The 113,013-nt window shown below is 65.9% G+C and carries 101 protein-coding genes and 2 pseudogenes (1 of these 103 only partly in view); 54 read left to right on the forward strand and 49 right to left on the reverse strand.

Annotated elements, in window-relative coordinates:
- Nucleotides 1–128 precede the first annotated feature (128 nt).
- The gene (locus tag CFE50_RS05705) at nt 129–800 is read right to left on the reverse strand and encodes a nucleoside/nucleotide kinase family protein (protein WP_074583437.1); all 672 of its coding nucleotides are present in this window, start codon (nt 798–800) and stop codon (nt 129–131) included.
- Nucleotides 801–1,073: 273 nt separating this feature from the next.
- Here CFE50_RS05705 and CFE50_RS05710 point away from each other — a divergent pair, with 273 nt between their 5' ends.
- Nucleotides 1,074–2,534, forward strand: coding sequence for a YdgA family protein (locus tag CFE50_RS05710; protein ID WP_286731975.1), 1,461 nt, complete (start codon nt 1,074–1,076; stop codon nt 2,532–2,534).
- Between the two features lie 222 nt (nt 2,535–2,756).
- Here CFE50_RS05710 and CFE50_RS05715 read toward each other — a convergent pair whose 3' ends face one another.
- The 5 genes from CFE50_RS05715 to CFE50_RS05735 all read right to left on the reverse strand — a co-directional run bounded on the left by CFE50_RS05715 (nt 2,757) and on the right by CFE50_RS05735 (nt 6,073).
- On the reverse strand, nt 2,757–4,718 hold the full coding sequence (locus CFE50_RS05715) for a DUF7844 domain-containing protein (protein ID WP_502694682.1): 1,962 nt from the start codon (nt 4,716–4,718) through the stop codon (nt 2,757–2,759).
- Nucleotides 4,715–5,035, reverse strand: a complete 321-nt coding sequence (locus CFE50_RS05720) for a DUF2388 domain-containing protein (protein ID WP_007160025.1) — start codon at nt 5,033–5,035, stop codon at nt 4,715–4,717. Before CFE50_RS05720 ends, CFE50_RS05715 begins: the two co-directional genes overlap by 4 nt.
- Before the next feature lie 34 nt (nt 5,036–5,069).
- On the reverse strand, nt 5,070–5,369 hold the full coding sequence (locus CFE50_RS05725; RefSeq protein ID WP_037006567.1) for a DUF2388 domain-containing protein: 300 nt from the start codon (nt 5,367–5,369) through the stop codon (nt 5,070–5,072).
- Nucleotides 5,370–5,469: 100 nt separating this feature from the next.
- Entirely contained in the window at nt 5,470–5,790 is a 321-nt protein-coding gene (locus tag CFE50_RS05730) for a DUF2388 domain-containing protein (protein WP_007160027.1), read from the reverse strand.
- A gap of 73 nt (nt 5,791–5,863) precedes the next feature.
- Nucleotides 5,864–6,073 carry a DUF1127 domain-containing protein gene (locus CFE50_RS05735; RefSeq protein WP_027600426.1) on the reverse strand — a complete coding sequence of 70 codons (210 nt, stop codon included), beginning with the start codon at nt 6,071–6,073 and terminating at the stop codon, nt 5,864–5,866.
- Between the two features lie 261 nt (nt 6,074–6,334).
- Here CFE50_RS05735 and argC point away from each other — a divergent pair, with 261 nt between their 5' ends.
- Complete coding sequence (gene argC, locus CFE50_RS05740; protein ID WP_241807502.1) at nt 6,335–7,288, forward strand: N-acetyl-gamma-glutamyl-phosphate reductase; 954 nt, start codon at nt 6,335–6,337, stop codon at nt 7,286–7,288.
- A gap of 188 nt (nt 7,289–7,476) precedes the next feature.
- On the opposite strand, the gene yihA is transcribed toward argC, so the two are convergent.
- Nucleotides 7,477–8,115, reverse strand: a complete 639-nt coding sequence (gene yihA / locus CFE50_RS05745) for a ribosome biogenesis GTP-binding protein YihA/YsxC (protein ID WP_027598614.1) — start codon at nt 8,113–8,115, stop codon at nt 7,477–7,479.
- Nucleotides 8,116–8,316: 201 nt separating this feature from the next.
- Between yihA and CFE50_RS05750 the strand changes: the two genes are divergently transcribed.
- From CFE50_RS05750 to CFE50_RS05760, 3 genes are all read left to right on the forward strand, one after another.
- The gene (locus CFE50_RS05750) at nt 8,317–8,946 is read left to right on the forward strand and encodes a thiol:disulfide interchange protein DsbA/DsbL (protein ID WP_027598615.1); all 630 of its coding nucleotides are present in this window, start codon (nt 8,317–8,319) and stop codon (nt 8,944–8,946) included.
- Nucleotides 8,947–9,123: 177 nt separating this feature from the next.
- Nucleotides 9,124–10,911, forward strand: a complete 1,788-nt coding sequence (locus tag CFE50_RS05755; protein ID WP_144945655.1) for a diguanylate cyclase — start codon at nt 9,124–9,126, stop codon at nt 10,909–10,911.
- A 25-nt stretch (nt 10,912–10,936) separates the two neighbouring features.
- The gene (locus CFE50_RS05760; RefSeq protein ID WP_286731976.1) at nt 10,937–11,722 is read left to right on the forward strand and encodes an N-acetylmuramoyl-L-alanine amidase; all 786 of its coding nucleotides are present in this window, start codon (nt 10,937–10,939) and stop codon (nt 11,720–11,722) included.
- A gap of 6 nt (nt 11,723–11,728) precedes the next feature.
- Here CFE50_RS05760 and gbdR read toward each other — a convergent pair whose 3' ends face one another.
- On the reverse strand, nt 11,729–12,826 hold the full coding sequence (gbdR, locus tag CFE50_RS05765) for a choline metabolism transcriptional regulator GbdR (protein ID WP_037006569.1): 1,098 nt from the start codon (nt 12,824–12,826) through the stop codon (nt 11,729–11,731).
- Nucleotides 12,827–13,292: 466 nt separating this feature from the next.
- Between gbdR and choX the strand changes: the two genes are divergently transcribed.
- The 4 genes from choX to choV all read left to right on the forward strand — a co-directional run bounded on the left by choX (nt 13,293) and on the right by choV (nt 17,635).
- Nucleotides 13,293–14,231, forward strand: coding sequence for a choline ABC transporter substrate-binding protein (gene choX / locus CFE50_RS05770; protein WP_286731977.1), 939 nt, complete (start codon nt 13,293–13,295; stop codon nt 14,229–14,231).
- Between the two features lie 270 nt (nt 14,232–14,501).
- Nucleotides 14,502–15,440, forward strand: a complete 939-nt coding sequence (locus tag CFE50_RS05775; RefSeq protein WP_027598620.1) for a choline ABC transporter substrate-binding protein — start codon at nt 14,502–14,504, stop codon at nt 15,438–15,440.
- Between the two features lie 116 nt (nt 15,441–15,556).
- A complete protein-coding gene (gene choW / locus CFE50_RS05780; protein ID WP_027598621.1) occupies nt 15,557–16,399 on the forward strand; it encodes a choline ABC transporter permease subunit in 843 nt (280 codons plus the stop codon).
- 3 nt (nt 16,400–16,402) lie between these two features.
- Nucleotides 16,403–17,635 carry a choline ABC transporter ATP-binding protein gene (gene choV / locus CFE50_RS05785; RefSeq protein WP_027598622.1) on the forward strand — a complete coding sequence of 411 codons (1,233 nt, stop codon included), beginning with the start codon at nt 16,403–16,405 and terminating at the stop codon, nt 17,633–17,635.
- A gap of 914 nt (nt 17,636–18,549) precedes the next feature.
- Here choV and CFE50_RS05790 read toward each other — a convergent pair.
- From CFE50_RS05790 to glyA, 6 genes are all read right to left on the reverse strand, one after another.
- On the reverse strand, nt 18,550–19,407 hold the full coding sequence (locus tag CFE50_RS05790) for a formyltetrahydrofolate deformylase (protein WP_286731978.1): 858 nt from the start codon (nt 19,405–19,407) through the stop codon (nt 18,550–18,552).
- Between the two features lie 98 nt (nt 19,408–19,505).
- Nucleotides 19,506–20,135 carry a sarcosine oxidase subunit gamma gene (locus CFE50_RS05795; protein WP_007160039.1) on the reverse strand — a complete coding sequence of 210 codons (630 nt, stop codon included), beginning with the start codon at nt 20,133–20,135 and terminating at the stop codon, nt 19,506–19,508.
- A gap of 15 nt (nt 20,136–20,150) precedes the next feature.
- Nucleotides 20,151–23,171, reverse strand: a complete 3,021-nt coding sequence (locus tag CFE50_RS05800) for a sarcosine oxidase subunit alpha (protein WP_144954859.1) — start codon at nt 23,169–23,171, stop codon at nt 20,151–20,153.
- Nucleotides 23,168–23,467, reverse strand: coding sequence for a sarcosine oxidase subunit delta (locus tag CFE50_RS05805; protein ID WP_074583432.1), 300 nt, complete (start codon nt 23,465–23,467; stop codon nt 23,168–23,170). Before CFE50_RS05805 ends, CFE50_RS05800 begins: the two co-directional genes overlap by 4 nt.
- 11 nt (nt 23,468–23,478) lie before the next feature.
- The gene (locus tag CFE50_RS05810) at nt 23,479–24,729 is read right to left on the reverse strand and encodes a sarcosine oxidase subunit beta family protein (RefSeq protein ID WP_017639231.1); all 1,251 of its coding nucleotides are present in this window, start codon (nt 24,727–24,729) and stop codon (nt 23,479–23,481) included.
- A gap of 79 nt (nt 24,730–24,808) precedes the next feature.
- Nucleotides 24,809–26,062 (reverse strand): serine hydroxymethyltransferase, encoded by a 1,254-nt coding sequence (glyA, locus tag CFE50_RS05815; RefSeq protein WP_074583431.1) that lies wholly within the window; start codon nt 26,060–26,062, stop codon nt 24,809–24,811.
- A 214-nt stretch (nt 26,063–26,276) separates the two neighbouring features.
- Between glyA and CFE50_RS22740 the strand changes: the two are divergent.
- The 3 genes and pseudogenes from CFE50_RS22740 to CFE50_RS05825 all read left to right on the forward strand — a co-directional run.
- Nucleotides 26,277–27,047: pseudogene (locus CFE50_RS22740) on the forward strand (PAS domain-containing protein); the annotation flags it as partial.
- A gap of 111 nt (nt 27,048–27,158) precedes the next feature.
- Nucleotides 27,159–27,635 (forward strand): annotated as a pseudogene (locus tag CFE50_RS22745) (methyl-accepting chemotaxis protein); the annotation flags it as partial.
- 81 nt (nt 27,636–27,716) lie between these two features.
- Nucleotides 27,717–28,145, forward strand: a complete 429-nt coding sequence (locus tag CFE50_RS05825; protein WP_007160045.1) for a universal stress protein — start codon at nt 27,717–27,719, stop codon at nt 28,143–28,145.
- Nucleotides 28,146–28,203: 58 nt separating this feature from the next.
- Here CFE50_RS05825 and crc read toward each other — a convergent pair whose 3' ends face one another.
- On the reverse strand, nt 28,204–28,983 hold the full coding sequence (gene crc, locus CFE50_RS05830; RefSeq protein ID WP_007160046.1) for a catabolite repression control protein Crc: 780 nt from the start codon (nt 28,981–28,983) through the stop codon (nt 28,204–28,206).
- 80 nt (nt 28,984–29,063) lie between these two features.
- On the opposite strand from crc, the gene pyrE reads away from it, so the two are divergent.
- The 4 genes from pyrE to CFE50_RS05850 all read left to right on the forward strand — a co-directional run bounded on the left by pyrE (nt 29,064) and on the right by CFE50_RS05850 (nt 31,998).
- The gene (pyrE, locus tag CFE50_RS05835; protein WP_007160047.1) at nt 29,064–29,705 is read left to right on the forward strand and encodes an orotate phosphoribosyltransferase; all 642 of its coding nucleotides are present in this window, start codon (nt 29,064–29,066) and stop codon (nt 29,703–29,705) included.
- Between the two features lie 17 nt (nt 29,706–29,722).
- The gene (locus tag CFE50_RS05840) at nt 29,723–30,319 is read left to right on the forward strand and encodes a DUF4124 domain-containing protein (protein ID WP_144945640.1); all 597 of its coding nucleotides are present in this window, start codon (nt 29,723–29,725) and stop codon (nt 30,317–30,319) included.
- A gap of 146 nt (nt 30,320–30,465) precedes the next feature.
- The gene (locus tag CFE50_RS05845) at nt 30,466–31,131 is read left to right on the forward strand and encodes a GntR family transcriptional regulator (protein WP_286731980.1); all 666 of its coding nucleotides are present in this window, start codon (nt 30,466–30,468) and stop codon (nt 31,129–31,131) included.
- Nucleotides 31,132–31,146: 15 nt separating this feature from the next.
- On the forward strand, nt 31,147–31,998 hold the full coding sequence (locus CFE50_RS05850) for an urea carboxylase-associated family protein (protein WP_286731981.1): 852 nt from the start codon (nt 31,147–31,149) through the stop codon (nt 31,996–31,998).
- 60 nt (nt 31,999–32,058) lie between these two features.
- On the opposite strand, the gene argB is transcribed toward CFE50_RS05850, so the two are convergent.
- From argB to coaBC, 4 genes are all read right to left on the reverse strand, one after another.
- Nucleotides 32,059–32,961, reverse strand: coding sequence for an acetylglutamate kinase (gene argB / locus CFE50_RS05855; protein WP_007160051.1), 903 nt, complete (start codon nt 32,959–32,961; stop codon nt 32,059–32,061).
- A 74-nt stretch (nt 32,962–33,035) separates the two neighbouring features.
- Nucleotides 33,036–34,430, reverse strand: coding sequence for a phosphomannomutase/phosphoglucomutase (gene algC, locus CFE50_RS05860; RefSeq protein ID WP_197027426.1), 1,395 nt, complete (start codon nt 34,428–34,430; stop codon nt 33,036–33,038).
- Between the two features lie 1,212 nt (nt 34,431–35,642).
- Nucleotides 35,643–36,098 (reverse strand): dUTP diphosphatase, encoded by a 456-nt coding sequence (dut, locus tag CFE50_RS05865; RefSeq protein ID WP_027598635.1) that lies wholly within the window; start codon nt 36,096–36,098, stop codon nt 35,643–35,645.
- Nucleotides 36,091–37,314: a bifunctional phosphopantothenoylcysteine decarboxylase/phosphopantothenate--cysteine ligase CoaBC gene (gene coaBC, locus CFE50_RS05870; RefSeq protein WP_286731982.1), complete on the reverse strand. Its 1,224-nt coding sequence runs from the start codon at nt 37,312–37,314 to the stop codon at nt 36,091–36,093. The genes dut and coaBC overlap by 8 nt, the downstream gene beginning before the upstream one ends.
- A 135-nt stretch (nt 37,315–37,449) precedes the next feature.
- Between coaBC and radC the strand changes: the two genes are divergently transcribed.
- The 20 genes from radC (at nt 37,450) to CFE50_RS05970 (ending at nt 63,475) form a co-directional block, all read left to right on the forward strand.
- Nucleotides 37,450–38,124 carry a RadC family protein gene (gene radC, locus CFE50_RS05875; RefSeq protein ID WP_108582756.1) on the forward strand — a complete coding sequence of 225 codons (675 nt, stop codon included), beginning with the start codon at nt 37,450–37,452 and terminating at the stop codon, nt 38,122–38,124.
- A 346-nt stretch (nt 38,125–38,470) separates the two neighbouring features.
- On the forward strand, nt 38,471–40,000 hold the full coding sequence (tssA, locus tag CFE50_RS05880) for a type VI secretion system protein TssA (protein WP_286731983.1): 1,530 nt from the start codon (nt 38,471–38,473) through the stop codon (nt 39,998–40,000).
- Nucleotides 40,001–40,029: 29 nt separating this feature from the next.
- Nucleotides 40,030–40,524, forward strand: coding sequence for a type VI secretion system contractile sheath small subunit (gene tssB / locus CFE50_RS05885; RefSeq protein ID WP_286731984.1), 495 nt, complete (start codon nt 40,030–40,032; stop codon nt 40,522–40,524).
- Nucleotides 40,525–40,538: 14 nt separating this feature from the next.
- Nucleotides 40,539–42,017, forward strand: coding sequence for a type VI secretion system contractile sheath large subunit (tssC, locus tag CFE50_RS05890; protein WP_286731985.1), 1,479 nt, complete (start codon nt 40,539–40,541; stop codon nt 42,015–42,017).
- A gap of 6 nt (nt 42,018–42,023) precedes the next feature.
- A complete protein-coding gene (tssE, locus tag CFE50_RS05895; RefSeq protein ID WP_286731986.1) occupies nt 42,024–42,428 on the forward strand; it encodes a type VI secretion system baseplate subunit TssE in 405 nt (134 codons plus the stop codon).
- Nucleotides 42,429–42,432: 4 nt separating this feature from the next.
- Nucleotides 42,433–44,217 (forward strand): type VI secretion system baseplate subunit TssF, encoded by a 1,785-nt coding sequence (gene tssF / locus CFE50_RS05900; RefSeq protein WP_286731987.1) that lies wholly within the window; start codon nt 42,433–42,435, stop codon nt 44,215–44,217.
- Nucleotides 44,181–45,191 (forward strand): type VI secretion system baseplate subunit TssG, encoded by a 1,011-nt coding sequence (gene tssG, locus CFE50_RS05905; RefSeq protein WP_286731988.1) that lies wholly within the window; start codon nt 44,181–44,183, stop codon nt 45,189–45,191. The genes tssF and tssG overlap by 37 nt, the downstream gene beginning before the upstream one ends.
- A gap of 15 nt (nt 45,192–45,206) precedes the next feature.
- On the forward strand, nt 45,207–47,735 hold the full coding sequence (gene tssH, locus CFE50_RS05910; protein WP_286731989.1) for a type VI secretion system ATPase TssH: 2,529 nt from the start codon (nt 45,207–45,209) through the stop codon (nt 47,733–47,735).
- Entirely contained in the window at nt 47,732–49,228 is a 1,497-nt protein-coding gene (locus CFE50_RS05915; RefSeq protein ID WP_286731990.1) for a sigma-54 interaction domain-containing protein, read from the forward strand. The genes tssH and CFE50_RS05915 overlap by 4 nt, the downstream gene beginning before the upstream one ends.
- Nucleotides 49,229–49,239: 11 nt before the next feature.
- The gene (locus tag CFE50_RS05920; protein ID WP_286731991.1) at nt 49,240–49,368 is read left to right on the forward strand and encodes a type VI secretion protein; all 129 of its coding nucleotides are present in this window, start codon (nt 49,240–49,242) and stop codon (nt 49,366–49,368) included.
- Between the two features lie 14 nt (nt 49,369–49,382).
- Complete coding sequence (gene tagH / locus CFE50_RS05925; RefSeq protein ID WP_286731992.1) at nt 49,383–50,573, forward strand: type VI secretion system-associated FHA domain protein TagH; 1,191 nt, start codon at nt 49,383–49,385, stop codon at nt 50,571–50,573.
- Nucleotide 50,574: 1 nt separating this feature from the next.
- Nucleotides 50,575–51,045 (forward strand): type VI secretion system lipoprotein TssJ, encoded by a 471-nt coding sequence (tssJ, locus tag CFE50_RS05930; RefSeq protein WP_286731993.1) that lies wholly within the window; start codon nt 50,575–50,577, stop codon nt 51,043–51,045.
- A 3-nt stretch (nt 51,046–51,048) separates the two neighbouring features.
- Nucleotides 51,049–52,380, forward strand: coding sequence for a type VI secretion system baseplate subunit TssK (gene tssK / locus CFE50_RS05935; protein ID WP_286731994.1), 1,332 nt, complete (start codon nt 51,049–51,051; stop codon nt 52,378–52,380).
- A gap of 2 nt (nt 52,381–52,382) precedes the next feature.
- Entirely contained in the window at nt 52,383–53,270 is an 888-nt protein-coding gene (icmH, locus tag CFE50_RS05940) for a type IVB secretion system protein IcmH/DotU (protein WP_286731995.1), read from the forward strand.
- Nucleotides 53,271–53,285: 15 nt separating this feature from the next.
- Nucleotides 53,286–56,717, forward strand: a complete 3,432-nt coding sequence (gene tssM, locus CFE50_RS05945) for a type VI secretion system membrane subunit TssM (protein WP_286731996.1) — start codon at nt 53,286–53,288, stop codon at nt 56,715–56,717.
- On the forward strand, nt 56,717–57,448 hold the full coding sequence (locus CFE50_RS05950) for a PP2C family protein-serine/threonine phosphatase (protein WP_286731997.1): 732 nt from the start codon (nt 56,717–56,719) through the stop codon (nt 57,446–57,448). Before tssM ends, CFE50_RS05950 begins: the two co-directional genes overlap by 1 nt.
- Complete coding sequence (locus CFE50_RS05955) at nt 57,445–58,410, forward strand: serine/threonine-protein kinase (protein WP_286731998.1); 966 nt, start codon at nt 57,445–57,447, stop codon at nt 58,408–58,410. Before CFE50_RS05950 ends, CFE50_RS05955 begins: the two co-directional genes overlap by 4 nt.
- Before the next feature lie 27 nt (nt 58,411–58,437).
- Nucleotides 58,438–60,474 carry a type VI secretion system Vgr family protein gene (locus CFE50_RS05960; protein ID WP_286731999.1) on the forward strand — a complete coding sequence of 679 codons (2,037 nt, stop codon included), beginning with the start codon at nt 58,438–58,440 and terminating at the stop codon, nt 60,472–60,474.
- Nucleotides 60,475–60,509: 35 nt separating this feature from the next.
- On the forward strand, nt 60,510–62,954 hold the full coding sequence (locus CFE50_RS05965) for a M23 family metallopeptidase (RefSeq protein ID WP_286732000.1): 2,445 nt from the start codon (nt 60,510–60,512) through the stop codon (nt 62,952–62,954).
- The gene (locus CFE50_RS05970) at nt 62,951–63,475 is read left to right on the forward strand and encodes a hypothetical protein (RefSeq protein WP_286732001.1); all 525 of its coding nucleotides are present in this window, start codon (nt 62,951–62,953) and stop codon (nt 63,473–63,475) included. The genes CFE50_RS05965 and CFE50_RS05970 overlap by 4 nt, the downstream gene beginning before the upstream one ends.
- Before the next feature lie 824 nt (nt 63,476–64,299).
- Here CFE50_RS05970 and CFE50_RS05975 read toward each other — a convergent pair.
- Nucleotides 64,300–64,968 carry a uracil-DNA glycosylase family protein gene (locus CFE50_RS05975; RefSeq protein ID WP_286732002.1) on the reverse strand — a complete coding sequence of 223 codons (669 nt, stop codon included), beginning with the start codon at nt 64,966–64,968 and terminating at the stop codon, nt 64,300–64,302.
- Between the two features lie 140 nt (nt 64,969–65,108).
- Between CFE50_RS05975 and CFE50_RS05980 the strand changes: the two genes are divergently transcribed.
- Entirely contained in the window at nt 65,109–65,486 is a 378-nt protein-coding gene (locus CFE50_RS05980) for a glutaredoxin family protein (protein WP_058790760.1), read from the forward strand.
- 111 nt (nt 65,487–65,597) lie between these two features.
- Here the strand turns inward: CFE50_RS05980 and CFE50_RS05985 are convergent, their stop codons facing one another.
- The 11 genes from CFE50_RS05985 to CFE50_RS06035 form a co-directional block, all read right to left on the reverse strand.
- Nucleotides 65,598–66,146 (reverse strand): DUF3299 domain-containing protein, encoded by a 549-nt coding sequence (locus CFE50_RS05985; protein WP_058790759.1) that lies wholly within the window; start codon nt 66,144–66,146, stop codon nt 65,598–65,600.
- Nucleotides 66,147–66,313: 167 nt separating this feature from the next.
- Complete coding sequence (locus tag CFE50_RS05990; RefSeq protein WP_286732003.1) at nt 66,314–66,562, reverse strand: GlsB/YeaQ/YmgE family stress response membrane protein; 249 nt, start codon at nt 66,560–66,562, stop codon at nt 66,314–66,316.
- 128 nt (nt 66,563–66,690) lie between these two features.
- On the reverse strand, nt 66,691–67,773 hold the full coding sequence (locus tag CFE50_RS05995) for a 5-(carboxyamino)imidazole ribonucleotide synthase (protein WP_286732004.1): 1,083 nt from the start codon (nt 67,771–67,773) through the stop codon (nt 66,691–66,693).
- Nucleotides 67,770–68,264, reverse strand: a complete 495-nt coding sequence (gene purE / locus CFE50_RS06000; RefSeq protein ID WP_027598658.1) for a 5-(carboxyamino)imidazole ribonucleotide mutase — start codon at nt 68,262–68,264, stop codon at nt 67,770–67,772. Before purE ends, CFE50_RS05995 begins: the two co-directional genes overlap by 4 nt.
- A gap of 373 nt (nt 68,265–68,637) precedes the next feature.
- A complete protein-coding gene (locus CFE50_RS06005) occupies nt 68,638–69,558 on the reverse strand; it encodes a dihydrodipicolinate synthase family protein (protein WP_027598659.1) in 921 nt (306 codons plus the stop codon).
- Nucleotides 69,555–70,343 carry an AraC family transcriptional regulator gene (locus CFE50_RS06010; RefSeq protein WP_241807485.1) on the reverse strand — a complete coding sequence of 263 codons (789 nt, stop codon included), beginning with the start codon at nt 70,341–70,343 and terminating at the stop codon, nt 69,555–69,557. The genes CFE50_RS06005 and CFE50_RS06010 overlap by 4 nt, the downstream gene beginning before the upstream one ends.
- Nucleotides 70,340–71,575, reverse strand: a complete 1,236-nt coding sequence (locus CFE50_RS06015; RefSeq protein WP_286732005.1) for an NAD(P)/FAD-dependent oxidoreductase — start codon at nt 71,573–71,575, stop codon at nt 70,340–70,342. The genes CFE50_RS06010 and CFE50_RS06015 overlap by 4 nt, the downstream gene beginning before the upstream one ends.
- A complete protein-coding gene (locus CFE50_RS06020) occupies nt 71,572–71,808 on the reverse strand; it encodes a (2Fe-2S)-binding protein (RefSeq protein WP_278442614.1) in 237 nt (78 codons plus the stop codon). The genes CFE50_RS06015 and CFE50_RS06020 overlap by 4 nt, the downstream gene beginning before the upstream one ends.
- Nucleotides 71,802–72,917: an NAD(P)/FAD-dependent oxidoreductase gene (locus tag CFE50_RS06025; protein ID WP_286732006.1), complete on the reverse strand. Its 1,116-nt coding sequence runs from the start codon at nt 72,915–72,917 to the stop codon at nt 71,802–71,804. Before CFE50_RS06025 ends, CFE50_RS06020 begins: the two co-directional genes overlap by 7 nt.
- Nucleotides 72,914–73,852, reverse strand: coding sequence for a 4-hydroxyproline epimerase (locus CFE50_RS06030; protein WP_286732007.1), 939 nt, complete (start codon nt 73,850–73,852; stop codon nt 72,914–72,916). Before CFE50_RS06030 ends, CFE50_RS06025 begins: the two co-directional genes overlap by 4 nt.
- Nucleotides 73,853–73,958: 106 nt before the next feature.
- The gene (locus CFE50_RS06035) at nt 73,959–74,864 is read right to left on the reverse strand and encodes a LysR substrate-binding domain-containing protein (protein WP_286732008.1); all 906 of its coding nucleotides are present in this window, start codon (nt 74,862–74,864) and stop codon (nt 73,959–73,961) included.
- A gap of 154 nt (nt 74,865–75,018) precedes the next feature.
- Here CFE50_RS06035 and CFE50_RS06040 point away from each other — a divergent pair, with 154 nt between their 5' ends.
- The 6 genes from CFE50_RS06040 to CFE50_RS06065 all read left to right on the forward strand — a co-directional run bounded on the left by CFE50_RS06040 (nt 75,019) and on the right by CFE50_RS06065 (nt 81,579).
- Nucleotides 75,019–76,452, forward strand: a complete 1,434-nt coding sequence (locus tag CFE50_RS06040; protein WP_027598670.1) for an aspartate ammonia-lyase — start codon at nt 75,019–75,021, stop codon at nt 76,450–76,452.
- A gap of 99 nt (nt 76,453–76,551) precedes the next feature.
- Nucleotides 76,552–77,553 carry an AraC family transcriptional regulator gene (locus CFE50_RS06045; RefSeq protein WP_286732009.1) on the forward strand — a complete coding sequence of 334 codons (1,002 nt, stop codon included), beginning with the start codon at nt 76,552–76,554 and terminating at the stop codon, nt 77,551–77,553.
- A 46-nt stretch (nt 77,554–77,599) separates the two neighbouring features.
- Nucleotides 77,600–77,959, forward strand: coding sequence for a cupin domain-containing protein (locus CFE50_RS06050; RefSeq protein ID WP_007160070.1), 360 nt, complete (start codon nt 77,600–77,602; stop codon nt 77,957–77,959).
- Nucleotides 77,960–78,073: 114 nt separating this feature from the next.
- Complete coding sequence (locus tag CFE50_RS06055) at nt 78,074–79,105, forward strand: histone deacetylase family protein (RefSeq protein WP_241807478.1); 1,032 nt, start codon at nt 78,074–78,076, stop codon at nt 79,103–79,105.
- A gap of 23 nt (nt 79,106–79,128) precedes the next feature.
- A complete protein-coding gene (locus CFE50_RS06060; RefSeq protein ID WP_027600465.1) occupies nt 79,129–80,229 on the forward strand; it encodes a polyamine ABC transporter substrate-binding protein in 1,101 nt (366 codons plus the stop codon).
- A gap of 144 nt (nt 80,230–80,373) precedes the next feature.
- Nucleotides 80,374–81,579 carry a GGDEF domain-containing protein gene (locus tag CFE50_RS06065; protein WP_241807476.1) on the forward strand — a complete coding sequence of 402 codons (1,206 nt, stop codon included), beginning with the start codon at nt 80,374–80,376 and terminating at the stop codon, nt 81,577–81,579.
- Here the strand turns inward: CFE50_RS06065 and CFE50_RS06070 are convergent.
- Nucleotides 81,576–82,364, reverse strand: a complete 789-nt coding sequence (locus CFE50_RS06070) for a helix-turn-helix domain-containing protein (RefSeq protein WP_286732010.1) — start codon at nt 82,362–82,364, stop codon at nt 81,576–81,578. The genes CFE50_RS06065 and CFE50_RS06070 overlap by 4 nt on opposite strands.
- Nucleotides 82,365–82,635: 271 nt before the next feature.
- On the opposite strand from CFE50_RS06070, the gene CFE50_RS06075 reads away from it, so the two are divergent.
- Together CFE50_RS06075 and CFE50_RS06080 are read left to right on the forward strand one after the other, a co-directional pair.
- Nucleotides 82,636–84,090, forward strand: a complete 1,455-nt coding sequence (locus CFE50_RS06075) for an alanine/glycine:cation symporter family protein (RefSeq protein WP_241807474.1) — start codon at nt 82,636–82,638, stop codon at nt 84,088–84,090.
- Nucleotides 84,091–84,251: 161 nt separating this feature from the next.
- Nucleotides 84,252–85,235 (forward strand): asparaginase, encoded by a 984-nt coding sequence (locus CFE50_RS06080; protein WP_286732011.1) that lies wholly within the window; start codon nt 84,252–84,254, stop codon nt 85,233–85,235.
- A gap of 302 nt (nt 85,236–85,537) precedes the next feature.
- On the opposite strand, the gene CFE50_RS06085 is transcribed toward CFE50_RS06080, so the two are convergent.
- Nucleotides 85,538–86,440, reverse strand: a complete 903-nt coding sequence (locus CFE50_RS06085; protein ID WP_144961034.1) for a D-hexose-6-phosphate mutarotase — start codon at nt 86,438–86,440, stop codon at nt 85,538–85,540.
- Between the two features lie 171 nt (nt 86,441–86,611).
- Between CFE50_RS06085 and ampC the strand changes: the two genes are divergently transcribed.
- Nucleotides 86,612–87,766, forward strand: coding sequence for a class C beta-lactamase (gene ampC, locus CFE50_RS06090; protein WP_286732012.1), 1,155 nt, complete (start codon nt 86,612–86,614; stop codon nt 87,764–87,766).
- Between the two features lie 364 nt (nt 87,767–88,130).
- Here the strand turns inward: ampC and CFE50_RS06095 are convergent, their stop codons facing one another.
- The 4 genes from CFE50_RS06095 to CFE50_RS06110 form a co-directional block, all read right to left on the reverse strand.
- On the reverse strand, nt 88,131–89,801 hold the full coding sequence (locus tag CFE50_RS06095; protein WP_007160079.1) for a Na/Pi cotransporter family protein: 1,671 nt from the start codon (nt 89,799–89,801) through the stop codon (nt 88,131–88,133).
- Nucleotides 89,802–89,965: 164 nt separating this feature from the next.
- Nucleotides 89,966–90,718, reverse strand: a complete 753-nt coding sequence (locus CFE50_RS06100; protein ID WP_241807470.1) for a TerC family protein — start codon at nt 90,716–90,718, stop codon at nt 89,966–89,968.
- 259 nt (nt 90,719–90,977) lie between these two features.
- Complete coding sequence (locus CFE50_RS06105) at nt 90,978–92,312, reverse strand: CitMHS family transporter (RefSeq protein WP_007160081.1); 1,335 nt, start codon at nt 92,310–92,312, stop codon at nt 90,978–90,980.
- Between the two features lie 465 nt (nt 92,313–92,777).
- Nucleotides 92,778–93,680, reverse strand: a complete 903-nt coding sequence (locus CFE50_RS06110) for a homocysteine S-methyltransferase family protein (RefSeq protein ID WP_286732013.1) — start codon at nt 93,678–93,680, stop codon at nt 92,778–92,780.
- A 100-nt stretch (nt 93,681–93,780) separates the two neighbouring features.
- Here CFE50_RS06110 and CFE50_RS06115 point away from each other — a divergent pair, with 100 nt between their 5' ends.
- The 3 genes from CFE50_RS06115 (at nt 93,781) to CFE50_RS06125 (ending at nt 95,804) form a co-directional block, all read left to right on the forward strand.
- Nucleotides 93,781–94,602, forward strand: coding sequence for a transporter substrate-binding domain-containing protein (locus CFE50_RS06115; protein WP_286732014.1), 822 nt, complete (start codon nt 93,781–93,783; stop codon nt 94,600–94,602).
- Complete coding sequence (locus CFE50_RS06120; protein ID WP_286732015.1) at nt 94,599–95,405, forward strand: amino acid ABC transporter permease; 807 nt, start codon at nt 94,599–94,601, stop codon at nt 95,403–95,405. Before CFE50_RS06115 ends, CFE50_RS06120 begins: the two co-directional genes overlap by 4 nt.
- A 123-nt stretch (nt 95,406–95,528) precedes the next feature.
- Complete coding sequence (locus tag CFE50_RS06125) at nt 95,529–95,804, forward strand: hypothetical protein (RefSeq protein WP_286732016.1); 276 nt, start codon at nt 95,529–95,531, stop codon at nt 95,802–95,804.
- Nucleotides 95,805–95,960: 156 nt separating this feature from the next.
- Here the strand turns inward: CFE50_RS06125 and CFE50_RS06130 are convergent, their stop codons facing one another.
- The 4 genes from CFE50_RS06130 to pdxR all read right to left on the reverse strand — a co-directional run bounded on the left by CFE50_RS06130 (nt 95,961) and on the right by pdxR (nt 101,643).
- Complete coding sequence (locus tag CFE50_RS06130; RefSeq protein ID WP_286732017.1) at nt 95,961–96,794, reverse strand: hypothetical protein; 834 nt, start codon at nt 96,792–96,794, stop codon at nt 95,961–95,963.
- Nucleotide 96,795: 1 nt separating this feature from the next.
- Nucleotides 96,796–98,508 (reverse strand): hypothetical protein, encoded by a 1,713-nt coding sequence (locus CFE50_RS06135; RefSeq protein WP_286732018.1) that lies wholly within the window; start codon nt 98,506–98,508, stop codon nt 96,796–96,798.
- 15 nt (nt 98,509–98,523) lie between these two features.
- The gene (locus CFE50_RS06140) at nt 98,524–99,993 is read right to left on the reverse strand and encodes an OmpA family protein (protein WP_286732019.1); all 1,470 of its coding nucleotides are present in this window, start codon (nt 99,991–99,993) and stop codon (nt 98,524–98,526) included.
- Between the two features lie 231 nt (nt 99,994–100,224).
- Nucleotides 100,225–101,643 (reverse strand): MocR-like pyridoxine biosynthesis transcription factor PdxR, encoded by a 1,419-nt coding sequence (gene pdxR / locus CFE50_RS06145; RefSeq protein ID WP_286732020.1) that lies wholly within the window; start codon nt 101,641–101,643, stop codon nt 100,225–100,227.
- A 90-nt stretch (nt 101,644–101,733) separates the two neighbouring features.
- On the opposite strand from pdxR, the gene CFE50_RS06150 reads away from it, so the two are divergent.
- From CFE50_RS06150 to CFE50_RS06170, 5 genes are all read left to right on the forward strand, one after another.
- The gene (locus CFE50_RS06150) at nt 101,734–102,366 is read left to right on the forward strand and encodes an FMN-binding negative transcriptional regulator (protein WP_286732021.1); all 633 of its coding nucleotides are present in this window, start codon (nt 101,734–101,736) and stop codon (nt 102,364–102,366) included.
- A gap of 14 nt (nt 102,367–102,380) precedes the next feature.
- Complete coding sequence (locus CFE50_RS06155) at nt 102,381–102,830, forward strand: GNAT family N-acetyltransferase (RefSeq protein WP_286732022.1); 450 nt, start codon at nt 102,381–102,383, stop codon at nt 102,828–102,830.
- Entirely contained in the window at nt 102,827–103,492 is a 666-nt protein-coding gene (locus CFE50_RS06160; RefSeq protein WP_286732023.1) for a GNAT family N-acetyltransferase, read from the forward strand. Before CFE50_RS06155 ends, CFE50_RS06160 begins: the two co-directional genes overlap by 4 nt.
- Before the next feature lie 68 nt (nt 103,493–103,560).
- Nucleotides 103,561–104,289 (forward strand): response regulator transcription factor, encoded by a 729-nt coding sequence (locus CFE50_RS06165; RefSeq protein ID WP_286732024.1) that lies wholly within the window; start codon nt 103,561–103,563, stop codon nt 104,287–104,289.
- Nucleotides 104,286–105,641, forward strand: coding sequence for a HAMP domain-containing sensor histidine kinase (locus tag CFE50_RS06170; RefSeq protein ID WP_286732025.1), 1,356 nt, complete (start codon nt 104,286–104,288; stop codon nt 105,639–105,641). Before CFE50_RS06165 ends, CFE50_RS06170 begins: the two co-directional genes overlap by 4 nt.
- 270 nt (nt 105,642–105,911) lie before the next feature.
- Here CFE50_RS06170 and CFE50_RS06175 read toward each other — a convergent pair whose 3' ends face one another.
- From CFE50_RS06175 to CFE50_RS06210, 8 genes are all read right to left on the reverse strand, one after another.
- On the reverse strand, nt 105,912–107,855 hold the full coding sequence (locus CFE50_RS06175; protein ID WP_286732026.1) for a TonB-dependent receptor domain-containing protein: 1,944 nt from the start codon (nt 107,853–107,855) through the stop codon (nt 105,912–105,914).
- An 82-nt stretch (nt 107,856–107,937) separates the two neighbouring features.
- Entirely contained in the window at nt 107,938–108,372 is a 435-nt protein-coding gene (locus CFE50_RS06180) for a CBS domain-containing protein (protein ID WP_007160094.1), read from the reverse strand.
- Nucleotides 108,373–108,438: 66 nt separating this feature from the next.
- Nucleotides 108,439–109,284, reverse strand: coding sequence for a metal ABC transporter permease (locus tag CFE50_RS06185; RefSeq protein ID WP_286732027.1), 846 nt, complete (start codon nt 109,282–109,284; stop codon nt 108,439–108,441).
- On the reverse strand, nt 109,284–110,138 hold the full coding sequence (locus tag CFE50_RS06190; RefSeq protein WP_241807455.1) for a metal ABC transporter permease: 855 nt from the start codon (nt 110,136–110,138) through the stop codon (nt 109,284–109,286). Before CFE50_RS06190 ends, CFE50_RS06185 begins: the two co-directional genes overlap by 1 nt.
- A complete protein-coding gene (locus CFE50_RS06195) occupies nt 110,138–110,899 on the reverse strand; it encodes a metal ABC transporter ATP-binding protein (protein WP_144961058.1) in 762 nt (253 codons plus the stop codon). Before CFE50_RS06195 ends, CFE50_RS06190 begins: the two co-directional genes overlap by 1 nt.
- Nucleotides 110,896–111,789, reverse strand: a complete 894-nt coding sequence (locus CFE50_RS06200; protein ID WP_286732028.1) for a metal ABC transporter substrate-binding protein — start codon at nt 111,787–111,789, stop codon at nt 110,896–110,898. Before CFE50_RS06200 ends, CFE50_RS06195 begins: the two co-directional genes overlap by 4 nt.
- 176 nt (nt 111,790–111,965) lie before the next feature.
- Entirely contained in the window at nt 111,966–112,097 is a 132-nt protein-coding gene (locus CFE50_RS06205; protein WP_278442674.1) for a hypothetical protein, read from the reverse strand.
- Between the two features lie 145 nt (nt 112,098–112,242).
- Nucleotides 112,243–113,013: the 3' portion of an AraC family transcriptional regulator gene (locus CFE50_RS06210; RefSeq protein ID WP_286732029.1), read on the reverse strand. It continues 279 nt past the right edge of the window; only the last 771 of its 1,050 coding nucleotides appear in the window; the start codon falls outside the window, past its right edge — the gene reads right to left on this strand; the stop codon is at nt 112,243–112,245.

Consider the following 113,013-nt stretch of genomic DNA (forward strand, 5'->3'; position numbering starts at 1 on the left):
GGCTCGACCTCGAGGGGTAAGACGGGCATGTTTATGCAGGTTCATCCGGGGCTCCTGGAAGGCTGTGTTGGTCGCGCTTCCAGAATTCCGGGAATGCCCCGGATGAACAACCTACTGAGAGATCACACCTAGGCCTTGCCGACAGCCGCCCCATCCCGCCACTCCACCACCAGATCCGCCCGCGCCCGGTCGCCGTCGATCAGGCGTGCATTGGGCTCGTCGGTGCTCGCCACCCAGGCCTCCGCGTCCGCGCGGCTGCGGCCGAAGTGCATGTGCCGGGCGACCAGCCGCTCGCGACGCTCCGCGGGATCGACGCGCACATACCAGCACTCGTCGAACACCTCGGCCACATCGCTCCAGGGCGCCTGGGTCAAGAGCAGGTAGTTGCCCTCGCTGATCACCAGTTGGGTCTCGGCGTGGACCGGGATGGCATTGGCGATGGGTTCTTCGATCTCGCGATTGAACAGCGGCGCATAGACGGTCTCGCCGGCCACCGGCGTCTTCAGCCGCTGCAGCAGGGCGCGATAGCCGCGGGCGTCGAAGGTGTCCGGCGCGCCCTTGCGCTGGGCGCGGCCCAGACGCGCCAGCTCGCGATTGGCCAGGTGATAGCCGTCCATGGGCACCACCACGGCGCGCTCGCCGAGCGCCGCCGCCAGGAGCTCGGCTACCGTCGACTTGCCCGCGCCCGGCGTACCGGCGATGCCCAGCAGGCGGCGTCCCCCCTGGGCCAGCAGCGCCTCGGCGCGGGCGAGGAGTTCGGCGGGGAGTTGCAGGCCATCGACCGGACGCTGGCTGCTCATGCCGGCACCCCCGGTAGCGCAAGGATGGAAACGGCAGACAGGCACGGGAGAGCGGTCATGGCGGAGGTTCCGGCAGTGGGGATCGCGGCACGCTAGCACCCCGCGGAGCGGGTCGTCGACTCGGCGCCGACACCGCCGGAAAGCCATCACAGTCTGTGGCCCGGCGAGGCGATCCCGGCCGCTCCCCCTCGGCATCCACCCGGCGCTCTCGTACACTCCGCTTCCTATCGGCCGTGCGCCGCCGTGAGCCTCATGCAAAGGGATTTGGTCACCATGAAGAAACCGCTACTTACCACCCTCGCCGGTGTGGCCCTGGTCACCGTCGGCACCGCCGTGGGCGGCGCCTGGTACACCGGCACCCGGCTGGAAGGCGAATTGCGCCAGGCGGCCAGCCAGGCCCAGCTGGCCCTGCAGGCGCAACTGCCCGAGTACCCCTTGCAACTGCAGCTGGTCGAGTTGCAGCGCGGTGTCTTCAGCAGCACCGCCACCTTCAGCCTGAGCGTACAGGCCGAGGATCGACCGCCGGTGGAGGTGCTGCGGGTGCTCGACGACATCCAGCACGGCCCCTTCCCCCTGACCCGCCTCAAATCCCTGCAGCTGGCGCCGGTCATGGCGGTCAACCGCGTCACCCTGGCGCGCACGCCGATCACCGCCGATCTCTTCACCCTGGCCAAGGGCGCCGAGCCCGTACGGCTCGACGCCACCCTGGGCTACGACCGCACGGTGGACGGCGGTCTGACCCTGGCCGCCCTGCACCTGGACCAGCCCCAGGGCGCGGTGGCCTTCTCCGGCCTGACCGCCACCTTCGCTACCGACATGGAGGCCAGCCGGCTGCGCCTGGACAGCACGGTGGGCCAATTCAGCCTCAATGTGCGCACGCCGGATGGCTGGGCCAAGCTGGAGACCGAAGGCTTCGGCCTGACCGGCGACAACCGTCGCAATGCCGATGGCTTCTGGCTCGGCCCGGGGCAGTTGTGCCTCGGCCGCCTGCTGCTGGCCATGCCCGGCAAGCCCGCGGTCGAGTTGCGGAATCTGCAGCTCCAGGGCGACACCCAGCAACAGGGCCAGCAACTGGCGGGCACGCTCAACGCCAGCCTCGGCCAGCTCGACATCGCCGGCCAGACCCTGGGCAAGGCGACCCTGAAAAGCCACTACAGCCAGCTCGACAGCCCGGCCCTGGCCCAGCTCAATGCCCTGCTGCAGCACCTGCAGCTGGATACCGAGCAGGGTCTGGATCCCACCACCCAGGCGACCCTGCAGCAGCACCTCGGCGATGTGCTCGCCGCGCGTCCCCAGCTGGTGGTGGATGAGCTGCGCTTCGACACCCCTGGCGGCAGCAACCGCCTGCACCTGGACCTGACCCTGGCCAAGCCGGCGACCTACGATCTGCCGCCGGAGCAACTCGCGGCCCAGTTGCTGGCCGGTCTCGATGCCCGCCTGTCGGTGGCGCGGGGCAGCCTGGTGGATGGCGTGCTGTTCCAGGCGGGCGCCCAGCGCAGCCAGCCGGCCATGCAGCAACAGGCCCAGGCCACCGCCGAAGCCCTGGCGGGCATCGGCCTCAACAGCGGCCTGCTCAAGGCCGAAGGCGAGGATCTGGTGGCTACCTTGAATTACAGCGCCGGGCGGCTGCTGCTCAACGGCCAGGAGGTCCCGCCGGAACAGCTGCTGGCCCTGCTGGAACGCCCGCAACCCGCGGCACCCGCCAAACCCCAGGGCAAGGCGCCGAAGCGCTAGCGGATGCCGGGGCGGTTGGGCTTCGACGATGGCGCCGTCTCAACCCAACCTACACAGCTCCCGTAGGTTGGGTTGAGCGCAGCGAAGCCCAACAGCCTGGTAACGCTCCCCTCACCCCAGCCCTCTCCCCAGGGGAGAGGGGGCTATCCGGCCCCTGCTGTACCTTGCGCAGGCTGGGTTGAGCCCAGCGAAGCCCAACAACGCCCGGCCGCCCCAACCGCCCTACTTCAACTCCAGCCCGCCACTGGCCTTGTTCAGCTCGCGCAGGTGCTTGCCGAGCAGGTCCAGGTTGGCTTCGGTCAGGTCCAGGCCATCGCGGGCCTCCGGCGAGAGCAGCTGGCGAACCTCGTTGTTGAGGGTGTCCCGGAGGCTGCGCAGGTGCGCCTGGCGCTTCTGGCTCTCGGCGGTCAGCTGCTCCCACTCGCCCGGCTGCGGCAGGCCGTAGCCGTCGGTGCCGAGCAACTCGGCCGGACGACTCAGGTAGCCGCTGTCCTTGAGGATCTGTTCCAGGGCGCCACCGGCCTTGCCGAAGCGTGCCTTGTCCACCGCGTCCTGGCCCAGGTAACGATCCTTGAGCTCGGTCTGGGCCTGCAGCAGCGCCCGGCGATAGGCTGCCTGCTCCAGCAGCAGCAGGGCGGCGCTGGCGCGCAGGTCGGCACGCTGGAATTGCTCGCGACGCTGCTGCGGGGTCAGCGCCAGCCAGGCCTCGACATCCGCCTGGGGCAGCTGCAGGCGCTCCCGCGCCACCTTGAACATCGCCTGGAAACGCTCGCGGAAGCTGTCGAAGCGATAGCCCAGCCGCAAGGCCTCGCGCGGATCGTCGAGCACCGAGGTGTCCACCAGGTCCTTGAACCTCAGCGCATCCATCAGGCCCGTCGGGGTGATGACATCGAGCTGGGCATCGGCCAGGCGCGGCACCCCGTCGTGCAGCAGCTTGAAGGTCTCCACCGCGCAGTTGTTGGTCACGAAGTAGTACTGGCCGTCATAGCTCCAGTGCACCTGGGCGGTCCGCTCGAGGAAGTCGGCGATCTCCGGGCGGGTCAGCTTGAGCGGCACGGATTGCAGACCGCGCAACTCCACCTTGGTGTACTCATCCACCACCTGGGCCAGCGGCAGCACGAACAGCCGCGACGGATAGGAGCCGGTCAGGCCGCGCCAGCTGGAGAGCTGGACGTCATTGACGAAGGCGCGGAACGACAGCACCAGGTGGTATTGCAGATCCAGCCGGCAATCCGGGCCACGCGGCCGACCGGGGGCGCAGACCACCAGGCGCAGCATGCTGTGCCCCCAGCGGCTCATGACCTTCTCGTTGCCCTCGGCCAGCAGGTAGTCCACCGCATAGACCCGCTCCGGATCGAGCCAGCCCAGGGGCGCCTCGCCGAAGTCGTTGCCGGCGTTGAGATAGGGATAGCGCCCCGGACAGGCATCGTGCTTGGGCGACCAGCCGAAGTGCTCGGCGAAGTAGCGCTGCAGCGCCGGCCGCCGGCAGGCGTAGCTGGGGTCGAGCAGGAAGTACTCCATGTTCACCGCCACGAATTCCTTCGGGTTGGTGACTTCATAGAGATCGGGACTGCGGGCGATGAAGAGATTCTTGGACTCGCGATTGCCGTGCTTGCGGGTCTTCACCTGCCAGCCGGCCAGGTCCAGCAGCCGTGGATCGTCGGACAGGGTATAGCTGCGCCCGGCCTGGCCCTGGCATTTCACCGGCAGCTGGTCGGAGGTCAGCCCCAGGCCGCCGCAGGAGAGGATCAGCTGGCGCTGCGCGGGCGTCCAGACGCGCTCGCGGTCATAGAAGTGGGTCAGCTCGTGCAGCACCGTGGCCAGCAGCTCGCGGTGCTGGGTGCCATGGGGCCGGCCGGTCTGGATGCGGGTGTCGCTGCCGTCGACCAGGCTGGGCAGCAGGCGGCGATTGAGCAGCAGATTGCGCCGATCCGCTTCGCCATAGGCCTCTTCCAGCAGCTCGCTGCTCCAGCGCACCGGGATGCGCTCGTCCAGCGCCGCCTTGAATCTGGGTGGCAGCAGGGCCTGGGCTTCATCCAGCAGTTGCTGGGTCGCCTGGATCTGCGCGGGCGTCAGGCCCTGGATATCGAGTTCGAGGTGCAGGGCGGCCTGGGCCCCACCGAGGGCCAGGCCGGCCGCGAGGCCGGCCAGCCACTGCCGCAGCCGGCCGGCGCGGTTCTTCACAGTGCCAGGATGGCCTGGGCCAGCTGCAGGTCGTTGGCCTGGCGCGCGGCCGGGAACTGGTCGCGCAGGCTGCGGAAGGCTTCTTCCAGCTGGACGCCACGGATGTCGCCGTCGGTGGCGACAAAGCTGGCGGCATCGCCACGCGCGGCCTGGATCATCTTGGCGTCGCGGATGGAGGTGGTGGTATCGGAGGTGAAGTCGATGCTGCGCTGCAGCGCCCGCACCACGATGTTACTGGTGGCCACCAGGGTCTGGGCCTGAGCCAGGCTCGAAACGCCCAGGGTCAGGGCAGCGGCGATAAGCAGGGAACGGCGCATGGATACTCCAGGGATGTCACGGAATTGAAACGGACTACTGACTCAGAATCGCCTGGGCGAGTTCCCGGTCGGAGGCGTGCAGTGCGGGATCGGCTGCGCGCAGGGCGCGGAGGGTTTCCTCCAGCTGAGCACCGCGCAGGGCGCCGTCGGTGGCGACGAAGGCTGCGGCATCGTCACGCGCCGCCAGGACCAGCTTGTTCTGGAAGGGGCCGGTGGTGAGCTGGCTGGTGCCGTAGATGGTCTTCACCAGCCCCTCGGTGGTGGAGTCGAACGCCAGGACCGGCGTGGCGAGACAGAGGCCGAGCAACAGCGCGGCAGAACGACGGATATGCATGGATGACGACCCTCCGGTGGCAGATGGTCGCCAAGGCTAACGCAGCCCCCCGCTCCGGGCTAGCAGCCACGGGGTACGGGGGGTATCGCGGTGTTGCGCGTCAGATGGCGAGAATCGCCTGGGCCAGTTGGTCATCGCTGGCCTGCCGCAGTTCGGGCGCCTGGCTGCGCAGGTGGTCCAGCGCTGCTTCCAGGCGTACGCCGCGGATGTCGCCGGCGCTGCCGACGTAGGTGGCCGCATCGTCACGGGCTTCCTGGACCAGCTTGTCGTTCTTGAAGGAGCCGGTGATGGACGAGGTGGTGTCCGAGGTCGCATCGATGGCGTTGACGATGATGTCGGTGGTGACATAGAAGCTCGACGCCGAGGCGGCGGTGGACAGGCAGAACAGCGCCGCGGCGGCGCCCAGGTGCAGGGTTTTCATGGGGGACTCCCGTCTGGATAGGCCTGAGTGAGACTACCGTCAGCCCAAGGAAGTCGCATCCCGGCGCAGATTTTCACTCGCGCCAGAAGGGTTTGTCGCCTTCCCGCCGCTGATCCGCCAGATTCAGACCCAGATCGCCCAGCGCCCGGCCGTCCAGCTGCTGCAGTTGCCGCCGGCCCAGGGCACGCAGGCGCCAGCGGACGAGCAGCGCGAACAGGGCGCGGCATCCGCGCCGAGGGGAGATAGAGCGGGCAATGGCACTGTCGGGCAAAAGGCGGTCCATGGCGATATCCAGCGAAACGGCAGAGGAGACTCAGCTTCGCCGCTGGCGCGGAACCAGACCACTTACAGCTGCAAAGCACTGTATCCGTACAAAACTCCCAATTTCGGATCTGTACCTGTCGCTCCTGTCCAAATCGCTCTGGCACGGCTCACTGCGCTGGTCGGACGGGATACGGCTGTATCGCCTGCCTGCGGCGTATGCCTGATCTGTCCGAGTCGCTACAATCGAGGCTTTCAGCGCCCATCCGCGAGAGGCACCGCCATGAGCTTCAAAGTTTTCGTCGACGGCCAGGAAGGCACCACCGGCCTGCGTCTGCTGGATTACCTGACCGGCCGTTCGGACATCGAACTGCTGCGCATCGACGAGAGCAAGCGCAAGGATCCGGCCGAACGCGCGCGCTTCCTCAATGCCGCCGACGTGGCCTTCCTCTGCCTGCCCGATGCCGCCTCCCGCGAAGCGGTCAGCCTGGTGACCAATCCCAACACCTGCATCATCGACGCCAGCACCGCCTTCCGCACCGACAGCAGCTGGACCTACGGCCTGCCGGAGCTGGCGCCCGGTCAGCGCGAAGCGCTGCGCGCCAGCAAGCGCATCGCCAACCCTGGTTGCCACGCCACCGCCTTCATCCTGCTGGCCCGGCCGCTGGTGGATGCCGGTCTGCTGGCCGCGGACACCCCGCTGTCGGCCTTTTCCCTGACCGGCTACAGCGGTGGCGGCAAGCAGATGATCGCCGCCTACGAAGCCGGCGGCGATGCGCGCCTGCTGAGTCCGCGCCCCTATGCCATGGGCCAGGGCCACAAGCACCTGCCGGAAATGCGCGTGCAGAGCGGTCTGACCGCAGCGCCGGTGTTCAGCCCCATCGTCGGCCCCTTCCTCAAGGGCCTGGCGGTGACCATTCCGCTGCATGCCAGCCAGCTGCGCCCGGGCACCACCGCTGCCGACCTGCAGGCGGCGCTGGCCCGTCACTATGACGGCGAAGCCTTCATTCGGGTGGCCCCGGTGGCCGCCGAGGAGGAGCTGGACAATGGCTTCTTCGACGTCCAGGCCAGCAACGACACCAACCGCGCCGATCTCTTCGTCTATGGCAATGCCGAGCGGATGACGCTGGTGGCGCGCCTGGACAACCTGGGCAAGGGCGCGGCGGGTGCTGCGGTCCAGTGCATGAACGTGCACCTGGGCGCCGACGAGGGTCTGGGGCTCGCCAGCGGCCGCTAGTCAGGGCACCGGCTTTCTGCTCGGACGGGGCGAACCTTTTTCCTGGCGCCCCGTCTGAACTGCTGAACGGTTTGGATAGCCGTTCTGCTCCTTTGCTGTTTAGTGTTGGCAGATGCTGGACCCCTGCTTGGCGGTCCAGTCTTGAACTCCGGACTTCTCCCCTCCCCCGATGGAAGTCCGGAGTTTTTTTATGCCTCGGCGACGGGCTCGTCGAGGCCCAGCCAGCGGGCCAGCACACGCTGCGCGTCTTCCACGCCCTGACGCTTGGGCGCCGAGAACAGCTGGATGCTGGCGGTATCGCCCCAGCCCTGGCGTACGTCGCGCTGCACCTTGAGCAGGGCATTCTTCTGGGCGCCGAAGGCCAGCTTGTCGGCCTTGGTCAGCAGGATGTGCAGCGGCATGGAGCTGGCCTGGGCCCAGTCCAGCATCAGGCGGTCGAATTCGGTCAGCGGATGGCGGATGTCCATCATCAGCACCACGCCGCTGAGCGAATTGCGGCTGCTCAGATAGGCCTCCAGGTGCTCCTGCCAGTGCTGCTTGAGCGGAATCGGCACCTTGGCGTAGCCATAGCCGGGCAGGTCCACGAGGCGCCGCTCGTCGTCGAGGCTGAAGAAGTTGAGCAGCTGGGTCCGCCCCGGCGTCTTGGAGGTACGCGCCAGATTGGCGTGGGTCAGGGTGTTGAGCGCACTGGACTTGCCGGCGTTGGAGCGACCGGCGAAGGCCACTTCCAGGCCGCTGTCGAGCGGGCACTGATCGACCTTGGCGGCGCTGATGAGAAAGGACGCCTGCTGGCACAGACCGACGATGGGATTCTTGAAGCTGGACATGGGGGTACTCGCGAGCGCGCGGCAAAGCCAGCAGTATATCGGATGCGTCGGGCGAGAGCCGTGCCCCCGGCAACCTGAACGAAGCCTGAACATGGCCGGCCTCGGGCACACCGGCGACTAGGCGCGGCGATGCACCCGGCTACAATGCCCGCAATCCGTCATGCCCGGTTGGTGGGCGTGCCTTCTTCCAGGAGTAGTCCCATGCGCAACCTGCTTTTCTCCGCCGTGTTCGCCGCCGCCAGTCTGTTCGGCGCGGCCGCCCATGCCGACGACATCCAGGCCGGCAAGCAGTACACCGAACTGAGCAGTCCGGTTCCGGTGTCCGAACCCGGCAAGATCGAAGTGGTTGAGCTGTTCTGGTACGGCTGCCCGCACTGCTATGCCTTCGAGCCCACCCTCAACGCCTGGTCCAAGAAGCTGCCCGACGACGTCGCCTTCAAGCGCGTGCCGGCCATGTTCGGCGGCATCTGGAACGTCCACGGTCAGCTGTTCGTGACCCTGGAAGCCATGGGCGTGGAAGCCAAGGTGCATGACGCCGTCTTCGCCGCCATCCACAAGGAGCACAAGAAGCTGGCCACTCCCGAAGAGATGGCCGACTTCCTCGCCACCCAGGGCGTGGATCGCGACAAGTTCCTCAGCACCTACAACTCCTTCGCCGTGAAGGGTCAGGTGGAAAAGGACAAGAAACTGGCCATGGCCTACCAGATTACCGGCGTACCGACCATGGTGGTCAACGGCAAGTACCGCTTCGACCTGGGCTCCTCGGGTGGTCCGGACGAGACCCTGAAGGTCGCCGACTTCCTGATCCAGAAAGAACGCGCCGCCAAGTAAGCGTTACCCGCCGCCGCGTCCCGCGGCGGCGGCTCCTCAGCTCGTCCCTCTCAAGCGGCCTCCGGTCGTCCTGCTCAAACTTTCCCCGAAACCGCCGATACCCTAGCCACTATCAAGTCGGCTGGCCGCCCCGTCGTGCCTGCCTGCTGGCCACCCTCAAGCCTTTGGAGCGGGCGGATGGAGCGCGCGGACGTCGAACGCTGGAAAAGCAAATACCTGGAGAGCCTCGAGAATCTCGAACGCCTGGAAAGCCGGTGGGAAAACCGCCTGGACCTGGTGCGTCGTGGCCTCGTGCGCAGCAGCCTGGCCGCCGAAGGCAACGACGCGGCGGTGGACGCCTGCCTGGTCGAATTGCGCGACATCCTCCGCCGTGACGACAGCGACGCCGACCTCGCCAAGCTGATTCCGCGCCTGGAGCGCACCGTGCTCGACTCCGAGCAGCGCCGGGAATTGCGTGCGCGCCAGGTGGCCGAGGCCTTTGCCGAACTGTGCCGGCTCTTGCAGACCCTGGAGTTGCCGCGCGACCAGCGCAAGGCGCTCAAGGGTTTCGCCAAGCGCGCCCAGGCCGCGGCCGACCAACCGGGTGAATTGCCCGCGCTGCTCGGTGAATTCAGCCGTCTGCAGCAACAGGCGCTGAGTCAGCTGCACCCCGAACAGCCCGCCCGCGCCGGTTTCCTGCAGCGCCTGCTGGGCGGTCGGGGCGAGGCGGCGGAAGAGGCGCCGGCGACCGCGTCGAGTCCGCTAGCTGCAGACGCCTCGCCGGCGCCAGTAGCCTCGCCAGCGACGGAAGCGCTGGCAACGCCCGAACCGCCGCCGCTGCCGGTCGAAGGTATAGCCGCTGCGCCATCTGAAGCCCCTGTAGAGCCCCTGGCAGTCCAGGCCGATCCGGCCTATGCCCTGCCCCCGGTGCCCGAACCCGGCTACAGCGCCATTGCCCCGCACCTGGAAGCCACCCTGCTGCGGCTGCTCGACGACCTGGCGCTGCCGGACAGCCACAAGCCCCAGGCCGAGCACCTGCGCCAGCGCATCCAGGGCAGTCTGAACTGGTACGAACTGGTGCCGGTGCTCGACGATCTGTCGGTGCTGGTGCTGGCGCTCAACCATTCCGGGCAGAGCGAATTCCAGCTCTACCTGCGCCGCCTCAACGAGCGCCTCGCCGCCTTCCAGACCGGTCTGCAGGACGTCCACGTCGGGCGCCAGGACGGCCAGACCCAGGAGCGCGCCTTTGGCGACGCCCTGCGTGGCCAGGTCAATGAATTGCAGACCGAGGTGCAGGAGGCGACCGACCTGGACAGCCTCAAGCTGTCGCTCGACAGCCGCCTGGAAGGCCTGCTGACCAGCCTGGCCGACCAGCAGAGCCAGCGCGAGACCCGCGAGCAGGAAGCCAGCGAAAGACTCAGCGCCCTCACCGAGCGCGTCGCCGGCATGGAGCGCGAGGCCCAGCAGTATCGCGGCCACCTGGAAGAGCAGCGGCAGAAGGCCCTCTGCGACCCCCTCACCGGGCTGCCCAATCGCGCCGCCTGGAGCGAGCGCCTGGAGCTGGAGGTGGCCCGCTGGCAGCGCCACGGCGGCGACCTGCTGCTGGCGGTGCTCGACGTCGATCTGTTCAAGCGCATCAACGATGGCTACGGCCACCTGGCCGGTGACAAGGTGCTCAAGATCATCGCCAGCGAACTGCAGCGCCGCCTGCGCAAGACCGACTTCATCGCCCGCTTCGGCGGCGAGGAATTCGTCATGCTGCTGGGCGCCACACCGCTCGCCGGCGGGGTCACCCTGATCGAGCAGCTACGCGCCGCGGTCGCCGCCTGCCCCTTCCATTTCAAGGGCGAACGGGTGGTGATCACCCTGTCCGCTGGTCTCGCGGCCTTTGCGCCGGGCGAGGATGCCGATACCGTATTCGAGCGTGCCGACCAGGCGCTCTACCGCGCCAAGCGCGCCGGACGCGATCGCCTGGACGTGGCCTGACCCCTTCCACGTTCGCGAGGTAATCGTGCAAAAGCCCTTCAAGCTTCTCCCCTGGCTGCTCTGCGGCCTGCTCCTGGCCGGCTGCTCCAGCGGCCCCCGCATCAATGACGACTACACCGCCCGCGATCAGGACAGCCGGGTGCAATACATTGTGCTGCACTACACCGTGGCCGATTCCAAGCAGTCGCTCAAGTTGCTGACCCAGGCCGGCGTCAGCGCCCACTACCTGATCGATACCGACGGCACCATCTATCGCCTGGTGGACGAAAATCGCCGCGCCTGGCATGCCGGCGTAAGCGAATGGGAAGGCCGCACCTGGCTCAATTCCACCTCCATCGGCATTGAGATGGTCAACCTGGGCTTTCGCGACACCCCGGCCGGACGCCAGTGGTATCCCTTCAGCGAAGCCCAGATCAAGGCGCTGATTCCGCTGCTCAAGGACATCGAGCAACGCCACGGCCTGGATCGCCGCGCCATCATCGGGCACAGCGACATCGCTCCGGGGCGCAAGCAGGATCCGGGTCCGCTGTTTCCCTGGGCGCGCCTGGCCGCAGCGGGCCTGATCAACTGGCCGGATCCGGCGGTGGTCGCCCAGCGCCAAGCCAGCCTGGGCGGCGTGCTGCCACCGCCGGCCTGGTTCCAGGATCAGCTGGCACGGATCGGTTATGCGGTGCCCCGCACCGGTGTCCTCGATGCGGCCACGCGTGACGTCATCGGCGCCTTCCAGATGAAGTACCGGCCGGGCCGTTTCGACGGCCAGCCGGATCTGCAGACGGCGGCGCTGCTGCTCAGCCTGCCCAGCGGTCGCTAGGTCGACCTACAACCGCACGCTGGCAAAGGTAGATTCGCCCTGGGCCTGGCTCAGGGCCGCCAGCGCGGACGAGGCCGGCATCAGCGACAGTTCCTGGGACAGCGGCATCAGCGCGATGGGCTGCTGGATGGTCGGGCCCTGGCGCTCGTCACGCGGCGGGATGCCGAAGTATTCGCGGTAGCACTTGGAAAAGTGCGGGGTGGAGACGAAGCCACACACCGAGGCCACCTCGATGATCGACAGGGTAGTCTGCTTGAGCAGCTGCCGGGCGCGGATCAGCCGCAGCTTGAGGTAGTAGCGCGACGGCGAGCAGTGCAGGTACTTCTGGAACAGGCGCTCCAGCTGGCGCCGGGATACGTCCACATAGACCGCCAGTTCGTCGAGGTCGATGGGCTCTTCGAGGTTGGCTTCCATCAGCGCCACGATCTCCTGCAGCTTGGGCTGGTTGGTGCCCAGCATGTGCTTGAGGGGGACGCGCTGGTGATCCTGCTCGTTGCGGATGCGCTCGTAGATGAACATTTCCGAGATCGCCGCCGACAGCTCGCGGCCATGCTCGCGACCGATCAGGTGCAGCATCATGTCCATCGGCGCGGTGCCGCCCGAGGCGGTGCAGCGATTACGGTCGATAGTGAACAGCCGGGTGCTGAGCACCACGCGCGGATAGGCTTCCTGCAGGGCCGCCAGGGTTTCCCAGTGCACGCTGCAGTCGTAGCCGTCGAGCAGGCCGGCCCGGGCCAGGGCCCAGCTGCCGGTACAGACCGCGCCCAGCTTGCGGCCCTGGCGCGCCTGGCTCTGCAGCCAGGTGCAATGTTCGCGCGACACGCTGCGCTGGATGCCCACGCCGCCGCAGACGATCACCATGTCCATCACCGGGGCGGCGCTCACGGCGCTGTCCGGGGTGATCTGCAGGCCATCGCTCGCCCGCACCGGTCGGCCGTCCAGGCTCAGGGTGCACCAGCGATAGAGTTCCCGTCCCGACAGCTGGTTGGCCATGCGCAGCGGCTCCACCACCGACGCCAGGGAGATGAGTGTGAAGTTGTCCAGCAGCAGAAAGCCGATGGACTGGATCGCACGGGCCTGTGACGAGGTGGGAATGGGCGACATGGTTTGAATCTCCTTCACGCAGGCTGGGGCCCTTGGCTGGGCTCTAATGAGGTGCGACGGACAACGTTGGGTGAAAGATGTGTCGCGGACGCATAAGTCATGTCGCAATTCCCATGCCGAAACTGGGTGAACCCCTGCCCAGGCAAGCTGTCTGGCACGAACAACCCATTCAGCAGCGCTCAATGACGTTGATTAGCTAGGGTTTTTATTTGCGACCTTTCTGATCCGAGACCGACCCTTTGCCGATGGCACTTCGCCAGGTGGACGCCATCGGTAACACCGAGACGTAACCGACGCGCGCCAAAATGTGGCATGGCGACTCAACGGGCACGGTTGTAGGTCAGGCCCGGCGACCGTCCGTCGCCCTTCTGGCCACTTATGGCGAAAAGCCACCAGCCCCCGGGCCAGACGGACCGGTACGTGCAGCGGCCAGCGGCCCTTCCCCTCGCGACCCCTGGAGTTCAGGATGAAAATCTACCCAGCGCTGTGGTTGTCCGGTCTGTTGCTGAGCGCTGCCGTACAGGCAGGCGAAGCCGAGAATTGTCAGCAGGTACGCCTGGCCGATGTCGGCTGGTCGGATCTCAATATCACCAACGCCACGGCCCGCTATCTGCTCAGCGCCCTCGGCTACGAGACCGAGGTGCTGCGCCTGTCCCTGCCGCAGACCTACGACGCCCTGGCCGCGGGCGAGGCCGATGTCTTTCTCGGCAACTGGATGCCGGCGCAGGCCAAGCTCAGTCAGCCGCGGGTCGATGCGGGTGCGGTCGAACGCCTGCACGCCAACCTGGAAGGGGCCCGCTACACCCTGGCGGTCCCCCAGTACGTCTATGACGCCGGGGTGAAGAACTTCGCCGATATCGCCCGCTTCGCCGAGCGCTTCGATCACACCCTCTACGGCATCGAGCCCGGCAACGATGGCAACGCGCTGGTGAAGAAGATGATCGCCAGCAATGCCTTCGGCCTGGGCGACTTCAAGCTCGATGAATCCAGCGAGCAGGGCATGCTCACCCAGGTGCGGATGAAGGAACTGCTGGACCACCAGTGGATCGTCTTTCTCGGCTGGGAACCCCATCCGATGAACGTCCGACACAAGCTGACCTACCTCGACGGTGGCGACGAGTATTTCGGCCCGAACCAGGGCGGGGCGACGGTCTACACGGTGGTGCGCAAGGGCTATGCCCAGCAGTGCCCCAACGCGGCCCGGCTGCTGGGCAACCTGGTGTTTTCCCTGGACATGGAAAACCAGCTGATGGATCGGGTGCTCAACGAAAAGGACAATCCGCGCCGCGCCGTGCGCAACTGGCTCAAGCGCAATCCCGAACGCCTCGACGCCTGGCTCAAGGGCGTCGCCACCCGCAGCGGCGCGCCGGGCAGCGCCGCGGTGAAGGCCAGTCTGGCCGACTGATCCAGGGCCGCTCCGGCCGACGCCAGCGCCTCTGGCCAGCGTTCCGCCACGGCGAGGGACGCTGCTGCCCGCCTCTCTGGCTCTGCCGCAACGCTCCGGGCGCGGACGTGCCCTGGGGCTCACGCTGGATACGACATCTCCGCTTCTGGTTACGACGCCGCGTACACTGGTAGCGACGCAGGCGGTAGGCGAGCCTGGGGGGATGGGTTACAGATAAATACACGTGGGGCGCACCGAAAGGTACCCCGCCAAACGCAAGGAGATGTGTCCATGAAAGGTTGTTCCCGTTGGCTCTTGAGTGCCGCCCTGCTGGCGCCACTCGCTGTTCAGGCGGCTGAACCGGCTTCCTGTGCCAAGGTGCGCTTTGCCGATGTCGGCTGGACCGACATCACCGTGACCACGGCCGTGACCAGCGAGGTGCTGCACGCCCTCGGCTACCAGACCACGACCAACATGATCTCCGTACCGGTCACCTACAAGTCCTTGCAGAACAAGGACATCGACGTCTTCCTCGGCAACTGGATGCCGAGCATGGCGGCGGACATCAAGCCCTATGCCGACAACGGCAGCGTCGAGACCGTGCGCGCCAACCTGGAGGGCGCCAAGTACACCCTGGCCGTGCCCCAGTACGTCTACGACGCCGGGGTGAAGAGTTTCGCCGACATCGCCAAGAACGCCGACAAGTTCGACGGCAAGATCTACGGCATTGAGCCGGGCAACGACGGCAATCGCCTGATCCAGGGCATGATCGACAAGAACACCTTCGACCTGGGCAAGTTCAAGCTGGTGGAATCCAGCGAGGCGGGGATGCTGTCGCAGATCCAGCGCGCCGAGCGCCGCCAGCAGTGGGTGGTCTTCCTCGGCTGGGAACCCCATCCGATGAACACCCGCTTCAAGATGGCCTATCTCGAAGGCGGCGACGACGTCTTCGGTCCCAACTTCGGCGGCGCCACCATCTACACCAACGTCCGCAAGGGCTACGTCCAGGAGTGCCCCAACGTGGGCAAGCTGCTGACCAACCTGTCCTTCACCCTGGACATGGAAAACCAGCTGATGGACAAGGTTCTCAACGAAAAACAAGCCGCGAGCGCCGCCGCCAAGGCCTGGCTCAAGGCCCATCCGCAGGTGCTCGACCAATGGCTGGCCGGCGTGACCACCCGCGATGGCAAGCCTGCGCTGGAAGCGGCCAAGGCCACCCTGGCCCCCTGACAGAACAATAACATTCGACTGTCCCGCGCCAGTTCGGGCGGGTACTGCCACAGCCGAAGCACGAATCCGCGTTTCTCGTGCTTCGACCTGTCCACTCCTACCTGACGGGCACCGTTATGTTACTTACCGACCACAAGCTCCCTCTCGGTCAGCAGATCGCCGACTTCATCGACTGGCTGACGCTGCATGGCGCCAGCGTCTTCGACAAGATCTCCGATGTGCTGTCCGGCCTCATCCACGGCCTCACCGCCGGCCTGATGTGGTTCAACCCGCTGGCCTTCATTGCCCTGGTCGCGGTAGGGGTCTATCTGTTGCAACGCAGCATCGGCCTGGTGATCTTCGCCCTCGTCTCCCTGCTCCTGATCCTCAACCTGGGGTACTGGCAGGAAACCATGGAAACCCTGGCCCAGGTGGTCTTCGCCACCCTGGTGTGCATCGCCGTCGGCGTACCGCTGGGCATCGTCGCCGCGCACAAGCCCTGGTTCTACACCGGCCTGCGCCCGGTCCTGGACCTGATGCAGACGGTCCCCACCTTCGTCTATCTGATTCCGACCCTGACCCTGTTCGGCCTGGGCGTGGTGCCCGGGCTGATTTCCACGGTGGTATTCGCCGTGGCCGCGCCGATCCGCCTGACCTGCCTGGGCATCCAGGACGTTCCCGCCGAGCTGATGGACGCCGGCAAGGCCTTCGGCTGCTCGCGCTGGCAGCTGCTGACCCGCATCGAGTTGCCCCACGCCATGCCCAGCATCGGCGCCGGCATCACCCAGTGCATCATGCTGTCGCTGTCCATGGTGGTGATCGCCGCCCTGGTGGGTGCCGATGGCCTCGGCAAGCCGGTGGTGAACGCCCTCAACACCGCGGACATCGCCCTGGGCTTCGAAGCCGGCCTGTCCATCGTCCTGATCGCCATCCTGCTCGACCGGGTGTGCAAGCAACCCGCCCCTCGCGAGGTTAAGTAAATCATGACCGCCATACGTTTCGAACACGTCGACGTCATCTTCGGCAAGCAGAACAAGCGCGCCCTGGAGCTGCTCGACCAGGGCAAGGGTCGCAGCGAAATCCTCCAGGAGACCGGCCAGGTGCTGGGTGTCGAAGACGCCTGCCTGGAGGTGCAGAAGGGTGAGATCTGCGTGCTGATGGGCCTCTCCGGCTCGGGCAAGTCCAGCCTGCTGCGCTGCATCAACGGCCTCAACACCGTGAGTCGCGGCAAACTGCTGATCGAGCACAAGGGCAGCGAGGTGGACATCGCCAACTGCTCCCCCGCGGTGCTCAAGGACATGCGCACCACGCGCATCGCCATGGTGTTCCAGAAGTTCGCCCTGATGCCCTGGCTGACCGTGGCCGAGAATGTCGGCTTCGGTCTGGAGATGCAGGGCCGCTCGGCCGCCGAGCGCAAGAAGCTGGTCGAGGAGAAGCTGGAACTGGTCGGCCTGACCCAGTGGCGCAACAAGAAGCCGGACTCCCTGTCCGGCGGCATGCAGCAGCGCGTCGGCCTGGCCCGCGCCCTGGCCATGGACGCCGACATCCTGCTGATGGACGAGCCCTTCTCCGCCCTCGATCCGCTGATCCGCCAGCAGCTGCAGGACGAATTGCTGCAGCTGCAGGCCAAGGTCAACAAGACCATCGTCTTCGTCAGCCACGACCTCGACGAAGCCCTCAAGATCGGCACCAACATCGCCATCATGAAGGACGGTCGCATCATCCAGCACGGCCGTCCCGAGGACATCGTGCTCAATCCGGCGGACGAATACGTGCGCACCTTCGTCGCCCACACCAATCCGCTCAACGTGCTCAGCGGCTACAGCCTGATGCGCGGCCTGGACAAGTGCGGCCGCGAGGGCAACGAGATCTGCCTGGAGCGCAGCCACGACATCTGGCTGGCCCTGGACAACCAGACGGTCAAGGCGCTGCGCCGCGGTGGCGAGAGCCTGGCCCTGCAACGCTGGACCCCGGGCATGCCGATCAACAGCCTGCAGCGCCAGCCGACCCTGGCGCCGGCCGACATCCGCATGCGCGACGCCCTGGAGATCCGCTACCACACCGGGCACAAGCTGGTGCTGGAGACCGATGGCCGCGCCGTGGGCATCCTCGGCGACAAGGAGCTCTACCACGCCCTGCTGGGCAAGAATCTGGAAAAGGCCGGCGAAGACGTCGCCCCGCCCGCGGTCCGCTCCACCCTGTCCCAGGCGGGTTGATACCAGGCCCCGGCACCCCGTCTACTGGACAGGTGCGGGTGCCGGGCCCTCTCTCCTGCTGGCCACAACAGCGACCCCGCTCTCGCGCCCACTGCCACGCCCCCCTGGCGCTTGCCACATGATCTACCCGTAGGAGCGGCCCATGGCCGCGATACGCGATTGAGACAGTTGCTCCTACAGGCGAGTCTCGAGCCCGTAGGAGCGGCTACCGCAACGGACCGCCATGACCGAGCCGGGGCGGTTGCTCCCAAAGTGGCGGCACGATGATCGAGCATGATCTTGCCGGTGCTGCTGGAGATGAATGCCTGCTCGGCTAGCCCCTTCTCCCTTTGGGAGAGGGTTGGGGTGAGGGCGTGCCGCAGGGCACCAGTGGAAAAGGCTGCGCCGTTTTCCACGCTACGGTTATGGCGACACCTATCGAGTGGAGGACCGCCATGGCCGAGCCGGGGCGGTTGCTCCCAAGGTGGCGGCACGATGATCGAGCATGATCTTGCCGGTGCTACTGGAGATGAATGCCTGCTCGGCTAGCCCCCTCTCCCTTTGGGAGAGGGTTGGGGTGAGGGCGTGCCGCAGGGCACCAGTGGAAAAGGCTGCGCCGTTTTCCACGCTACGGTTACGGCGACACCTATCGAGTGGGGGCCGCCACGGTCGCTGAGAGCCTGTTCCCGATCTTACGAGCGAGAGCCAAACGAGGCGCAACGACCAACGGGAGTAACAGCCAACGGCTGGCCCCTGGGGTTAACGCTAGCGAATCAAATGCCTGAATAAGCGGACCGGAATCGCGTTCGACCGGGCTCGCGCGCAAGTTCACGAGGGGTAAATGAGCATTCCGACCGGGCCGCACAGACCAGGCTGGCGATCCAGGGCACGTTCAATGCCGTTTGGCCGACGCCCAGCCGATCGTGAACAGTTTCCTAAAGCACCACCGTCCGCCCGGCGTTGAGGAAGACGCGACGCTCCAGGTGATAGCCCACCGCGCGGGCCAGAGTCAGGCACTCGATGTCACGGCCGCGGGCCACCAGATCCTCGGCGTAGTGGGCATGGTCCACCGACTCGACGCCCTGGGCGATGATGGGGCCCTCGTCCAGGTCGTTGTTGATGTAGTGCGCGGTGGCGCCCACCAGCTTGACGCCCTTGGCATAGGCTTGGTGATAGGGCCGCGCACCCTTGAAGCCGGGCAGCAGCGAATGGTGGATGTTGATCGCCCAGCCATCGAGGCGGCGGCACAGCTCGGGCGACAGCACCTGCATGTAGCGCGCGAGGATTACCAGCTCGGCACCGGTCTCCTGCAGCACCTGCCAGACCCTGGCCTCCTGGGCCGGCTTGTCCTGGGGATCCAGGGCAAAATGGTGATAGGGAATGCCGTGCCAGGCCGCCAGGGGCTCCAGATCCGGGTGGTTGGAGATCACCGCCACCACGTCCATGGGCAACTGGCCGATGCGCTGGCGATAGAGCAGGTCATTGAGGCAGTGGTCGGCCTTGGAGACCATGATGGCGACCTTGGCGCGATAGCCGGGCGGGGTCAGCTCGAAGGTCATGTCGAAGGGCGTGAAGCGCAGGTCCAGACCGACGCGGAACAGGCCTTCGTTGAAATCGCTGGGTACCTGGAATTCCACCCGGATGAAGAAGCGCTGGGCTTCGCGATCGTCGAAGCTGTGATGCTGGGTGACATAGCAGCCCTGCTCGAACAGATAGCGCGTGACCACGTCCACGGTGCCGAGGCGACTCGGGCTCTGGGCGGTGAGAATCAAGGTATCGGGCGTGCGGCTCATGATGAATTCCTTTGCATGGAGATGAAGCCAGAATCACAAAACCCGACCTGCGCCTCACGCAGGTCGGGTTCGAGAGAACGACTGGACGCAGCGACCGATCAGGCCTCGATGCGCAGTCCGTACTCGGCGCTCGCGTCCTGCAGCCACAGCCAGACGTAGTCGGCGAAGCTGCGCCGCACCACCAGCTCCCAGGTGTCTTCCGCGGTATGGCGGATCATCAGCTGGGACTTGGCGAACACCGTCCCCACCGCCTTGCCCACCGGGAAGTTGCTCGGATGGACGTCGTAGGAGGTGGACTTCATCAGCACTTCACGCACCTTGGGGCCCTTGAGCTCGACCAGGGTCTGGCCACCGCCGACGTTGACGATGGCGACATGGCGCTCGCCCAGGGCCTGGCGCAGGGCCTGCTCGGTGGCGAACTCGCTGCCACCGGGCACCACCAGCAGCCACTCGTCCGGGCCGAGCCACTGCAGCGAGCTCTCGCCCTTCTGGGTGATTGCCAGGGGACCGGGCACTTCCAGGCCGACCACGCTCTGCACCGCGCCGGTGAAGCCTTCGTCATGGGCGTCGCCACGGATGACCAGATGCCCAAGCAGGGCCCGCTCGCGCAGGGTCACCCCGGCGGTGGCCGGGCCGCGGCCGGCGAGCTTGTTCAACTCGGCGTGGAACAGCGGGGATTCGGCGCGCGCCGTGGCGGAGTATTGGTCGTAGACATTGATGTTGTTCATGGGGCGCTATCCTCGTTAGGCGACGTTCTGCCGCTCACCCTTGGGGTCGTAGAACACCGGCGAGACGATCTCGGCAGCGATGTAGCGGCCATCGGCCAGCGGGGCGTAGACGGTCTGGCCCATGCGGCCCAGGCCACCCTTGACCATGGCCATGGCGAAGCCGTAGCCCAGGGTCGCGCTGTGGTAGCTGGAGGTCACGTGACCGACCATGTCCATGGGGATCGGCTGGTTGCGCTCGAACACCAGTTGCGCGCCTTCCGGCAGGACATCGCGGGCATCAAGGGGCTTGAGGCCGACCAGCTGCTTGCGATTCTCACGGACGCAATCCTGGCGATGCATGCCGCGCTTGCCGATGAAGGAGAAGCTCTTGTTCAGGCTCACCGCCCAGCCCATGCCCAGGTCCTGGGGCGTGACCGAACCATCGGTGTCCTGCCCGATGATGATGAAGCCCTTCTCCGCCCGCAGCACGTGCATGGTCTCGGTGCCATAGGGGGTGAGGTCGAATTCCTTGCCCGCAGCGACCACCTGCTCCAGCACGCCCATGGCGTAGTTGGCCGGTACGTTGATCTCGTAGGAGAGTTCGCCGGTGAAGGAGATGCGGAACACCCGCGCCGGTACCCCGCCCACCTGGCCTTCCTTCCAGGCCATGAAGGGGAAGGCGGCGTTGTCCAGATCGATGTCGGTCAGCTTGGCCAGCAGCTTGCGGCTGTTGGGACCGGACAGGGTCAGGGTCGCCCAGTGGTCGGTGACCGAAGTGAAGTACACCTCCAGCTCCGGCCATTCGGTCTGGTGGTACAGCTCCAGCCATTCGAAGACGCGCGCGGCGCCGCCGGTGGTGGTGGTCATCAGGAAGTGGTTGTCGGCGAGACAGGCGGTGACGCCGTCGTCGAAGACCATGCCGTCTTCCTTGCACATCAGGCCGTAGCGGGCCTTGCCGATGTCCAGCTTGGTCCAGGCGTTGGTGTAGACGCGGTTGAGGAATTCCCGCGCGTCCTTGCCCTGGATGTCGATCTTGCCCAGGGTGGAGGCGTCGAGCAGACCGACGCTGCGGCGTACGGCCAGGCACTCGCGGTTGACCGCGGCGTGCAGGTCCTCGCCCGCCTTGGGGAAGTACCAGGGGCGCTTCCACTGGCCGACGTCCTCGAACAGGGCGCCCTGCTTGAGGTGCCAGGCATGCAGCGCGGTGTAGCGCTTGGGCTCGAACAGGTGGCCGCAATGCCGTCCAGCGATGGCGCCGAAGGTGATGGGCGTGTAGTTCGGGCGGAACATGGTGGTGCCGACTTCCGGGATGGCCTTGCTCTGCACCCGGGCGGCGATGGCCAGGCCGTTGATGTTGCCCAGCTTGCCTTGGTCGGTGCCGAAGCCCATGGCGGTGTAGCGCTTGACGTGCTCGATGGACTCGAAGCCCTCGCGGCAGGCCAGCTCGATGCCGGCGGCGGTCACGTCGTTCTGCAGGTCGACGAATTGCTTGGGGGCCCGCGACGACGGCTTGTCGTGGGGCACCTGGAACAGCGCCAGACTCGGCTCTTCCTGGCGGAATTCGGCCTGGGGCAGCTCGCCGCTGACCACCTTGGCACCGGCTTCGGCCGCGGCGGTGGCGCCGGCCTCGAAACCGTCGGCCAGGACATCGCCCAGGGCGAAGACGCCATTCACGCCACCGGCGCAGAGGCGCTTCTGCGGCGCCGGACCGGGCACGAAGGCCTGGATGTCATCGCGCCACAGCGGACGACCGCCCAGGTGCGAGGCCAGGTGGACCACCGGGCTGTAGCCGCCGGAGGTGGCGATGAGGTCGCAATCGAGCCACTCGCCGCCACCCAGGGTACGGAAGGCGGTCAGGTCGATGGTGGCGATCTTGGCGCCGGTCACGCGGGTATTGCCGCGGGCTTCGCTGACGGCGGTACCGCCCATGACGCGCACGCCACGCTTGCGTACTTCCTCGACCCAGGCGCCGCGCGGATTGGGGCGCGCATCGGCGACTGCCACCACCTGGCGACCGGCTTCGAGCCAGTCCAGGGCCACGCGGTAGGCGTAATCGTTGTTGGTGGACAGCACCAGGCGCTGACCCGGGGCCACCGCATAGCGGCGGATGTAGGTGGACACGGCGCCGGCCACCATGTTGCCCGGCAGGTCGTTGTTGGCGTACACCAGCGGCCGCTCGTGGGCGCCGGTGGCCAGCACCACGCGGGTGGCGCGGACACGGTGCAGGCGCTGACGCACCTGGCCATGGGGCGCGCGATCGCCGAGGTGATCGGTGAGTCGCTCGTGGATGGTGAGGAAGTTGTGGTCGTGGTAGCCGTTGACCGTGGCACGCGGCAGCAGCACCACGTTGTCCAGGCCCTGCAGCTCGGCCACGGCCTTGGCGGCCCAGTCGGCGGCCGGGGCGCCGTCGAGACGCTCGCGGCTGTCCAGCAGGCTGCCACCGAATTCTTCCTGTTCGTCGGCCAGGATCACCCGGGCGCCGCTGCGACCGGCGGCCAGGGCGGCGGCCAGACCGGCGGCGCCACCACCCACCACCAGCACGTCGCAGTGCTGGTTGAAGTTGTCGTAGGTATCCGGATCGACCTGGGTCGGCGCCCGGCCGAGGCCGGCGGCCTTGCGGATGTACTTCTCGTAGGTCATCCACAGGTTCTGCGGATACATGAAGGTCTTGTAGTAGAACCCGGGCGGCATCATCTTGCCGCCGACCTTGCCGAGGATGCCCATGAGGTCGTTGTTGACGCTCGGCCAGCCGTTGGTGCTGGCGGAGACCAGGCCCTGGTACAGCGCCTGCTGGGTAGCCCGCACGTTGGGCACCTGGGTGGCCTCGGTGGCGCCGATCTGCATGATGGCGTTGGGCTCTTCGGCACCGGCGGCGACGATGCCGCGCGGCCGGGAGTACTTGAAGCTGCGGCCGATCACGTCGACGCCGTTGGCCAGCAGGGCCGAGGCCAGGGTGTCACCCTTGAAGCCCTGGTAGGTCTGACCGTTGAAGGTGAAGGTGATGGCCTGGCTGCGGTCCAGGCGACCGCCCTGGGTGAGTCGATGGACCTGGCTCATGTGCGCTCTCCTCGCTCGGCGGTGAAGCGGGGTTTCTCGCCGATCGGATAGGTTTCGAGAATTTCGTAGGTCTCGGTGTTACGGGTCGCGTTGAAGTACTGGCGGCAGCCCGAAGCGTGGACCCACAGCTCGTGACGCAGGCCGCGCGGGTTGTCGCGGAAGAACATGTAATCGCCCCATTCCGCGTCGCTGCAGGCCTCGGGATCCAGCGGACGCGGGATGTGCGCCTCGCCGGCGGCGTGGAATTCTTCTTCGGAGCGCAGTTCCCCGCAGTGGGGACAATGGATGTACAACATGCTCGGGCTCCTTAGTGCGCGACGGCCGCTGCGCCGTGTTCGTCGATCAGCGCGCCGGTGTGGAAACGGTCGATGGAGAAGGGCTTGGCCAGCGGATGCATCTCGCCGGAGGCCAGGGACGCCGCGAAGACGTTGCCCGAGCCCGGGGTGGCCTTGAAGCCGCCGGTACCCCAGCCGCAGTTGAAGAACAGATTTTCCACCGGGGTCTTGGAAATGATCGGGCAGGCGTCGGGCGAGGTGTCGACGATGCCGCCCCACTGGCGGTTCATGCGCACCCGCGAGAGGATCGGGAACATCTCGACGATGGCCTGCAGGGTGTGCTCGATCACCGGGTAGGAGCCGCGCTGGCCGTAGCCGACCCAGCTGTCGATACCGGCGCCGATCACCAGGTCGCCCTTGTCGGACTGGCTGATGTAGCCGTGCACCGCGTTGGACATGATGACGCTGTCGATGATGGGCTTGATCGGCTCGGACACCAGCGCCTGCAGCGGGTGGGATTCCAGCGGCAGGCGGAAGCCGGCCAGCTTGGCCATGTGCCCGGAGTTGCCGGCGGTGACCACGCCGACGCGGCGGGCGCCGATGAAGCCACGGTTGGTTTCCACGCCGATCACCTTGCCGTCCTGCTTGCGGAAGCCGGTGACCTCGGTCTGCTGGATCAGGTCGACGCCCAGGGCGTCGGCGGCGCGGGCGAAGCCCCAGGCCACGGCATCGTGACGGGCCACGCCGCCGCGGCGCTGCACGGTGGCACCGAAGATCGGGTAGCGGGTGTTCTTGCTGCAGTCCAGGTAGGGAATCTCCTCGGCCACCTGGCGGGTGTCGAGCAGTTCGCCGTCCACGCCGTTCAAGCGGTTGGCGCTGACCCGGCGCTCGGAATCGCGCATGTCCTGCAGGGTATGGCAGAGGTTGTATACGCCGCGCTGGGAGAACATGACGTTGTAGTTGAGGTCCTGGGACAGGCCTTCCCACAGCTTCATGGCGTGCTCATAGAGGTGCGCCGATTCGTCCCACAGGTAGTTGGAGCGGACGATGGTGGTGTTGCGCGCGGTGTTGCCGCCGCCCAGCCAGCCTTTCTCGATCACCGCGACGTTCTTCACGCCGAATTGCTTGGCGAGGTAGTAGGCGGTGGCCAGGCCGTGACCGCCACCGCCGACGATGACCACGTCGTACACCGGCTTGGGCGTCGGGGTGCGCCACATCCGCTGCCAGTTCTCGTGATGGCTCAGGGAGTGCTTGAAGAGGCCGAAGCCGGAATAGCGTTGCATCTGGAGACTCCTGCAGACGACGCCCCTTTCCACGAGGGGGGAAAGGGGTTGGATAAGGGTTGCGTCAGGCGCGCGGCGACTAGCGGTAAACCGGGTAGTCGCGGCACAGCGCGGCCACCTGGCGCGCCACCTGGGCTTCCACATCGGCATCGCCGAGGTGGTCGAGGATGTCGCAGATCCAGCCGGCGACGCGTTCGCTTTCGCTGACGCCCAGGCCACGGGTGGTCAGGGCCGGGGTGCCGATGCGCAGACCCGAGGTCACGAAGGGCGACTGGGGATCGTTGGGCACGGCGTTCTTGTTCACGGTGATGCAGGCGCGACCCAGGGCGGCGTCCGCGTCCTTGCCGGTGATGCCCTGCTTGATCAGGCTGACCAGGAACAGGTGGTTGTCGGTGCCACCGGAGACCACGTCGAAGCCGCGCGCCTTGAACACGCCGGCCATGGCCTGGGCATTCCTGATCACCTGCTGCTGGTAGGTCTTGAAGCCCGGCTCCAGGGCTTCCTTGAAGCACACCGCCTTGCCGGCGATGACGTGCATTAGCGGGCCGCCCTGAGCCCCCGGGAATACCGCGGCGTTGAGCTTCTTCTCGATGTCGGCGTTGGCCTTGCACAGGATCAGGCCGCCACGGGGGCCGCGCAGGGTCTTGTGGGTGGTGGTGGTCACCACGTCGGCGAAGGGCACCGGGTTCGGGTAGACCCCGGCGGCGACCAGACCGGCCACGTGGGCCATGTCGACGAACAGGTAGGCACCCACGCTGTCGGCGATGTCGCGGAAGCGCTGGAAGTCCAGGGTCTTGGAGTAGGCGGAGAAACCCGCCACGATCATCTTAGGCTTGTGCTCTTCGGCCAGACGCTGGATCTCGTCGTAGTCGATCAGCCCGGTGTCGGTGTCGATGCCGTACTGCACGGCGTTGTAGAGCTTGCCGGAGGAGCTGACCTTGGCGCCGTGGGTCAGGTGACCGCCGTGGGCCAGGCTCATGCCCAGGATGGTGTCGCCAGGCTGCAGCAGCGCCAGGTAGACAGCCGAGTTGGCCTGGGAGCCGGAGTGCGGCTGGACGTTGGCGTAGTCGGCGCCGAACAGCTGCTTGGCGCGCTCGATGGCCAGCTGCTCGACCTTGTCGACATGCTCGCAGCCACCGTAGTAGCGCTTGCCCGGATAGCCTTCGGCGTACTTGTTGGTCAGCACGCTGCCCTGGGCTTCCATGACGCGCTGGCTGGTGTAGTTTTCGGACGCGATCAGTTCCAGGTGATGCTCCTGGCGCCGCGCTTCCTCGCCCATGGCGGCGAACAACGCATCATCGTAGCCCTGGATTTGGTCCTGCTTGCTGAACATCGCGGCGCTCCTAAAGTCTGTGGCGGTGAAAACCACCCCCTTGGCCGCGATGGTAGGCCCGGCCCCAGACCCCAAGATGCCTGTTTACGCCCCGGGCCGGCGCGTTTGCGACAGCCACTCAATGGCCGAGTTCTGCCGTTCGCCAGGTGCCATCAAGTCGCCCCGATCCGCGCCGATAGGCTGACTACCTCTCCCCCGGCCAGCGAGTTCTGCCATGTTCAATGCGCACCACAAGAAGACCATCGCTCGGCTGGAGGCCGAGTTGCACGCCAACCAGGGCCTGACCCAGGCGCTGGAGCGGTCCATGGCGGTGATCGAGTTCGATCCCGACGGTACCGTCCTGCGTGCCAACGACAACTTTCTCCGCCTGACCGGCTATCGTGCCGACACCCTGGTCGGTCAGCACCATCGCCGCCTCTGTCCGGCCAATGTGGTGCAGGGTCGCGACTATGGCGATTTCTGGGCCCGCCTCAAGCGCGGCGAGTTTGTTTCCGGCACCTTCCAGCGCCTGGACGCCCAGGGCCGTACCCTCTGGCTGGAAGCCAGCTACAACCCGGTGCCCGACAGCAGCGGCAAGATCGCCAAGGTGGTGAAGTACGCCCTCGACGTCACCGCCCAGGTCGAGCGCGACAGCGAAGCCCAGAGCAACCTCAAGGCCTTGGACCGCGCCCTGGCGCGCATCGAATTCGACCTGGACGGGCGCATCCTCACGGCCAACGACAATTTCCTGGCCACCCTGGGCTACAGCCTCAAGGAGATCCAGGGCCAGCAGCATCGCCTGTTCTGCGAGCCGGCCCTGGTCAATAGCAGTGAATACGCCGACTTCTGGCGCCGCCTCAATGCAGGCGAGTTCTTTCGCGGCCAGTTCAAGCGGCTGGGCAAGCACGGCCGGGTGGTCTGGTTGGAGGCGAGCTACAACCCGGTGTACGACGCTACCGGTCGGCTATACAAGGTGGTCAAGTACGCCAGCGACATCAGCGAGCGGGTGGAAAAGCACGAAAGCGACAGCCGTAGCGCCTCGCGGGCCTATCACATCTCCGCCGAGACCGAGAAGGTCGCCGAGCACGGCACCCGGATCATCCAGGCGGCCGCTGGCGAGATGCGCGAGATCGCCCACAACGTCAGCGCCTCCGCCGAGGTGATCGGCCAGCTGGGCCAGCGCTCCGAGCAGATCACCGCCATCGTCAACACCATCCGCGGCATCGCCGACCAGACCAACCTGCTGGCGCTCAACGCCGCCATCGAGGCCGCGCGCGCCGGTGACCAGGGGCGTGGCTTCGCCGTGGTCGCTGACGAGGTCCGCCAGCTGGCGGGACGCACCAGCAGCGCCACGGCGGAGATCGCCGAGATGATCGGGCGGATCCTGAGCGAGACTCAGCAGGCGGTCGCCAGCATGGAAAGCACCCAGGGTCGAGCGGTCAAGGGCGTCGAGCTGGCCGACCAGGCCGGTGCGGTGATCGTGCAGATCCGCGATGGCGCCAGCGACGCCGTGGAAGCCGTGAGCATGTTCGCCAGCAAGCTGGACGAATCCGAGGTGATTCCCAAGGGCGCGCGCAACTGGGTGGGGCATTGAGACCGCGGGCTTGATCGGGATCAAGCGTCCCTGACAGCCAGGGTCTAGCATGAAGGCATACCCCTCTCGTGGAGATGCCCCATGCACAATGTCCTGGTCGCCTACGACGGTTCTCCCAGCGCCGACAACGCCCTGCGCTACATCCTCGACCTGGTGAAGGCCGGGCTGTCGCTGGAGCTGCACCTGCTCAACGTCCAGAACGAGCCGGAAATCTACGGCGCGCCCTTCGACGACCGCATCCTGCGCGAATGGCGCGGCAGCCTGCAGGACAAGGCCGAAGACATCCTGGTGCGGGCGCGCCCGGCCCTGCTCGAAGCCGGTATCGAGGCCCAGACCCACGTGGGCTTCGGCGGCATCGCCGAGACCATCGGCGAGACGGCGCGGCGCCTGCAGGTGGACACCGTGGTCATGGGCACCCGCGGCCTGGGCTCGCTCAGCGGCCTGCTGCTCGGCTCGGTGGCCCATCGCGTGGTCCATCAGGTGCCCTTGCCGGTGATCCTGGTGAAATAGTCGCCCAACAAAAAACCAGCCCTCGGGCTGGTTTTTTCGTTTCGGAGCAGCGTCTGGATCAGATGCTCAGGGTCCAGTCGTAGTCGACGATCAGCGGCGCGTGCTCGGAGAAGCGCGGTTGCCGCGGCAGGCGCGCCGAGCGGACGAAGCGGCGCAGACCCGGGGTCAGGATGTTGTAGTCGAAGCGCCAGCCCAGGTTGAGGTGCTCGGCCTGGTCGCTGTCCGGCCACCAGCTGAACTGGTCGCCTTCGCGGCTCACTTCGCGCAGGGCATCCACATAGCCCATGTTGCCGATCACCTCGTCCATCCAGGCCCGCTCGGGGGCCAGGAAGCCGGGGATCTGCTGGCAGTCGCGCCAGTTCTTCACGTCCTGCTTCTGGTGCGCCACGTACAGCGAGCCGCAATAGATGTACTCGCGACGCTTGCGGCGCTGCTTGTTCAGGTAGTGAGTGAAGTCGTCCATGAACTTGAATTTCATGTTCAGGTCTTCGTCACCGCGCTTGCCCGAGGGCAGCAGCAGGCTGGCGATGCTGACCTTGTCGAAGTCCGCCTGCAGGTAGCGACCGAAGCGATCGCAGGACTCGAAGCCCAGGCCGCTGATCACCGCCTTCGGCTGGACCCGCGTATAGAGCGCGACCCCGCCCTGGGACGGCACTTCGGCGTCGCAGGCATAGAGGATGTAACCCTCCAGCGCATAGGCCGGATCGTCCATGTCGTAAGAAGAGGCGCGCGTATCCTGCAAGCAGATCACGTCGGCATTCTGCGCCTTAAGCCAGGGCAACAGGCCCCGCTCCACAGCGTCCTGAATACCATTGACGTTCAAGCTGATGATCCGCATAAATGGCCCCCAAAAAATCGTGGATGTATGATACCCGAGCTAAACCGGTTTAGCTAAATACAAGCCGCGCAAGGACTTATATGCAGGCGTATCAGCGTAATTTCATTCGTTTCGCCATCGAGCGCGGAGTTCTGCGCTTTGGTGAATTCACCCTGAAATCGGGTCGTATCAGCCCCTATTTCTTCAACGCCGGCCTGTTCCACAGCGGTGCGGCCCTGGCCCAGCTCGGCCGTTGCTATGCCGATGCGCTGGTGCAGGCCAACCTGCCCTTCGATGTGCTCTTCGGCCCGGCCTACAAGGGCATCCCCCTGGCCGCGGCCACGGCGGTGGCCCTGGTCGAGCACCACGGCCGCGACGTGCCCTGGTGCTTCAACCGCAAGGAAGCCAAGGACCACGGCGAAGGCGGCCTGCTGGTGGGCGCGCCCCTGACCGGTCGGGCGCTGATCATCGATGATGTCATCACCGCCGGCACCGCCATCCGCGAGGTCATGCAGATCATCGAAGGCCAGGGCGCCAGTGCGGCCGGGGTGCTCATCGCCCTGAACCGCCAGGAGCGCGGCCGCGGCGAATTGTCGGCCATCCAGGAAGTCGAGCGCGACTACGGCATTCCGGTGCTCAGCATCGTCGCCCTGGATCAGGTGCTCGAATACCTTGCCGAGGACGCCGAGCTCAAGCGTCACCTCCCCGCCGTCCAGGACTATCGCGCTCAATACGGCATCTAGCCCCAGGAGAGACGGCCATGGTCGTACGTCGCGCCGCTGCCAGCCTGTTGCTCATCGCCCTGCCGCTGGCCGGCCAGGCGGCCGAGCTGTACCGCTATCTGGACCGCAACGGCACCCTGGTCATCGACCGCCAGGGCGTGCCGCCGGAATACGCCGGCAAGGGCTATGACGTGCTGAACGAACAGGGCCGGGTAATCCGCAAGGTCGCCCCGGCCCTGCCCGCCGCCGAACTCGACCGCCAGGCACGCGAGCGCCAGCAGGCCGTGATCGATGGCCAGCTGCGCAAGCTCTACAGCAATGTCGAGGACGTCGATCGCGCCAAGGCGCGCAAGCTGACGGAGCTCGATGGCCTGATGCAGATCAAGAAGGCTAACCTTGAGGCCGCACGCCAGCTGCAAAGCCAGTTGATGGAGCAGGCGGCGGTACAGCAGCGCAACGGCCAGGCGCTGCCGGCGGACCTCCAGGCCCGCCTCGACGCCGCGGCGGCCGATCAGGTGCGTCTGCAGGCCGATCTGCAGCGCTATGCCGAATTGCGCACCAGCACCAGCGCCGCCTTCGACGCCGATCGTGCGCGCATGCAGCGACTGGAAGCGGCTCAGGCCACGGATCGCTAGCCCTTCTGCGTGCACTGCCGACGGTCCCCTCCGCCGATGGCCTGCTGGGCGGCACGACAAGGTTGCCGCCTCTTCACGCCATATTCTGGCACGTACCGTGCAGTTCGATTTTCTACGCATTGTTGAACAATCGGGCGTGAAGACCTATGAGCGGCAAAGACGCAGGCGCGCTGTCCCTGGGGGCTCAGCTGCTGCTGGAAATGCGCGAAGACATCATCGGCGGTCGCCTGCTACCCGGTACGGCGCTGGTCGAGGCTGAACTGGTCAAGACCTACAACGTCTCGCGCAACACCATTCGCGAAGCCCTGCACCAGCTGGATCGCGAGGGCCTGGCCACCTATGTGCGGCACAAGGGGGTGATGGTGCGGCGCCTGGGCCTGGCCGAGGTGCGCGACCTCTTTACCGTGCGCCGCACCCTGGAACTGCAGGCCATCCTCACCAGCCGCCCGCTGCGCGAATACCAGTCCGATCGGATGCTGGACGCGCTGGAGGCCGCCGAACTGGCGCAGTCGCGTGAAGACTGGCGCGCCCTCGGCACCCACGGCCTGCATTTCCATCAGCACATCGTCGGCCTACTGGGCAGTCCGTTGTTCGATGAATTCTTCGCCACCGTCGCCGCCCAGATACGCCTGCTGTTTTCCCTCGCGCCCGACGAGGAGCACTTCCAGCGGCCCTGGATCATCCGCGACCGCCAGATCCACCACCTGCTCGCCGCCGGACAGCGCCAGGCGGCGGCCGAGGCCATGGCCAGCTATCTCGACGATTCCGAAAACCGGCTGCTGGATCTGCTGAGCGCAGCCAGGCCGCTCTGACCGAGGAGACCTCCTATGTACAAGGACTACCCCGCCGCCTACCAGTCCACCCAGGGTTCCGCCCTGCAGGTCGACCAGGCCTTCTACGATCGCCTGCGCGAGGACAAGGACGCGCGTACCCTGATCGAGCAATTCGAGATCCCGATCCGCACCGGTCGCGCCTGGAAGGTCCCGGCGGGCCATCTGTTCCGCGTCACTACCCCGCACGGTCCCCAGGTGGGCGACTTCAACGTCTGGAACGCCGAGGACCCGCGCGAGCGCATGTGGGCCGCGCGCACCCGGCAACTGCAGGGGGCCCACGTCAGCACCTACGACCGCCTCTGGTCGAACCTGCCCTTCCTGCGCCCGCTGTTGACCATCACCGACGACAGCCTGGCCGGCTATGGCATCGACGAACACGGCGGCCGCCTGCACGACCTGCTCGGCACCCGCTGCGATCCCTACGTCAACAAGATGCTCACCGGCGAGGACTTCCACCACCACTGCCACTCGAATCTGACCCGCGCGGTGCTGCCTCACGGCCTCACCGAATTCGATGTGCACGATGTCCTGAACATCTTCCAGTGCACCGGCCTCAACCATGACGACCTGTACTTCATGAAGGCCTGCCCGGCCAAGCCCGGCGACTACCTGGAATTCTTCGCCGAGATCGACGTGCTCTGCGCCCTGTCCACCTGCCCGGGTGGCGATCTGTCCCTGGCGATGTGGGGTCCTGACGCCGAGGACCCGCTCAAGGTCTGTCGCCCGCTGGGGGTGGAGATCTACCGGGTCGAGGAGGCGTTGCTGCAGGGCTGGGAATCGCCCAAGCGGGCGGCCTACAACGGCCAGCACGGCCTGACCCTGCCCAAGGCCAGCTGGGAGTCCTGAGTCCGGGCCAGCAATAGAAACGGCGCCCTGGGGCGCCGTTTCTGGTCCGACCGAGAGCGCTCAGCGCTTGCGATTGGAGATCAGGGTACCGACGCCGACGTCGGTGAAGATTTCCAGCAGCACCGCGTTGGGCACCCGACCATCGATGATGTGGGCGCTCTGCACGCCGCCCTGCACCGCTTCCAGCGCGCAGCGGATCTTCGGCAGCATGCCGCCGTAGATGGTGCCATCGGCGATCAGCGAATTGACCTGCTCGGTGGAAAGCCCCGTGAGCACCTGGCCCTGCTTGTCCATCAGGCCGGCGATGTTGGTCAGCAGCATCAGCTTCTCGGCCTTGAGCGCCTCGGCCACCTTGCCCGCCACCAGATCGGCGTTGATGTTGTAGGACTCGCCGTCCGGACCCACGCCGATGGGTGCGATGACCGGGATGAAGTCGCCGCGGACCAGCATGTTGATCAGGTCGGTGTTGACCCCGGTGACCTCGCCCACATGGCCGATGTCGATGATCTCCGGCTTGGTCATCTCCGGCGTCTGCCGGCTGACCTTGAGCTTGGTGGCGCGGATCAGGCCTGCGTCCTTGCCGGTCAGGCCGATGGCCTTGCCGCCATGGCGGTTGATCAGGTTGACGATGTCCTTGTTGACCTGGCCGCCCAGCACCATCTCCACCACGTCCATGGTCTGGGCGTCGGTGACGCGCATGCCATCGATGAAGTGGCTTTCGATGGACAGGCGCTTGAGCAGGTCGCCGATCTGCGGACCGCCGCCGTGCACCACCACCGGGTTGATGCCCACCGCCTTCATCAGCACGATGTCACGGGCGAAACCGGCCTTGAGCTCGTCGCTCTCCATGGCGTTGCCGCCGTACTTGATCACCAGCGTCTTGCCGACGAACCGGCGGATATAGGGCAGCGCCTCGGACAGCACCTCGGCGACGTGCGAGGCATCCTCGCGGCTCAGGGTCATGGCTCACCTCTCAAGGTCGACATAGAAAAGACAAAGGGCGCCTAGGCGCCCTCTGTGCTACCGCTGACCCGAGGTCAGAACGGCAGATTCAGATCCGGCTGTACCGCCAGCAGCTGCTTGCGGAACACCGTCTTGATGCGCTCCAGCTCTTCGAGGGTTTCCGCCTCGAAGCGCAGCACCAGCACCGGCGTGGTGTTGGACGCACGCACCAGGCCCCAACCGTTCTGGTAATCGACGCGGACGCCGTCCAGGGTGGTGATCTGGGCATCGCCCCACTGGGCGTCGCGCTGCAGGGTTTCGATGATGCCGAACTTGTTCTCTTCGGTCACCTGGATATTGATCTCCGGGGTGGAGATGTCTACCGGGAAGGTATCGAACACCTGTTGGGCGCTGTTCTTCTCCTGGCTGAGGATCTCCAGCAGGCGCACGGCGCTGTAGATGCCGTCGTCGAAACCGAACCAGCGCTCCTTGAAGAACACGTGGCCGCTCATCTCGCCGGCCAGCAGCGCGCCGGTTTCCTTCATCTTCTTCTTGATCAGCGAGTGGCCGGTCTTCCACATGATGGGACGACCGCCGTAGCCGGCGATGAGGTTGTTCAGGCGGCGGGTGCATTTGACGTCGAAGATGATGTCGGCGCCCGGGTTGCGGGAGACCACGTCCTTGGCGAACAGCATCAGCAGCTGGTCGGGATAGATGATCTTGCCTTCGTTGGTCACCACGCCGACGCGGTCGCCGTCGCCGTCAAAGGCCAGGCCCAGGTCGGCACCGGTTTCCTTGACCTTGGCGATCAGGTCTTCCAGGTTCTCGGGCTTGCCCGGATCCGGATGGTGGTTGGGGAAGTTGCCGTCCACCTCGCAGAACAGCGGGATGACCTCGCAGCCCAGGGACTCGATCAGCTGGGGCGCGTTGACCGCGGCCACGCCGTTGCCGGCATCCACCACCACCTTGAGCTTCTTGGCCAGCACCACGTCGTTGCGGATGTAGTCGGCGTAGCTCTTGAGCACGTCGACCTGCTTGATCTGGCCCTGGCCGCTGGCCACGTCGCCGGTCTCGATGCGCTCGCGCAGACGCTGGATGGATTCGTTGGCCAGGGTCTCGCCGGCGATGACGATCTTGAAGCCGTTGTAGTCCGGCGGGTTGTGGCTGCCGGTCAGCATGACGCCGGACTTGCCTTCGAGCACGTTGGCGGCGTAGTAGAGCACCGGGGTCGGCACCATGCCGACATCGCTGACATTGGCGCCGCTGTCGGCCACGCCCTTGATCAGTTGGGCGACCAGCTCGGGGCCGGACAGGCGGCCGTCACGGCCGACGGCCACGTTGGGCTCGCCACGTGCCAGGCTCTCCGAGCCGATGGCGCGCCCGATCCAGTAGGCGGCTTCGGCGGTCAGGGAGTCACCCACCACGCCACGGATGTCGTAGGCGCGGAAGATGCTGGCGTTGAGTTGGGGGGCTTGCGGGGTAGTGCTCATCGGGGGTTTCTCCAATCCCAGGAGATCCTGGTCTTCGTCGAGGATACTGATATCGAGGATGTCGGTGGTCTGGAACAGCGGCTCGCTCTGCTGCGAGCGGCCTCTGTCGGCAAACTCCGCCAGGGTCTTGGCCACCGCATCGCTGGGCGCGGTGGCGTACAGGTCCGGCGACGACCCGGCCGATCGGCTGGCCAATCGGGCCGTCGACTTGGCCACGGGTTCCATTACCGCCAGGCGCAAAGTCGGGCTTTTGGCTATCTGATTGGCTTCTAGTTCCTCGGCATAGGCCGTCAGACTGCGGACGTCGTCACGGAGCCGGCGTGACAGCTCCCGGGAAAACAGCCAAAAGCCCGCGAGCACGCCAAACAGCGCCAGCAGCAACGCCACCAGGGGGATGCCCAGGGGTGTATCGGCGCCAGCCTCGGCGGCAGGTGCCAACTCCAGCGTCCAGAGCGGGCTGCCGGTGGCGAGCCGTCGCATCAGCGCCGGATCGCCCGGGCTGCCGCCCCTGGCCAGCACCTGCACGCTGCCACCGGGAAATTGCTGCAGCAGCCGCCACTGGCCGACATTCGCCGGTGGCGTGGCCCAGCCCTGCAAGACGGCCGCGAGGTCTTCCACCAGTACGGCGCTGCCGAGCAGCTGATCGCCGCGGCGGATGGGCTGGGCGCTGTAGACCAGCCAGCGATCGCCCAGCCGATAGGCTTCCGGCGGGGTCCGCTGGCCGCTTTCCAGGCGTTTGAGCAGATCGAGGGCGGCATAGTTGAGCGGGCCGGGGCGATCGTCTTCGATCTGGCGCATGCCGGCCGGCACCACCAGCACGTCGACCACGCCGAGGCGCTCGCGCAGCTGGCTTTCGGCCGCCTTGCGCGCCGCCGGATCGTCGCCCTGCAGGGCCTGCAGCACCAGGGCGTCCCCGGCGACGCCCTGCAGCCGGCGGGTCAGGCCGACCAGCAGCTGATTGAGGGAGGTCGCCTGGGCCTGCAGCGCCTGGTCCGCCTGCTGCTCCTGGTTGCGCGCGCCCTGCGGCTGCAACACCAGAAACCACAGCAGCAGCGCGGCCAGCAGCAGGCCGGCGAGCGCCAGCAGCAGTCCCGCGCCCATGCCGGGCAAGCCAGCGACCCGTGGGGCCGCCTTGTGCACATCCTTGCCGTTCTTGCCCCTAGCCATGCCGTTCTTCTCCTTCATGTCACGGCGCGCCTTGCGTGTCTGGCGTCAGCGGGTACCGGAGTGCCCGAAGCCGCCAGCGCCCCGCTCGGTCTCGGTAAAGCTGTCGACGATATCGAAGTGCGCCTGGACCACAGGTACGAGCATCAGCTGGGCGATACGTTCGCCCACGCTCACGGTGAAGGTGGTCTGGCCGCGATTCCAGCAGGAGACCATCAGCTCGCCCTGGTAGTCCGAGTCGATCAGGCCGACCAGGTTGCCCAGCACGATGCCGTGCTTATGGCCCAGGCCCGAGCGCGGCAGGATCAGCGCCGCCAGCGACGGGTCGGCCACATGGATGGCGAGCCCGGTGGGAATCAGCGCGGTCTGCCCCGGCTCCAGCACCAGATCCTCCTGCAGCATGGCGCGCAGGTCGAGGCCGGCCGAGCCGGGAGTGGCGTAGGACGGCAGCGGGAAATCGCGCCCCAGGCGCGGGTCGAGGATCTTGGCTTGAAGGCTATGCATGGTTCTGGGCAGTGTCTTTCAGGTGGGTGGAAATCAGGGCGATGAGCTGCCGGGCGATCTTGCCCTTGCTGGTCTGCTCGAAGCGGATCTCGTGCAGGCCACGGTCGATCACGGTGACCGCGTTGTCTTCGCTGTTGAAGCCGATGGCCGGATTGGCCACGTCGTTGGCGACGATGAGGTCGAGGTTCTTGTCGCGCAGCTTGCGCTGGGCGTACTCCAGCAGATTCTGGGTTTCCGCGGCGAAGCCGACGCTGAAGGGCCGATCCGGGCGCCCCGCCAGGGTGGCGAGGATGTCCGGGTTGCGCACCAGCTCCAACAGGAGACCGTCACCGCGGGTGGGGTCCTTCTTCAGCTTGTGCGGGGCGATGACCTCGGGGCGATAGTCCGCCACCGCCGCCGAGGCGATGAGCACGTCGCAGGGCATCAGCGCCTCGCAGGCGGCCAGCATGTCGCGGGCGCTGATCACGTCGATGCGCTCGACGCGATCGGGGGTCGGCAGGTGCACCGGGCCGCTCACCAGGCTGACGCGCGCGCCCGCCTCCGCCGCCGCTTCCGCCAGGGCGAAGCCCATGCGGCCGGAGCTGTGGTTGGTGATGTAGCGCACCGGGTCGATGTTTTCCTGGGTCGGGCCGGCGGTGATGACCACGTGGCGACCGGTCAGGTCGAGGCGCTGGAAGCAGTCGGCGGCGAGCTGGGCGAGGTCATTGGCCTCCAGCATCCGGCCGGGGCCGACGTCGCCACAGGCCTGGCTGCCGCTAGCCGGACCGAACAGCTTGATGCCACGGCTGCGCAGGAGCTCGGCATTGGCCTGGGTGGCCGGATCGCGCCACATGGCCTGGTTCATGGCCGGTGCCAGGGCGACCCGGGCATCGGTGGCCAGCACCAAGGTGGTGAGCAGATCGTCGGCCACGCCCTGGGCCAGGCGCGCCATCACATCGGCGGTGGCCGGCGCGACCAGCACCAGATCGGCCCAGCGGGCCAGCTCGATATGCCCCATGGCCGCTTCGGCGGCCGGGTCCAGCAGATCCAGATGCACCGGCAGACCCGACAGTGCCTGCAGGGTCAGCGGCGTGATGAATTCGCGACCGCCGCGGGTCAGCACCACCCGCACCTCGGCGCCCTGATCCTTGAGTCGTCGCACCAGCTCGGCGCTCTTGTAAGCGGCGATGCCACCTCCGACGCCCAGCACGATGCGTTTACGATGGAGCCGCTGCATATAGCCTTTCCGTTCTCGAACCGTCTAGAACGGGCATCGCACGGCCAATCGAGGCCCGCGCGCACCCGCGAATGATCCGGTTAAGATAGCACAGCGCCTGCAGGACGCAGGCGCCTCGCCAGACAAGGAGCGCCCATGAGCATCAAGGATTGGCCGGCCCAGGAACGGCCCCGGGAGAAACTGCTGGAACAAGGCGCCCAGGCCCTCACCGACGCCGAACTGCTGGCGATCTTCTTGCGTACCGGCGTAGCCGGCAAAAGCGCGGTCGACCTCGCCCGCCAGCTGCTCGGGGAATTCGGCAGCCTCAGAGCCCTGCTGGAAGCCGATCTCGCCGCCTTCAGCGCCCACCTCGGCCTCGGCCCGGCCAAGTTCAGCCAGTTGCAGGCGGTCCTGGAAATGGGTCGCCGCCACCTGGCCGAAGGCCTCAAGCGCGACTCGGCCCTGGAGAGCCCCCAGCAGGTCCGCGACTATCTCAAGGCCCGCCTGCGCCACGAACCCCACGAAATCTTCGGCTGCCTGTTCCTCGACACCCGCCACCGGGTGCTGGCCTTCGAAGCCCTGTTCCACGGCACCATCGACGGCGCTAGCGTCTACCCCCGCCAGGTGGTCAAGCGCGCCCTCGCCCACAACGCCGCTGCCGTCATCCTCACCCACAACCACCCTTCCGGCATCGCCGAACCCAGCCAGGCCGATCGCCTGCTCACCACACGACTCAAGGACGCCCTGGCGCTGGTCGATGTGCGGGTGCTGGATCATTTCATCGTGGGGGATGGGGAGCCCTTGTCGATGGCGGAATATGGTTGGCTCTAATAGCTTCGCGACCAGGCAACTTCCGCCCAACTTTAACTTCAACTTTATAATTGTGACTTGTCATATCTTTTAAAACTGACGACGAGTGTCAGTTTCCTGCGGTTATTTTGGACAATTTTCGTCACCTCGCTAAATAAGCTTATTTTTTATTAAAAGCTCGGCAGTAAAAATTAGATTTCGATCACACTTTTTTGCTACCAAAGCTCATAAAACCGCTCTAGGATGCACCTCTCAAACATTTTGAGCCAATAGCTGCTTAGAGGCAGGCGAAAAGCTCTCCAGTAATTTTCATCTTAGGAAGTTCAAGGAATAGAACTTCAACCCCGTGAGGTCATGGATGACTTTATTGTCTTCGCTCGCCCAGAACTATATAGCGCTCGCCGATCAACCCATTACCGCGGACAACTTCGCCGGGGAAGATCGCCGCTATAGCCCCGAGTTCGAGAGACTCGAAGCGGTCTGTCAGAACACCCAGGCGCTGCATCGCGACGTCATGCCGGACTGGGAGTCCACCGCCGAGCAGGCGACCACCTTTCTGCGTGAGCACTCCAAGGACCTGCGCGTCGCCGTCTGGCTGACCTGGGCCCTGTACTGCACCCGGAACTGGACAGGGCTGGAAGCCGGCCTGGCTCTGCTTGAGCGATTGCTGGAGGCCCACTGGCAGGATCTTTACCCCCGCAAGGAGCGTACTCGCGCCGCGGCGCTCGGTTGGCTCCAGATCCGCCTGGATGGCGTCTTCGATACCACCGCCCTTACGACGCTGGAAACATCCTGGCTACAGACCTTCAGTAACCAGCTCGGCCAGCTGGAGGCGCTACTCCAGCCGCGCCTGGGCGAGGCCGCTCCGCTGCTGTTGCCGTTGGTACGTCGCCTCGACGAGCAACGACGTCGCCAGATCCAATCCAACGCTCCGGCGGAGTCGACCACCGCAGCCCTGTCACCCAGCCCGGTCATGACCAATCAGGCACTCCAGGGCCCGCTGGAATCGGACAAGGACGCCCATCGTCTGCTGCGCCAGCTACAGGAAAGCGCCCGCACGCTGAGCGGCTGGTGGCTACGTCAGCGGAGCGGCGACCACCGCGCCCTGCGGCTGAATCGCGCCTTGCTGTGGAGCGGCATCGACAGCCTGCCCGCTCATGATGCCCGGGGTGTCACCGGCTTGCGCGGCCTGCCAGCTGATCGCCTGAGATATTTCCAGGAGTGCCAGGCCGCTGGTGACTTTTCTCTGCTGCTCGGCGAACTGGAGGTCAGCCTGACGCGGGCGCCTTTCTGGCTGGATGGCCAGCGGCTGGCCTGGGAGTGTCTGCAGGCCATCGGTGCGACAACGAGTTGTCGCGAAATCGAGTGGCCGCTGATGTCGCTGCTGGAACGGCTGCCAGGTCTGGAAGCCCTGGCCTTCCATGACGGGCAACCCTTTGCCGATGCCCAGACCCGCTTCTGGCTGTCCGGCCTGACGGCGGCTAAGGCGACGCAACCCGTCTCCGCCTCAAGCGAGGCGTGCCAGGACATCTGGAGCGAAGCCCTTGCCGAAGCCCTTGGGGAGTTGCGCGCGAGCGGCCTCAGGAGCGCCGTGCGCCACCTGCAGCAGCGCAGCTGCAGTGCCCAGGGCGAACGCCAGCGCCTGCTGTGGGATCTGGCCAGCGTCCGCTTGCTGATCCAGGCCCGCCAGTTCGAACTGGCGCACCTTCAGCTCGCGGCCCTGGATGCCGAACACGGCGCCCTGCTAGCGCACTGGGAGCCGCAACTGGCGCTGGAGATCCTGCAGGCCCGCCGCCAGTGCCTGGAAGCCCTCCCCGCCACCGCCGACAGCCGGATGCAACTGCAACAGCTGCGTCCGCGACTCTGCCGCCTCGATCTCGAAGCGGCTCTCGACTGAGGCTTGTCCTCATACCCAAGGAGAAATACATGGCCAAAGAAGGCTCGGTTGCCCTGAAAGAACGCATCAACGTCACGGTTCGACCCGCCAGCGGCGGTGCCGAGGAAGAACTGGAACTGCCCCTCAAGCTCATGGTTCTTGGCGATTTCACCCAGCGTGTCGACGACCGCAAGCTCGAAGACCGCAAGCCGGTAGCCGTCGACAAGGACAACTTCGATGAGGTGATGGCCAAGCAGCAGTTGGGCCTGACCCTGGCGGTACCCAATTGCCTGCAGGACGACAGCCAGGACGATCTGGCCGTCCAGCTCGACCTCAAAGCCATGGCCGACTTCAGTCCGGCGCGGCTGGTGCAGCAGGTGCCCGAACTCAAGCAATTGATGGACCTGCGCGATGCCCTGGTGGCGCTCAAGGGGCCGCTCGGCAATGCCCCGGCGTTCCGCAGGGCCATCGAGCAGGTGCTCGCCGATCCGGTCGCCCGGGCCACGGTGCTCGGCGAACTCGGCTTGCCGAATCAAGACGTCTGATCAGGAAGACCATCATGACCGCTACCCTGCTCCCGCAACCCGCTGCCGACGTCGCTGAAGACCGCGGCATCCTCGACCGCATCATCGCCGAGACTCGCCTCGCGCCCCACGACGAGGGCTATGGCGTGGCCAAACGCGGCATCTCGGCCTTTATCGAAGAGCTGCTCAAGCCGCAAAACGCCCAGCAACCGGTCAAGAAGGCGCTGGTCGATCGCATGATCGCCGAGATCGACGAGAAGCTCAGCCGCCAGGTTGACGAGATTCTGCACCACGCGGAGTTCCAGTCGCTGGAGGCGGCCTGGCGCGGCCTGCACCTGCTGGTGGAGCGCACCGACTTCCGCGAGAACAACAAGATCGAGATGCTCAACGTCTCCAAGCAGGATTTGCTGGAGGACTTCGAGGATTCGCCGGACATCGTCCAGTCGGGCCTCTACAAACATGTCTATACCGCCGAATTCGGCCAATTCGGTGGCGAGCCGGTCGGCGCCATCATCGCCAACTACGACTTCGATCCCACCGCACCGGACATCCGCACTCTGCAACAGGTGGCAGCGGTCTCGGCCATGGCTCATGCGCCCTTTATCGCCGCCGCCGGTCCGCGCTTCTTCGGCCTGGAAAGCTTTACCGGTCTGCCCGACCTCAAGGACCTCAAGGATCACTTCGACGGTCCGCAATTCGCCAAATGGCAGAGCTTCCGCGAGCAGGAAGACGCGCGCTATGTCGGCCTGACCCTGCCGCGCTTCCTGCTACGCACGCCCTACGATCCGGAAGAGAATCCGGTCAAGACCTTTGCCTATCGCGAAAACGTCAGTCGGGACCATGCCCACTACCTCTGGGGCAACACCGCCTACGCCTTCGCCACCCGCCTGACCCACAGCTTCGCCAAGTACCGCTGGTGTCCGAACATCGTCGGTCCGCAGAGTGGCGGCGCGGTGGAAGACCTGCCGCTGCATCACTTCGAGAGCATGGGCGAGATCGAGACCAAGATCCCCACCGAGGTGCTGATCTCCGATCGTCGCGAATACGAACTGGCCGATGCCGGCTTCATCGCCTTGACCATGCGCAAGGGCAGCGACAACGCCGCCTTCTTCTCCGCCTGTTCGACGCAGAAATCCAAGTTCTATGGCAACAGCGAAGAAGGTCGCGCGGCTGAGCTGAACTACAAGCTGGGTACCCAACTGCCCTATCTGTTCATCGTCAGCCGCCTGGCGCATTACCTCAAGGTGCTGCAGCGCGAGCAACTGGGCGGCACCAAGGAGCGCACCGACCTCGAACTGGAACTCAACAAGTGGATCCGCCAGTTCGTCGCCGATCAGGAAAACCCCAGCGCCGAGGTGCGTGGTCGTCGACCGCTGCGTGCGGCCAGCATCCGTGTCAGCGATGTCGAAGGCAATCCGGGCTGGTTCCGCGTGGGCCTGAGCGTGAGACCGCACTTCAAGTACCAGGGCGCCGATTTCACGCTGTCACTGGTCGGCAAGCTGGACAAGGAGTAACGGCTCATGAGTTACGGCAGTCTGTTCGAACGCCTGGCCGGTCCGGGCAGCGCGCACAGCCGGGGCGCGTCCGCCGAGGCCTTGAGCGCCTCGGTGGCCGCTCACCTGGCCAAGATGCTTAGCACCCGTGCCGGCAGCGTCCCGATCCAGGTCGACTACGGACTGCCCGACCTCAATGACTTGCGGCTGTCGCTGCACGACTCGCTACAGCGCGCGCGGTTGGCCATCGAGGCGTTCGTGTCCGCCTACGAGCCGCGCCTGTCCGGTGTGAAGGTGCTGCCGCTGCCGCGGGAAGGCACCACCCTGGCGTTCGCTCTCGAAGGCCAGCTCGAACTCGACGGCCAGCGGTGCCCCATTCGTTTCACCGCGAGCCTGGATGGCAGCGGTCAGGTCAAGGTCAGCCAGGGATAGGTCCATGTCCTTCAATCACTACTACCAGAGCGAGCTGGCCGAGTTGCGTCAGCTGGGCGCGCGCTTCGCCGAACGCAATCCTGCGCTGGCACCCTTTCTGGGCCAGGCTGGTCAGGATCCGGATGTCGAGCGCCTGCTGGAAGGCTTCGCCTTTCTCACTGGTCGGCTGCGGCAGAAGCTCGACGACGAGTTGCCGGAATTGACCCATTCGCTGCTCAACCTGCTCTGGCCCCATTATCTGCGGCCCCTGCCGAGTTGCGCCATCCTCGAATTCGATCCGCTACCAGCACCAGGCGCGGCCATTCAGGTTCCACGTGGAACGGAAGTGGAATCCCGGGCGCTGGACGAGGTGAGCTGCCGTTTTCGAACCTGCTTCGCCACCGACGTCCAACCGCTACGCGTGGATGAGCTGAGCCTTGCCCAGCAGGGCAGCGGCGCGCGCCTGACGCTGCGCCTGCAGATCACCGGCAACGGCACCCTGGACACCCTGGACCTGCGTCAGTTGCCGCTGCATCTGGCGGGCGATCGCACGCTTAGTCAGGATCTCTATCTCGCGCTGCTGCACAACCTGGCCGGTCTGAGCCTGGTACCCCTGGATGCCGAACGCCAGCCGCTGACTGACCACCAGGGCCGCGAACTCGTCCTGCCGCTCGCTCGCGACCAGGTCCAGCCGTTGGGCTTCGGCGAAGACGAGGCGCTGCTGCCCTATCCACCCAATGCCTTCCACGGCTATCGCCACCTGCAGGAATATTTCGCCTTTCCGGAGAAATTCCTCTTCGTCTCGATTCAGGGAATGACGAAGCTGCAGCAACTGGCAGACCCGGTACGCCGCCAGATCCGCGGGCTGGAGTTGCGCTTCGACATTGCCCGGATCGCCCGGCAGCCGCGGCTTCCCAGTCGCGACAACCTGCGCCTGCACTGCGTTCCGGTGGTCAATTTGTTCCGCCATGACGCCCTGCCGATCCGCCTCGACGGCAAGCGCGACGAGTACCCACTGTTTCCGGCTGGCCACGGCCGCGAACACCTGGGGGTCTTTGCCGTGGAGCGGGTGACCGGCTGGCAACCGGGCGGCCTGGGCCATCGTGACTATCTACCCTTCGAATCCTTCGCCCATGACCTGAGCTTCGGCGGCCAGAGCCGTCGGCCGCACTATGCCGTACGCCAGCGCAGCGCCCTGCTGCACGGTGGCATCGATACCTATCTGGCGTTTGGCGATCCGGGCACCGATCAGGACACCCTGTCCATTGAACTGACCTGCACCAACCAGAATCTGCCCCAGCGCCTGCGCGCCGGTGATCTGTGTTTGCCCACCGAAAATACCCCGGGTGGCCTGGGCTTTCGCAATCTGGCCGCTCCAACTGCCTGTCATGCGCCGGTGCTGTCCGGCAACCGGCTGTGGCAGCTGGTTTCCAATCTATCGCTCAATTATTTGTCGCTCACCGATGTCGCGGCCCTGCGTACGGTGTTGGCCAGTTACGACCTGCCCAGTCAGCACGACCGGCAGGCCGAGCGCATCAGTCACCAGCGCCTGGCCGCCCTGCAGGGCATCAGCCATCGCCCGGTGGATCGCCTCTACCGCGGCCTGCCGATCCGCGGTATCGCCACCCAGCTGGACATGGATGCCAGCGGCTTTCGCAGCGAGGGCGAGCTGTACCTGTTCGCCAGCGTACTCAACGAGTTCTTCGCGCTCTACGCCAGCCTGAATTCCTTCCATCAACTCAGCGTTCGCAGCCTGCAGGGAGAGGTGTATCTATGGACACCGCGCATGGGTCAGCAGCCGCTGATCTGAATCGCTCGGCGCTGTGCCGCGAGATTCGCGAGTACTCGCTTTTCCAGGGTATCGGACAGGTGCTCCTGCAGTTGCAGGGCCTGATGCCGAGTCTCTCGGAGGAGCAGCTCTATGAACGGCTGGAGTTCCATGCCAACCCCAGCCTGGCCTTTCCGGGTAGCGATATCGAGCGCCTGCACTTCGTCGAGGACGCCGATGGGCTGCGCGCCCGCCTGCAACTCAACCTGGATGCCCTGATGGGCAGCGGTTCGCCGCTGCCGGCCTTCTACAGCGAACAGGCGCTGAGCGATGGCGAACAAGGGCGTACCACCCGCGACTTCCTCGACCTCTTCAATCACCGGCTGCACCGGCTGCTGTTGCCGATCTGGCGCAAGTATCGCTATCACGCCCGCTTCCGGGAGGGCGCGCGTGACGAGTTGTCGGCCCGGCTGTTCAGTCTGATCGGTCTGGGCGACAGCAGCCTGCGCCAGGCGCCGGAGCTGAACTGGAAACGCCTGCTGCCCTATCTCGGCCTGCTCAGCCTCAAGGTGCATTCGGCGACGCTGATCGAAGCGGTGCTGCGCTATTACCTGGAGCAGCCCGAGTTGCAGCTGGAGCAGTGCCTGGAGCGCGCAGTGGTCATTCCCCCAGAACAACGCGCGCATCTCGGGCGGGCCAGCGCCCAGCTCGGAGAGACAGCCGTCCTGGGTGTGCAGGTGCGCGATCGTGGCGGCAAGTTTCGCCTGCACCTGCTCGAACTGGACTGGGAAGCCTTTCATTCATTCCTGCCCGGGGGCAGTCGGTACGCCGCCGTGCGTACCTTGCTGAATTTCACCCTGCGCGACCAGCTGGACTACGACCTGCGCCTGCATCTGCGGCGGGACGCGTTGCGGCAATGGCGGCTGGAAGCCGCCAGCCCCTGCCGTCTCGGCTGGACCACCTGGCTCGGCCTCGGCCGAGCCAAGGGTCAGGTCACCCTGTCCTGCCACCGTTAATCAAGGACGATCAACATGCTCACCCTGGACCTGAACCTCCTTATCAACAGCCTTTCCGTGACCGCGCGCCAGGACCTGGAACAGGCGGCGCAGCGCTGCGTCCGTCGAGGCGGGCGGCACATCCTGATCGAAGACCTGCTGGCGGTCCTGCTGGAATCCCGCGACGGACTGCTCACTCGCGTGCTGAAAGCGGCTGACCTAGACCCGGTGGATTTCGCCGCGACGCTGCAGCCGCGCCAGGGCAATGGAGAAGGCGGCGACCCGGTCTTCGATCCTGCACTGCTGCTGTGGCTGCAGGATGCCGTGCTGCTCGCCCGTCTCGAACTGGAACAGGCTGAGACCGATAGCGCGGCCCTGCTGCTGGCGTTGTTGCGCCATCCCGAGCGGCTGTTGGGCACAGGTTACGGTCGCCTGCTGGAGCGGGTGGATGCCGCGCAGCTCCTGGACTTCGTCAGGGCTCAGCGGCCCGAGGGGTCACCGGTCATCAGCGAGTCCCCTTTGAACCGCTTTACCCATGACCTCAGCGGCCAGGCCCGTGCCGGGCGCCTGGATCCGGTGCTGGGCCGCGAGGCCGAGATCCGGCAACTGGTGGACATCCTCTCGCGGCGGCGCAAGAACAATCCCCTCGTGGTAGGCGAAGCCGGCGTCGGCAAGACCGCCATCGTCGAGGGCCTGGCGCTGCGCATCGCGGCAGGCGAGGTGCCCGACAGTCTGCGGCGGGTGGAAATACGTAGTCTCGATCTCGGGCTGCTGCAGGCCGGCGCCAGCGTCAAGGGCGAATTCGAACGCCGCCTGCAAGGCGTGATCGATGCCGTACGCCAGGCACCGTACCCCATCATCCTGTTCATCGACGAGGCCCATACCCTGATCGGTGCGGGTGGCCAGGCCGGGGGCTCGGACGCAGCCAATCTGCTCAAACCGGCCCTGGCGCGCGGCGAGCTGCGCACCATCGCCGCTACCACCTGGGGCGAATACCGGAAGTACTTCGAAAAGGACCCGGCTCTGGCGCGGCGCTTCCAGCCGGTAAGGCTGGACGAATTCGACGTCGCCACCGCCATCACCGTCCTGCGCGGGTTGGCGCCGACCTATGCCGAGGGCCATGGTGTTTATCTGCGCGACGATGCGGTGGTGGCCGCCGCCGAACTGGCCGCCCGCTATCTGAGCGGGCGCCAGTTGCCGGACAAGGCCGTGGATGTGCTCGACACCTGCTGCGCCCGGGTGCGTATCAGCCTGGCCAGCCCGCCTCCGGCCCTGGATGCCTTGCGCGCACGCCTGGCCGCTGCCGAGCGCACGCTCGCCGCCACTCGCCGCGATGCCGATCTCGGTCTGCCCGTCGCGTCCGGCAGCCTGGATAGCCTCACCGCCCTGCGGGACGCCGAGCGCCTGGCAGCCACTGCGCTGCAGGCCGACTGGGAACGTCAGCGAGAGCTGGCCGAGCGCATCCTGACCCTGCGCACGGCCCCGGTCAGCGCTGCGCTGGCTGCCACCCAGGCAGAGCTGGAGCAGCTGCAACGCCAGCATGGGCGCCTGGTCAACCTGGAGGTCTGCCCGCACCTCGTGGCGGAGGTGATCGCGGCCTGGACCGGCCTTCCGGTCGACCAACTCGCCCGTCGCCATGACCAGCGCCTGGCCCGCTTTGCCAGCGATCTACGCGGACGCCTGCGTGGCCAGGAGCAGGCGGTGGTCGCCCTGGATCGCGCCCTGCGTGCGGCCGCGGTGGGTCTGAACGCTCCCGAGGCGCCGGTCGGCGTCTTCCTGCTGGTCGGCCCCAGCGGGGTCGGCAAGACCGAGACCGCCCTGGCGCTCGCCGAATTGCTCTATGGCGGGGAGCGCTTTCTCACCACCCTCAACCTGTCTGAATTCGCGGAAAAACATAGCGTGTCGCGCCTGATCGGCGCGCCGCCCGGCTATGTCGGCCATGGCGAAGGAGGTCTGCTCACCGAGGCCGTGCGCCGCCAGCCCTATTCGGTGGTCTTGCTGGATGAAGTGGAAAAGGCGGATCCCGAGGTCCTCAACCTCTTCTACCAGATCTTCGACCGTGGCCAGGCCACCGACAGCGAGGGCCGGCAGATCGACTTCCGCAACGTGCTCTTCCTGCTGACCTCCAATCTGGCCAGCGGCGAGATTCAGCGCCTGTGCGCCGACGTACGCCCGGATGTGGCCCAACTGACCGAGGCGATCCGCCCCACCCTGACCCGCCACTTCAAGCCTGCCCTGCTGGCGCGGATGCGCGTGGTGCCCTACTACCCGCTAGATGGCGAACAGCTGCGTGAGCTGATCGTGCTCAAGCTCGAACGCCTCGGCGTCCGGCTGGTCGCCCGCCGGGTCGCCTTCAGCTATGCCCCGGCCCTGCTGGAGGACCTGGCGGCACGTTGCTTGGACGCCGACAGTGGTGCTCGCCGGATCGACCTACTCCTGGAGCAGCGAGTGCTGCCGCTGCTTACCGACCAGTTGCTCGACGCCCTCGCCCGTGGCCAGACGCCAGGGCGGCTGCACCTCACCTGCAACGACGAGGGTGATTTCCGCTGCGAGGTGGCGGCATGATCCCGTCCCCTGCACCAGAAGCCATGCTGCCCCTGTTCATCGCGCTCGGCCAGCACGAAGATCCCGCCCAACTCGCCCTCGGCCTGGTGGAAGGTATCCAGCGTCTGGTCCGGCTCGACCTGGTGCAGTACTACCGCCTGGACGCCACCCATACCCAACTGGTGTGCCTGGCACAAAGTCTGGACAGCACCGCCGCCATGGTCGGTGACACCCTGCCGCTGGAGCAGGAGAGTCTGCTGCACTACTGCCTTTCGCAGAATCGCAGCCTGCACCTGCGTGAGCTGGACCCACTGTTGCACACCACTACCTTCCTGCCTGGCGACGGCTGGCGCAGCCTTGGTTGCCTACCCCTGACTGGCCCGTCGGGCAGCGTCGAGGGTCTGCTGGTACAGGCCAGCCGCCGCCGCCGTGAACTGGAAACCCATGCAGAGGTACTGACGCCGCTCGGGTGCTTCGCCCTGGCGCAGAGCCAGCTGCTAGAGCGCGCCCAGACTCAGCCGTTGGGCGCCGTAACGGAAAGGCCAACGCCACCGGCAGCGGACGATGGCTTCGGCATGCTTGGCGATAGCGGCGCCATGCGGCAGGTCCATCGCTTGATCGGCAAGATACTGCACAGCCCCATCACCGTGCTGCTGACCGGTGAAACCGGCACCGGCAAGGAACTGGTGGCCCGGGCCATCCACGAACGGGGCTCGCGACGGACCCAGCCCTTCGTGGTGCAGAACTGCGCGGCGCTGCCCGAGCACCTGCTGGAAAGCGAACTCTTCGGCTATCGCAAGGGGGCCTTCACCGGCGCCGAGCGTGATCGCGCCGGCCTGTTCGACGCGGCCAATGGCGGCACGCTGTTTCTCGATGAAATCGGCGACATGCCGCTGACCTTGCAGGCCAAGCTCTTGCGTGTATTGCAGGAAGGCGAGGTGCGCCCGCTGGGAAGCGCCGAGATCCATAAGGTCGACGTGCGAATCGTCGCGGCGACCCACCGCAACCTCTTGCGCCTGGTCGAACAGGGCACCTTTCGCGAAGACCTCTACTACCGCTTGACCCACTTCCCCATCCAGTTGCCGCCCCTGCGCGAGCGCGGCGAGGACCTGCCGCTGCTGGCCCGGCACTTCGCCGACCAGGCCTGCGCCTGCCTGCAGCGGTCACGCTGTCGCTGGTCCAGCGCCGCCCTGGACCTGCTGACGGGCTATGCCTTTCCCGGCAATGTCCGCGAACTCAAGGGGCTGGTGGAGCGTGCCGTCCTGTTGTGCGACGGCAACGAGCTGTTGCCCGAACACTTTGCCATCCGCTCCGCCGCCCTGACCGGCACTGCCGGCAGCCTGACCTTGCGTGAGCGCCTGGATCAGCTCGAACGCGGCCTGCTGGTGGACTGCCTGCGCAAGAACCGCGGCAACCAGACTCAGACGGCCCAGGAATTGGGACTGCCGCGCCGCACCCTGCTCTATCGCCTGCAGCGACTGAGCATCCGCAGCGCCGATCTGCAACTTTCATAAAGGAACGCCCCATGCCCGCGCCCCTTCGCCCCCTGTTGCTGCTGACGTTGCTCGCCCTGGGCGCCTGCACCTCGTCGCCCAGGGATCTGCAGGACTATCGCCCCCTGGGCGAACCCCAGACACCCCACCGCCTTACCTAGGACAGGACAAGACCATGGAATTGGTATTCGATCTGGTCGGCAGTCGAGCGCACGCCCCCGGACTGCTCACCCAAAAGACCTTTCGCCACGTTGGCGGACTCATCGGCCGCAGTGAAGACTGCGACTGGTACCTGCCCGATCCGCAGCGGGTGCTGTCCAGTCAGCACGCCCGCATCAGCTACAGCGAAGGCGACTACTTTCTCACCGACCTGAGCAGCAATGGCGTCCAGCTCGCCGATGGTCAGCGTCTGACCAAGGGCGAGCCCTGGCGGATCCAGCATGGCCAGACCTTCGCCCTGGGCACCTTTGCCCTCGCTGCCCGCCTGATTCGCGATCCGGCCGGGTTCGCCGACGATTTCCAGGTCCCCACCAGCGCCCCTGGACTGATCCCGGACGACGCCTTTCTCGAACTGGATCCGCTGCAGGCGCTGGAGCGTCGCGATCCTCAAGGCATCGACGAGCTCGCGGGTATGGATCCCTTCGCCACTGACAGCACTCGCAGCGACTATGCCCGGGTCGATCTGGACAGCCTGGGCATTCCTGCCCTGGTAGAGCACACCGCCCCGGCTCCGGTCGAGCGCCCGGCGGCGGCTCCGCAGCAGCAGACACCGGAGTTCTGGAAGGCCTTCGGGGCGGCCCTGGGTCTGGAGCTTGCCGACCTCGACCACGAGGCGCGTGAAACCCTGGCACTCGAAGTCGCGCGCCTGCTGCGCCTGGCGACCCAGGGCCTGTACGGCTGCCTGCGGACCCGCAACGAAACGCGCAATGAACTGCGGCTGCCACTCACCACGGTACAGAGCAGCGGCAACAACCCCTTGGCCTTCGCGGCCGACGGCGACGCGGCCTTGAGTCAGCTGTTGCGCCCCAGCGCTTCCGGCCAGCTCACCGCGGACCAGGCGCTGCTCCGTGCCTGCCGCGAACTTCAGGCCCATCAGGTCGGCCTGGTCGCGGCCAGTCGCCAGGCGGTGCTGGCCACCCTAGAACAGCTGGCACCGGCCCAGTGCGAAGCCCGCCTCGAGCGTGACGGCCGACGCCCGCGCTGGGGTCGCGACGCCAGACTCTGGCGTGCCTGGCAGCGCCAGTATCGCGAGCTGCGCCAGGACGACGACTGGCGCGAGCGGCTGTTCGCCAAGGACTTCGCCCAGACCTACACCGATCAGGTCCGCCTCATCGCCACCCTCAATCCCACCCAGCAAGGACGCTGACATGAACACCCCATTACGCCTTGGCGCGCTCGGCCTGGCCCTGCTGCTAGGCGCCTGCACCAGCCCCAGGGCACCTGATCCGACCCGCCTTGACCTGACCTTGAAGGGTGGCGAGAACCTCAATCCCGATCTCAACGGCCGGCCCTCGCCGCTGGTGGTACGCCTGATCGAACTGAAGAATCCGGTCGGCTTCGAAAATGCCGAATTCTTTTCCCTCTATGAAAACGCCAAGCAGACCCTGGCTCCCGACTGGGTCGCCGAGGAAGAAGTCGAGCTACGGCCCGGTGAGTCGCGCGAACTCAAGCTGAGGGTGCAGGACGCCAGCCGCTACATCGGTATCTACGGCGCCTACCGCAACCTGGGCGGCAGCCAGTGGCGGCAGGTCATCCAGCTCAGGCCCGCGGCGCTGGCGCAGATCCGCCTGGATTTCACGGCGGATGGCATCCAGGCCGCTCCGCCGATCAAGGAGTAGGCCATGCAGCAACTCAAGGTGATCTGGCAGGAAGGCATGCTGCTGCGGCCGCAGCACTTCCAGCAGAACGACCGCTATCACGCCCAGCAGCTGCAGATTCGTACCCGTCGCCTGGGCGAGCCGGCATGGGGCTTTTTCGAGCTGACGCTCGATCGCCAGTTCCTCGCCATGGGCAAGGTGGTGGTCAGCCAGGCCAGTGGCATCCTGCCCGATGGCACCCTCTTCGAACTGGGCGCTGACGGCGAGCCCCTGGCTCTCGATGTACCGGCCAATACCCGCGACAGCGCGGTCTGGCTGGCGCTGCCCCTGACCAGCGGCCAGCGCCTGGAGAGCCGTCCATTCGACCAGGACGACGTCATCGCCCGTTACCTGAGCGTCGACAGCGAGATCGCCGACTCCCATGCCGGTTTCGGCGAGCCGGGGGCGGTCACCTGCGGACGCCCCGATTTCCGGCTGCTGCTCGACAGCCATTCGCGACTGGACGCCTATGTCCGCCTGCAGGTCTGTCAGCTGCTGGAAACGGCGCCAGACGGCAGCCTGGAGCTTGATACCGCCTTTACCCCCAGCGTCATCCAGGTGCGGGCGGCCGAGCCCCTGCTGGCGGGTCTCAAGGAGGTCGCTTCCCTGCTCGCCCATCGCGGCGAGGTACTTGCTCAACGCCTGCGCCAGGCTGGCAGCCTGGGCACCGCGGAGATCGGTGACTTCCTGCTGCTGCAACTGGTCAATCGGCATGAAGCGGTCCTGCGCCACTGCCTGGACTATGAACAACTGCATCCACGCAGCCTCTTTCGCGAACTGCTCGCCCTGCACGGAGAGCTGGCTACCTTCGCGGCTGCCGACCGGCGTCCTGCACTGGACCTTCACTATCGCCACGCCGATCAGGCCGGCAGCTTCGCACCGCTGTTCCAGGCCCTGCGCCAGGCACTGTCCATGGTGCTCGAACAGCATGCCCTGCCGCTGCCCCTGCAACAACGCCAGTACGGCATCCAGGTCGCGCCCCTGCAGGACCACGGTCTGCTGGCCAGCGCCAGCTTCGTGCTTATTGCCGGGGCCGAGTGCAGCACCGAGGAATTGCGTCAGCGCCTGCCGGCGCACCTCAAGGTGGGACCGGTGGAGCGCATCCGCCAGCTGGTGAATCTGCACCTGCCAGGGCTCGCCCTCAAACCGCTGCCGGTTGCGCCGCGTCAGCTGCCCTTCCATACCGACAAGGCCTATTTCGCCCTTGAACTCAGTGCCACCGACATCGCGCAGCTCGAGCAATCCGGTGGCTTCGCCTTTCATGTCTCCGGCGCCTTCCCGGGCCTCGACCTCGCCTTCTGGGCGATCAGGAGCTAAGCATGCAGACCGCAACCGACGCAGGCCGGGACGACAGGACCGTGGTGCTCAGTCGCCATGCCCAGGGTCCGGACACCCCCCGCAGCCCGCTCACCGACTTTGCCGAACCACCGCGCTACGCCCAGCTGGAAGAACGCATGGTCCAGGCGGCACGCCTGCGACCGGGCGAGACCCTGAATCTGAGCATCAACCCCATGATAGGCGCTGCCGCGCCACTGCTCTCCGAGGTGGTGCGCCTGCGCCAGAGTTACGCCGCGGAAGACCTGCATGTACTCAAGGAGCGCCTGGCCGCCGGCCTGCGGCTGTTCGAACAGCGCGCTCTGGCCAGCGGGCTGGACAGCGGTGAGGTCATGGCCGCCCGCTATGCCCTTTGCACCACGGTCGACGAGGCGGTGGTCACCACCCCCTGGGGCAATGCCGGTGACTGGTCGCAACTCAGCCTGCTGAGCAGCTTTCACAACGAGACCTTTGGCGGCGAGAAGTTCTTTCTGCTGCTCGAACGCCTCAGTCGCAATCCGGCCAAGCACCTGGCTCTGCTGGAGCTGCTCTACCTCTGCCTGGCGCTGGGCTTCGAGGGCAAGTATCGGGTGCTACCGCGCGGCATGCTCGAGTTGGAAGCCATCCGCGACAGCCTCTATCGGCAACTTCGCCAGCTGCGCGGGGATGTGCCGCGCGAGTTGTCGCCGCACTGGCAGGGACTGGATGCCCGGCCACGACGGCTGGTCCGCCTGGTGCCCTGGTGGCTGGTCGCGCTATTCACCCTGATCTGCCTTGCCAGCCTCTATGGCGGTTTCAGGCTGGCGCTGGAACAGCAGCGCGACAGCCTGCTGCAAGGCTATCCCGGTGGCCCTGCGGTCACCGCGCCAGTGGCCGCCCCACCCCACGCCTGATACGGAAGCGCACCCATGAAAGGATTCATCATTGCACTCGGGCGCATGCTGCGCCGTCCCTGGACCTGGACGCTGCTCGTGACCCTGGGTCTGGGCGGCTTGGTCTGGACCCTTGGCCCGCTGCTGGCCTTTGCCGGCCACAGCCCCTGGGCCTCGGTCACCCACCGCCTGGCCACACTCTGCGGTCTGTTCCTGGCCTGGGGCCTGGTCATGGCGCTGCTGCAGGGCTGGCAGCAGCGCAAACAACGGCAGCGTCTCGCCACCGAAGCGGGCCAGCACGATCAGCTGCGCGCCGAGCGCATCGACGACGAGGCCCACGAACTGGAGTCCCGCGCCCGTGACGCCTACCGCACCCTGCATGGCGCCGGCCTCTATCGGGGACGCCGCCAGCGCTGGCGGCGCGAACTGCCGCATTACCTGCTGCTGGGACCAGAGGGTGCCGGCAAGACCTCGTTGCTGGACTTCTCCGGTCTGGAATTCCCACTCAATACAGAGCGTTCCCGGTTGACCCGCGATGTCAGCGGCACCCGTCACTGCGACTGGTACTTCGCCGAACAGGGGGTGCTCCTGGACACCGCCGGCCGCTACCTGACCCAGGGCGATGCTCCGGTGGACAGCAGCGCCTGGCAGACCCTGCTGCAACTGCTACGGCGCCAGCGGCGAACGCGCCCGCTCAATGGCATTCTCATTGCTATCCCGGTAGCGCAGTTGGCCAGTGGTAACGAAGTCGCCCTGGAAACCCTGGCACGTCAGGTACGCGCCCGCCTGCACGAGGTAGCTCGCGAGCTCAAGGTCGAGGTCCCCGTCTATCTGGTGCTGACCCAGGCGGATCACCTGCCTGGCTTCGACGCCTTTTTCGACGGTCTTTCTCGCGAGGAAAATGAGCAGGTCCTGGGCACCACCTTTCGTGAAGCCCAGAACGGTACCGATCCCGGGGTGCTGCGCCAGGAATTCGAGGAACTGCTGCGCCGCCTCAACAGCCAGGTCATCCCGCGTATCCATCAGGAACGCGACGGCCAGCGCCGCGGCCAGATCCTCGACTTCCCACATCAGCTGGGGCGTCTGGGCGATGGCCTCGCCCTCTTCGTCGAATTGGCCTTCGCGGGCAATCGCTACCAGCGCGCGGCCCAGTTACGCGGGTTCTACCTGACCAGCACCCCGGCGCTGAGCCAGCCACTCGACACCCAGACCCAAGGCATCGGCGATCAGCTCGGTCTGCCCAGCAGCCTGCTGCCCCAATACCGTAGCGGCCAGCCACGTTTCATCCGCCAGGTGTTCAGTCGCGTGATCTTTCCCGAGGCGTCTCTGGCTGGCCTGGACCAGCGCGAGCTGCGCCGCCTGAGCTGGGGGCAGCGGGGTCTCTATGCCGCAGCCCTGGCCGGCCTGGGCCTGGGGGCGGCGCTCTGGACCAGCAGCTTCGCCGGTAATCACGCACGACTGGAGCAACTGCGCGACCTGGTGCAGCACGGGGTGCAGGCGCGCAGTCAGCTCAAGGCCGACGCCGATGCCCGCGCGGTGCTGCCGGTACTGGACAACGCCTATGCCGGCACCCAGGTCTTTCCAGTCGCAGACGCTACGCCGCTGCGCGAACGCACCGGGCTCTATCAGGGAGAGGCCGTACGCCCGGTCACCGAGGCTGCCTATCACCAGGCCCTCGACAGCTATCTGCTGCCGCGGCTCAAGGCGCAGCTGGAAGAGCGCATCCGTGGCAGCCTCGGCGACCGGGAGCGGCTGATCGGTCACCTGCGGGCTTACCTGATGCTGCAACTGCCCGAACGCCGCGACGCCCGCACCCTGCGCGATTGGGCCGCCGCCGACTGGTCCCAGCGCTATCCGGGTGACGCCCTCACCCAGAACAGTCTGGATACCCATCTGGCGCGCTTGCTGGAGCAGGGCTTTGGCGCCTATCCGGTGGATACCCAGCTGGTGACCCAGGCGCGCCAGGTACTGCGCAGCGAATCCCTGGCCGCAGTGGTCTATCGCATCCTGCGCGACCAGGCCAGCGGCCTGCCGATCTATCGGCTGAGCCAGCAGCTGGGCGCCCAGGCGCTGGCCTTCGAAGGCGCCGACTACCCCATCCCCGGGTTCTATACCCGTCAGGGCTATGCGCAGACCTTTTCCACCCAGGGCCTGGCCGTGATCCAAGAGCTGGCCGCCGACAACTGGGTGCTGGGCGATGGCGACGGCATCACCGGCATGGACCTGCGCCACCTGCAAGGGGAACTCGAGCAACTCTATTTCCGCGACTACGCCAATCAGTGGAGCGATGCGCTCGCCCGGATCACGCTGCAACCCGTAGGCGACGCCAACCAGGGCGCCACCCTGCTGGCCGGGCTCACCTCGGCCAACTCGCCGCTCTTGCAGCTCCTGACCGAAGTGCGCAACAACACCCGCCTCGCCGCGGCGGCCAGCCAGGGTGAAGCCCTGCCGGACACCGCGCGCCGCAGCCTGCAGAGCCGCTTCGAAAATCTGCATCGGCTGCTCGACGACCAGGGCGCTGCAGTAGCCGACCTTGCTCCGGCCATGGCGGCACTCAATGACCTCCAGCAACAACTGGCAGGCCTGGCCCACGCCAGCGCTCCGGAGCAGGCCGCCTTCGAGCTGGCCAAGATGCGCATGGCCGGCAACCGCGACGCACTCAACAGCCTGCGTAATGCCGCCGGCCGGCTGCCCATTCCGGTCAACGGCTGGCTCGGTCTGCTGGTCGACGACAGCTGGAATCTGATCCTGGCCGGCGCCTACGACTACATCAATGGGCGTTACCAGAGTGAACTGCTGGCGAGCTATCGCAACGGCCTGGACAGGCGTTATCCGTTCAAGGCCGACAGCGAAAGCGATGTCTCTCTGGTCGATTTCCGCGAATTCTTCAAGGCCCAGGGTATCGCCGACAGCTTTTTCGAGACCTATCTGAAGCCCTTCGTGGTTCGCGGCGAGAGCGACGCCTATCGCGCGCGCAGCATTGATGGCCACAGCCTGCCGCTGTCTCGGGACTTCCTCGCCCAGATGAGCCGCACCCAGCAGATCAGGCGCGGCTTCTTTGCCGAGAATCCGGCCGAGCCCGGCATCGTCTTCAAGCTCGAGCCCTATTCGCTGGATCCAAGCCTGACCCGCGCCGACCTCAACATCGGCAAGGAGCGTCTGGAATACCGCCACGGCCCCATCGTCGCCGCCACCTTTCGCTGGCCGCAGAGCGATGCCTTGAGGACGACCCTGGTCCTGGAGGAGCTGGGTGGACACCGCGTGGGCCTGGAGCAGGACGGTAGCGCCTGGTCGCTGTTCCGCCTGCTGGACCGCATGAAGCTGCAACAGCACAGCGCCCGCGACGTGCTGCTGGTGCAGGCCGACCTGGAGGGCCGTCATGCCGGCTATCTGCTGTCCAGTCAGCGTTCGCCCAACCCCTTCGACGTGACCACCCTGCGCGGCTTCAGGCTGCCGGAGCGACTCTGATGACGACGGCCCTGAGCATTGCCCGTACCCATCCGGGCAAGGTACGCGCCCATAACGAAGATGCCCTGCTGGAGCGCCCCAACGACGGCCTTTGGGCGGTGGCCGACGGCATGGGCGGCCATCAGGACGGTGCGCGCGCCAGTCGCCTGGCTATCGAGCGCCTGGCCGAGACGTCTTTGAGCGGTGGGCTCGATCAGCGTCTGGAACAGGTGCGCCGAGCGCTCCACGACGTCAATCGACGACTCACCCAGGATCTCACGGTGCTGGCCGAAGGTTCCGAGCGCCTGATCGGCACCACGGTCGTGGCGCTGGTGGTCAGCGGAGGCGAGGCGGCCTGCATCTGGGCGGGTGACAGTCGCGCCTATCTCTGGCGCGGCGACCGGCTCTACCAGCTGACCCGCGACCATCGCCTGCTGGAGCGCCTGATCGATGTCGAAGGCCTCAGTCCTCGCCAGGCGGCCCGCCATCCGGGCGCCCGCGCCCTGACCCAGGCGCTGGGTGCCCGGGAGGCCTTGGCCCTGGATATCGTCCGCTTCGAGTTGCAGGCCAGTGACCGCCTGCTGTTGAGCAGCGACGGCCTGCACGATGCCCTGGAAGAGCGCGCTCTGGGCGCCGCACTTTCCCTGCCCTCGCCCGCCCTGGCCCTGGAGCGCCTGCTCGATGGCGTGCTCCAGGGCCCCGCGCGCGACAACCTCACCGCCATCGTCATCCATCTTCAGGAGGCTGCATGAATCTTCAGGATCCGGTCGTCGACGACGGTCTCACCCACTTCGCCTTCGCTTCTCCCAGCACGACGCCTGCTACCCGCCAGCTGGCTCCGCTGCCCGATGTGCTGGGCAGCCGCTATCGACTGGAAAGCCTGCTGGGTGTTGGTGGGATGGGCGCCGTCTACCGCGCCCGCGACCTTTTGCGCGAGCAGTATGGCGATCCCGCACCCCAGGTCGCGATCAAGGTGCTCAACGACGATTTCGCCGAGTACAGCGATGCCAACGCCCTGCTCTATGGGGAGTTCGCCCTGACCGTACGGCTGCGCCATCCGCATATCGTTCGCCTGCATGGTTTCGAGATCGACCCTGGCAGCGAGCGCGCCTTCATCATGCTTGAGCTGTTGCGCGGCCCAACGCTCGATGCCCTGCTCTGTGACCGTCCCGAGGGACTCGGCTGGACCGAACTGCAGGAGATCGCCCTGCCGCTGCTGGATGCCCTGCAATTCGCTCACGCCAACGGCGTCCTGCATGGCGATCTCAAGCCCAGCAACGTGATCCTCACGGACAGCGGTCTGCGCCTCTTCGACTTCGGTCTTGGTCAGCCCTGTGAAGACCTGCTGCCCGGCCTGCCGCGGTTGAGTCGTGGACGCTTCAATGCCTGGACGGTGCGCTACGCCGCGTTCGAATTGCTCGAAGACGGACTGCTGACCCCTGCGGGCGATCTCTATGCCTGCGCCTGCGTGCTCTATGAACTGGCAACCGGCAAGCATCCCTATCGCCGCCTCAGCGCCAAGCAGGCGCGCAGCCTACAGATTGAACCCGAACGGCCAGCGGCCATGCCTACCGACGCCTGGCAAGTGCTTCGAAGAGCCTTGGAGATCGATCCCGCCCGCCGCCAGCAGGACCTTGGCGAGTGGCGCACCGCGTGGCAGGCACCGGCCCCTCCGCAGCCGTGGTGGCAGCGTCTGCTCTCGCGTTCCACGTGAAACCTCTCACTGTCAGGAAGACACCTCATGTTCAGCCCCGCCAATGCGCCGCGCTTCACCCTGACCCTGCCGGGCCTGGTCCATGACTTTCAGGTGCTGGCCTTCCATGGGCAGGAAGCCCTCAACGAGCCCTATCGTCTGCAGGTGGAAGTCGTCAGCGAAAAGCCCGACTGGGCCCTGGAAGACCTGCTCAACCGTCCCGCCTGGCTCGGCCTGGGCCCTATGGACGTGGGCCTTCACGGACTGCTGGACGCCATCGTTCAGGGTGACTCAGGACGACGCCTGACCCGCTATCGGCTCGAACTGGTTCCCCGTCTGACCTATCTGGCCCAGCGTACCAACTCGCGGATCTTCCAGAATCTCGCGGTGCCCCAGATCCTCGCCAGGTTGCTCGAAGAGCATGGGATCCTGGAAGGTGCCTATCGCCTGGCACTCGGCCCAACGCCCTATCCTGCGCGCGACTACTGCGTGCAGTATGGCGAGAGCGATCTGCACTTCCTCAATCGCCTGTGCGAGGAAGAAGGCATCCACTACCACTTCGAGCACCGGCCTGACGGCGCCGTGCTGGTGTTTGGTGATGACGCCACCAGTTTTCCCCGTCTCGCCGCCACGCCCTACCATCCAGGCAGCGGCCAGGTCGCCGATCATCCCGTCGTGCGCGGACTCGAAGTCGGAGTCCAGACCCGCAGCACCCAGCTGATCCTGCGCGATCAGGATCCCCTGCAGCCCCGGCTGCGGCTGGAAAGCCGCGCCGACCTCGAACAGCAGCCGACCTTGGAAAGCTACCGTTTTCCTGCCGGCTTTCGCGATCGAAATCGCGGCAAGCAGCTCAGTGCCCGCGGCCTCGAGGCGTTGCGCGTCGACAGCCAGACAGCCCAGGGTCACGGCGATCAGCCGCGTTTGGCCAGCGGTCATTTCCTACCCCTGACCGAGCATCCCCGCGCAAGCTGGAACCAGTTGTGGCTGCTCACCCGTATCGAGCATCAGGGCCGCCAACCCCAGGTGCTGGAAGAAGGCCTGGGCACCCCTGCACTGCTGAAGCTGCCAGACGACGATGGCTGGAGCCAGGGCTACCGCAATCGTTTCCACGCCATTCCCTGGCAACTACCCTTTCGACCCCTGCCTCGTCATCCCAAGCCGCGCCTGCTCGGTCAGCAGAGCTCGGTGGTCACCGGCCCAGCTGGAGAAGATATCCATTGCGATGCCTTGGGTCGGGTCAAGGTCCAGTTTCATTGGGATCGTGAAGGGCAGGCAGACGAACGCACCAGTTGCTGGCTACGGGTAGCCAGCAACTGGGCCGGTAATCGCCAGGGGGCCCTGGCCATCCCGCGGGTCGGCATGGAAGTTCTGGTGGGCTTTCTCGAAGGGGATCCCGACCAGCCCCTGATCCTTGGCTGCCTGTACCACGCCGAGCATCAGCCTCCGGTACAACTACCCAGGGACAAGACCCGGAGCACCTTCAAGAGCCTGAGTAGCCCAGGCGGTGGGGGCTACAACGAGCTGCGCATCGAGGATCGCCAGGGACAGGAGGAAATCCACGTCCATGCGCAGCGCGACTGGGATGAACATATCCGCCACGACCACCGCAGCGAGATCGGCCACGAGCGCCATCAGCGTATCCATGGCAACAGCCACAGTGAGCTGCACGCCGAAGAGCACCGCCTCGTCCATAGCCTGCGCAAGGTCGAGGTCAAGGCCAGCGATCACCTGCTGATCGGCGGCAGTCAGCACCTCAAGTTGGGCAGCGGCCAGTTCGTCGAGGCCGGCCAGGAAATCCATATCAAGGCGGGTGATCGTGTCGTCATTGAAGCCGGCACCGAACTGACCCTGACCGCCGGTGGCAGTTTCATCAAGCTCGACCCCAGCGGTATCACCCTGGTCGGCCCCCTGGCTCGCCTGAATGCTGGCGGCGCGCCTGGCAAGGGCTCAGGCATCGCCCTGCAACGACCGAGGCCACCGGGCGTTACCGAGCAGGGCTCGGCAGGCGAGCCGAACCAGCTGGCGCTGGCGAATAATCCTGTAGAGCGCAGGAAACGCGTTAAGGACTATCCGCTCTCGATCTGAAGCGGAGCGAACATAAAAGGATTTAGGTACGCACTATGCTGATCAGCCCTCCATTCATACCTGCTCCTATAAGCGGAGAGAGCGACGAAGCTTTCGTCAACCGTGCCATGCAGGGCGGAATTCCCGGAGACGGCGGTTTCCCCTTGAGTTTCGATTTGAATTGGCACGGCGGTATCCATTTGACCGCCCCCCGGGAAGGAACAACACACCTTCCTGTCAGGGCCATAGCAGACGGCACCTTGGTTTATTGCCGCCAGCCGACAGATGAAGCTTCTGCGTCAGCAGATCACGGGCTGCGCTATCGCGATCAATGGACCGACAACGGTTGCATCGTGCTCAAGCATGAAACGGAAATCGGCGAGGGAGCAGGCGCCTCGGTAGTGTTTTATTCCATCTACCTGCATCTCTCGAAAATCACCCTCTCCACGCCTACCAAAGGAACCACGGTCTATCGCAAGGATGAGCTGGGACAAGCCGGCCAAATCTACGGCCAGAATCATCGCATTCATTTTGAAATCATTGTTGACCAGAGCCAGATCGCAAATCTCGTGGGGCGTAGCGAGCGCCTGCTCGATCATCAGTCGGGCAATGGCCGAACCAATAGTTGCTGGGGAGACATGTACTTTTTCATTCCTCCCGAGGTGCTTATCTATGAAGCCGCCCCCACTGACCGATTAAACAGCGAAAACAGCGCTCCCGTTGCCTATCGCTGCCCTGCCATGCCTATCGGATTGCCTCCTGTCGTGGAAGGCGGATCTGCTCAGAATGGCGTACAAACGGAGTCCATCCCACTTATTCAAGGCTACGAATGGGCTGTTGCCCAGCAGCTACAGGACGGCATCTTCGTTCGCATGAGCTACAAGCGTGGCCAATGCACCCTGACCTCCTTCCTCGTATCGGGAGAAGAAATCGGCGTCCACCAGGAGGAAGCCGATTACGAGTACAACCTGTACAGAACCGCAACCAAGCTTTATCCAGAGCGACCCAGCGCTGGATACGAGCTGCTTCGTTTCGGACGCGTCTTGGGCCCAGATGCTTTGCAACCCGCCGATGCCGCCCATTGGCGCCAGATCGCATTGCCTGCTCGCTCAGGAGGGCTGCCAGGAACAGGCTGGGTAAACCTCAACGCAACCACCGTTACGAAGTTCAGTGATGCGGACTTTCCGCACTGGCAAGGCTGGCAACTGATCGACGACGACGCTGACTCAGATAGCCATTGCCAGTCGCCGTACATTCGAAGCCTGCTGCGCTTGGATAACGGCAAGGTGGTATCCGACCAGATGGATGCCGTGAGCCTTGCGCTATCCCCCGCCTATGCGGGCCTATCGGAAGAAGAAAAGCTGAAGCTCTCGGATCGCTCCGAACGTGAACGAGTACAAAACGAAGCAGCCTTACGAGACGCAGTTGCACAGAAGCAGCTCAAACGCCTTATCTGCAAATTCCCCAGTGAATGGAGCAAAAACGACTTCGACACTCGCTATGGTTGGTTGAAAAAGGTAGCGCCGGGTGGTCCGTTGTCCGAAGAGAGCTACAGTCGTTTCCGCACACACCATCAGGAATTAGCATTTTGGGAAGATGCGGCTTTGGAGGGAATTGAAGCCAAGCACTGGCATTTTCCGCCGAAAGAATTCATACAATTATTCAGAAAATGCTTCTGGTTATCGCTAGAGGAATTTGTGTTCTCCCTACCAAAATACCCGTATTACCGAAAAACAGACAATGTATTTACCGCTCAAACCACCGGATCAGCACGCATTTATCAGATATCCCGTGAACAAGCACAAACACGATTAACTAACTACTCAATACATCTCAACAAGACGATCCAAAAATATGGCATCAGTAGCACAAAGCGACTATCACACTTTTTAGCTCAAGCACTATTGGAAACTGATCGCTGGAAGGTAATGTATGAATATGGCCGCGGAAGTCCCAACCCTCACATCCCCATGGCCCAATATTATGCAGCTTTTTATGGCCGTGGAATGATGCAGTTGACTTGGGCAGGAAACTACGAGGCTTATGGCAAGTATAGAGCCTATTCACAATCAGAGGTTTACTCCGATGCGCGTATTCATGCCAACTCTATGCACTATTGGTCGGACCCTACCCAGCGAGATAGGCATGGCAAAATCATTGCTGTGGTCGGTACCCCGCGCAGATGGTCTCCAAAATTCGATCCTAGTATTTTAGAGAGTGAACCATACTGTGCCACAGACAGCGGAGGTTTTTTTTGGGTTTGGACGCCTATTGGTAGAGGAGAGCGTAATCTAAATCGGGTATGTGATGAAGAGTACACTACTGCAACCGTTGGTAGAGTTTGCAGAGTTGTAAATGGCGGAAGCTTTGGCTACATGGATAGACAAGCCTATGCACAATTTATTCATAGATACCTAAGCGACTCGATAGAAAATGAGAATCTAAAGAATTTCGAGACACCAAAAGGAAATATGCAAGTTAATTTTGAGAGAATATTATGAACTGCAAAATAAAATTTCTAGCGATAGCTCTACTACTTACACTATCGTGCAACGCACAAGAAGCAAAAAAAATAGAAAAAAAAGCATTTCCTTATGAAGTCATTAGCAAAATCGCTGCCTACGAGAAAATACCTAACAAAGGAATATCCTCACTAAATGATGGCGTACTAAATTGGGGGCGCTCGAATTACTTGGGCGCCCTAACAAATAAATTAAAAAATGAGTGTCGGATCTATATCTACAGCGAAGAGAAAGGCCTTGCACCACTAGTCATGTATCCAGATTGTAAGTTCATCGGTAATGCTAAGATTAGCAATGCTAGAAACAAAGAGATGCCGGATATAATCTTCAAAATGCTTTTATCTTCAGGAAATATACCCGGCCCCGTGGAGCACTATGTTGTGGCGGTATTTGATGATCAGAAAAAAGAATATTGTGGAAGTCAAAGCATAGCGGCTTGGTATCAAATAGGTATCCTTTCAAATATACCGGAAACCTTTGACATCATTTGCCCCTATTAAAGGACGATAGCCGGATTCGAAATAAATAATCCTAATATTTAGGTGCCCCTTAAATGCATAGTCGATATTTAATTTCTTTCTTATATTTTTTAGGAGCTCACTCTTTTGCTAGTAGCAGGGAGACTGGACTGCAATGCAAGGAGGTGATCAACGGAAGAGGAATTTTACTTACCCACAATGACCTGGAACTTACCATAAAGAATTCCAGGCGATTATGTGACTCATATTTCACTTATGAGGAAATCGCTCTTCCTAACAAGAGATGCTTGATTACGTCATGGCCAACTAACGAGGAGCTAGGGCTCAATGCTCAACGCGATTTATTTGTTGCACCTTCCAGAAAATCGGAAGCTGTATACATCGGAGCCATACCTGTCGATGCAGTTGCCATCAGCCAAAATGCATATCGCAATATTACTTAATCAGGCGGATCGATATACGAAACCATATATATAATCAGCGAGTCATCTATAGAAACCAAAACCCCAAGCAGGGAGTTAGTTATTTCGGATTCACTGTGTGTCTACAAAAAAGAGAGTGATTCCGCATGCCAAACCATTACAGGGACTTTTGATAAGCCGTTATGCCTCTATGACGATGGCAAGAAAAAGATCTTGAAAGAGCCATCTAGCTGCTCGGAATTACTTGAAAATGGCAAGCAAAATTAAGCACAGCTCATATCATCTACACTTCTTGGCTCATGCTTTATAAAAAATACTCGCTCGAAAACCATCAACACCCATACTCAAATAAATCGAATCCCAAAAACTAAAGATAGACTATACTTCCGATTAGAAAAGTATTTTCATTGCGAATTATTGCCATCAAAGAAGCGACCTAATCCTACTTTCCAACAACCCCGGAAACCTCGTATACCACGTCTGATTCAACGGCGACGGATGCGGCAGCGGATAGAGCGTTAACGTCTTGCGGATGCCCTCTTCCGTTTCCAGGGTGACCTCGATGCTGTTTTCGAAGCGGTCTTCGCTCTTCCAGAAGGCTTCCAGGCGGGCGCGTTCTTCCTTGGATTGGCCGATGCCGAACCAGAGGAAGGCTTCGCGGCCGAGGGTGATGAGCTGGGTGCCGTGCCAGTGTTCTATCAGCAGGCGGCGCATCAGGGGATGAAAGGTTTTCTTCACCCGCTCCGACCAGGCTTTGTTGCCCAGGGGTTTGTAGGGCACGGTGTTGGCCCAGAAGAATTGCTGGCTCAGGCTGCGGGTGGCTTCGAAGTCGGCCGGGGGCTGGCCGTGCAGATGGGTATAGAGGACCTTGCGGGCGATCTGGCCGCCGCTGCCGATGAAAGGTTCGCCGTACTTCACCTCGTCCCGCCCCGGATCGCGACCAAAGAAGCCTAGCGGCGCATCGGGATCGCCCAGACCGATGATGGGGTCCAGCGGATCCTTGGCGAACTGTTCATAGACCGGAAGATCGACGCCCGGAAGATCGGCAGCGAGCTGGCGAAAGGCTTCGCGCTCTGCGGAAGACAGCGGCATGCAACAGGTCTCCATCGAGGAATTAATCCCTCTAGTAGAGCCCTGCCCTGTGGGTGACGTTCCGTAACGACTGGCGGAGCGGCAGCCCCGGGGCGATAGGGTAAACTGCCCGGCTCGAACGACCCTCAAGGTGAATCGCGTTGATCAATCTGCTACGCAACGGCCTCGGCCAGGTGATCGTCGGCCTGGATCTGGTGACCAGGCCCCGCAAGCTCAAGCGCACTGAGCAGGCTCAGGCTGCCATCGAGGCGGAGCTGGCGAATCTGTCGCTCTATCAGTTCCAGGCCTGCCCCTTCTGCGTGAAGACGCGCCGGGCGCTGCATCGGCTGAACCTGCCGATCCGCCTCAAGGACATCAAGAAGGACCCGCAGCTGCGCGCCGAGCTGGAACAGGGCGGTGGCCGGGTGAAGGTGCCCTGCCTGCGGATCGACGAAGGCAGCCAGAGCGTGTGGATGTACGAGTCGGACGACATCATCGCCTATCTGGAGCAGCGCTACGGCGAGCGGCAGTCGGCCTAGGGTTTAGCGCAGGATTGGTGGTGGACAAGGCTGCGCCGTTGTCCACCCTACGGGGCTACGCTACGGCGGTAGGTGTGTTGGGCTTCGCTGCGCTCAACCCAACCTACGGCATCAGAGATCGCTTTCTTCGACCTTGCGGACCTTGCTGGCGTCCAGGGTGTAGGACGCCTCGGCCAGGGCGTTGTCGACCGCCTCGGTGTGCAGGGTGCCGATGACCCAATAGGGCTCGTAGATGTCGGGGAGCGGCACGCCCTTGGGGTAGCGCACCAGCACGATCTGGTTGGGCGGCGGCGGCGGGACGTGGATGCAGGCGCCTGGATAGGGCACCAGGAAGAATTCGCGGAAATTGCCCTTGGCGTCGGTTTCCAGCGGCACCGGGAAGCCCCCCAGCCGCACGTTCTTGCCATCCAGGGCGGCCACGGTGCGGGTGGAGTGCATCACCTCGGGCAGGCCACTGTCCTTCTGCTTGAGTCCGCCAGGCGCGCCGAAACCGCCTGGTGCCTCGGGGCTGTTGTGGCTGATCTCGGGCATGGTTTCCAGGGCGTGGCGATCCTCCGCGGTGAGCAGGTCGAGCCAGTTGGTTTCCGGGGGTTCGCCCTTGGCGGCGTGGGTCAGCAGCGGCAGGCTGGCGAGCAGCAGGGTGATGAGCAGTCTGGGCATGGTCGGCGGGTCGGACGCAAAAGTCCGAGTGTGAGGCGGCCCAGGTCGGGGGTCCAGTCTCCAGGCCGCAAAGCAGAGCTTCTGCCATGAAAAAGCCCCTGGGTCGACGGGCGACACCAGGGGCGAAAACGCTGTGCTACTTGGCTTCGTCAAGGCGAAGCAGCGTCTTAGCGACGCTTGGTCACCATGCCGTAGATGAACAGCACGATGATGGCGCCGACCACGGCACCGATGAAGCCCGCGCCTTGGCCGGCCTGGTAGATGCCCAGGGCCTGGCCCAGGTAGGTGGCGACCACGGAGCCGACGATGCCCAGGATGATGGTCATGATCCAGCCCATGCTGTCGTCGCCCGGCTTCAGGAAGCGGGCAACCAGGCCGACGATGAGACCGATGATGATGGTTGCGATGATGCCCATGTGAAGAATCCCCTGTTTGAGTGCTGGTAAGACAACGCCGGTCAGCAGGCGTCGTTGTACTCTCCGACCATCGGTGATCCGTCGAGGTTCAGGGGAAAACGGCTTCCGTGTGCGGAAGCCGTCTGGCATCAATCCTGGATCAGGGCTTCCAGGGCGGCGATGCGGGTCTGCAGGGTCGCGGCATCGGCGCTGCGCAGGGTGGCGTGACCGACCTTGCGCCCGGCCTTGAAGGCCTTGCCGTAGTGGTGCAGGTGGCAGTCTTCCAGGGCGGTGACGGCGGCCACCGGCGGTACCGAGCCGATGAAGTTGACCATGGCGCTCTCGCCGACCTTGGCGGTGGAACCCAGCGGCAAGCCGGCCACGGCGCGCAGGTGGTTCTCGAACTGGCTGCACTCGGCGCCTTCGATGGTCCAGTGCCCGGAGTTGTGCACGCGCGGGGCGATCTCGTTGGCTTTCAGGCCACCCTCGACCTCGAAGAACTCGAAGGCCAGCACGCCGACGTAGTCGAGCTGCTCTAGCACGCGGCGGGCATAGTCTTCGGCCAGGGCCTGCAGCGGATGGTCGGAACTGGCTACCGACAGGCGCAGGATGCCGCTCTCGTGGGTGTTGTGCACCAGCGGATAGCAGGCCACCTCGCCATCACGACCGCGCACCGTGACCAGGGAGACCTCGCCGGTGAAGGGCACGAAGCCTTCCAGCAGCAGGGGCACGCTGCCCAGTTCGGCAAAGGCGTCGGTGACGTCTTCCGGCTGGCGCAGGACCTTTTGGCCCTTGCCGTCGTAGCCCAGGGTGCGGGTCTTGAGCACGGCCGGCAGACCGATGCGGGCCACGGCGGCGTCCAGGTCGGCCTGGGAGAGGACGTCGGCAAAGGCCGGGGTGGGGATCCCCAGGTCGCGGAACATGGACTTCTCGAACAGGCGGTCACGGGCGATGCGCAGGGCTTCGGCGGACGGATAGACCGGCACGAATTGCGAGAGGAAGGCCACGGTCTCGGCCGGGACGCTCTCGAATTCGAAGGTCACCAGATCGACCTCGTCGGCCAGCTGGTGCAGGTGATCCTGGTCGCCGTAGTCGGCGCGCAGGTGTTCGCCCAGGGCGGCGGCGCAGGCGTCAGGCGCCGGATCGAGAAAGGCGAAGTTCATGCCCAGCGGCGTGCCGGCCAGGGCGAGCATGCGGCCCAGCTGGCCGCCACCGATGACGCCGATCTTCATGCCTGCTCCCTCGGATCGGGGTTGTCCAGCACGGTGCGGGTCTGCTCTTCGCGAAAGGCGTTGAGCCGCTCGTGGTATTCGGGGTACTTGCCGCCGAGAATGCTGGCGGACAGCAGCGCGGCGTTGATGGCGCCGGCCTTGCCGATGGCCAGGGTGGCGACCGGTACACCGGCCGGCATCTGCACGATGGACAGCAGGGAGTCGACGCCCGAGAGCATGGACGACTGCACCGGCACGCCCAGCACCGGCAGGTGGGTCTTGGCAGCGCACATGCCCGGCAGGTGGGCGGCGCCGCCGGCCCCGGCGATGATCACCTCGATACCGCGCCCGGCGGCCTCTTCGGCGTACTGGAACAGCAGATCGGGGGTGCGGTGGGCGGAGACCACCTTCACTTCGTGGGGAATGCCCAGCTTGTCCAGCATGTCGGCGGTGTGGCTCAGGGTGGACCAGTCGGACTTGGAGCCCATGATCACGCCTACGAGTGCGCTCATCGTCGTGCCTCTGAAATGAAGAAGCCACGCGGTGGACGTGGCTTGGGAAATGAGCGGCCTAGTATAGACGAAAGCGGGGCGGAGCGTGCCCCTGCGCCGGGTATCGCCTGTCGGTTGGAGGACAGGCTGTGGCGCTCACGGGACGGGTGGTGGTGTGGGGCGAGAGGTGCGGGCTAGATGCCTGGACGCTTGAGGTGGGATCGCGCTAGAGAGCGCCCTCACCCCGGCCCTTTCCCGCAGGCAGGAGAGGGGGTGGATTGGCGCGGCGTGAGGGGTGGTTTTTATCGCGGCCATGGGCCGCTCCTACAGTCGTATCTGAACCTGTAAGAGCGGCCACGTCGGCGGACCGCCATGGCCGCGATAAGGCCTTGCCTCAGATCCCCACGTCAGGCAACTGCGGGCGGGTTTCCAGGGCCTTGGCCATCAGGCGTTCGACGAAGGCGCGGTCCGCGTCGGGCAGGGCCAGGCGTGGCGGACGGGTCAGGGCGCTGCCGCGGCCGGCGAGTTCTTCGCAGAGCTTGATGCACTGCACCAGGTCCGGGCGGGCATCCAGGTGCAGCAGCGGCATGAACCATTCGTAGAGCGGCATGGCCTCGGCGAAGCGACCGGCCTTGGCCAGGCGGAAGATGGTTTCGCCTTCGGTGGGGAAGATGTTGGACATGCCCGAGACCCAGCCTTCGGCGCCCACCGCGATGCTTTCCAGCACCACGTCGTCGAGACCGGCGAAGAGCACGAAGCGGTCACCCACCTCGTTGCGCACGTCGATGAAGCGACGGGTGTCGCCGGAGGAATCCTTGAAGCAGACGATGTTGTCGACGTCGGCCAGGGAGATGAGGATGTCCGGGGTGACATCGTTCTTATAGATCGGCGGGTTGTTGTAGACCATCAGCGGCAGGTCGAGGGCGCTGGCCACGCTGCGGAAGTGGGCGGCGGTCTCGTGGGGCTTGGCCGAGTAGACCAGGGCCGGCATGAGCATGATGCCGTCGGCGCCGGCGCGACCGACCGCCTGGGCGGTGCGGGTGGCATTGAGGCTGGTGAATTCGGCCACGCCGCAGATCACCGGTACGCGACCACCGGCGGCGTCCTTGGCGACCTCCACCAGGGAGATCTTTTCTTCCAGGGTCAGGGAGGTGTTCTCGCCCACGGTCCCGCACATCACCAGGCCGGAGACGCCATCGCGCACCAGGTTGCTGATCACGCCATGGGTCTTTTCCAGGTTGACCGAGAAGTCGTCGTTGAATTGGGTGGTGACGGCGGGAAAGACGCCGCTCCAGTTAACGCGGGGAGTGCTCATGCGGGGGTTTCCTCCAGACGGGAACGGGGCTTGAGAGAGTCGCGGTATTGCCGGGGCGACAGGCCGGTGAGACGGCGGAACTGGCGGCTGAAGGCGCTGTGGTCGGTATAGCCACAGGCCAGGGCCACCTCGGTGACGGGCAGATCGCGGGCCAGCAGGCGCGAGGCGGCGTCGAGCCGGGCCTTGTGCAGCAACTGCTGGGGCGTGAGGCGCAGGATGCGCTTGCACTGGCGCTCGAGCTGGGAGACCGACAGGCCGACTCTCTGACTCAGTTCGCCCACCGAGAGCGGCTGGGCATAGTGCTCGCGGAGGTAGCGATCGACCTCGGCCACCTTGGCGTGGGCCGGATGATCGGCGGCCGGCGCCTGCAGGTCGTGGGAGATGCCGGCCATGCCCATCAACTGGCCCTGGGCGTCGTGCAGCGGCAGCTTGCGGGTCAGGCACCAGCCCGGGGTACGACCGGCGTAGAGGTGCAATTCCAGCTGGTCATCCAGCGCCAGGCCTTCGCGCAGCACGCGGCGATCCTGCTCGGCGTAGGCGCCGCCCAGGGGCGCGGGAAAGACTTCCTCAGCGGTCTTGCCGAGCAATTCGGCAACGCTCTCAAAGCCGCAACGTTGGGCCAGGGTCAGGTTGACCAGCACATAGCGCGCCTCCAGATCCTTGACGAAGAACACCACGCCGGGGATGGCGTCGAGCAGCGGTGCCACCAGGCTCAGGCTGGCGAGCAGCGCGGGCAGGTCGGCGGGCCGGGCGCGGCTCAGGGCGTCCAGGTAGGCGGCGTTCATCTCTCGTCCTCGGTCAGGGTCAGCAGGCTGTCGATACGGGTGGGTTGCAGGGGAAAGCGCGGCGCCGGCGGCGTCCAGCCCAGCAAGACGCGGGTGGCCTGGCCGCAGATGCGGCCCTGGCAGGCGCCCATGCCGCAGCGGCTGCGCAGCTTGGCCTGGGTCCAGTCGGCATGGCCGACCAGGGCGCCAAGGGTGACGTCTTCGCAGCGGCAGACCAGGGTGTCCGGCTGGGCCAGGCGGGCGATGGCCGGGTCCAGGGTGAAGGTACGGGCCAGCTGGGCGGCAAAACGGCGCCAGGTGCGGGCTTCGGCCTGCACACTGGCAATGGCGTCGAGGCGGCCGCTGGCGACCAGTCCGGCGATACGGCCGGTGGCCTGGGCCAGTTCGTTGCCGCCGATGCCGGTGCATTCGCCGGCGGCCAGGATGTGCGGCTGGCTGGTGCGCTGGTGGCTATCCACCGCCACGGCGCCGTCCAGGGTCGCGCAGCCGAGGCTCTGGGCCAGTTCGACATTGGGCACCAGGCCGTAGCCACAGGCCAGGCGGTCGCAGGCGATCTCCCAGCGACGCTCGCCCTGGCGCAGGCGCACGGCTTCGAGGCGATCGCTGCCGAGCGCCGCCTCGACCCAGGTGCCGGGGCTATAACGGGGAGTGGCCAGCGTCAGCGCCTGGCGCAACTTGTTCGGCCAACGCCAGAGCTGCAGACCGAACGCGAGTACGGCGCGGCGCCCGGCCTGTTCGGCGACCAGGGCGACCCGGGCACCCGCCTGGCGCGCGGTGGTGGCGCTGGCCAGCAGCAGCGGACCGGTACCGGCGACCACCAGGCGCTCATCGGCCACCTCCACGCCACCCTTGATCAGCGCCTGTAGACCACCCGCGCCGGTCACTCCGGGCAGGGTCCAGCCGGGAAAGGGCAGCAGCAGTTCGCGGGCACCGGTGCAGAGAATCAGGGTCTCGAAGTCCAGGGTACGGCTGCCCTGGGCGTCTTCCAGCAGTAGCTGGTGCGAGCCCAGGACCGCGGCGACGCGGGTCTGGGTAAGCAGGGTGACGTCTGCCGGCAATTGACCGACCTCGGCGGCGACCTGTCCCGCGCGAGCGCGCCAGATCTGGCCGCCGGGCAAGGGATTGTCGTCCAGCAGCACCAGGCTCAGGCCCCGACCACTGGCCGCGCGGGCGGCGGCGAGACCGGCCGGGCCGGCGCCGATGATGAGCAGATCGCAGCGCATGGCGTTCATGACAGGCGCTCCACCTGCATGCCGTCCTGGCACGGCGTCTGGCAGGCCAGGCGACGTACGCCATCGACCTGTACCCGGCATTCCTGGCAGATGCCCATGCCGCAAAAGGGCGCGCGGGCTTCACCGCTTACCGAACGGCGCGCCGCGGGGTTGCCGCTCTTGGCCAGGGCCGCGGTGAGCAGACTGCCGGGACGCATCTCCAGGCGCTCGCCATCGATGAACAGGGTCAGCATGCCAGGCTCCTGGGGGCAGTCGCGAAGCGGGCCGGGGCGAAGGGTTCCACGTGGAACGTGGAACCCTCGCCGAACAGCCCACTGACGATGGCTTCGGCGGTGGCCGGCGCGGTGGTGACGCCCAGGCCCTCGTGACCGACCGCCAGCCATAGACCGGGCTGATCGGGATGGGCGCCGATCAGTGGCAAGCCATCGGGGCTGGCGGCGCGCTGGCCGGTCCAGCCGCGGATCAGTGAGGTATGGGTCAGGCCGGGCAGGAAATCCAGGGCGCGGCGCAGCAGCTGGCCGACCACCGCAGGTTCCACGGCCATGTCCGGACGCTCGAACTGGCGCGACGAGCCGATCAGCAACTGGCCGGTGGGTCGCGGCTGGACATTGAAGGCCACCGAGGCGCCGCTGCTGGCGTGGGCGCTGGCGCCGTAGCCGATCTCCACCAGCTGGTGGCGGACCTGCTCGGGATAGCGATCGGTGATCAGCAGATGGCCCTTCTTGGGCACCAGCGGCAGGTCCGGGCAGAGACTGGCGGCCTGCAGGCCGGCGGCGAGCACCACGGCGTCGGCGCTCAGCCAACGCCCGTCGTCCAGGCGCACCCGCGAGCCTTCGACGGCGCTCACCCGGGCACGCTGGAATTCGATCAGTGGCGAGCGTTGCAGCAACCAGGCGGCCACCACGGGTGCATAGAGCAGGCCGTCGCCGGGCACCTCCAGGCTACCAGCCAGGGCGGTCAATGCCGGTTCCGCCGCGGCAGTGGCCGCAGCGTTCAGCGGCTGGTTGGCGACACCCTGTGCATCCAGGCGCTGGCGCTTCGCTTCGATCAGATCGAGCTCGGCGGCATCGCGGGCCAGCCAGAGGGTGCCGCAGTTGCGGTAGTCGGCGGCAGTGGGCAGCTGGGGCACCAGTTCGCGCCAGAGCGCCAGGGAGCGCGCGCTCAGGGTCAATTCGGCGGGGTCGTCGTCCATCACCACCAGGTGGCCCATGCCGGCGGCGGAGGCGCCGGGCAGGCCGGCGTCCAGCACCCGCACGCGACAGCCGCGCGCGGCCAGGGCCGCGGCGCAACTGGCCCCGACGATGCCGGCGCCGACGACGAGGACCTCCGCCACGGACGTCACCCCGGGATACCCCAGGCGAAGGGATCGTCCGCGGCCAGCAGCAGGGTCGCTTCGGCCATGACGTGAGCGCGGCCGCGGATCACCGGCAGGATGCGGCCTTCGTCGCCGGGCTGATAATGGGCTTCGAAGCGACTGCCGATGACGCTGGCCTGCTGCCAGACGGCGCCGGGGGCCAGGTCGCCGTCGGCGGCAAGGCAGGCCAGCTTGGCGCTGGTGCCGGTGCCGCAGGGGGAGCGATCGTAGGCCCGCCCCGGGCAGAGCACGTAGCTGCGACTGTCGGCGCCGTCCGGGTCGTCGGCGAAGAGTTCGATGTGATCGATATGGCCGTCCTGCTCGCCGGTGATGCCGGCGGCCTCCAGGGCGCCACGCAGGGCCAGGCTGAAGGCGAGCAGGTCGTCAAGGTTGTCGGCGGCGATGCGCTGGCCGTGATCGGCACAGAGAAAGAACCAGTTGCCACCCCAGGCGATGTCGCCGGTGACCGGCCCATGGCCGGGAATCTCCACCTGGACGGCGTGGCGATAGCGATAGGCCGGGACGTTGCGCACGCTGACGCTGCCGTCGTCATGCAGGGTGGCGGTGACGTCGCCGACCGGGGTCTCGATCAGGTGATCGCCGGGGCCGATCCGGCCAAGGTGAGCCAGGGACACCACCAGGCCGATGGTGCCGTGACCGCACATGCCCAGGTAGCCGACCTCGTTGAAGAACACCACGCCAGCGCTGGCCGCGGAGGATACCGGCTCGCAGAGCAACGCCCCGACCAGTACCTCGTTGCCCCGCGGTTCGCGCATGCAGGCCCGGCGGAAGGCGTCGTGTTCGCCGGCCAGACGGCTGCGGCGTTCGGCCATGCTGCCGTGGCCGAGATCGGGAAAACCATCCAGCACCAGGCGCGTGGGTTCACCGCCGGTGTGGGAGTCGATGACGCGGATGCGCTGCATGGCTGACCTCCGTGAGAGAGAGGCCAGTGTCGCGCAGATCGGCACAAAAGGCTTGCAGGACGTCGGCTAGCTAAAAGCCGATATCAGCACAGTCGATCGTCGTCGATCAGCCGCTGTGGCTTTGGTTTTCCAGATGGCGCCAGACCTGCTGCACCAGCCGTTTGCGCAACAGGGCACAGCGGTAGAGGCGGATCTCCAGGCCGACCTGCCAGGCGGCGTCGCCGCAGATGGCCAGTTCGCCGCGGGCCAGCTCCGCGGCCACCGACAGCTGTGGCACCCAGGCCACCCCCAGGCCCTGCAGCGCCATGGTCTTGAGGCTGTCGGCCATGGCGGTTTCATAGAGGGTCACGGCGCGCAACTTGCGCTGGCGCAGCAACAGATTGACCGAGCGACCGAGAAAGGCCCCGGCGCTGTAGGCCAGCAGCGGGACGCTGCCCTCCCCGTCCAGCTGGAACAGCGGCTGGCCGTTGGCATCGGTGGCGCAGACCGGCAGCATGGCAGTGTGCGCCAGGTGCAGCGAGGGAAACAGCTCCGGATCCATCTGCAGGGCCGCATCGGGATCGTGGAAGGCCAGCATCAGGTCGCAGGCGCCGTCGCGCAGGGCGTGGATGGCATCGCCGACGTTGGTGGCCACCAGGCGGCTGGCCAGGGCCAGGCCCTGGCCGCGCAGACCGGCGATCCACTGCGGAAAGAAGCCCAGCGCCAGGGAATGGGCGGCGGCGAATTGCAGCACCTCGCCCTGCCCGCCTTCGAGGTGGTGCAGGTGGCGTACCGTCTCGCCCAGCTGCTCCACCACGCTGCGCGCCGTGACCAGAAACAGCTGACCGGCTTCGGTGAGGCTAACTGGCGTATGGGATCTGTCCACCAGGGTCAGGCCGACGCTTTCCTCCAGCGCGCGGATGCGTCGGCTGAAGGCGGGCTGGGTGACGAAACGCTTTTCGGCGGCCTGGGAAAAACTGTAGGTGGCCGCCAGGGCCACGAAGTCTTCCAGCCATTTGAATTCGATGTTCATGGCACCCATACGTCGTCTGATCTCGCGAGGTCACAACCAGAGTTATGCCGATCCGGCATGAGGCTTGGCGGATCGGCATTGGCCGGGATCGGCTGGCAGGCCTAGATTCTAGGGCATCGCGGCGCCCGCCGCTCGATCGAAGCCCAACGCTATCATGTCCGACTCTGCATCATCCGTCCGCCTCGAAAAAGATCTCCTCGGTACCCTCGAAGTCCCTGCCGATGCCTACTACGGCATCCAGACCCTGCGCGCCGTGCAGAACTTCCGCCTCTCCGGCGTGCCCCTCGGTCACTACCCCAAGCTGGTGGTGGCCCTGGCCATGGTCAAGCAGGCGGCGGCCGACGCCAACCACCGACTGGGCCATCTGCCCGCGGAAAAGCACCAGGCGATCAACGACGCCTGCTCGCGCATCATTCGCGGCGAATTCCACGACCAGTTCGTGGTGGACATGATCCAGGGCGGGGCCGGCACCTCGACCAACATGAACGCCAACGAGGTGATCGCCAACGTGGCCCTGGAGCTGCTCGGCCACGCCAAGGGCGAGTATCGCCACCTGCATCCGAACAACGACGTCAACATGGCGCAGTCGACCAACGACGCCTACCCCACCGCCATCCGCCTGGGCCTGCTGCTTGGCCATGACGCCCTGCTCGCCAGCCTGGACAGCCTGATCACCGCCTTCGCCGCCAAGGGCGTGGAATTCGCCGAAGTGCTGAAGATGGGTCGCACCCAGCTGCAGGACGCGGTGCCCATGACCCTCGGCCAGGAATTCCATGCCTTCGCCACCACCCTGGGCGAAGACCTGGCGCGGCTGAAGAGCCTGGCGCCGGAACTGCTCACCGAGGTCAACCTGGGCGGTACCGCCATCGGCACCGGCATCAACGCCGATCCCGGCTACCAGCTGCTGGCCGTGCAGCGCCTGGCGGAGATCAGCGGCCAGCCGCTCAAGCCCGCCGCCGACCTGATCGAGGCCACCTCGGACATGGGCGCCTTCGTGCTGTTCTCCGGCATGCTCAAGCGCACCGCGGTGAAGCTGTCGAAGATCTGCAACGACCTGCGCCTGCTCTCCAGCGGTCCGCGCACCGGCATCAACGAGATCAACCTGCCGCCGCGCCAGCCGGGCAGCTCCATCATGCCGGGCAAGGTCAATCCGGTGATCCCCGAAGCGGTCAACCAAGTGGCCTTCGAGATCATCGGCAACGACCTGGCGCTGACCCTGGCAGCCGAGGGTGGCCAGCTGCAGCTCAACGTCATGGAGCCCCTGATCGCCTACAAGATCTTCGACTCCATCCGCCTCTTGCAGCGCGCCATGGACATGCTGCGCGAGCATTGCATCACCGGCATCACCGCCAACGTCGAGCACTGCCGCCGCCAGGTGGAGCACTCCATCGGCCTGGTCACCGCGCTCAACCCCTACCTGGGCTACGAGACCTCTACCCGCATCGCCAAGACGGCGCTGGAAACCGGTCGCGGCGTCCTGGAACTGGTGCGCGAGGAAAATCTGCTGGACGAGGCGACCCTGGACGACATCCTGCGCCCGGAAAACATGATCGCCCCGCGGCTGGTACCGCTGAAAGCCAAGGTCTGAGTCCCGTCCGCCAGACCTGAGCGGTAACCGACGGCAACTCCCCGCGGGCGCGGTATCCTTCTTGCTTGGAAGGCTGCCACCGCCCCGGGGAGTTTTCGTATGCGTCAGTCCGGTCTGATCAATCTCAACCTGGTGTCCCTGGTGCTCCAGCAACTGGCCGCCGACACGCCCGCCCGGGCGGCGCCCCTGCTGGCCGGCAGCGGCCTGCGGCTGGACGACCTCGAACAGCCCCATCGGCTCATCACCCTGGCCCAGGAACAGCGGGTCATCGCCAACGCCCTGCCGGTGGCACCGCCCGAACTGGGGCTGCTGCTGGGCTGGCGGCTGCGCGTCTCCGGCTACGGCCTGCTCGGCTATGCCCTGCTCAGCGCCCCGACCCTGGGCGCCGCGCTGCAGGCGGCCCTGGCCCACCAAAGCCTGCTGGGCGCCTATTTCACCCTGCGCCTGGAGCGCCACGGCGAATTGGCCTGGCTCAGGGCCGACGACCATCCCTTCGCCCCGGAGCTGGAGCGCTGCAACGCCGAGTGCTGTCTGGCGTCGCTGCTGGCGATCTGCTGCGACCTCTTGGGTACGTCCCTGCCGCTGGTGCAGGTGGCCTTTCGGCACGCCGAGCCGGTCTATCGCGCGCGCTATGGCGACTGCTTCGGCGCCACGCCCCTGGCCTTCGCCGCCGCCCTCAACGGCCTGGCCTTTCCCGCTGCCTGGCTTGATCGCGGACTGCCACTGGCCGATCCGGTGACCCATCGCGACGCCTTGGAGCAGTGCGGGCGTCTCGCCCCCGAACAGGATCGCCAGCGCGCCCTGCTCGCCCGCATCCGCACCCTGCTGGGCGCCGACCTGGCGGCCCCGCCCTCCTTCGCGGCCCTGGCCGACCATCTCGGCATGGCGCCGCGCAGCCTGCGTCGCCACCTGCAGGCCGGCGGCAGCGGCTATCAGCAATTGCTGGACGAGTTGCGCTTCGTGCGGGCGCGCGACCTGCTGGCCCAGGAGCGGCTGCCCATCTATCGCATCGCCGAGGCGATGGGTTTCAGCGAGACGGCCAGCTTCCGCCATGCCTTCCGCCGCTGGAGCGGCCAGTCGCCGCGGGGTTATCGACTCTAGCGGCCGGCGTATGCTGAGCGCTTCCCGTCCCCATGGAGGATTCCCCATGCCCTCGCTGACCCTGCTCGCGGACCGCGGCCAACCCACCGACCAATACCGCCTGCCGGCGGAAAAGCGCCTGGAGGGCGATCCGCTGCAGAGCCTCTGGCTCGACTACGAGGATGGCAGCGGCGTGTTCGCCGTCGGCCATTGGCACAGCGAGGTGGGCAAGTGGCGGGTGAACTACACCGAAGAGGAGTACTGCCAGATCCTCGAAGGGGTGAGTCTGGTCACCGATGACCAGGGCCACGCCACCCGGCTCGGGCCCGGCAGCAGCTTTGTCGTGCCGCGCGGCTTCCAGGGCACCTGGGAGGTGCTGGAGCCGACCCTGAAGCGCTTCGTGGTCTACGAAGCCAAGGGCGGCTGATGGCCGCCGCCGGGCGCAATCTGGCCGGATCTATCCCCTTTTGGCCGCAGCGCCTCTCGTCGCGGGCCGCCGGGCTGGCAAGAATCTGGAGAGAGCCCGCCGCCCGGAGTCGCCATGCGCATCCACCACAGTCCCGATCACGCCCTGCATCACGGCCGCTGCGAATTGATCGATGGCCAGTTGCAGCCCTGTTTCGAAAAGCCCCAGCGCGTCGAATTCATCCTCGCCGAGTGTCACCGTAGGCAGCTCGGCGAGGTGGTGCCGCCCAGGGACTTCGGCCGGGCGCCACTGGCACGCATCCACAGCACGGCCTATCTCGACTTTCTCGCCGGCGCCTGGGACGAATGGGCGGCCCGCGGCGAGACCGTGGACCTGCTGCCCTATACCTGGCCGGCGCGCACCCTGCGCCAGGTGCTGCCGCCCACCAGCCTGCACGGGCGCCTGGGTTACTACAGCTTCGACGGCGGTGCGCCCATCACCGCCGGCACCTGGCAGGCCGCCTACAGCGCCGCCCAGGTGGCCCTGAGTGCCGGGGCCGAGGTCGCCGCGGGCGCACGCAGCGCCTTCGCCCTCTGCCGCCCGCCGGGCCACCACGCCGCCGCCGATGTCATGGGCGGCTACTGCTATCTGAACAACGCCGCCATCGCCGCCCAGGCCGCCCTCGACGGCGGCGCCCGGCGGGTGGCCATCCTCGATGTCGACTACCACCACGGCAACGGCACCCAGGACATCTTCTATGCGCGCGACGATGTGCTGTTCCTCTCGCTGCACGGCGATCCGGGTTTCGAATTCCCCTTCTTCCTCGGCTATGCCGACGAGACCGGCAGCGGGGCGGGCCAGGGCTTCAATCTCAATCTGCCGCTGCCCGCCGGCAGTGCCTGGGACCGCTGGAGCGCCGCCCTGGAGGTGGCGCTGGCGCGCGTGCAGGACTATGCCCCGGACCTGCTGCTGGTCTCCCTGGGCGTGGACACCTTCAAGGCCGATCCCATTTCCCAGTTCAAGCTGGAGAGCGACGACTACCTGCGCCTGGGCGAACGCCTGGCGCGGCTCGGCCTGCCGACCCTGTTCGTCATGGAAGGCGGTTACGCCGTGGCGGAGATCGGCATCAACACGGTGAACGTCCTGGCCGCCTTCGACGGCGCCTGATCCCTATCGCGAGGAATCCGACCATGCACAGCCTCCTGCGTCCGCTCACCGCCCTGCTCGGCGGCGCCCTGCTCGCCACCGCCGTCCAGGCCGCCGATCCCGGTGAACTGCGGGTCTACAACTGGGCCGACTACATCCTGCCCGAGACGCCCAAGGACTTCGCCAAGCAGACCGGCATCCGCGTCACCTGGGACACCTTTGACAGTAACGAGTCGCTGGAAGCCAAGCTGCTCACCGGTCGCTCCGGCTATGACCTGGTGATTCCTTCCAACCAGTTCCTGGAAACCCAGATCAAGGCCGGGGTGTTCCAGAAGCTGGACAAGAGCAAGCTGCCCAACTGGCAGAATCTCGATCCCGAGTTGCTCAAACTGCTGGAGGTCAACGATCCGGGCAACCAGTACGGCGTGCCCTACATGTACGGCACCATCCTGATCGGCTTCAATCCGGCCAAGGTCAAGGCGGCGCTGGGGGCGGACGCACCGGTGGACAGCTGGGACCTGGTGTTCAAGCCAGAGAACATGGCCAAACTCAAGAGCTGTGGCGTGGCCATGCTGGACTCGCCCTCGGACATCCTGCCGGTGGTGCTGCACTACCTGGGCCTGGACCCCAACAGCGCCAACGCCAAGGACTACGAAAAGGCCACGGCGCTGATGCTGAAGATTCGCCCCTACATGGCCTACTTCAACTCCACCAAGTACATGACCGATATCGCCAACGGCGACATCTGCGTGGCGGTGGGCTATTCGGGCAGCTTCTACCAGTTCGGCAATCGCGCCAAGGAAGCCGGCAACGGCGTGGTGGTGGACTGGCGTCTACCACGCGAGGGCGCGCCCATCTGGTTCGACACCTGGGCCATTCCGGCCAGTGCCGCCAATGTCGACCAGGCCCATGCCTTCATCAACTACCTGCTCGAACCCAAGGTGATCGCCGGGATCAGCGACTACCTCGGCTATCCCAACGCCAACAAGCCGGGCATGCCGCTGGTGACCGCCGCCATCCGCGACAACCACGACCTGGTGCCCACCCCGGAAATGCTCAAGAAGCTCTATGTGGTGCAGCCGCTGCCGCAACCCATCGAGCGAGTCCGTACCCGCGCCTGGAGTCGCATCAAGGCCGGTAACTAGCGGCCACGGCGTCCTTGACCATCCGAATGGTAGCCAATGGCTACCATTCGGCGGTTACACCCCCGCATCCGGGAACCCTCTATCGCGCTAAGGGACTTATTGTGCTGAAGTGACCCATTGGATTTACCTGCCAGGTACGGCGTCATGTCCCTCAGTCTCGCCCTCACCCGAGCGCTGGCGCGCCCTTTCTGGGCCCTGCGCTTCGAACCGGTATTGGAACGGCATTACCAGCACGATATCGCCCGTTCGCGCCGACGGCACCTGCGCATCAGCCTGACCGTGGCCATCCTCGCCTACGCCAGCTTCTCGATCTGGGACTGGATCCTCATGACCGATGCCTTCTGGCTCATCACCCTGCTCAGCGCGCTGGTGGTGATCGGCGGCGGGGTGGTGTTGCTGGCGCTGGGGGTGATACCCGCCGAACATCCCGCGCGCGAGTGGCTGGGCATCCTGCCCTGTCTGCTGGCCTATCTGCCGCCGCTGCTCGACGTCGAGGCCACCGATGCGGCGCATCGCGCCCTCTGGCTGGCAACCATGCCGCTGATGACGCTCTTCACCAACAGCTGCATCGCCCCGCCTCTGCGCCAGGCCTCGGTCCACACGCTGTTCGCCCTGCTGGCCATCGGCCTGGCCACCCAGATGCATAGCCTGCCGGCCCTGGAGGCATCGCTGGTCATGACCCTGGCGTTCGCCACCGCGAGCTTTACCCTGCTCAACAACTTCTGGATGGAGCGCGCCCGCCGTCAGGGCTATCTGCTGATCCTGCGCGACCGCTTGCGCAACGAAGAACTGACCGCCTCCAATCGCTTCCTGGCGCAGCAATCCGCCACCGATCCCCTGACCGGCGTGGCCAATCGCCGGGCGCTGATGCAGGCCCTGGCCAGCGCACTGGCCCATCCCCCGCCCCGGCCGCTGCTCCTGCTGATGATCGATGTCGATCACTTCAAGGCCTTCAATGACCGCTACGGGCATCCGGCCGGCGATCGCTGTCTGCAACAGGTCGCCAGCGCCCTGGCCGAAGAATTGCGCGCCGGCGATTGCCTGGCCCGCTACGGCGGCGAGGAATTCGCCATCCTCTGCACGCCGTCGCGCGAAGAGGATGCCGCCAAGCTGGCGCAGCGCCTGCTCGAGGCCGTACGGCGCCTGGAGATCCCCCACCTCGGGCTCCAGGCCGGTCCGCGGGTGACCGTGAGCATTGGCGGCGCCTGCGCCCGACCGGATCATGACTGCGCCGAGAGCTTTATCGAAGCCGCCGATCGCCAGCTCTACTGGGCCAAGCAGGCCGGGCGCGACCGCGCCATCCTCGAGGACTGCGATCGCTGCCACCCAGCGATGGAGGAATCCCTCTAGCTCAGGCGATAGACCCGATCGACCAAGGCCACGCTGGCCAGGCGCTGGCGCAGATCGTCGTCCAGGCTGGGATCCTGCCAGTCGTAGAGGCCGATGCGGGCATAGGCCCGACCCCGCGGCGGGCGGGTACCCAGGTACTCCCAGACCACTCGGGTGCAGGCCGGCTCGCGTCGGTCGGAAGCGCTGACGCCCAGCTTGAGTCCGTTGAGGCGATCGATGCGGTTGCGCGCGCTGGGCAGCAGCACCGTCTGCGACAACTCGTTGCCGGTGAGGGATTCGTAGTCGGTAAAGAACAGCCGGCTTTCCAGGCTCATGGCCAGGCCCAGGTAGCGAAAGCGTGCCTGGCTGGTGGTCTCGCCGCGGCGACGCAGGCGCTCGAAGCGCACGTAGCGGAAGACACCCGCTTCCGCGAACAGCCAGACCAGTCCGCAGAGCACCACGCCCGGCGTGGACAGCGACGGATAGTATTCGTGGTAGTAGCCCTGATAGCGCGCCAGGCCTTCCTGACGCTCGCCGAACAGGGCCAGGGCCTGCCCGGCCCACCCCGTTTCCTGGCCGACCGGCGCCGCCAGACGCGCCGCGAATTGCCGCTGTGGCAGCTGCAGATCGCCCACCGGCAGGCCGAAGAACTCCGCCAGTCGCTGCAGGTTGTAGGGCGACGGACGGCTCTGCCCGTTGAGGTAGCGATTGAACTGGGCGCGGTTGATGCCGACGGCGCGACAGACGGCGGCAATCGAGCGGTGGCGCTGGCAGAGCAGCTGCAAATTGGCGGAAAAGTCGCTCATGAGTCCGGCCCGAGCTTGACAGACGGCCAGAAAACTAGCATCAAGTCGCGCCATTTTGAAGCGAGGCGCGGAATTGTTCACGCCGGTGGGATAGCCGAATCTAGGCGCCCGGTCCGACCTACTGCCCGTTCCACCCGGACCGACCCGCCCCAGCGCCTGTTGCCGTCGTCTCCCCACGACGGGAGCAGGTCCTGGCGGGATATTCCACAATAATAGCCCCAAGGCTTGCGAGCCGGCCTTGGAGCATCACTAGCATGCTCGAGGATTCTTCATGCACTACCTAGAAATGCTCAACGACTTCCTGTCCGGCCACGTGCTCATCGTGCTGATCGTCGGCCTGGGCAGCTATTTCACCCTGCGCTCACGATTCGTGCAGGTGCGCCATTTCCCGCACATGTTCACCGTGTTCAAGGATTCCCTGCGCAACAGCGGTGACGGCCTGAGCTCCTTCCAGGCGCTGATGCTCAGCCTGGCCGGTCGCGTCGGTGCCGGCAACATCGCCGGCGTGGGCCTGGCCGTGACCCTGGGCGGCCCCGGCGCGGTGTTCTGGATGTGGGTGACCGCCCTGGTCGGCATGGCCAGCAGTTTCTTCGAGTGCACCCTCGCGCAGGTCTACAAGCGCGCCGACGGCGACGGCCTCTATGTCGGCGGCCCGGCGTACTACATCCAGCACGGCCTCAACAAGCGCTGGATGGCGCTGGCCTTCTCGGCGCTGCTGCTGGTGACCTACGGCTTCGCCTTCGTCGGCCTGCAGTCCTTTACCGTGACCCATTCGCTGGAAAACGCCTTCGGCCTGCCGGTGCAGTACACCGGGATCGCCCTGGCCATCCTGCTGGGCCTGGTGTTCATCGGTGGCATCAAGCGCATCGCCGCGGTCTCCGACATCCTGGTGCCGGTCAAGACCCTGGCCTACATCGCCGTCACCCTCTATGTGATCGTCACCCAGATCGACCTGGTCCCCGGCACCCTGCTGACCATCGTCAAGAGCGCCTTCGGCCTGGAACCGGCCTTCGCCGGCCTGCTGGGCGCCGCCATCACCATGGGCGTCAAGCGTGGCGTCTTCGCCAACGAAGCCGGCCTGGGCGCCGCACCCAACGTCGCCGCCGTGGCCGCGGTCAAGCACCCGGCCGCCCAGGGCGTGGTGCAGGCCTTCAGCGTCTTCCTCGACACCTTCGTCATCTGCACCTGCACCGCGCTGCTGATCCTGCTCTCGGGCTTCTACACCCCGGGCTTCGAAGGCGACGGCATCGTCCTGACCCAGAACTCGCTGGCCGCGGTGGTCGGTGACTGGGGTCGCATCTTCATCAGCGTCGCCCTGTCGCTGTTCGTATTCACCTGCATCCTCTACAACATCTACCTGGGCGAGAACGGCCTGCGCTACCTGCTCGGCCGCGGCAAGGCCGTGCTGCTCGGCTATCGCGGCCTGGTGCTGGTGCTGATCTGTTGGGGCTCGATGCAGAACCTGACCACGGTGTTCGCCTTCGCCGACATCACCATGACCTGCCTGGCCTTCGTCAACCTGATCGCCCTGGCCATGCTGATCAAGGTCGGCATGCGCATCCTCAACGACTACGACGCCCAGCGCCGTGCTGGGGTCGACCAGCCGGTGTTCGACGCCGACCAGTTCCGCGACCTGGACCTGGATCGCCAGGCCTGGCCGGCGCTGGAGCGTCTGGAAGAGACCGTCGCCGAAGCCCGCGCCGCCCAGCCGCGCCAGGCGCACTGACCGCCGTCGTGGTCACCTTGGGCTTCGCTGCGCTCAACCCAACCTACATCATCCGTAGGTTGGGTTGAGGCGGCTCCATCGCCGAAGCCCAACGGCCCCGAACCATGATTCGCTTGTCTGCCCCCACCTCGCGTGGGGGCAGTCTTATCAGGAAGTCCCCCATGAATTCTCCCTACCTGCACATCCTCTACACCGGCGGCACCATCGGCATGCAGGCGACCGCCGCCGGCCTGGCCCCGGCCGCCGGGTTCGAGGCGCGCATCGAGGCCCTGCTGGCCAGCCGCCCGGAGCTGGGCAATCCGGCCTGGCGGCTGCAGGAGCTGCTGCCGCTGATCGACAGCGCCAACATGACCCCCGCCGCCTGGGAGCGCATGGCCCAGGCGATCATTGCGGCCGCTACGGACCCGGCCTGTCGCGGCGTGCTGGTACTGCATGGCACCGACACCCTGGCCTACAGTGCCGCCGCCCTGGCCTTCCGCCTGCTGGGCCTGGGCATTCCGGTGCTGCTGACCGGTTCCATGCTGCCGGCCGGCGTGACGGACAGCGATGCCGACGGCAATCTGGCCGACAGCTTCGCGGCCTTTTCGAGCGGACTGGCGCCGGGGGTCCAGGTGCAATTCCATGGCGAACGCCTGCCCGCGGCGCGCTGCACCAAGCAGGCCAGCAGCGGCTGGAAGGCCTTCGTGGCAAGCGCCCGGCCGCGCAGCGGTGACGCCCTCGTGGCCGCACCTGCCGCGCTGCGCTTCGACCAGCCGCGCCAGCCGGTGCGGGTGGCGGTGCTGCCGCTGTTTCCGGGTGTCGACGGCGCGGTCCTGCGTGGTCTGGCGGGCAGTGGCGTGCAGGGGTTGGTGCTGGAGTGCTACGGCAGCGGCACGGGACCGGCGGACGACGCCGACTTTCTCGCCGCCCTCGCTGAACTGCGCGACGCCGACGTCCCCGTGGTCGCCCTCAGCCAGGGTGCCCGTGGCACCGTGGAGCTGGGCACCTACGCCGCCGGCAGTGGCCTGGCCGACGCCGGGGTCATCTCCGGTCGCGGCATGACCCGCGAAGCCGCCCTGGGCAAACTGCACGCCCTGCTCGGCTGCGGCCTGGAGCGCGCGGCGGTGGCCGAGTGGATCGGGCGGAATCTGTGCGAAGAGTTGTGATCGTCGGCTAAGGGGTGGCTGCTCCCTCACCCCGGCCCTCTCCCAGCGGGAGAGGGGGCGTTTGGGTCGACGCCGCAGCACGGCAGTGACCCTGCCAAACCAGGCGTGAGCCCTGCGCACGCGCCAATACCCAGCACGCCAAAGCCTATCGGAGCATCCCCTCTCCCTCTGGGAGAGGGCCAGGGTGAGGGTGCGCTTGAAGCCCAACAGCCCAAGCCCTTCGCACCAAACTCCCCCTGAGCGCCCCCTCTCCCTGCGGGAGAGGGCCGGGGTGAGGGCAAGCCCGGACGCCTAAGCAGCCCCTACAGCGCCTCGCGCCACAGGCTCACCGCCATCTCGGCGGAGGCACCCGGCGCCACCGTGAGGACGTCGTCCATCACCCGGGCGGTCTCGATGCAGAGCATGCCGGTCCAGGCATCGTCGGCGAACTGGCTCAGGCGCGCGGCCTTGTCGATCCAGGGATTCCACAGCACCGCCGAATGGCTGTTGCGGGTCTCGACGAACAGCCGGCGCTGCCACTGGGGATCGCGGATCGCCAGGCGGGCCGGCAGGCCGACATAGACCCGGTCGGTCTCGGCGGTGATGGTCGGCTCGCCGTTCTGCCGCTTGCGGGTCCAGCCGTCCAGGCAGTCGTAGTAGTCGGCGTTGGCCAGGCCTTCGATACCCACCTCGCGCACGTCGCTCACGGCGAAATAGGTGTGCAGCGCCTGGCTCAGCACCAGCGGATGATCTTCCAGATTGCGCACGCTCAGGGTCAGCTCCAGGCGCTCGCCGACGCTCAGGCTCAGGGTCAGCTCGGTGGTATGGGGCCAGCCCGGAGTGGTCTCGGCGGAGGTGCGGTGGTGGAAGTCCAGGCGCACCCGGTCGGTGTCCACCTCGACGCCGCCGGCCTGCCAGGCCACCTGCCGCGCCAGGCCGTGGGCCGGGGCGTCCGCGGTGGTGGTGCACATGGCCTGGACCGCGGCCGGATTCTTCAGCAGGTCGCCGAACCAGGGCCAGCAGACCGGGATGCCGCCACGGATCGGGGTGCCGGGCTCGAACACGGCTTCCGGATTGCCCCAGACGATGTCCGGTTCGCCGTCGAAGCCGTAGCGCAGCACATGGGCGCCCTGGCAGGCCACCAGGGCTTCGGCCTGGCCGACGCGGATGCGCCAGACGGGCAATTGGCCCAGTTGGATCTGTTCGACGAGGGGGGCAGCGGACATGGGATGACTCCTGGAAAAGGTAAGAGGCGACTGTAGTCCAGTCGAGGACCGGGCTCCAGCCAGCCATGGACAGCATCGGCGGGAAAATCTTCCAACGCTGGCCGCGTCTCATACCGGTGCGGCACCGCTCGGCTAGACTCCTGGCCTCCCCTCTCCAGGAATGGCTCTCGCATGTCGGCTTTCCCGCGTCTTTCCCTGCTACTCGGCCTGGGCCTGGCCCTGCCGCTCCTGGCCAACGCGGCCAATTACCTCGACGATGAGGTCCGCGCCGCCGCCCGCGCGGTGATGGCCGAGCAGGACATCCCCGGTCTGGCGATAGGCGTCAGCGCCCCGGGCCTGCGCCGCCTCTACTACTTCGGCACCGCCGACCGCCGCAGCGGCCAGCCGGTGGACGCCGCCACCCTGTTCGAGATCGGCTCCCTGAGCAAGACCTACACCGCCACCCTGGGTGGCTACGCGGCGGCGACCGGTCGCCTGCGGCTGGACGAGTCCGCCGCTGAGGTCCGCCCGGCCCTGGCCGGCAGCGCCATCGGCCAGGCCAGCCTGCTGCAGCTGGCCACCTACAGCGCCGGCGGGCTGCCGCTGCAATTTCCCGACAGCGTCAACACCGACGATCAGGCGACGGCCTTCTACCAGGCCTTCCAGCCGCCCTTCCCCGCCGGCAGCCGCCGCCTCTACTCCAATCCCAGCATCGGCCTGTTCGGCGCCCTGGCGGCCCAGCGGCTCGACGAACCCTTCGCCACGGCGCTGCAGCGCCACGTGCTCAAGCCCCTGGGACTCGATCACACCTATCTGCAGGTACCGGCGGCCGAGCAGGCCCACTATGCCTGGGGCCATGGCAAGAACGGCCAGCCGCTGCGGGTCAATCCGGGCGTCTATGCCGAAGAGGCCTATGGCATCAAGACCACCGCCGGCGATCTGCTCGCCTTCGTCGAGGCGAATCTCAATCCCGGCCGGTTGCCGGCGCCCCTGGGCAAGGCGCTCGATGCCACCCAGCAGGGCTACTACCGCAGCGGCCCCCTGACCCAGGGCCTGGGCTGGGAGGCTTATCCCTATCCGCTGGCCAAGACCCAGCTGCTGGCCGGCAATACCTCGGCGATGGTCCTGGAACCGCAACCGGTGGACTGGCAACACCCGCCCCTGCCGGCGAGCGGCGCCCGGCTGTTGAACAAGACCGGCTCCACCAACGGCTTCGGCGCCTATGCGCTGTATATCCCGGAGCGCCAGCTCGGCCTGGTGATCCTGGCCAATCGCAACTACCCGAATTCCGCACGGATCGAGGCGGCCTGGCGAATCTTGCAGAAGCTCGATAGCCGGGTGCAGTGAGGTACCCCAATCGCGGCCATGGGCCGCTCCTACAGACGCATCACACCCTGTAGGAGCGGCCGCATTGGCGGACCGCCATGGCCGCGATCAACTCGAACCCCGTAGCGTGGATGACGGCGCAGCCTCATCCACGAACCCGCGCATCAAACCGCGGCCTCAAACCCCGCCCGATTCCTCGCGTCCTTCCACCGGCAGCCGTAGCATGGAAAACGGCGCAGCCTTTTCCACTGGGAGTTCGCAGCAGGAGGGCGCCCTCACCCCAGGGGAGAGGGAGCCATCCGAAGTGGCGCTCAACTTCATTGGCGCTGACAAGATCAGATCAGTAGCGTGGATGACGGTGCAGCCTCATCCACGAAACCCAACCTCAAACCCCACCCGATTCCTCGCGCCCTTCCACCGGCAGTTCGTGCTCGGTGGCGTAGCCGGCGTCCGCCGCCTCCAGCACGCCATGGGCGATGCTGCAGAACAGCGAATTGACCCGGCGCATGTCGCTGAGCAGGCCCAGATGCAGGGAGCTGGTCTCGAAGCTCTCCACCACCTGCTGGTGCAGCCGCTCGACGTGGGCATGGGCATAGCGCCGCTCCAGCAGGCGGAAGCGTTGCTTGAGCCGGCGCAGGCGGCGCGCCGCGTCCAAGTCGCCAGAGAGATAGACCGACAGGCACAGCTTGAGGCTGTCGACCAGCAGCCGGTGCAGCGCGGAGAGTTCGTCCACCCCGGATGCGGAGAAGGACCGCCGGGCGGCGATCTTCTTGCTGTCGACGTCGCTGGCCATGCGCTCGATCAGGTCGCCGGCCTGCTCCAGGTTGATCGCCAGTTCGATGGTCTCGGCCCAGCGCCGGCTATCGCGCTCGTCCAGATCGTCGCGCGGCATGCGCGCCAGGTACAGCTTGATCGCCGTGTAGAGGGCGTCGACGTCGTCGTCGAGACGGCGCACCTCGCGGGCCAGCTGCTTGTCGCCGGCGTTGATCAGCACCAGCAGGTGCTGCAGCATCTGCTCGATGACATCGCCCATGCGCAGCAGCTCGCGGGAGGCGTTGGTCAGCGCCAGGGCCGGGGTATCCAGGGCGGCGGTATCCAGGTGGCGCGGCCGCAGGATGGTCTCGGCGCTGTCCTTGGCCGGCAGCATGGCGGTGCAGAAGCGCGCCAGGGGCCCGGTCAGTGGCAGGAACAGCAGGCAGCGCACCAGGTTGTAGGCGACGTGGAAACCGATCACCACTTCGGCGTCGTTGAAGTCGTAGCCCTGCAGCCAGTCGGCCAGCAGGCCGATCCAGGGCAGCACCAGGATGCAGCCGGCGAGCTTGAACAGCAGGCTGCCGACCGCCACCCGCCGTGCTTCCACGCCCTGCTTGGCGGCGCCCATCAAGGCCAGCACGCCACTGCCCAGGTTGGCACCGACCACCAGGCACAGCGCCACCTTGAGCGAGATGACCCCGGAGCCGGCCAGGGTGGCGGTCAGCAGCACCGCCGCCAGGCTGGAATAGGAGACCATGGCGAAGACCGCGCCGGTCAGGGCGTCGAGCAGCTGGTCGCCGGTCAGCGAAGAGAACAGCACCTTGACCCCGGCCGCGTGGGTCATGGGCGAGGCGGCTTCGACGATCAGCTGCAGCGCCAGGATGATCAGTCCCAGGCCGATGGCGACCCGGCCGAGCTGGCCGGCGCGGGTCTGCTTGCGACCGAGAAAGAACACCACGCCAAGAAAGATCAGCAGCGGCGACAGCCAGGACAGGTCGAAGGTCAGCACCCGCGCCATCAGCGCCGTACCCACATCGGCGCCAAGCATGATGGCCAGCGCCGGAGTGAGCGGCACCAGACCCTGGGCGACGAAGGAGGTCACCAGCAGCGCCGTGGCATTGCTGCTCTGCACCAGGGCGGTGACGGCGATACCGGAAAGAAAGGCCAGCGGCATGCGCTGCATGCTGCGGCTGAGCACCCGGCGCAGGCTGGCGCCGTATACCCGCAGGATGCCGGTGCGCACGATATGGGTGCCCCACACCAGCAGGGCCACAGCGGATAGCAGATTGAGCAGTGTCAGCATCGTGGCGCCCTCCCGGCGCGTGTCCAAGAGCTCCTGGCGAGCTTGTCACAAAATCGTAATGACCGTTCTGCACAGACGCACGAGCCCGAAGGCAGGGCACCTTCGGGCTCGTGAGGACTTGCTGGTTTAGGCGGCGGAGAGCCGGGTGGGTTCCGCCGCTGGGCTCAGATCTGCTCTTTGCGCAGCTTGACCGCTTCGCGGGCCTTGGCCTTGCCGCGCAGGCGGATGTTGATGGCTTCCACCGCCAGCGAGAAGGCCATGGCGAAGTAGACGTAGCCCTTGGGCACGTGGACTTCGAAGGCCTCGGCGATGAGCACGGTGCCGACCACGATCAGGAAGGACAGCGCCAGCATCTTCAGGCTCGGGTGCTTGTCGATGAAATTGCTGATGGCGCCGGCCGCCAGCATCATCACCAGCACCGCGACGATGATCGCCGCGACCATGACCGGCACGTGGCTGACCATGCCGACCGCGGTGATCACCGAGTCCAGCGAGAAGACGATGTCGATGATGGCGATCTGGATGATGGTGCCGACGAAGCCGCTGCCCTTCTTCTGGGGCGCGTCTTCGTCCTGCTCTTCCTCGCCTTCCAGGCCGTGATAGATCTCGGCGCTGCTCTTCCACAGGAGGAACAGGCCGCCAAAGAACAGGATGAGGTCACGGCCGGAGATGCCCTGGCCGAAGACGAAGAACAGGTCGGCGGTGAGGCGCATCACCCAGGTAATGGACAGCAGCAGCAGGATGCGGGTGACCATGGCCAGGGCCAGGCCGAAGAACCGCGTCCGCGCCTGCATGTGCTTGGGCATGCGGCTGACCAGGATGGAGATCATGATGATGTTGTCGATGCCGAGGACGATCTCCAGGGCCGTCAGGGTAAAGAAGGCGACCCAGATTTCCGGGTTGGTCAACCAGTCCATTGCAAAATCCTCTCGTAGCTAAGGCGCGCTCAGAGCCTGTTCATAATGTGCTGCGCGTCGGCCAACCTGCGTTGAAAAGGCCTTCGGAATGCTCATTTACCATTCGTAAACTCCGCTTCCTCAGGCCTTTTCGCCTTGCTTGGCGCTAGCTCGCTAACTTATGAACACGCTCTTGGCACGCGCTCTAATGGAAAAGGCGCATCGGGCGACGCGCCGTTTTCGAACAGCCGGCAAGGCTAGTCGTAGCTCTGGCAAAACTCTAGCGGCTGTACAGCGGAAACACACCCAGTAACAAAGCGCCGACCAGCAGGAACATGCAGGTCACGGTGGCCCACTTCAGGGTGAAGCGCTGATGGTCGCCGAACTCCACCTTGGCCAGGCCCACCAGCAGGTAGGTCGAGGGCACCAGCGGGCTGAGCAGGTGCACGGGTTGACCGACGATGGAGGCTCGGGCGATCTCCACCGGGCTGATGCCATAGGCCGCAGCGGCCTCGGCCAGCACCGGCAGCACGCCGAAGTAGAAGGCGTCGTTGGAGATGAAGAAGGTGAACGGCAGGCTGACCAGGGCGGTGATCACCGCCATGTACGGGCCCAGGGCGTCCGGGATCACCGCCAGCAGGCCCTTGGACATGGCGTCGACCATGCCGGTACCCGAGAGGATGCCGGTGAAGATGCCCGCGGCGAAGATCAGCGAGACCACCGCCAGCACGTTTTCGGCATGGGCGGCGATGCGCTGCTTCTGCATGTTCAGGCAACGGTAGTTGACGGTCATGGCGATGCCGAAGGCGATCATGAACAGCACCGGCATCGGCAGCACGCCCACGATCAGCGCGGCCATCAGCGCCAGGGTCAGCAGGCCGTTGAACCAGCGCAGGTGCGGGCGGCGGGCCTCGGCGCACTGGGAGACGGTGACGTCGGCGCCTTCGGTCTCGCCGATCTGCAGGATGCCCAGGCGTGCGCGCTCGCTGCGGCCATAGAGGTAGGCCAGGAAGAACAGCCAGGCGATGGCCAGCAGCATGGGCGCGATCATGGGCACGAAGACGTCGGCCGGATCCACGTGCAGGGCACTGGCGGCACGCGCGGTCGGACCGCCCCAGGGGGTCAGGTTCATCACGCCACTGGAGAGCAGCATCAGGCAGGTCATGATCAGGGGATTCATGCCCAGGCGCCGGTACAGCGGGAACATGGCCGCCACGCAGATCATGTAGGTGGTCGAGCCGTCACCGTCCAGGGAGACCACCAGGGTCAGAAAGACGGTGCCCATGGCCACCTTGAGCGGATCGCCCTTGACCAGCTTGAGGATCCAGCGCACCGCCGGATCGAACAGACCGGTGTCGATCATCACCGCGAAGTAGAGGATCGCGAACAGCAGCATCACGCCGGTGGGCGCCAACTTGCGGATGCCGTCGAGCATCATCGGGCCGAGGGCGTCGAGCTTGACGTGGCCGAGACTGGCGAATTCGCTGGACAGCGCCCAGGCCAGCACGGCGAAGGCGATCGGCACCATGGTCAGGGCGATCAGCGGAGACAGGCGCTTGGTCATGATCAGGTACATGAAGGTCATGACCATGGCGAAGCCGAGGAAAGTCAGCATGGGAATACCTCTGAATTTTCGCGAAGAGAAGGAGGGTTCAGCCGCGGCGCAGCGGCGCGGAGAGGGCGAAAATCCAGGGGAGAGGGGCGCGCGGGGACGCCTGGAAGGACAGATACGACATGGCAAGAATCCTGGTTATTTTTGTAGGCACGTCGCCCGCTCACGGGGGCGGGTCTTGAGAGGATCCTAAGAGGTCAACCTTTCGCCAGCCTTGCGTGCTGGCGAGTGGATGTTGCCGGATGTCACGAAGCCGACACGGACGGGGGCTGTTCGGCCCGCTGCCAGCCCAGGATGCTCAGGAGCTCGACGAAGAAATCGAGCAGCACCTGGATCCTGGTCCGGCGACTGCGCGCCGAGCTGTTCGCCGATGGTGGCCAGGCGCAGGTCTGAACGGCATCTGGCGGCCAGAAAAAAGCGGACAGCGCTCAGGGCGCTGTCCGCTTTTCCACCGACTGAAGGTGAAGGTCAGCCGCGCAGTCGCTGATTCAGCACCGCGATATGCTCCGGACCGATGCCGCAGCAGCCGCCGATCAGACTCGCGCCACGCGCCTGCCAGTCCTGGGCGAAGCTCAGGTAGCCGGGCGGATCCAGGTCCGGCCGCAGGGGGTCAAGGCCATCATTGGCGGTGGCCTCTTCCGGCTGGGGCGGGAAGGCGTTGGCATAGGCGCCAAAGGGAATCTCGATCCCCGCCGCGGCAAAGGTCACCCGTGCGGTATCCAGCGCCGCGGCCATCACCTCGGGCTGGCTGCAATTGAACAGCAGGGCTCCGGCGCCCAGCTCCACCGCCAGCTGCGCCGCCTCGACCACCGGCTCGCCGGATCTCAGCCGTGGGACCTCGTCGACGTCTTCGTCCTTGAGGGTGAAGGACAGCCACAGCGGCTTGCCATCCCCTGGCAGCCCGGCGGCGATGGCGCGCACCTCGGCCAGGGAGCTCTGGGTTTCCGCCAGCCAGAGATCGACATGGGGCGCCAGGCCGCGGATCAGCGGCGGCAGCACCTCGTCCACCCGCGCCGGCTCGAACAGGTCGGGGCGATAGGAGCCGAACAGCGGCGGCAGCGACCCCGCCACCCGCACCGGCTGACCGCTGGCCACCACCGCCTGCCGTGCCAGCTGACCGGCCCGCGCGGCCAGGGCCTCGCCTTCGGCGGCGAAGCGCGCCTCGCCGATATGGAAGGGCACCACCGCATAGCTGTTGCTGGTGATCACCTGGGCGCCCGCCTCGATATAGGCGCGGTGCACCGCCTCCACCTGCTCCGGCGCCTCGCTCAGGGCCAGGGCCGACCACTCCGGCTGACGGAAGGGCGCGCCGCGGCGTTGTAGCTCGCGGCCCATGCCACCGTCGAGAAGCACAAGATTCATGTTGGCCATATAGCTATTTCACTTTTCCTTATAACCAAAACAGAGTTCAATATCGGTTCTCATATCTCTCTAATACCAGGCCCTCTTACCCTTTGCAAAGGACGCCCCCATGAGAACCGCTCTGCTATCGGCCCTCGGCCTGACCCTGGCGCTGGTCGCCACCTCGGCCTCGGCCGGCGCCACCCTGGACCGCATCAAGGCCAAGGGCGAGCTGGTCAACGTGCTCATGGAGAGCTATCCGCCCTTCTCCCAGCTCAATGCCCAGAACCAGCTGGAAGGCTTCGACGTGGACGTGGCCAAGGCCGTGGCCGACAAGCTCGGCGTCAAGCTGCGCCTGGAAACCCCCTCCTGGGACGTGATCGCCGCCGGTCGCTGGAGCGGTCGCTACGACGTCTGCATCTGCTCCATGACGCCCAGCCAGGCGCGCGCCCAGGTGTTCGACTTCCCGGTCAACTACTACGCCTCGCCGGCGGTGACCGTGGTCAACGCCGGTGACGACCGTATCCACGGCGCCAAGGACCTCTCCGGCAAGAAGGTCGGCGTCACCAGCGCCTCTTCCTACGAGAGCTACCTGAACAAGGACCTGACCATCGAGGGCCAGGAGGACAAGCCGCTGAGCTATCCCTTCGACGACGTCCAGGTGGTGCCCTTCCCCGACGACAACGTCGCCTTCCAGGACCTCGGCCTGGGCGCCGGCAAGCGCCTGGACGCGGTGCTGACCAATCTGGTGACCGCCCAGCCGCGCCTGGCCCAGGACAGCAAGTTCAAGCTGGCCGGTGCGCCGCTCTATGCCGAGCCCAACGCCGTGGCCATCGAGAAGGGTGACCCGGAATTCGCCGCCACGCTGCGCGAGATCATCGACGGGCTGCGCCAGGACGGCACCCTGAAGCGGATCTCCGACAAGTGGATCGGTGCCGACATCAGCCAATGAGTTCGCTACCGCCCCCAGACCAGCGCCGCCCCCTACTGAGCTTTCGCACCCGTGTCTGGCTGACCTGGCTGGCGCTGCTGGCCGGGGGCGTGGTCTTCGTGCTCGGCTTCGATCTCAAGTTCGCCAGCGTCTGGCCGCGCCTGCCCAATCTGGTGGGCTGGCGCCTGGGCCCCAATGGCTTCCTGCAGGGTGCGGCCCTGACGCTGTTTCTCAGCCTCAGCTCCATCCTGGTGTCGGTGCTGCTGGGCTTCGCCGCGGCCCTGGGCCGGCTGTCGTCCAGCGCCCTGGCCTATGGCGTGGCGACCTTCTACGCCTCCTTCTTTCGCGGCACCCCGCTGCTGATCCAGATCCTGCTGATCTACCTGGGCCTGCCGCAGATCGGCGTGGTGCCCGGCGCCATCAGCGCCGGCATCCTCGCCCTGTCGCTGAACTATGGCGCCTACCTCAGCGAGATCTTTCGCGCCGGCCTGCTCGGCGTCCCCGCCGGTCAACGCGAGGCGGCGCTGGCCCTGGGCCTGTCGCCGCGGGTGATCTTCTGGCGCGTGACCCTGCCCCAGGCCATGCGCAGCATCATCCCGCCCACCACCAGCCAGTTCATCTCCATGCTCAAGGACTCCTCCCTGGTCTCGGTGATGGGTGTCTGGGAGGTGATGTTCCTCGCCCAGTCCTATGGCCGCTCCAGCTATCGCTATCTGGAAATGCTCACCACCGCGGCGGTGCTCTACTGGCTGATGTCCCTGGCCATGGAATTCATGCAGTCGCGCCTGGAACGGCACTACGGGAAGGCGTATCGGGGGCGGTAGAGCCGCTTGGTCGGGCAAAAGCACAGGACGATGCTTGATCGACGTAGGCAGCGCGCTTGATAGAGTCTTCTTGCCACTAACTACTCGCTGATCCTTGCTGTTGTGAGCAGAACCGGAGGCCATATGACTGAGACAGAAACCGCTACTCAAAAGCTGGCCCGCTTTGAAACGGCGCGCTTTGCGCTTGAATCACTGATGGCCAACTGCTCTCGGCTGATCCAGGCAGAAGAGGCAAAACCAGAGCCGGATCAGGCATGTGTCGATCAGCTGAGGGCCAGGCGGCGCGAATACCGCAGGCTTCGTAACGGTCTGGACTTCGACAATCGAAGACAGATCGAGGACGCCATAGCCACCTATGGTCCCCAGGCAAAAGCCGCTATGCAGCAGGCAGAGAGATAGGATCCTGGTACAAGCCGATCGACCGGGCGCCAACCGGGATGAATGCCGACTGAGTTTGCTGAAGCCAGCGTCGAAAAGGCTGCTCTTCAAAGGATCACACCCGCTACAGGAGGAGTGATCCTTTGAAATTGCAGTCAAGGCAGCAGGATCCAGCCGTTACTTGAGATCGGTGGTCAGCTCTGGCGTACCGAAGCTGACGAGCGTGGCATTGGAACGTTCGAAATAGCCCTGCCAGAAACGTTCGAGACTCTGCAGTACCTTGCCCGAACGATAGGCGCCTTTGGCATCGTCACCGATCAGCCCCGCGCCCATGACATAAACCCGGGCGCCGTGCAGTTGGGCGAACAGCTCCTTCTTCTCTACCTTGGCCAGCTCGGCTGCAGGGTCGATTCCACGAATGCGGTTAGCTTGATAGAAGCTGCCGAAGTCGCTGTTTTCCAGCATGTCGGATACCAGCAGAATGACCTGATGCGCGCTCGGCTCCTGGCCTAGGTCTTCACCAATCTTCTTGAGGCTGGCGAAGATTTCACTGCGCGATATCTCCTCGTTCGGCTTGCCGAAACTCTCGACGAATTGCTTGCCGAATGTCTTCTGGAAAAAGGCGGCCTGCTGTTGCAGACAGGTATCGAGTTTCTTGAGACTGGCATTGCCGATATGGTTACGCACCTTGCCAACCAACGGTTTTTCCAGGATGCCGGCGAACTGCAACTTCATGTAGTTGTTCTGCAGCAGCGCCGAAAATTGATAGAGCTTGATGCTGTCGCCGGGCTGCAGGTATCTCAGGGTGTGCTCCCAGGCACTGCTTTTCAGCGCCTGGGGCATATTGACCGTTTCATCGATGACCACCGTCAACGCTCGCCCCGACGCGGCTGGCTGTTCGCTGGCCAATTGCGCATAGCTGTAGCAGCTCGGCAGGTCGTTACGTTCAGCCGCCATTGCCGCAGGCGCCAATAGCAGACCCGCGATTGCCAGGGTTACGGTCAGACGCATTTCAGGCACCCTCTTTCTTGGCGCGTTTTATCGCCACCTGCACTTTCTGCTTGCTCAGCAGCGCGGCGTTGTCGATACCCAACTCTTCGCCAATAGCGGTCAGTTCTTCGGGCGAATAGACCGTGAGATCGCCCAGATTGGCGATCAAGGCGTTCTGGTCCAAGGCAGCCGTGGGCTCCGGTGCCGATACCGGTGCTGGTACAGATACTGGTGCTGGTGCTGGTGCTGGTGCTGGTGCTGGTGCTGGTGCTGGTGCTTCAACGGTCGCGCTCGACGAGCGCTCAGGAGCTGAGACTTCAGTAATAGCCGCCGCGTTGTTGAGCGCAGCCAATTCACATTGCAAGGCCTGCTTTTCCCTGGCGGTATCGAGCGCCTTACGCATTTCTTCCAACTCGTTGGCGGCCGCACGCGCTTTTTTCTGCTGCTGATTTTCGCTGTTCTGCCGCTCCTTCTCGTTGGCATAGAGCGCAAAGCTCCGACGCGGACCACGGTCAGCACTACCGCCTAGAGAATGACGATGCTCGATCCGCTCTTGCAGGCTGCTGAGCTTGGCCTCGGCATCTCGGGCGACTCGATCACGCTGACTCTGCTGATAGGCCGCGAATTCACTGGCACTGCTGAAGCCGGAGATATAGCCCGCTGCTTCCCGTGACTGGGTGCCTGCGAACGAACGGAAAACGCCGATCAGGATGCCGATGATCTGCACGCCGATGAAAATGACCGACAGGATGAAGAAGGTGAGTTTGTAGGCGAAGATCCGATCGCCCGCGACCTCACTGGCCGCACGCTGGTCAGCCGCCTGCCCATCGGCAGTGGCTTCGCTGGGCAGTTGGAAAGGCGAGGCGTCTGGCGTGAGCGCCGAACCGCTACCCGAAGCATAGGGCGAACCGTTTACCTGCTGGGTCTCCAGTTCGTTGATGGTGGAGGCTCGGATGAAGTAGGCACCAATGGCCAGCGTCAGGATAAGCGCCGTAGCAATGAGGGTGGTCCACCAGGTCGGGGAGACCGTGGCGTTGTGCTTTACCCGATTGATGATATGCAGGTACTTGGGCTCTTTATCATCGAGACCGGTACGGTCCAGATCGACGTTGGCATCGGCCTGAAGATCCTTGGCATTGTTGTTGCGCCGAGCCTGCCGATGCCATTCGCGAGCCTTGCTGATAAGGCCGTTGCGGTGAATCTCGGCGCCCATGAGGTAGGTAGCAGGAACCAGAATCGTACCGATCAGCAGGGAGATGACGATGGCCGAGAATTCCGCCTGGTTGGCGGAAATGTTGTTGGCAATGAAAGGTGCCAGTACCAGAGCGAAGATGAACGCTTCAAGGACCACAAGAAAAATACTGGCGATCCAAAGGGGCAGGCCCGTAGGCTTGCGGCCTCGCTCTTCTACTTTATTAAGGTAATTCGCACACTTATCATAGAATGCGGCATCCTTATTTACTCTCGCATAGTAGCGATAATAGTTAGAGCAGAGATCACGCTCTACAGTATACCAAGCAGCGCCTCCCGCATCGGAGCTTTGCGTTAAGTCACGCTTAGGCGCCGTTGCTACGAATCCTACTACCGGCAAGCTCATCCTTACATTGAGGAAGAAGTACTTAACATCCTCCCACCAGCGGATGATTACCACGACCAGCACCAACAGACTGATCAGCGGCCATATCACGTAGCGATAAGCCGCCAGCGCTGTCGTCAACGTCTCGAAAAGTTCCATGTTTCGTCCCCGGAATCAGCCGCGCACAGGCGCGTAAGTCGCTATGTAAGGCTTGGTGCCATTGTCGTAAAACAGGTCGCCGTCGATACTTTTGTCGCCGGTCTTTTTAATTACTACATCAATACAACTTACCGGTGCCTGCTCGGGTTGTTCCAAGAAGACCCGATAGAGAATGGCGTCTTCACCTTCATAGGTATTGGCGACGGCCGTATAGGCATCGCTGGGTCCGCCTTTGTTTTTTTCATAGTTCTGGGTGACGAAGACTTTCGGATCCTTCACCAGCGCAGCGTTATCACGCAGCACGGCAACCGGCGACAGGGTCACCAGATGGCCATTGACCAAGCCGGCCCAGGCGCGTCCGTTCATGCCTGGCAGGTATTCGCGCGTGGCATGGTCAGATAGCGCAGCGCCGGTGGCGAAGCTTTTGACCTCGCCGCTGACGCGCGGGGCGTCCTGCTGACAGCTGCTCATGGGCACCTGGGCGTAGGCAGTGGAGATCAGCGTGAATCCACCGCTTTTCGGACGCAGGGCCTGACCCAGCTTCCAGGCACCGCTGGCAACCGGCTGACCTCCGAAATCGATTTTCGCCAGGCTCTGCTTCGTCTGCCGAGGCGCCTCGGCATCAGCCGTCTTGGCCGCTTTCGACGAAGTCGTGGCAACAACCGGTTTTTTACTCTCGGGCTTGGCCACGGACTCCGTGGCGGTGCCATGGGCCAGATACTTGGCGTTGTTCTTTTCCGCGTTGATACGCTTGACCAGCATCGCCTTGTCGTTCAACTCGACGATCTCGACGCGACGGTTCTTGCCACGCTCGAGCGGATCGCTGTTGTCGGCGATGGGGCGTGAGGCGCCGGCACCCTGGAAGTACATGCGATCTCGCGAAATGCCCTGCTCGACCAGAATGCTTGCTACCGCCCGTGCGCGCTGTTCCGACAGCGCCTGGTTGATGGCCGGTGTGCCGGTAGCGTCGGTATGGCCAACGATAAGAATGGGTGTGGCTTCCTTGCCAACATAGGCACTGGCAAGCTTGGCGAGCTTGCGGCGACCTTCGTCGTTGAGCTGGGCACTCCCTGTCGGGAACATGCCTTCATCGGCGATCTGAGCCACCAGCCCCGCTTCTTGGGGCGCAGCCGAAGGCGTAGCGGCGGCAGTCTGCAACGTTTCCACCTGAAGCGGGATCTTCTCCTGCTCAGCGATCTGCTTGAGTCGCTCGAGACGATTCTTGTAGGCCAGGGCGGCGCCACAGCCAACCGAGGCGCCGACCACGGCCCCGGCGATCAGGGTCGCACCATCGCCCTTGGCCAGCGCAGCCGCGGCTACGCCTGTAGCGGCGCCGAGGAAACCGCCAGCCAGACAGTTGACGGTGCGACTTTGGCCGCTGGAAAAATTATCGACGGTGGCGCAGCCGGTAACGCCCAAGGAAATGGCAGCGGCCAGCGCAGCAAGGCGAACTGGCCGGGAAGGAAGCAAAGAAGCCTGACTCACGTAAGTGACTCCTGGTTACTGGAGATAACGGATAACCAGGATGAAACGACCTATGATGTTTCATCCATGAAAACGGCGGGTGCTCTATCTAGCAGGATAGAAGCCTGGATTATATCCCGATATCGGGGATGGCAAGTGAAGCACAAGTAGGTTCAATTGCAATGACAGCCAAACTAGCGTCAGCCTAATAATCTCAAGGCAATATCATAACTAACGTTATTGCCTTCATAATTACTTACTCCAGGCCCCCCGCAGCCTGGCCAGCGCCTCGACGATCCGCGCCTCCGGCACCGCCGCGAAGCCCAGCACCAGTCCGGCGCGGGCGTCGGGCGGGGTCGGGCCCTCGGGCAGCCAGTAGCGCGACAGCGCATTGAGTTCCACCCCAACCGCGGCCGCCCGCGCTACCAGCTCGGCTTCGCGGGCCAACTGGGTGACCGGCAGGCACAGATGCAGGCCGGCCACCGGGACGCCAGGCGAGGCACAGCCGGCAACCTCCGGCCAGCCGGCCAGCAGGGCATCGCGGCGATTGCGCGCGGCCCGACGCATGCGCCGGATATGGCGCTGGAAATGACCCTGCTCGATGAAATCGGCCATGACCGTTTGGGTGGCGCTGTCGAGATGACGGATCCCGGCCCGTTGCAGCTCCAGCAGCGCCGGCACCAGCGCGGGCGGGGCCACCAGATAGCCCAGGCGCAGGCCGGGAAAGGCGATCTTGGAAAAGGTGCCGACATAGAGCACCCGGCCGTGGCGATCCAGGGCGGCCAGGGGCGCCAGCGGCGCGCCCTGGTAGCGGTATTCGCCGTCGTAGTCGTCCTCGACGATCCAGCCGTCCGTCTGCCGCGCCCAGTCCAAGAGCGCCAGGCGTCGCGGCAGGGACAGCACGGCGCCGGTGGGATACTGGTGCGAAGGGGTGACATAGACCAGCCGGCAGTCCCGCTGCCCTGCCAGCTGCTCCACCACCAGCCCTGCCCCATCCACCGCGATTCCCTGCAGCCGCGCGCCGCCACTCCGCAGGGCCAGGCCCGCGGCGCGATAGCCGGGATCCTCCATGGCCGCCAGGGCCCCGGGCGCCAGCAGCAGCCGGGCGCAGAGTTCGATGGCCTGCTGGGCGCCGCTGGTGATGAGGATCTGCTCGGGTGCGCAGACCAGGCCCCGCGCCTGGCGCAGATAGGCGCTCAGCAGGCGGCGCAGTCGCGGTTCGCCGCCGGGTTCGCGATAGCCCAGCAGCGCCGGTTCCGGCTGACGCCAGAAACGCTGTTGCAGCCGCGCCCAGGTGGCGAAGGGAAACAGATCCACCGCCGGCAGGCCGACCCGAAAGGCGCACGGCGCGCCGGGCGGCACGCTGGCCAGGGGCACGGGGGCCGCCCTGGTCGTGGCTTCGGGAGCGGCCAGCGCCCGGGTCACGGGCGCGACATAGGTGCCGTCGCCCGGGCGACTGTCGAGAAAACCCTCGGCCAGCAGCTGCTCGTAGGCGGCGGTCACGGTATTGCGCGAGATATCCAGCAACCGCGCCAGTTCGCGACTGGCCGGCAGCCGTACCCCGGCAGCCAGCTCACCGGCCAGGATGCGCTCGCGCAGGCCCTGGTAGAGCTGACGCGCCAGCCCCTGACCCGGCTCCAGCAACAGCCCCGACGGCTCGAATCCCAGCATGGATTGGCACCCTGAAAGTCATGGAAATTGGCTCTTACAGGGAGCCAAAGCCGACCTTAGCATGGCCGGACGTCGCTGGAGTTCCTGCCCATGTATCCCAATCCCGCCTTCTGTCTCGACGATCTGCCCAGGCTGCACCAGCACCTGCGCGATCACGCTCTGGCGCTGCTGGTCAGCCAGACCGAGGCCGGTCCGCTGGTGAGCCATCTGCCGCTTTGGCTGGCGCCCGACGAGGGTCCCTATGGCACCCTCTATGGCCACCTGGCACGCAGCAATCCCCAGGCCCGGGCGCTGGTCGAGGCCCCTGTCGCGCTGGCGGTATTCCAGGGTCCTCAGGCCTATGTCAGCCCGGCCTTCTATCCCGGCAAGGCCGAACATGGGCGCGTGGTGCCGACCTGGAACTACCAGGCGGTGCACGCCCGCGGCAGCGTCGAGGTGTTCGATGACCCCGAGCGCCTGCTGCAGTTGCTGGAGCGCCTCACCGACCAGCACGAAGCCGGGCGCGTCCGCCCCTGGCGGGTCGCGGATGCACCCGCGGATTATGTTCAGGGCATGCTGCGCGCCATCCGCGGCCTGCGCCTGCCGCTGGACAGTCTTCAGGGCCTCGCCAAGCTCAGCCAGAATCGCAACGCCGCCGATCGCGAAGGCGTCCGCCAGGGCCTGGCCGCCAGCCCGGTACCCGGCGACCAGGCCCTGGCCGCCCTGATCCCCTCTCCCGCCTGACCCTGGAGCCACCCATGACCATCCGCCCCCTGAACGAAACCGATCACGCCGCCTGGCATGACCTCTGGCAGGCCTACCTGGCCTTCTACGAGACCGTGCTGCCGGAGGCCACCTATGCCCGCACCTGGCAACGGCTGCTCGACCCCGCCCAGCCCCTGCATGGCGCCCTGGCCTGGGACGGCGAGCGGCCCCTGGGCCTGGTGCACTTCATCTATCACCCCTCCTGCTGGACCGAGAGCGATTACTGCTACCTACAGGATCTCTATGTCGCCCGGGACCACCGCGGCAGCGGCCTGGGCCGCGCCCTGATCAAGCACGTCTATGCCCGCGCCGAAGCGGATGGCTGCGACCGGGTGCACTGGCTGACTCAGGAGACCAACTATGCGGGACGCCAGCTCTACGATCGCATCGCCACCCGCTCCGGCTTCATCCAGTACCGTCACCTGTTGGGAGACAGACCATGACCCTTCTCGACTGGACCCCAGCCCTTCCGCCCCAGCCCCGCTTGCTGCAGGGTCGCCAGGTACGCCTGGAACCCCTGGACCCGCCGCGCCATGGCGCCGATCTCTGGGAAGCCCTGCACGACCGGGACCCGGCCCTGTGGGATTATCTGCCCTATGGCCCCTTCACCGAGCGGACCGCCTTCGACAGCTGGCTGGCCGGCCTGGCCCGGGGTCGTGATCCCTTGTTCTACGTCGTGGTGGATCCCCGCGACGGTCGCGCCCTCGGGCAGCTCAGCCTGATGAGCATCGTCCCCGAACACGGCAGCATCGAGATCGGCCATGTCGCCTTTGGCGGACGCCTGCAACGCACACCCCTGGCCACCGAAGCCTTCTATCTGCTGATGCAGGAAGCCTTCGTCCTGGGCTATCGACGCCTGGAGTGGAAGTGCGACAACGCCAATGCCCGTTCGAAGCGGGCGGCCGAACGGCTGGGCATGCGCCCTGAGGGGCTGTTCCGCCAGCACCGGGTGGTCAAGGGCCGCAACCGCGACACCGCCTGGTTCAGCCTGCTGGATCACGAATGGCCCGCCGTGGACGCCGGCTTCCGACGCTGGCTAGCGGCGGAGAATTTCGATGCCGAAGGGCGCCAGCTCAGCGCCCTGGCTGTCACGCCCGGCAAATGAGAAGCAATACCAACGGAGCAGGCAAAGCGTTATCCTAGAGAGGTTGCTACCAACAATCTCCCTTCGCCGTGACCGCCATCCACGTCCTACTCGTCGACGACCACCGCAAGCTGCGTGAGCCCCTGGCGATCTACCTGCGTCGCCAGGGGCTCGAAGCCACCACCGCAGCCGATGCCACGCGGATGAAGGCGTTGCTCGCGCAGCAGCGCTTCGATGTCATCGTCCTCGACGTGATGCTGCCGGATGGCGATGGCTTCAGTCTCTGCCGTGAGCTGCGCCAGGGCGACACGACGCCGGTCATCCTGCTCACTGCCCGGGGCGAAGTGGATGACCGGGTGCTTGGCCTGGAACAGGGCGCCGACGACTACCTGACCAAACCCTTCGAACCGCGCGAATTGGTGGCACGGATTCGCACCCTGCATCGTCGCTACCAGGCGACCGCTCCGACGTCTCCGAGCGAGCCTGTACCGGCGGCGATCTATCGTTTCGCGGGCTGGCACTACGCCGCCGTCAGTCAGCGCCTGCACTATCCGGACGGCAGCACCCGCCGCCTGGGTCAGGCGGAGGCGCGCCTGCTGCTGGCCTTCCTGTGTCAGCCCCAGACCGTGCTGCATCGTGATCTATTGCTGCACCAGGTACAGCCGCCCGATCGCGCGCTGGAAGATCGCAGCCTGGATCGCCAGGTCAGCCGACTGCGCCTGCGGTTGGCCGATCCGGCAGGCGAATCGCCGCTGCGGACCGTCTGGGGCCGCGGCTATCTGCTGGACTGCCCGGTAGAGGCCCTGGACAGCCCATGATCGCGCCTTGGCGTAGCTGGCTGCAGGGCATCACCCCCCGCCTCTGCCTGCTGTTCTGCGCGGCCTTGCTGCTGGCGCACGCGGCCGCGGCGCTGGTCCTGCACCAGACCGGCGCGCTGGTTCATCCGTTGTCCTATGGTCAGGCCTTGGAGCGGCTGGCGGTGGCCCGTACCGCAGTCGAGCGCCTGCCGACGGCGCAGGCGCAAGCCCTGTTGCGGGTGCTGGCCGAGTCACCGGCACAGGTCTGGATAGCCGCGACGCCGGAGGTGGCGCCCTTCCCCATGCTCGCGGAGGAGCGCCGCCTGACCCGGGATCTGGCGCGGCGTCTGGGACAGGCCGAAGAGGGTCTGGTGATGCAGCTGGAAGGCCTCGCGGGCGACGCCGCCCGTGCCTCGCCGCTGACCCCGGCCGGCTGGGCACCCCTGCGCTTGCGCAGCAGCGTGCGTCTGCCGGACGGTCGCTGGCTCAATGCCGTGCAGTATCCGGCACGCAGCGACGGCTGGCTGACCGCCCTAGGCTGGTCGCTGCTGCTGGGCGCCCTGCCGGTGCTGCTGCTGGCCTGGCTGCTGATCGGCCAATTGGTACGGCCGCTCCAACGGCTCACCCGCGCCGCCGAGGGACTCAGCCGGGGCGAGCGCAGTCGCCTGGAGGTCCGTCAGGGCCCGCGCGAGGCCAGAGAACTGGCCGCGGCCTTCGAGCTGATGCAGGAACGGCTGCTGCGCCACCTGGACGATCGAGTGCGCATGCTGGCCGCCATCAGCCACGACTTCAATACTCCACTGGCTGCGTTGCGGGTGCAACTGGCCCTGCTGGAGCCTTCGGTCGAGCGCGATGACATGGAAGAAAGCCTGGCCGAACTGGACGCCATGGTTCAGGAAACCCTCGACTTCATCCGTGGTGAGCGCCGGACCGAAAGCCACCAGGATGTCGACCTCGTCGTCCTGCTGCAGGAATTGCAGGATCGCTATCAGGTATTGGGCCAGACGGTGGCCTGGTCGAGCACCGGCGCAGCACTGCTCCGCGGTCGCCCACTGGCGCTCAAGCGCGCCCTGGGCAATCTGCTCGACAACGCCCTGCAGCACGGTAGCAGTGCCGCATTGGAGCTGTCGCGCCCCGCGCCACAGCTGCTCCGCCTGGATATCCTCGATGACGGCCCCGGCCTGCCGGAAAACCAGTTGGAACGGGTCTTCGAACCCTTCTACCGGCCCCCGGGCCAGGACAGCGCTCGTGGCCTTGGTCTCGGCCTGGCCATCGCCCGCGCCTGCATCCTCGCCCATGGCGGGGAGCTGCAGCTGCACAATCGCCCGCAAGGCGGCCTCTGCGCCCGGATCCTGCTGCCGTCGACCCCCTAGCAGCCCACCGACCTCTGGTTGCTCAGCCCAGGTTGGGCTTCGACGTTCGAGTCCGCTCAGTTGCTCGCGGCTATGGCGGTCAGGATCCTGCAGGTACTGGAGATGTACACCAGCGTGGATAGCCCCCTCTCCCTTTGGGAGAGGGTCGGGGTGAGGGCGCGTCTCACAGCGGATTCCCTGGTGGAAAAGGCTCCGCCGTTTTCCACGCTACGGTTCCGGTACCAACACGCGTCCCCCCAGTGGAGGTTCCACGTGGAGCATCCGACTTCTCTAGAAGCTCAAGGTCGCGCTTACCCAGAGATGGCGACCGTAGTTCACCGTGCCATAGGTCTCGTCGTCCAGACGCCGATCGTTCAGATTGCGGATAGCGGCATTGAAGCTCAGGTTGCGCGTCGCCACGAAGCCGCCGCCCACGTCCCAGGTGGTATAGGCCGGCGCCGCTTCGCCGGTCAGGGTGGCGTCGTATTCCTCACCGTAGTAATCCAGCGCCGTCCACAGATTGAGCCGGTCGGACAGGGTCCAGTCCAGGCGGACGTTGGCCTTGCGCTCCGGGGTCAGGGCCAGGGGCGCACCCTGATTGGGACCGCTGCGCTGCTCCGAGTCGAGATAGGTGAAGTTGCCGCCCAGGCGCAGGGCCTCGGTGATGTCCCAGCCACCGCTGAGCTCAACGCCGCGGATCACCGCCTCGTCGACGTTGATACGGTCCATGCGGATATAGCCGTTCCAGCGCTCGGTGGTGGTGACCGTCGACAGCTTGTCCTGAAAGTCGTTGTAGAACAGCGTCGCCGCCGCCTCTAGATTGCGCCGGTTGGACCAGAGCGCCGCCACCTCGTAGTTGGTGCTGGTTTCCGGCTTGAGATCCGGATTGCCAAGCATGACGAAGCGGTTGCGCCGCAGATAGGCGTAACCCGGCGCCACGGCGCGGATTTCCGGCGCCTTGAAGCCGCGCGAGACGCCACCCTTGAAGGTCCACTCAGGAGTCGCATGCCAGACACCGTAGAGCCGCGGACTCCAGTGATTGCCGTACAGCTCGTGGTGATCCAGGCGCAGCCCGCCGGTGAGCGCGAAGCTGTCGGTGATGGCCCACTCGTCCTCGGCGAACAGCGCCTGCTGGGTCACCGCGAAAGAATACTGGCGGCGATCGTTCAGGCCCTGGTTCCAATCCTGCACCTCGCCACGGTTGTATTGCACACCGGTGGTGAGCAGGTGGTCGTCCAAGGGCGTCACCAACTTGGCATCGAACACGGTGTTCTCGACCTGGGGCTTGCGCCCATAGATATCGGTCTGCTGCGGCGTGGCGAGGCCTTCGCGAGAGGTCTCCTCGTGCAGCAGCGACACATCCGAGCGCAGCCCGCCGGTCCAGTGGCCGGTGTGACTCAGCGACCAGTGATCGCGATCGTTGTCCTGCTGGCGGGTCGCCCAGTTGTCGCTCAGGCCGTCGCCGTTGCGCAGGCGTGTCTGCCCGGCTTCCAGCAGGACTTCGTGATTCTCGTTCGGGGTGAAGGCCAGGCGCCCGGTCAGGTCGCGATGGCGCGCCTTGCTGAAGCCCTGGGTCCGCTCGATGTCGTCGTCGGCCTGGCGATCCAGGTAGCGGCCCCAGAGCTGCAGACCGAGCAGGTCAGTGTGCAGCGGTCCGCTCAGAAAGAATTGGCCCTGGCGCGAATTGCCCTGGTCGCGGTGCTGCTGGGCGATGTAGTCGGTGGTCAGGGAGCCGTGCCAGGTGGCGGCGTTCTTCTTGGTGATGATGTTGATCACCCCGCCGATGGCGTCGGAGCCATACAGCGAGGACATGGGCCCGCGTACCACCTCGATCCGCTCGATGGCCGCCGCCGGCGGAATGAAACTCTGCTCGTAGCCACGATTGCCGTTGACCCGCGACTCCCGCGCGCTCTGCCGCTTACCGTCCACCAGGATCAGGGTGTAATCCCCCGGCATGCCCCGGATGGAGATGTCGGTCTCGTTGGCCGCGCCGTTGACCACTACCCCCTCGACGTCGCGCAGGGCATCGCCCAGGTCGCGGATCGGGCGCTTGCGCAGGGTCTCGGCGTCGATCACCGTGACCGAGGCCGGGGCGTCCTCCAGCCGCTGTTCGAAGCCGGAGGCGGTGACCACCGTGGTGTCGAGATCGGTGATCTCTTCGGCCTGAATCGCCAGACTGGCCACAGCCAGGCCGAGCGCCAGGGGCGTAGGGATGAAGCGTTGCAACCTTGCCATGCAGCGTGCCCTCCAGACGGGAAAGGGCACGGATGGTAATGATTGCCGTTACACAAATTGGGACAGGTTGGGACAGCTGCCCTCATTCGCCGCGGATGTAGCCTTCCAAGTGGCGGATCAGCTCCGCCTGCTGCACGGTGGTCGCCTTGACCAGGTCGCCGATGGACAGCAGCCCGATCAGCTTGCCGTTGCCCATCACCGGCAGGTGACGCAGGTGGTGGTCGGTCATCATCTGCATGCAGTCGCCCACGGTCTGCTGCGGCAGCACGATGATGACCGCCTCGGTCATGATCTCGCTGACCGGGGTCGCGTAGGAGGAGCGTCCCTGCAAGGCCACCTTGCGCGCATAGTCCCGCTCGCTGACGATGCCCACCAGTTCGCCGTCGCGCATCACCGGCAGCGCCCCGACGTTCTTTTCCGCCATCAGGCGCAGGGCGTCGAGCACCCAGGCGTCGGGAGCGATGGTGTAGACGTCCTGCTGGGTCTTCAGGGCGAGCAACTGGGCGACGGTTTTCATTGTAGTTCTCCTGAGGTGAGGCGAGCGTGACCGGAGGTGCCTGGCAGGGCCGGTCAGTCGATTACATCAGGCCACCTGAACGCCCTTGTCGCCCGAACGACGTCGATCCCGCCACAGGCGCCATGCCAGGGCCAGCAGGAAACCGGCCGTCAGCAGCACCACCAGGGTCGGCGCCGGGGCGCTGTCCCAGACCAGGCTCAGCAGCACCCCGCCCAGGGCCGCCGTCACGGCCAGGGTGGTGGCCAGCAGCAGCATCCAGCCAAAGGAACGGGTCAGCAGAAAGGCCGTGGCACCGGGGGCGATCAGCAGCGCCACCACCGGCACCATGCCTACCGCCTGCAGGGCGCCGACCACGGTCAGAGCGATCAGACCGAGCAGGCCGTAGTGCAGCAGTCCCACCCGCAGACCCAGGGCCCGGGCCTGGGCCGCGTCGAAGGCCAGCACCAGCAGGTCGCGCCAGCGACAGGCCAGCGCCAGCACCACCAGGCCGGCGATCACCGCCATCTGCCAGAAGGCCGCCGGGGACACCCCCAGCAGGTCGCCGAGCAGGATGTGGTCCAGGTGCAGCTCGGTGGGCAGCCTGGCGTGCAGCACCAGGCCCAGGCCGAACATGCCGGAAAAGACCACGCCCATCAGGGTGTCCTGCTTTACCCGGCTGTGGCGCTTGAGATAGCCGGTGGCCAGGGCGCAACCCAGCCCCGCGACGAAGGCGCCCGCCACCAGCGGTGCGCCCAGCGCCGAGGCCAGCACCAGGCCGGGAAAGACCGCGTGGGCGATAGCATCGCCCAGCAGCGCCCAGCCCTTGAGCACCAGGAAACAGGACAGCAGCGCCGTGGGCACCGCCACCAGCACGGCCATCAGCAACGCCTGGCGGAGGAAATCGACTTCCAGGGTCAGCAGCAGCCAGTCCATCAGCCCGCCTCCGCCGTCTGCCGCGCGCGGCGGCGGTTGGCCAGCAGGCCGTGACGCGGCGCCAGGACGAAGGCCAGCAGAAAGATCAGGGTCTGCAAGACCACCACGCAGCCCCCGGTGGCGCCGTCGAGGAAGTAGCTGAGGTAGGTGCCCAAGAGGCCGCTGCCGATACCGATGGCGACGCTGATCAGCACCACCCGCGAGAAGCGATCGCTGAGCAGATAGGCCGTCGCCCCCGGCGTCACCACCAGGGCGATGACCAGGAAGGCGCCCACCGTCTGCATGGCCGCCACGGTGCTCAGCGCCAGCAGGGTAAAGAACAGCAGCCGGTACAGGGTGGGATTGAGGCCGCAGGCGCGCGCCTGGCCTTCGTCGAAAAACACCAGCAGCAGGTCGCGCCATTTGAGCAGTAGCACCAGCAGGGAGACGGCGGCGATAGTCAGCAACTGGCGACTGGCCTCGGGGGTGATGGCCAGGATGTTGCCGAAGACGATGGTCTGGATGTCCACCGCCACCGGCGCCAGCGAGACCAGGAACAGCCCGCCGCCAAAGAAGGCGCTGAAGATCAGCCCGATGATGACGTCTTCCTTGAGCCGGGTGTACTGCCGCAGCCCGAGCATGGCGCCGGCCGCCGCGCCGCCGGCGAGAAAGGCGCCCAGCGCCAGCGGCAGGCCGAGCAGATAGGCGCCGGCCACGCCGGGCACCACGGCATGGGAAAGGGCATCGCCGATCAGCGACCAGCCCTTTAGCATCAGGTAGGCGGAAAGAAAGGCGCACAGCCCGCCCACCAGCGCCGCCGCGCCCAGGGCATTTCTCATGTAGCCGTAGGCCAGGGGTTCCAGCAGCCCTTCCATCAGGCACGCTCCCGCCGCCGCGGCTCCGCTTGCAGCCCGTCGAACAGCCGCAGGGCGCCGCCAAAGGTGCGTTCCAGGTTCTCCCGGGTAAAGACCTCGGCCGTCGGCCCCTGGGCCAGCACGGTGCGATCGAGCAACACGGTGCGATCGCAGAAGCGCTCGATGCTGGCCAGATCATGGGTCGACACCAGCATGGAGCGACCTTCGGCGCGCAGCGCCTGGAGCAACTCGATGATGGCGCGCTCGGAGGTGGCGTCCACCCCGGTGAAGGGTTCGTCCAGGAGGATCACCCGGCTGTCCTGGGCCAGGGCGCGGGCGAGAAAGACGCGCTTCTTCTGGCCGCCGGAGAGTTCGCCGATCTGCCGCTTGCGCAACGCGGTCAGCCCCACCCGGGCCAGGGCGGCGTCCACCGCCTGGTGATCGGCGGCGCGGGCCAGGCGTAGGAAATTCATCCGCCCATAGCGGCCCATGAGCACCACGTCCTCCACCCGCACCGGAAAGTCCCAGTCCACGTCTTCGCTCTGGGGGACGTAGGCGACGAGGTTGCGCTTGAGCGCCCGGGCCACCGGCAGGTCATCGACCCTTACCTGGCCGGAACGGACCGGCACGAAGCCCATGATCGCCTTGAACAGCGTCGACTTGCCGCTGCCGTTGACGCCCACCAGGGCGGTGATGGAGCCGCCGGGTACCACCAGACTGGCGTCGCGCAGGGCGGTATGGCCATTGCGATAGGTCACGCTGACTCCCTCGAGCGCGATCATGGCGCCAGCCCCTTCACCAGGGTTTCGGTGGTGACCCGCAGCAGATCGAGATAGGTGGGCACCGGTCCCTCGGCGGCGCTCAGGGAGTCGACATAAAGCACCCCGCCGTAGCGAGCGCCGCTCTCCCGTGCCACCTGCTCGGCCGGTGCGGCGGAAACCGTGCTTTCGCTGAACACCGCCGGAATCCGCTCGGCGCGCACCGTCTCGATCACCCGGCGGACCTGCTGCGGCGTGCCCTGGGCGTCGGCGTTGATCGGCCAGAGATAGAGCTCCTTGAGCCCCAGGTCGCGCGCCAGGTAGCTGAAGGCGCCCTCGCTGGACACCAGCCAGCGCCGCTGTTCGGGAATCGCCTGCAGCTGCTGGCGCAGGGGTTCGAGGGTGGCGGTGATGCGCGCCTTGTAGGCCGCGGCGTTGCGGCGATAGGTCTCGGCCTGGGCCGGATCGTGCTCCACCAGGGCATCGCGGATGTTGTCGACGTAGATCAGCGCTGCCTGCGGCGACATCCAGGCATGGGGATTGGGCTTGCTGGCATAGGGACCCTGGGCGATGGCGATGGGCGCGACGCCCCGGGAAACCACCGCGCTGGGCACGTCCGTCATGCGACTGAAGAAGCGCTCGAACCAGAGCTCCAGATTGAGGCCGTTCCACAGCACCAGCTGGGCATCGCGCGTCTTGAGTAGATCGCCCGGGGTGGGCTGGTAGTTGTGGATCTCGGCGCCGGGTTTGGTGATGGATTCCACCCGCGCGGCGTCGCCCGCCACATTGCGCGCCATGTCGGCGATCACCGTGAAGGTGGTGACCACCTTGAACGGCTCGGCGGCCTGGGCGGCATTCCCCAGCAGCAATCCCAGCAGACCCGCCAGGGTCCAGCGTCTCGTCTTCTCCAGCATCCGGCCCGCCTCTCGGTGGTTATAGCCTTGGCTAAATTAGATAGCACAACCTATCAGAGGTGCAGGAAGACTTTGTAACCTGGGATGAGAGGGGTGAGGGACAGGGACGAACACGGCAAGGCGGAGGCGCTGAGGAGGGCTGCAGAGGCCGGAGGGACCGGCCTGATTGGCAGGGATCAGTGCGCGGCGTGGACCGTCATGCCGCGAGGACGCTCGGGCGGGGTTTCCAGCGCGCGGCGTTCGGCGTGTCCGTCGAGCAGCTTGTCCAGCAGACCGCGCAGGGCGCGTTTCTTGAGTTCTTTCAGCATCGCGAATCCTCCCGGGATCGTTATAGCCTTGGCTATATTAAATAGCAGACCCTATCGAGAGGTGTTAGTGCTTTTTCTCAATCAGATAAATAGAGGCGCCCTAAACCGCTCGGGCTAGTGCGAGCAGACGAACCGGGAGCGAGGCCTAGTCGCCCTCTTCCTCCCGCGTCTTCAGGCGACGGCGGGCTTCCTGTGGTGTCAGGCCGGTCCAGCGCCGGAAGGCCCGGCGGAAATTGCGCAGATCGCCAAAGCCGGTTTGGAAGGCCACCTCGGCCAGCGCCAGGTCGGCCCGGCCGAGCAACGTCAGCGCCAAGCCACGCCGGGCTTCGTCAACCAGCGCCTGATAGCGGGTACCCGCCGCTTCGAGCCGGCGCCTCAGGGTCCGCTCGCTGAGATTGAGCGGCGCGGCCAGTTGCGCCAGGGTCGGCGGCGCATCCAGTCGCTTGCGGATCTCGCGCTGCAGGCCCTCGACCAGATCCGTCTGCAAGGGATCGTAGCCAGCCGCCGCGCCCAGCAATTCAATCACCTCGGCGGCCACGGCGTCGTCGCGGGTGGCGAGCGGCAGGTCCAGCCAGGCAGGGTCGAATTCGATGGCGGTCGCCGGCGCGGCGAAGCGCACCGGGCACTCGAACAAGGCCGCATAGCGCTCGCCATGCGGCGGCGCGGGATAGTCCAGACTCAGCGCCCGCGGCGGCAGCTGGGTCCCGGCGAGATGGCGGGCGACGCCTAGCACGCTGGCCAGTCCCTCCTCCATGTAGAAGGCGGTCACCGCCGGCTCGTGGAAGCGGGGCGTCAGCACCAGCCGCACCGCCGCCGCCCCTTGCTCCAGGCCATAGTCGAGCATGGCACCGGCCTGCTGCTGGTAGTGCAACCCCAGTTCCAGGGCCGCGCCCAGCGTGGCGCAGGCCTGCATGCC

This window comes from Pseudomonas sp. PGPPP4 (genome assembly GCF_002256045.1).
Lineage (GTDB): Bacteria > Pseudomonadota > Gammaproteobacteria > Pseudomonadales > Pseudomonadaceae > Chryseomonas > Chryseomonas oryzihabitans.

Excerpts from the sequence above, each read along its gene's own strand:
- CFE50_RS05970 (WP_286732001.1), top strand. The coding sequence starts at position 62,951 with ATGAACTGCAAAATAAAATTTCTAGCGATAGCTCTACTACTTACACTA.
- CFE50_RS05710 (WP_286731975.1), top strand. The coding sequence starts at position 1,074 with ATGAAGAAACCGCTACTTACCACCCTCGCCGGTGTGGCCCTGGTCACC.
- tssE (WP_286731986.1), top strand. The coding sequence starts at position 42,024 with ATGAGTTACGGCAGTCTGTTCGAACGCCTGGCCGGTCCGGGCAGCGCG.
- CFE50_RS05790 (WP_286731978.1), bottom strand. The coding sequence starts at position 19,407 with ATGAGCCGCACGCCCGATACCTTGATTCTCACCGCCCAGAGCCCGAGT.
- CFE50_RS06205 (WP_278442674.1), bottom strand. The coding sequence starts at position 112,097 with ATGCTGAAAGAACTCAAGAAACGCGCCCTGCGCGGTCTGCTGGACAAG.
- tssF (WP_286731987.1), top strand. The coding sequence starts at position 42,433 with ATGTCCTTCAATCACTACTACCAGAGCGAGCTGGCCGAGTTGCGTCAG.
- CFE50_RS05755 (WP_144945655.1), top strand. The coding sequence starts at position 9,124 with ATGGAGCGCGCGGACGTCGAACGCTGGAAAAGCAAATACCTGGAGAGC.
- tagH (WP_286731992.1), top strand. The coding sequence starts at position 49,383 with ATGGAATTGGTATTCGATCTGGTCGGCAGTCGAGCGCACGCCCCCGGA.
- CFE50_RS06060 (WP_027600465.1), top strand. The coding sequence starts at position 79,129 with ATGCACAGCCTCCTGCGTCCGCTCACCGCCCTGCTCGGCGGCGCCCTG.
- CFE50_RS06055 (WP_241807478.1), top strand. The coding sequence starts at position 78,074 with ATGCGCATCCACCACAGTCCCGATCACGCCCTGCATCACGGCCGCTGC.
- CFE50_RS06130 (WP_286732017.1), bottom strand. The coding sequence starts at position 96,794 with ATGCGTCTGACCGTAACCCTGGCAATCGCGGGTCTGCTATTGGCGCCT.
- tssC (WP_286731985.1), top strand. The coding sequence starts at position 40,539 with ATGACCGCTACCCTGCTCCCGCAACCCGCTGCCGACGTCGCTGAAGAC.
- CFE50_RS05750 (WP_027598615.1), top strand. The coding sequence starts at position 8,317 with ATGCGCAACCTGCTTTTCTCCGCCGTGTTCGCCGCCGCCAGTCTGTTC.
- tssJ (WP_286731993.1), top strand. The coding sequence starts at position 50,575 with ATGAACACCCCATTACGCCTTGGCGCGCTCGGCCTGGCCCTGCTGCTA.
- CFE50_RS06110 (WP_286732013.1), bottom strand. The coding sequence starts at position 93,680 with ATGGCCAACATGAATCTTGTGCTTCTCGACGGTGGCATGGGCCGCGAG.
- gbdR (WP_037006569.1), bottom strand. The coding sequence starts at position 12,826 with ATGTCGCCCATTCCCACCTCGTCACAGGCCCGTGCGATCCAGTCCATC.
- CFE50_RS06020 (WP_278442614.1), bottom strand. The coding sequence starts at position 71,808 with ATGCTGACCCTGTTCATCGATGGCGAGCGCCTGGAGATGCGTCCCGGC.
- CFE50_RS06075 (WP_241807474.1), top strand. The coding sequence starts at position 82,636 with ATGCACTACCTAGAAATGCTCAACGACTTCCTGTCCGGCCACGTGCTC.
- CFE50_RS06035 (WP_286732008.1), bottom strand. The coding sequence starts at position 74,864 with ATGAACATCGAATTCAAATGGCTGGAAGACTTCGTGGCCCTGGCGGCC.
- argB (WP_007160051.1), bottom strand. The coding sequence starts at position 32,961 with ATGACCCTGAGCCGCGAGGATGCCTCGCACGTCGCCGAGGTGCTGTCC.
- crc (WP_007160046.1), bottom strand. The coding sequence starts at position 28,983 with ATGCGGATCATCAGCTTGAACGTCAATGGTATTCAGGACGCTGTGGAG.
- CFE50_RS06185 (WP_286732027.1), bottom strand. The coding sequence starts at position 109,284 with ATGGACTGGCTGCTGCTGACCCTGGAAGTCGATTTCCTCCGCCAGGCG.
- CFE50_RS05950 (WP_286731997.1), top strand. The coding sequence starts at position 56,717 with ATGACGACGGCCCTGAGCATTGCCCGTACCCATCCGGGCAAGGTACGC.
- CFE50_RS06160 (WP_286732023.1), top strand. The coding sequence starts at position 102,827 with ATGACCCTTCTCGACTGGACCCCAGCCCTTCCGCCCCAGCCCCGCTTG.
- CFE50_RS06005 (WP_027598659.1), bottom strand. The coding sequence starts at position 69,558 with ATGAGCACTCCCCGCGTTAACTGGAGCGGCGTCTTTCCCGCCGTCACC.
- CFE50_RS05995 (WP_286732004.1), bottom strand. The coding sequence starts at position 67,773 with ATGAAGATCGGCGTCATCGGTGGCGGCCAGCTGGGCCGCATGCTCGCC.
- CFE50_RS06015 (WP_286732005.1), bottom strand. The coding sequence starts at position 71,575 with ATGAACGCCATGCGCTGCGATCTGCTCATCATCGGCGCCGGCCCGGCC.
- CFE50_RS06030 (WP_286732007.1), bottom strand. The coding sequence starts at position 73,852 with ATGCAGCGCATCCGCGTCATCGACTCCCACACCGGCGGTGAACCCACG.
- CFE50_RS06195 (WP_144961058.1), bottom strand. The coding sequence starts at position 110,899 with ATGATCGCGCTCGAGGGAGTCAGCGTGACCTATCGCAATGGCCATACC.
- choX (WP_286731977.1), top strand. The coding sequence starts at position 13,293 with ATGAAAATCTACCCAGCGCTGTGGTTGTCCGGTCTGTTGCTGAGCGCT.
- CFE50_RS06050 (WP_007160070.1), top strand. The coding sequence starts at position 77,600 with ATGCCCTCGCTGACCCTGCTCGCGGACCGCGGCCAACCCACCGACCAA.
- CFE50_RS05825 (WP_007160045.1), top strand. The coding sequence starts at position 27,717 with ATGCACAATGTCCTGGTCGCCTACGACGGTTCTCCCAGCGCCGACAAC.
- choV (WP_027598622.1), top strand. The coding sequence starts at position 16,403 with ATGACCGCCATACGTTTCGAACACGTCGACGTCATCTTCGGCAAGCAG.
- CFE50_RS06100 (WP_241807470.1), bottom strand. The coding sequence starts at position 90,718 with ATGGACTGGTTGACCAACCCGGAAATCTGGGTCGCCTTCTTTACCCTG.
- CFE50_RS06170 (WP_286732025.1), top strand. The coding sequence starts at position 104,286 with ATGATCGCGCCTTGGCGTAGCTGGCTGCAGGGCATCACCCCCCGCCTC.
- pdxR (WP_286732020.1), bottom strand. The coding sequence starts at position 101,643 with ATGCTGGGATTCGAGCCGTCGGGGCTGTTGCTGGAGCCGGGTCAGGGG.
- dut (WP_027598635.1), bottom strand. The coding sequence starts at position 36,098 with ATGCATAGCCTTCAAGCCAAGATCCTCGACCCGCGCCTGGGGCGCGAT.
- CFE50_RS05805 (WP_074583432.1), bottom strand. The coding sequence starts at position 23,467 with ATGTTGTACATCCATTGTCCCCACTGCGGGGAACTGCGCTCCGAAGAA.
- CFE50_RS05735 (WP_027600426.1), bottom strand. The coding sequence starts at position 6,073 with ATGGACCGCCTTTTGCCCGACAGTGCCATTGCCCGCTCTATCTCCCCT.
- purE (WP_027598658.1), bottom strand. The coding sequence starts at position 68,264 with ATGAGCGCACTCGTAGGCGTGATCATGGGCTCCAAGTCCGACTGGTCC.
- CFE50_RS06010 (WP_241807485.1), bottom strand. The coding sequence starts at position 70,343 with ATGAACGCCGCCTACCTGGACGCCCTGAGCCGCGCCCGGCCCGCCGAC.
- CFE50_RS06135 (WP_286732018.1), bottom strand. The coding sequence starts at position 98,508 with ATGGAACTTTTCGAGACGTTGACGACAGCGCTGGCGGCTTATCGCTAC.
- CFE50_RS06080 (WP_286732011.1), top strand. The coding sequence starts at position 84,252 with ATGAATTCTCCCTACCTGCACATCCTCTACACCGGCGGCACCATCGGC.
- CFE50_RS06125 (WP_286732016.1), top strand. The coding sequence starts at position 95,529 with ATGACTGAGACAGAAACCGCTACTCAAAAGCTGGCCCGCTTTGAAACG.
- CFE50_RS06175 (WP_286732026.1), bottom strand. The coding sequence starts at position 107,855 with ATGGCAAGGTTGCAACGCTTCATCCCTACGCCCCTGGCGCTCGGCCTG.
- radC (WP_108582756.1), top strand. The coding sequence starts at position 37,450 with ATGAGCATCAAGGATTGGCCGGCCCAGGAACGGCCCCGGGAGAAACTG.
- tssK (WP_286731994.1), top strand. The coding sequence starts at position 51,049 with ATGCAGCAACTCAAGGTGATCTGGCAGGAAGGCATGCTGCTGCGGCCG.
- tssM (WP_286731996.1), top strand. The coding sequence starts at position 53,286 with ATGAAAGGATTCATCATTGCACTCGGGCGCATGCTGCGCCGTCCCTGG.
- CFE50_RS06045 (WP_286732009.1), top strand. The coding sequence starts at position 76,552 with ATGCGTCAGTCCGGTCTGATCAATCTCAACCTGGTGTCCCTGGTGCTC.
- CFE50_RS05960 (WP_286731999.1), top strand. The coding sequence starts at position 58,438 with ATGTTCAGCCCCGCCAATGCGCCGCGCTTCACCCTGACCCTGCCGGGC.
- CFE50_RS05850 (WP_286731981.1), top strand. The coding sequence starts at position 31,147 with ATGTACAAGGACTACCCCGCCGCCTACCAGTCCACCCAGGGTTCCGCC.
- yihA (WP_027598614.1), bottom strand. The coding sequence starts at position 8,115 with ATGTCCAGCTTCAAGAATCCCATCGTCGGTCTGTGCCAGCAGGCGTCC.
- glyA (WP_074583431.1), bottom strand. The coding sequence starts at position 26,062 with ATGTTCAGCAAGCAGGACCAAATCCAGGGCTACGATGATGCGTTGTTC.
- tssH (WP_286731989.1), top strand. The coding sequence starts at position 45,207 with ATGCTCACCCTGGACCTGAACCTCCTTATCAACAGCCTTTCCGTGACC.
- CFE50_RS05965 (WP_286732000.1), top strand. The coding sequence starts at position 60,510 with ATGCTGATCAGCCCTCCATTCATACCTGCTCCTATAAGCGGAGAGAGC.
- CFE50_RS05915 (WP_286731990.1), top strand. The coding sequence starts at position 47,732 with ATGATCCCGTCCCCTGCACCAGAAGCCATGCTGCCCCTGTTCATCGCG.
- algC (WP_197027426.1), bottom strand. The coding sequence starts at position 34,430 with ATGAGCACTACCCCGCAAGCCCCCCAACTCAACGCCAGCATCTTCCGC.
- CFE50_RS05975 (WP_286732002.1), bottom strand. The coding sequence starts at position 64,968 with ATGCCGCTGTCTTCCGCAGAGCGCGAAGCCTTTCGCCAGCTCGCTGCC.
- CFE50_RS06070 (WP_286732010.1), bottom strand. The coding sequence starts at position 82,364 with ATGAGCGACTTTTCCGCCAATTTGCAGCTGCTCTGCCAGCGCCACCGC.
- CFE50_RS06190 (WP_241807455.1), bottom strand. The coding sequence starts at position 110,138 with ATGGAAGGGCTGCTGGAACCCCTGGCCTACGGCTACATGAGAAATGCC.
- icmH (WP_286731995.1), top strand. The coding sequence starts at position 52,383 with ATGCAGACCGCAACCGACGCAGGCCGGGACGACAGGACCGTGGTGCTC.
- choW (WP_027598621.1), top strand. The coding sequence starts at position 15,557 with ATGTTACTTACCGACCACAAGCTCCCTCTCGGTCAGCAGATCGCCGAC.
- CFE50_RS05730 (WP_007160027.1), bottom strand. The coding sequence starts at position 5,790 with ATGAAAACCCTGCACCTGGGCGCCGCCGCGGCGCTGTTCTGCCTGTCC.
- CFE50_RS06200 (WP_286732028.1), bottom strand. The coding sequence starts at position 111,789 with ATGCTGGAGAAGACGAGACGCTGGACCCTGGCGGGTCTGCTGGGATTG.
- CFE50_RS05845 (WP_286731980.1), top strand. The coding sequence starts at position 30,466 with ATGAGCGGCAAAGACGCAGGCGCGCTGTCCCTGGGGGCTCAGCTGCTG.
- CFE50_RS05725 (WP_037006567.1), bottom strand. The coding sequence starts at position 5,369 with ATGCATATCCGTCGTTCTGCCGCGCTGTTGCTCGGCCTCTGTCTCGCC.
- CFE50_RS05840 (WP_144945640.1), top strand. The coding sequence starts at position 29,723 with ATGGTCGTACGTCGCGCCGCTGCCAGCCTGTTGCTCATCGCCCTGCCG.
- CFE50_RS06095 (WP_007160079.1), bottom strand. The coding sequence starts at position 89,801 with ATGCTGACACTGCTCAATCTGCTATCCGCTGTGGCCCTGCTGGTGTGG.
- CFE50_RS05810 (WP_017639231.1), bottom strand. The coding sequence starts at position 24,729 with ATGCAACGCTATTCCGGCTTCGGCCTCTTCAAGCACTCCCTGAGCCAT.
- CFE50_RS05705 (WP_074583437.1), bottom strand. The coding sequence starts at position 800 with ATGAGCAGCCAGCGTCCGGTCGATGGCCTGCAACTCCCCGCCGAACTC.
- tssG (WP_286731988.1), top strand. The coding sequence starts at position 44,181 with ATGGACACCGCGCATGGGTCAGCAGCCGCTGATCTGAATCGCTCGGCG.
- CFE50_RS05795 (WP_007160039.1), bottom strand. The coding sequence starts at position 20,135 with ATGAACAACATCAATGTCTACGACCAATACTCCGCCACGGCGCGCGCC.
- CFE50_RS06085 (WP_144961034.1), bottom strand. The coding sequence starts at position 86,440 with ATGTCCGCTGCCCCCCTCGTCGAACAGATCCAACTGGGCCAATTGCCC.
- CFE50_RS06115 (WP_286732014.1), top strand. The coding sequence starts at position 93,781 with ATGAGAACCGCTCTGCTATCGGCCCTCGGCCTGACCCTGGCGCTGGTC.
- CFE50_RS05990 (WP_286732003.1), bottom strand. The coding sequence starts at position 66,562 with ATGGGCATCATCGCAACCATCATCATCGGTCTCATCGTCGGCCTGGTT.
- CFE50_RS06155 (WP_286732022.1), top strand. The coding sequence starts at position 102,381 with ATGACCATCCGCCCCCTGAACGAAACCGATCACGCCGCCTGGCATGAC.
- tssB (WP_286731984.1), top strand. The coding sequence starts at position 40,030 with ATGGCCAAAGAAGGCTCGGTTGCCCTGAAAGAACGCATCAACGTCACG.
- CFE50_RS06105 (WP_007160081.1), bottom strand. The coding sequence starts at position 92,312 with ATGCTGACTTTCCTCGGCTTCGCCATGGTCATGACCTTCATGTACCTG.
- CFE50_RS06120 (WP_286732015.1), top strand. The coding sequence starts at position 94,599 with ATGAGTTCGCTACCGCCCCCAGACCAGCGCCGCCCCCTACTGAGCTTT.
- CFE50_RS05920 (WP_286731991.1), top strand. The coding sequence starts at position 49,240 with ATGCCCGCGCCCCTTCGCCCCCTGTTGCTGCTGACGTTGCTCGCCCTG.
- CFE50_RS06065 (WP_241807476.1), top strand. The coding sequence starts at position 80,374 with ATGTCCCTCAGTCTCGCCCTCACCCGAGCGCTGGCGCGCCCTTTCTGG.
- CFE50_RS06180 (WP_007160094.1), bottom strand. The coding sequence starts at position 108,372 with ATGAAAACCGTCGCCCAGTTGCTCGCCCTGAAGACCCAGCAGGACGTC.
- CFE50_RS06040 (WP_027598670.1), top strand. The coding sequence starts at position 75,019 with ATGTCCGACTCTGCATCATCCGTCCGCCTCGAAAAAGATCTCCTCGGT.
- ampC (WP_286732012.1), top strand. The coding sequence starts at position 86,612 with ATGTCGGCTTTCCCGCGTCTTTCCCTGCTACTCGGCCTGGGCCTGGCC.
- CFE50_RS05955 (WP_286731998.1), top strand. The coding sequence starts at position 57,445 with ATGAATCTTCAGGATCCGGTCGTCGACGACGGTCTCACCCACTTCGCC.
- pyrE (WP_007160047.1), top strand. The coding sequence starts at position 29,064 with ATGCAGGCGTATCAGCGTAATTTCATTCGTTTCGCCATCGAGCGCGGA.
- argC (WP_241807502.1), top strand. The coding sequence starts at position 6,335 with ATGAGCTTCAAAGTTTTCGTCGACGGCCAGGAAGGCACCACCGGCCTG.
- coaBC (WP_286731982.1), bottom strand. The coding sequence starts at position 37,314 with ATGCAGCGGCTCCATCGTAAACGCATCGTGCTGGGCGTCGGAGGTGGC.
- CFE50_RS06150 (WP_286732021.1), top strand. The coding sequence starts at position 101,734 with ATGTATCCCAATCCCGCCTTCTGTCTCGACGATCTGCCCAGGCTGCAC.
- CFE50_RS05985 (WP_058790759.1), bottom strand. The coding sequence starts at position 66,146 with ATGCCCAGACTGCTCATCACCCTGCTGCTCGCCAGCCTGCCGCTGCTG.
- CFE50_RS05720 (WP_007160025.1), bottom strand. The coding sequence starts at position 5,035 with ATGCGCCGTTCCCTGCTTATCGCCGCTGCCCTGACCCTGGGCGTTTCG.
- CFE50_RS05800 (WP_144954859.1), bottom strand. The coding sequence starts at position 23,171 with ATGAGCCAGGTCCATCGACTCACCCAGGGCGGTCGCCTGGACCGCAGC.
- CFE50_RS05775 (WP_027598620.1), top strand. The coding sequence starts at position 14,502 with ATGAAAGGTTGTTCCCGTTGGCTCTTGAGTGCCGCCCTGCTGGCGCCA.